102 protein-coding genes and 4 pseudogenes (2 of these 106 only partly in view) are annotated in these 110,709 nt (G+C 71.6%); 53 read left to right on the top strand and 53 right to left on the bottom strand.

The genetic code is table 11. From position 1 onward, the window contains the following. The 4 genes from LRS14_RS22535 to LRS14_RS22520 all read left to right on the top strand — a co-directional run. Positions 1-164 carry the 3' portion of an Rrf2 family transcriptional regulator gene (locus tag LRS14_RS22535; protein ID WP_257801196.1) on the top strand. 271 nt of this gene lie to the left of the window's left edge, so the window shows 164 of its 435 coding nt (coding positions 272-435); the start codon falls outside the window, past its left edge; it ends in the stop codon at positions 162-164. A 116-nt stretch (positions 165-280) separates the two neighbouring features. After that, positions 281-1,510, top strand: a complete 1,230-nt coding sequence (locus tag LRS14_RS22530) for a CaiB/BaiF CoA-transferase family protein (protein WP_046112569.1) — start codon at positions 281-283, stop codon at positions 1,508-1,510. After that, positions 1,507-2,502, top strand: coding sequence for a hydroxymethylglutaryl-CoA lyase (locus tag LRS14_RS22525; RefSeq protein ID WP_257801195.1), 996 nt, complete (start codon positions 1,507-1,509; stop codon positions 2,500-2,502). Before LRS14_RS22530 ends, LRS14_RS22525 begins: the two co-directional genes overlap by 4 nt. Before the next feature lie 36 nt (positions 2,503-2,538). Next, positions 2,539-3,513: a tripartite tricarboxylate transporter substrate binding protein gene (locus LRS14_RS22520; RefSeq protein ID WP_257801194.1), complete on the top strand. Its 975-nt coding sequence runs from the start codon at positions 2,539-2,541 to the stop codon at positions 3,511-3,513. 97 nt (positions 3,514-3,610) lie between these two features. Here the strand turns inward: LRS14_RS22520 and LRS14_RS22515 are convergent, their stop codons facing one another. The 14 genes from LRS14_RS22515 to LRS14_RS22450 form a co-directional block, all read right to left on the bottom strand. Further along, entirely contained in the window at positions 3,611-4,390 is a 780-nt protein-coding gene (locus LRS14_RS22515; protein ID WP_046112566.1) for a TerC family protein, read from the bottom strand. 99 nt (positions 4,391-4,489) lie between these two features. Next, positions 4,490-4,813 carry a hypothetical protein gene (locus LRS14_RS22510; RefSeq protein WP_257801193.1) on the bottom strand — a complete coding sequence of 108 codons (324 nt, stop codon included), beginning with the start codon at positions 4,811-4,813 and terminating at the stop codon, positions 4,490-4,492. A 149-nt stretch (positions 4,814-4,962) separates the two neighbouring features. Further along, the gene (locus tag LRS14_RS22505) at positions 4,963-5,241 is read right to left on the bottom strand and encodes a hypothetical protein (protein ID WP_046112564.1); all 279 of its coding nucleotides are present in this window, start codon (positions 5,239-5,241) and stop codon (positions 4,963-4,965) included. Between the two features lie 119 nt (positions 5,242-5,360). Continuing rightward, positions 5,361-6,977, bottom strand: coding sequence for a histidine kinase famiy protein (locus tag LRS14_RS22500; protein ID WP_083440474.1), 1,617 nt, complete (start codon positions 6,975-6,977; stop codon positions 5,361-5,363). 125 nt (positions 6,978-7,102) lie between these two features. Continuing rightward, positions 7,103-8,533 (bottom strand): ELWxxDGT repeat protein, encoded by a 1,431-nt coding sequence (locus LRS14_RS22495; RefSeq protein ID WP_257801192.1) that lies wholly within the window; start codon positions 8,531-8,533, stop codon positions 7,103-7,105. Further along, entirely contained in the window at positions 8,530-9,189 is a 660-nt protein-coding gene (locus LRS14_RS22490) for a PEP-CTERM sorting domain-containing protein (protein WP_257801191.1), read from the bottom strand. Before LRS14_RS22490 ends, LRS14_RS22495 begins: the two co-directional genes overlap by 4 nt. Further along, positions 9,186-9,962: a PEP-CTERM sorting domain-containing protein gene (locus LRS14_RS22485; protein WP_257801190.1), complete on the bottom strand. Its 777-nt coding sequence runs from the start codon at positions 9,960-9,962 to the stop codon at positions 9,186-9,188. Before LRS14_RS22485 ends, LRS14_RS22490 begins: the two co-directional genes overlap by 4 nt. 15 nt (positions 9,963-9,977) lie before the next feature. Continuing rightward, the gene (locus LRS14_RS22480; protein WP_052736217.1) at positions 9,978-12,014 is read right to left on the bottom strand and encodes a PQQ-binding-like beta-propeller repeat protein; all 2,037 of its coding nucleotides are present in this window, start codon (positions 12,012-12,014) and stop codon (positions 9,978-9,980) included. Between the two features lie 132 nt (positions 12,015-12,146). Beyond that, entirely contained in the window at positions 12,147-12,719 is a 573-nt protein-coding gene (locus LRS14_RS22475) for a PEP-CTERM sorting domain-containing protein (RefSeq protein WP_257801189.1), read from the bottom strand. Between the two features lie 8 nt (positions 12,720-12,727). Beyond that, on the bottom strand, positions 12,728-13,675 hold the full coding sequence (locus LRS14_RS22470; RefSeq protein ID WP_046112561.1) for a ThuA domain-containing protein: 948 nt from the start codon (positions 13,673-13,675) through the stop codon (positions 12,728-12,730). Positions 13,676-13,706: 31 nt separating this feature from the next. Next, positions 13,707-14,984, bottom strand: a complete 1,278-nt coding sequence (locus tag LRS14_RS22465) for a TRAP transporter large permease subunit (RefSeq protein WP_046112560.1) — start codon at positions 14,982-14,984, stop codon at positions 13,707-13,709. Continuing rightward, positions 14,981-15,496 (bottom strand): TRAP transporter small permease, encoded by a 516-nt coding sequence (locus LRS14_RS22460; protein WP_232315319.1) that lies wholly within the window; start codon positions 15,494-15,496, stop codon positions 14,981-14,983. The genes LRS14_RS22465 and LRS14_RS22460 overlap by 4 nt, the downstream gene beginning before the upstream one ends. Positions 15,497-15,508: 12 nt before the next feature. Continuing rightward, positions 15,509-15,955 (bottom strand): type II 3-dehydroquinate dehydratase, encoded by a 447-nt coding sequence (locus LRS14_RS22455; protein WP_046112558.1) that lies wholly within the window; start codon positions 15,953-15,955, stop codon positions 15,509-15,511. 43 nt (positions 15,956-15,998) lie between these two features. After that, a complete protein-coding gene (locus LRS14_RS22450) occupies positions 15,999-17,015 on the bottom strand; it encodes a TRAP transporter substrate-binding protein (protein ID WP_046112557.1) in 1,017 nt (338 codons plus the stop codon). A 158-nt stretch (positions 17,016-17,173) separates the two neighbouring features. Here LRS14_RS22450 and LRS14_RS22445 point away from each other — a divergent pair, with 158 nt between their 5' ends. From LRS14_RS22445 to LRS14_RS22430, 4 genes are all read left to right on the top strand, one after another. After that, a complete protein-coding gene (locus tag LRS14_RS22445) occupies positions 17,174-17,968 on the top strand; it encodes an IclR family transcriptional regulator (RefSeq protein WP_046112556.1) in 795 nt (264 codons plus the stop codon). 149 nt (positions 17,969-18,117) lie between these two features. Then, positions 18,118-18,939, top strand: coding sequence for an alpha/beta fold hydrolase (locus LRS14_RS22440; protein WP_257801187.1), 822 nt, complete (start codon positions 18,118-18,120; stop codon positions 18,937-18,939). Continuing rightward, positions 18,936-21,041, top strand: a complete 2,106-nt coding sequence (locus LRS14_RS22435) for an EAL domain-containing protein (protein ID WP_257801186.1) — start codon at positions 18,936-18,938, stop codon at positions 21,039-21,041. The genes LRS14_RS22440 and LRS14_RS22435 overlap by 4 nt, the downstream gene beginning before the upstream one ends. Positions 21,042-21,149: 108 nt before the next feature. Next, positions 21,150-21,371: a DUF3606 domain-containing protein gene (locus LRS14_RS22430; protein WP_046112554.1), complete on the top strand. Its 222-nt coding sequence runs from the start codon at positions 21,150-21,152 to the stop codon at positions 21,369-21,371. A 167-nt stretch (positions 21,372-21,538) separates the two neighbouring features. On the opposite strand, the gene LRS14_RS22425 is transcribed toward LRS14_RS22430, so the two are convergent. Next, entirely contained in the window at positions 21,539-22,381 is an 843-nt protein-coding gene (locus LRS14_RS22425; RefSeq protein ID WP_257801185.1) for a S9 family peptidase, read from the bottom strand. Positions 22,382-22,443: 62 nt separating this feature from the next. Between LRS14_RS22425 and LRS14_RS22420 the strand changes: the two genes are divergently transcribed. Continuing rightward, complete coding sequence (locus LRS14_RS22420) at positions 22,444-23,613, top strand: DUF1615 domain-containing protein (RefSeq protein ID WP_257801184.1); 1,170 nt, start codon at positions 22,444-22,446, stop codon at positions 23,611-23,613. A 6-nt stretch (positions 23,614-23,619) separates the two neighbouring features. Then, positions 23,620-24,402 (top strand): exodeoxyribonuclease III, encoded by a 783-nt coding sequence (gene xth / locus LRS14_RS22415; RefSeq protein WP_257801183.1) that lies wholly within the window; start codon positions 23,620-23,622, stop codon positions 24,400-24,402. A gap of 27 nt (positions 24,403-24,429) precedes the next feature. Here xth and LRS14_RS22410 read toward each other — a convergent pair whose 3' ends face one another. Together LRS14_RS22410 and LRS14_RS22405 are read right to left on the bottom strand one after the other, a co-directional pair. Continuing rightward, complete coding sequence (locus tag LRS14_RS22410) at positions 24,430-24,696, bottom strand: SWIB/MDM2 domain-containing protein (RefSeq protein WP_046112550.1); 267 nt, start codon at positions 24,694-24,696, stop codon at positions 24,430-24,432. Positions 24,697-24,774: 78 nt separating this feature from the next. Beyond that, positions 24,775-25,770 (bottom strand): SUEL-type lectin domain-containing protein, encoded by a 996-nt coding sequence (locus LRS14_RS22405; RefSeq protein ID WP_257801182.1) that lies wholly within the window; start codon positions 25,768-25,770, stop codon positions 24,775-24,777. Between the two features lie 142 nt (positions 25,771-25,912). Here LRS14_RS22405 and LRS14_RS22400 point away from each other — a divergent pair, with 142 nt between their 5' ends. From LRS14_RS22400 to LRS14_RS22390, 3 genes are all read left to right on the top strand, one after another. Beyond that, positions 25,913-27,199, top strand: a complete 1,287-nt coding sequence (locus LRS14_RS22400) for a response regulator (protein WP_257801181.1) — start codon at positions 25,913-25,915, stop codon at positions 27,197-27,199. A 15-nt stretch (positions 27,200-27,214) separates the two neighbouring features. Next, complete coding sequence (locus tag LRS14_RS22395) at positions 27,215-27,748, top strand: DUF3016 domain-containing protein (protein WP_257801180.1); 534 nt, start codon at positions 27,215-27,217, stop codon at positions 27,746-27,748. A 130-nt stretch (positions 27,749-27,878) separates the two neighbouring features. Further along, complete coding sequence (locus tag LRS14_RS22390; RefSeq protein ID WP_257801179.1) at positions 27,879-28,973, top strand: diguanylate cyclase domain-containing protein; 1,095 nt, start codon at positions 27,879-27,881, stop codon at positions 28,971-28,973. Between the two features lie 19 nt (positions 28,974-28,992). Here LRS14_RS22390 and LRS14_RS22385 read toward each other — a convergent pair whose 3' ends face one another. Beyond that, positions 28,993-30,933 (bottom strand): DUF885 family protein, encoded by a 1,941-nt coding sequence (locus tag LRS14_RS22385; protein ID WP_257801178.1) that lies wholly within the window; start codon positions 30,931-30,933, stop codon positions 28,993-28,995. Positions 30,934-31,083: 150 nt separating this feature from the next. Here LRS14_RS22385 and LRS14_RS22380 point away from each other — a divergent pair, with 150 nt between their 5' ends. Then, complete coding sequence (locus LRS14_RS22380) at positions 31,084-32,082, top strand: BMP family protein (RefSeq protein ID WP_257801176.1); 999 nt, start codon at positions 31,084-31,086, stop codon at positions 32,080-32,082. A 21-nt stretch (positions 32,083-32,103) separates the two neighbouring features. On the opposite strand, the gene LRS14_RS22375 is transcribed toward LRS14_RS22380, so the two are convergent. Together LRS14_RS22375 and LRS14_RS22370 are read right to left on the bottom strand one after the other, a co-directional pair. Continuing rightward, positions 32,104-32,553, bottom strand: coding sequence for an NUDIX domain-containing protein (locus LRS14_RS22375; protein ID WP_257801175.1), 450 nt, complete (start codon positions 32,551-32,553; stop codon positions 32,104-32,106). Between the two features lie 8 nt (positions 32,554-32,561). Continuing rightward, complete coding sequence (locus tag LRS14_RS22370) at positions 32,562-32,906, bottom strand: hypothetical protein (protein WP_046112544.1); 345 nt, start codon at positions 32,904-32,906, stop codon at positions 32,562-32,564. Between the two features lie 54 nt (positions 32,907-32,960). On the opposite strand from LRS14_RS22370, the gene LRS14_RS22365 reads away from it, so the two are divergent. Then, the gene (locus tag LRS14_RS22365) at positions 32,961-36,473 is read left to right on the top strand and encodes a hypothetical protein (protein ID WP_257801173.1); all 3,513 of its coding nucleotides are present in this window, start codon (positions 32,961-32,963) and stop codon (positions 36,471-36,473) included. Then, positions 36,473-37,219 (top strand): hypothetical protein, encoded by a 747-nt coding sequence (locus LRS14_RS22360; protein ID WP_257801172.1) that lies wholly within the window; start codon positions 36,473-36,475, stop codon positions 37,217-37,219. The genes LRS14_RS22365 and LRS14_RS22360 overlap by 1 nt, the downstream gene beginning before the upstream one ends. A gap of 36 nt (positions 37,220-37,255) precedes the next feature. On the opposite strand, the gene LRS14_RS22355 is transcribed toward LRS14_RS22360, so the two are convergent. Continuing rightward, positions 37,256-37,708 (bottom strand): HU family DNA-binding protein, encoded by a 453-nt coding sequence (locus LRS14_RS22355; RefSeq protein WP_046112541.1) that lies wholly within the window; start codon positions 37,706-37,708, stop codon positions 37,256-37,258. 189 nt (positions 37,709-37,897) lie between these two features. On the opposite strand from LRS14_RS22355, the gene LRS14_RS22350 reads away from it, so the two are divergent. Beyond that, entirely contained in the window at positions 37,898-38,260 is a 363-nt protein-coding gene (locus LRS14_RS22350) for a hypothetical protein (protein ID WP_257801170.1), read from the top strand. A gap of 35 nt (positions 38,261-38,295) precedes the next feature. Here LRS14_RS22350 and LRS14_RS22345 read toward each other — a convergent pair whose 3' ends face one another. Further along, positions 38,296-39,252, bottom strand: coding sequence for a LysR family transcriptional regulator (locus tag LRS14_RS22345; RefSeq protein WP_257801169.1), 957 nt, complete (start codon positions 39,250-39,252; stop codon positions 38,296-38,298). 104 nt (positions 39,253-39,356) lie between these two features. Here LRS14_RS22345 and LRS14_RS22340 point away from each other — a divergent pair, with 104 nt between their 5' ends. From LRS14_RS22340 to LRS14_RS22330, 3 genes are all read left to right on the top strand, one after another. Continuing rightward, complete coding sequence (locus tag LRS14_RS22340; RefSeq protein WP_257801168.1) at positions 39,357-40,133, top strand: SDR family NAD(P)-dependent oxidoreductase; 777 nt, start codon at positions 39,357-39,359, stop codon at positions 40,131-40,133. A 106-nt stretch (positions 40,134-40,239) separates the two neighbouring features. Then, positions 40,240-42,936 (top strand): ATP-binding protein, encoded by a 2,697-nt coding sequence (locus LRS14_RS22335; protein WP_257801167.1) that lies wholly within the window; start codon positions 40,240-40,242, stop codon positions 42,934-42,936. Further along, positions 42,933-43,247, top strand: a complete 315-nt coding sequence (locus LRS14_RS22330) for a DUF1289 domain-containing protein (RefSeq protein ID WP_310740904.1) — start codon at positions 42,933-42,935, stop codon at positions 43,245-43,247. Before LRS14_RS22335 ends, LRS14_RS22330 begins: the two co-directional genes overlap by 4 nt. A gap of 210 nt (positions 43,248-43,457) precedes the next feature. On the opposite strand, the pseudogene LRS14_RS22325 reads toward LRS14_RS22330, so the two are convergent. After that, positions 43,458-44,342: pseudogene (locus LRS14_RS22325) on the bottom strand (LysR family transcriptional regulator); the annotation flags it as partial. 87 nt (positions 44,343-44,429) lie between these two features. On the opposite strand from LRS14_RS22325, the gene LRS14_RS22320 reads away from it, so the two are divergent. From LRS14_RS22320 to LRS14_RS22295, 6 genes are read left to right on the top strand one after another with little or no spacing between them, the layout of a single operon-like run. Further along, positions 44,430-45,287 carry an amidohydrolase gene (locus tag LRS14_RS22320; RefSeq protein ID WP_257801166.1) on the top strand — a complete coding sequence of 286 codons (858 nt, stop codon included), beginning with the start codon at positions 44,430-44,432 and terminating at the stop codon, positions 45,285-45,287. Continuing rightward, the gene (locus LRS14_RS22315) at positions 45,284-46,084 is read left to right on the top strand and encodes an SDR family NAD(P)-dependent oxidoreductase (protein WP_257801165.1); all 801 of its coding nucleotides are present in this window, start codon (positions 45,284-45,286) and stop codon (positions 46,082-46,084) included. The genes LRS14_RS22320 and LRS14_RS22315 overlap by 4 nt, the downstream gene beginning before the upstream one ends. Before the next feature lie 31 nt (positions 46,085-46,115). Continuing rightward, positions 46,116-47,090 (top strand): tripartite tricarboxylate transporter substrate binding protein, encoded by a 975-nt coding sequence (locus LRS14_RS22310; protein WP_046112535.1) that lies wholly within the window; start codon positions 46,116-46,118, stop codon positions 47,088-47,090. Beyond that, positions 47,087-47,608, top strand: a complete 522-nt coding sequence (locus LRS14_RS22305) for a carboxymuconolactone decarboxylase family protein (RefSeq protein ID WP_257801164.1) — start codon at positions 47,087-47,089, stop codon at positions 47,606-47,608. Before LRS14_RS22310 ends, LRS14_RS22305 begins: the two co-directional genes overlap by 4 nt. 44 nt (positions 47,609-47,652) lie before the next feature. Then, positions 47,653-48,240 carry a DUF4286 family protein gene (locus tag LRS14_RS22300; RefSeq protein WP_257801163.1) on the top strand — a complete coding sequence of 196 codons (588 nt, stop codon included), beginning with the start codon at positions 47,653-47,655 and terminating at the stop codon, positions 48,238-48,240. Positions 48,241-48,278: 38 nt separating this feature from the next. Next, complete coding sequence (locus LRS14_RS22295; RefSeq protein WP_257801162.1) at positions 48,279-49,340, top strand: SDR family oxidoreductase; 1,062 nt, start codon at positions 48,279-48,281, stop codon at positions 49,338-49,340. On the opposite strand, the gene LRS14_RS22290 is transcribed toward LRS14_RS22295, so the two are convergent. Continuing rightward, the gene (locus LRS14_RS22290) at positions 49,321-51,039 is read right to left on the bottom strand and encodes a response regulator (protein WP_257801161.1); all 1,719 of its coding nucleotides are present in this window, start codon (positions 51,037-51,039) and stop codon (positions 49,321-49,323) included. The genes LRS14_RS22295 and LRS14_RS22290 overlap by 20 nt on opposite strands. Before the next feature lie 250 nt (positions 51,040-51,289). Here LRS14_RS22290 and LRS14_RS30405 point away from each other — a divergent pair. Beyond that, a pseudogene (locus tag LRS14_RS30405) lies at positions 51,290-52,215 on the top strand (pyridoxal-phosphate dependent enzyme). A gap of 4 nt (positions 52,216-52,219) precedes the next feature. Here the strand turns inward: LRS14_RS30405 and LRS14_RS22275 are convergent. Genes LRS14_RS22275 through LRS14_RS22245 form a run of 7 tightly spaced genes read right to left on the bottom strand, consistent with a single transcriptional unit; the run spans position 52,220 to position 58,931 of the window. After that, complete coding sequence (locus LRS14_RS22275) at positions 52,220-53,041, bottom strand: glycosyltransferase family 2 protein (RefSeq protein WP_257801160.1); 822 nt, start codon at positions 53,039-53,041, stop codon at positions 52,220-52,222. A gap of 16 nt (positions 53,042-53,057) precedes the next feature. Then, positions 53,058-53,414, bottom strand: coding sequence for a multidrug efflux SMR transporter (locus LRS14_RS22270; protein WP_257801159.1), 357 nt, complete (start codon positions 53,412-53,414; stop codon positions 53,058-53,060). Further along, complete coding sequence (locus LRS14_RS22265) at positions 53,411-54,265, bottom strand: sugar phosphate isomerase/epimerase (protein ID WP_257801157.1); 855 nt, start codon at positions 54,263-54,265, stop codon at positions 53,411-53,413. The genes LRS14_RS22270 and LRS14_RS22265 overlap by 4 nt, the downstream gene beginning before the upstream one ends. 10 nt (positions 54,266-54,275) lie before the next feature. Beyond that, positions 54,276-55,094 carry a pyridine nucleotide transhydrogenase gene (locus LRS14_RS22260; RefSeq protein ID WP_257801156.1) on the bottom strand — a complete coding sequence of 273 codons (819 nt, stop codon included), beginning with the start codon at positions 55,092-55,094 and terminating at the stop codon, positions 54,276-54,278. Then, positions 55,095-56,780, bottom strand: a complete 1,686-nt coding sequence (locus LRS14_RS22255) for a hypothetical protein (RefSeq protein WP_257801154.1) — start codon at positions 56,778-56,780, stop codon at positions 55,095-55,097. It abuts the gene before it with no gap. Next, on the bottom strand, positions 56,761-57,903 hold the full coding sequence (locus LRS14_RS22250; RefSeq protein ID WP_257801152.1) for an FAD-dependent oxidoreductase: 1,143 nt from the start codon (positions 57,901-57,903) through the stop codon (positions 56,761-56,763). Before LRS14_RS22250 ends, LRS14_RS22255 begins: the two co-directional genes overlap by 20 nt. Next, positions 57,903-58,931: a glycosyltransferase gene (locus LRS14_RS22245; protein ID WP_257801151.1), complete on the bottom strand. Its 1,029-nt coding sequence runs from the start codon at positions 58,929-58,931 to the stop codon at positions 57,903-57,905. Before LRS14_RS22245 ends, LRS14_RS22250 begins: the two co-directional genes overlap by 1 nt. 218 nt (positions 58,932-59,149) lie before the next feature. Between LRS14_RS22245 and LRS14_RS22240 the strand changes: the two genes are divergently transcribed. Both LRS14_RS22240 and soxZ read left to right on the top strand, forming a co-directional pair. Continuing rightward, a complete protein-coding gene (locus tag LRS14_RS22240) occupies positions 59,150-59,581 on the top strand; it encodes a thiosulfate oxidation carrier protein SoxY (protein ID WP_257801150.1) in 432 nt (143 codons plus the stop codon). Continuing rightward, positions 59,578-59,898: a thiosulfate oxidation carrier complex protein SoxZ gene (gene soxZ / locus LRS14_RS22235; RefSeq protein ID WP_046112530.1), complete on the top strand. Its 321-nt coding sequence runs from the start codon at positions 59,578-59,580 to the stop codon at positions 59,896-59,898. The genes LRS14_RS22240 and soxZ overlap by 4 nt, the downstream gene beginning before the upstream one ends. A gap of 25 nt (positions 59,899-59,923) precedes the next feature. On the opposite strand, the gene LRS14_RS22230 is transcribed toward soxZ, so the two are convergent. Beyond that, complete coding sequence (locus tag LRS14_RS22230; RefSeq protein WP_257801149.1) at positions 59,924-61,147, bottom strand: MFS transporter; 1,224 nt, start codon at positions 61,145-61,147, stop codon at positions 59,924-59,926. A 99-nt stretch (positions 61,148-61,246) separates the two neighbouring features. Here LRS14_RS22230 and LRS14_RS22225 point away from each other — a divergent pair, with 99 nt between their 5' ends. Further along, positions 61,247-62,185, top strand: coding sequence for a LysR family transcriptional regulator (locus LRS14_RS22225; protein ID WP_257801148.1), 939 nt, complete (start codon positions 61,247-61,249; stop codon positions 62,183-62,185). A gap of 31 nt (positions 62,186-62,216) precedes the next feature. Here LRS14_RS22225 and LRS14_RS22220 read toward each other — a convergent pair whose 3' ends face one another. Further along, positions 62,217-63,044: a MipA/OmpV family protein gene (locus LRS14_RS22220; RefSeq protein WP_257801147.1), complete on the bottom strand. Its 828-nt coding sequence runs from the start codon at positions 63,042-63,044 to the stop codon at positions 62,217-62,219. A 143-nt stretch (positions 63,045-63,187) separates the two neighbouring features. On the opposite strand from LRS14_RS22220, the gene LRS14_RS22215 reads away from it, so the two are divergent. Both LRS14_RS22215 and LRS14_RS22210 read left to right on the top strand, forming a co-directional pair. Then, positions 63,188-63,856 (top strand): response regulator transcription factor, encoded by a 669-nt coding sequence (locus LRS14_RS22215; RefSeq protein WP_257801145.1) that lies wholly within the window; start codon positions 63,188-63,190, stop codon positions 63,854-63,856. Then, positions 63,846-65,129, top strand: a complete 1,284-nt coding sequence (locus LRS14_RS22210) for a HAMP domain-containing sensor histidine kinase (RefSeq protein ID WP_257801144.1) — start codon at positions 63,846-63,848, stop codon at positions 65,127-65,129. Before LRS14_RS22215 ends, LRS14_RS22210 begins: the two co-directional genes overlap by 11 nt. A 30-nt stretch (positions 65,130-65,159) precedes the next feature. Here the strand turns inward: LRS14_RS22210 and LRS14_RS22205 are convergent, their stop codons facing one another. Together LRS14_RS22205 and LRS14_RS22200 are read right to left on the bottom strand one after the other, a co-directional pair. After that, positions 65,160-66,071 carry a response regulator transcription factor gene (locus LRS14_RS22205; protein WP_046112524.1) on the bottom strand — a complete coding sequence of 304 codons (912 nt, stop codon included), beginning with the start codon at positions 66,069-66,071 and terminating at the stop codon, positions 65,160-65,162. Beyond that, positions 66,068-69,484, bottom strand: a complete 3,417-nt coding sequence (locus LRS14_RS22200) for an ATP-binding protein (RefSeq protein WP_257801143.1) — start codon at positions 69,482-69,484, stop codon at positions 66,068-66,070. The genes LRS14_RS22205 and LRS14_RS22200 overlap by 4 nt, the downstream gene beginning before the upstream one ends. Positions 69,485-69,669: 185 nt before the next feature. Here LRS14_RS22200 and urtA point away from each other — a divergent pair, with 185 nt between their 5' ends. The 10 genes and pseudogenes from urtA to LRS14_RS22150 all read left to right on the top strand — a co-directional run. Next, on the top strand, positions 69,670-70,938 hold the full coding sequence (gene urtA / locus LRS14_RS22195) for an urea ABC transporter substrate-binding protein (RefSeq protein WP_257801142.1): 1,269 nt from the start codon (positions 69,670-69,672) through the stop codon (positions 70,936-70,938). Positions 70,939-71,047: 109 nt separating this feature from the next. Beyond that, positions 71,048-71,962 (top strand): urea ABC transporter permease subunit UrtB, encoded by a 915-nt coding sequence (urtB, locus tag LRS14_RS22190; RefSeq protein WP_046112521.1) that lies wholly within the window; start codon positions 71,048-71,050, stop codon positions 71,960-71,962. Beyond that, entirely contained in the window at positions 71,959-73,128 is a 1,170-nt protein-coding gene (gene urtC / locus LRS14_RS22185) for an urea ABC transporter permease subunit UrtC (protein WP_257801141.1), read from the top strand. The genes urtB and urtC overlap by 4 nt, the downstream gene beginning before the upstream one ends. Before the next feature lie 61 nt (positions 73,129-73,189). Beyond that, the gene (gene urtD / locus LRS14_RS22180; RefSeq protein ID WP_257801140.1) at positions 73,190-73,933 is read left to right on the top strand and encodes an urea ABC transporter ATP-binding protein UrtD; all 744 of its coding nucleotides are present in this window, start codon (positions 73,190-73,192) and stop codon (positions 73,931-73,933) included. 27 nt (positions 73,934-73,960) lie between these two features. Beyond that, positions 73,961-74,650 (top strand): urea ABC transporter ATP-binding subunit UrtE, encoded by a 690-nt coding sequence (gene urtE / locus LRS14_RS22175; RefSeq protein ID WP_257801139.1) that lies wholly within the window; start codon positions 73,961-73,963, stop codon positions 74,648-74,650. A gap of 26 nt (positions 74,651-74,676) precedes the next feature. Then, positions 74,677-75,906, top strand: a complete 1,230-nt coding sequence (gene fmdA / locus LRS14_RS22170) for a formamidase (RefSeq protein ID WP_257801138.1) — start codon at positions 74,677-74,679, stop codon at positions 75,904-75,906. A 15-nt stretch (positions 75,907-75,921) separates the two neighbouring features. After that, on the top strand, positions 75,922-76,266 hold the full coding sequence (locus LRS14_RS22165) for a zinc ribbon domain-containing protein (RefSeq protein ID WP_257801137.1): 345 nt from the start codon (positions 75,922-75,924) through the stop codon (positions 76,264-76,266). A 91-nt stretch (positions 76,267-76,357) separates the two neighbouring features. After that, positions 76,358-77,002 carry a TetR/AcrR family transcriptional regulator gene (locus tag LRS14_RS22160; RefSeq protein ID WP_257801136.1) on the top strand — a complete coding sequence of 215 codons (645 nt, stop codon included), beginning with the start codon at positions 76,358-76,360 and terminating at the stop codon, positions 77,000-77,002. Positions 77,003-77,031: 29 nt separating this feature from the next. Then, positions 77,032-78,018 (top strand): MDR family oxidoreductase, encoded by a 987-nt coding sequence (locus LRS14_RS22155; protein ID WP_257801135.1) that lies wholly within the window; start codon positions 77,032-77,034, stop codon positions 78,016-78,018. 19 nt (positions 78,019-78,037) lie between these two features. Continuing rightward, positions 78,038-78,148, top strand: a pseudogene (locus tag LRS14_RS22150) (alkylhydroperoxidase); the annotation flags it as partial. Here LRS14_RS22150 and LRS14_RS22145 read toward each other — a convergent pair. Genes LRS14_RS22145 through LRS14_RS22135 form a run of 3 tightly spaced genes read right to left on the bottom strand, consistent with a single transcriptional unit; the run spans position 78,130 to position 80,571 of the window. Further along, on the bottom strand, positions 78,130-78,504 hold the full coding sequence (locus LRS14_RS22145; RefSeq protein ID WP_257801134.1) for a DUF3325 domain-containing protein: 375 nt from the start codon (positions 78,502-78,504) through the stop codon (positions 78,130-78,132). The pseudogene LRS14_RS22150 and the gene LRS14_RS22145 overlap by 19 nt on opposite strands. After that, positions 78,497-80,248, bottom strand: coding sequence for a PepSY domain-containing protein (locus LRS14_RS22140; protein WP_257801133.1), 1,752 nt, complete (start codon positions 80,246-80,248; stop codon positions 78,497-78,499). Before LRS14_RS22140 ends, LRS14_RS22145 begins: the two co-directional genes overlap by 8 nt. Positions 80,249-80,274: 26 nt before the next feature. Beyond that, complete coding sequence (locus LRS14_RS22135) at positions 80,275-80,571, bottom strand: hypothetical protein (RefSeq protein ID WP_046112513.1); 297 nt, start codon at positions 80,569-80,571, stop codon at positions 80,275-80,277. Positions 80,572-80,637: 66 nt separating this feature from the next. Between LRS14_RS22135 and LRS14_RS22130 the strand changes: the two genes are divergently transcribed. After that, positions 80,638-80,940 (top strand): hypothetical protein, encoded by a 303-nt coding sequence (locus LRS14_RS22130; protein ID WP_257801132.1) that lies wholly within the window; start codon positions 80,638-80,640, stop codon positions 80,938-80,940. Between the two features lie 59 nt (positions 80,941-80,999). Here the strand turns inward: LRS14_RS22130 and LRS14_RS22125 are convergent, their stop codons facing one another. The 3 genes from LRS14_RS22125 to LRS14_RS22115 form a co-directional block, all read right to left on the bottom strand. Further along, positions 81,000-81,464, bottom strand: a complete 465-nt coding sequence (locus LRS14_RS22125; RefSeq protein WP_052736209.1) for a peptidase dimerization domain-containing protein — start codon at positions 81,462-81,464, stop codon at positions 81,000-81,002. 17 nt (positions 81,465-81,481) lie between these two features. Beyond that, positions 81,482-83,224, bottom strand: a complete 1,743-nt coding sequence (locus tag LRS14_RS22120) for a peptidase M20 (RefSeq protein ID WP_257801131.1) — start codon at positions 83,222-83,224, stop codon at positions 81,482-81,484. A gap of 162 nt (positions 83,225-83,386) precedes the next feature. Then, complete coding sequence (locus tag LRS14_RS22115) at positions 83,387-84,310, bottom strand: LysR substrate-binding domain-containing protein (protein WP_257801130.1); 924 nt, start codon at positions 84,308-84,310, stop codon at positions 83,387-83,389. A gap of 103 nt (positions 84,311-84,413) precedes the next feature. Between LRS14_RS22115 and LRS14_RS22110 the strand changes: the two genes are divergently transcribed. From LRS14_RS22110 to LRS14_RS22090, 5 genes and pseudogenes are all read left to right on the top strand, one after another. After that, positions 84,414-85,118, top strand: a complete 705-nt coding sequence (locus LRS14_RS22110; RefSeq protein WP_257801129.1) for a haloacid dehalogenase type II — start codon at positions 84,414-84,416, stop codon at positions 85,116-85,118. A 33-nt stretch (positions 85,119-85,151) separates the two neighbouring features. Beyond that, positions 85,152-85,943 (top strand): aldolase, encoded by a 792-nt coding sequence (locus LRS14_RS22105; RefSeq protein ID WP_257801128.1) that lies wholly within the window; start codon positions 85,152-85,154, stop codon positions 85,941-85,943. Positions 85,944-85,978: 35 nt separating this feature from the next. Further along, positions 85,979-87,268: a lytic murein transglycosylase gene (locus LRS14_RS22100; RefSeq protein WP_257801127.1), complete on the top strand. Its 1,290-nt coding sequence runs from the start codon at positions 85,979-85,981 to the stop codon at positions 87,266-87,268. A gap of 15 nt (positions 87,269-87,283) precedes the next feature. Continuing rightward, positions 87,284-87,766, top strand: coding sequence for a hypothetical protein (locus LRS14_RS22095; RefSeq protein ID WP_257801126.1), 483 nt, complete (start codon positions 87,284-87,286; stop codon positions 87,764-87,766). A gap of 179 nt (positions 87,767-87,945) precedes the next feature. After that, positions 87,946-89,352 (top strand): annotated as a pseudogene (locus LRS14_RS22090) (hybrid sensor histidine kinase/response regulator); the annotation flags it as partial. A 19-nt stretch (positions 89,353-89,371) separates the two neighbouring features. Here the strand turns inward: LRS14_RS22090 and LRS14_RS22085 are convergent. Together LRS14_RS22085 and LRS14_RS22080 are read right to left on the bottom strand one after the other, a co-directional pair. After that, a complete protein-coding gene (locus LRS14_RS22085; protein WP_257801125.1) occupies positions 89,372-90,820 on the bottom strand; it encodes a bifunctional diguanylate cyclase/phosphodiesterase in 1,449 nt (482 codons plus the stop codon). Between the two features lie 67 nt (positions 90,821-90,887). Beyond that, positions 90,888-92,987, bottom strand: a complete 2,100-nt coding sequence (locus LRS14_RS22080) for an ATP-binding protein (RefSeq protein WP_257801124.1) — start codon at positions 92,985-92,987, stop codon at positions 90,888-90,890. Between the two features lie 173 nt (positions 92,988-93,160). On the opposite strand from LRS14_RS22080, the gene LRS14_RS22075 reads away from it, so the two are divergent. Next, positions 93,161-94,462, top strand: coding sequence for an HD-GYP domain-containing protein (locus LRS14_RS22075; RefSeq protein WP_257801123.1), 1,302 nt, complete (start codon positions 93,161-93,163; stop codon positions 94,460-94,462). 76 nt (positions 94,463-94,538) lie between these two features. After that, the gene (locus LRS14_RS22070) at positions 94,539-95,585 is read left to right on the top strand and encodes an endonuclease/exonuclease/phosphatase family protein (RefSeq protein ID WP_257801122.1); all 1,047 of its coding nucleotides are present in this window, start codon (positions 94,539-94,541) and stop codon (positions 95,583-95,585) included. A 6-nt stretch (positions 95,586-95,591) separates the two neighbouring features. On the opposite strand, the gene LRS14_RS22065 is transcribed toward LRS14_RS22070, so the two are convergent. From LRS14_RS22065 to paoA, 9 genes are all read right to left on the bottom strand, one after another. Continuing rightward, the gene (locus tag LRS14_RS22065; RefSeq protein WP_046112503.1) at positions 95,592-96,212 is read right to left on the bottom strand and encodes a DedA family protein; all 621 of its coding nucleotides are present in this window, start codon (positions 96,210-96,212) and stop codon (positions 95,592-95,594) included. A gap of 10 nt (positions 96,213-96,222) precedes the next feature. Further along, entirely contained in the window at positions 96,223-96,507 is a 285-nt protein-coding gene (locus LRS14_RS22060; RefSeq protein WP_404977622.1) for a DUF2894 domain-containing protein, read from the bottom strand. Positions 96,508-96,512: 5 nt separating this feature from the next. Continuing rightward, on the bottom strand, positions 96,513-96,941 hold the full coding sequence (locus tag LRS14_RS22055) for a DUF2894 domain-containing protein (protein ID WP_257801121.1): 429 nt from the start codon (positions 96,939-96,941) through the stop codon (positions 96,513-96,515). After that, positions 96,934-97,584, bottom strand: a complete 651-nt coding sequence (locus LRS14_RS22050) for an OmpA family protein (RefSeq protein ID WP_257801120.1) — start codon at positions 97,582-97,584, stop codon at positions 96,934-96,936. Before LRS14_RS22050 ends, LRS14_RS22055 begins: the two co-directional genes overlap by 8 nt. Then, the gene (locus tag LRS14_RS22045) at positions 97,581-99,590 is read right to left on the bottom strand and encodes a DUF802 domain-containing protein (protein WP_257801119.1); all 2,010 of its coding nucleotides are present in this window, start codon (positions 99,588-99,590) and stop codon (positions 97,581-97,583) included. The genes LRS14_RS22050 and LRS14_RS22045 overlap by 4 nt, the downstream gene beginning before the upstream one ends. A gap of 48 nt (positions 99,591-99,638) precedes the next feature. Continuing rightward, complete coding sequence (locus LRS14_RS22040) at positions 99,639-100,349, bottom strand: DUF3348 domain-containing protein (RefSeq protein WP_257801118.1); 711 nt, start codon at positions 100,347-100,349, stop codon at positions 99,639-99,641. Between the two features lie 85 nt (positions 100,350-100,434). After that, on the bottom strand, positions 100,435-102,645 hold the full coding sequence (gene paoC / locus LRS14_RS22035) for an aldehyde oxidoreductase molybdenum-binding subunit PaoC (protein WP_257801117.1): 2,211 nt from the start codon (positions 102,643-102,645) through the stop codon (positions 100,435-100,437). A 4-nt stretch (positions 102,646-102,649) separates the two neighbouring features. Then, on the bottom strand, positions 102,650-103,600 hold the full coding sequence (locus LRS14_RS22030; protein ID WP_046112498.1) for a xanthine dehydrogenase family protein subunit M: 951 nt from the start codon (positions 103,598-103,600) through the stop codon (positions 102,650-102,652). Further along, entirely contained in the window at positions 103,597-104,250 is a 654-nt protein-coding gene (paoA, locus tag LRS14_RS22025; protein WP_257801116.1) for an aldehyde dehydrogenase iron-sulfur subunit PaoA, read from the bottom strand. Before paoA ends, LRS14_RS22030 begins: the two co-directional genes overlap by 4 nt. A 122-nt stretch (positions 104,251-104,372) precedes the next feature. Here paoA and LRS14_RS22020 point away from each other — a divergent pair, with 122 nt between their 5' ends. From LRS14_RS22020 to gudD, 3 genes are all read left to right on the top strand, one after another. Next, positions 104,373-106,088: an FAD-dependent oxidoreductase gene (locus LRS14_RS22020; protein ID WP_404977604.1), complete on the top strand. Its 1,716-nt coding sequence runs from the start codon at positions 104,373-104,375 to the stop codon at positions 106,086-106,088. A 121-nt stretch (positions 106,089-106,209) separates the two neighbouring features. After that, complete coding sequence (locus LRS14_RS22015) at positions 106,210-107,190, top strand: tripartite tricarboxylate transporter substrate binding protein (protein WP_257801115.1); 981 nt, start codon at positions 106,210-106,212, stop codon at positions 107,188-107,190. Positions 107,191-107,206: 16 nt separating this feature from the next. Next, complete coding sequence (gene gudD / locus LRS14_RS22010; protein WP_046112495.1) at positions 107,207-108,541, top strand: glucarate dehydratase; 1,335 nt, start codon at positions 107,207-107,209, stop codon at positions 108,539-108,541. Positions 108,542-108,559: 18 nt separating this feature from the next. On the opposite strand, the gene LRS14_RS22005 is transcribed toward gudD, so the two are convergent. Further along, positions 108,560-110,709, bottom strand: partial view of a hypothetical protein gene (locus LRS14_RS22005; protein WP_257801114.1) — the 3' portion only. It continues 574 nt past the right edge of the window; 2,150 of the gene's 2,724 nt are visible here — the last part of the coding sequence; the start codon falls outside the window, past its right edge; its stop codon occupies positions 108,560-108,562.

Here is a 110,709-nt window from a genome sequence, read left to right as displayed (position 1 = left end):
CCACCGCCGACCATCCCGACTGCCTGGTGGAGCAGGCGGTGAATGCCTCGGTGGGCCAGGCGCTGCAGGCGGCGCAGGCCCTGTTGCTCAAGCGCTTCGGCCAGGTGACGGTGGCCGACATCGCGAGGCAGGCCACCGCCCGCCACGGCGCCGGGCGGCCCTAGGTGTTTGCGAGCAGCCGCTTTCGCCATCTGCGAAAGCTCGGCTCGTCGATGGATCATTCCGCCGCGGGCTGGGCTTTTCCACAATCGGCCCCTGACCTGCCGCTGGAGCGCCCGCCATGACCGACCGAACCGACCTCCCTCCACCGCCGGCCCTCACGCCCAGCGCGCTGCAAGGCGTGCGCGTGGTGGAGATGGGCCAGCTCATCGCCGGCCCCTTCGCCGGCAAGATCCTGGGCGAATTCGGCGCCGACGTGGTGAAGATCGAGACGCCGGGCGCAGGCGACCCGCTGCGCAACTGGCGGCTGATCAAGGAAGGCACCTCGGTGTGGTGGCAGGTGCAGTCGCGCAACAAGCGCTCCATCGCGCTGGACCTGCGTGGCGCCGAAGGCCAGGACATCGCTCGACGTCTGATCGCCGAGGCCGACGTGCTGATCGAGAACTTCCGCCCCGGCACGCTGGAGGCCTGGGGCCTGGGCTACGACGAGCTGGCGAAGATCAACCCCGGCCTGGTGATGCTGCGCATCAGCGGCTACGGCCAGACCGGCCCCTACCGCGACCTGCCGGGCTTCGGCGCCATCGGCGAGGCGATGGGCGGGCTGCGCCACCTGACCGGCGAGCCCGGCCGCGTGCCGGTGCGCTGCGGCATCTCCATCGGCGACACGCTGGCCGCGCTGCACGGCGTCATCGGCGTGATGATGGCGCTGTATCACCGCAAGGTGAACGGCGGCGCCGGCCAGGCCATCGACGTGGCGCTGCACGAGGCGGTGTTCAACGTGATGGAAAGCCTGATCCCCGAGTACAGCGCCTTCGGTGCGGTGCGCGAGGCGGCCGGCAGTGCGCTGCCCGGCATCGCGCCATCGAACGCCTACCGCTGCAACGACGGCTACGTGCTGGTCGCCGGCAACGGCGACAGCATCTTTAAGCGGCTGATGCAGGCCATCGGCCGCGACGACCTGGGCAACGCCCCCGACCTGGGCAGCAATGCCGGCCGCGTGGCCCGCGTGGCCGAGATCGACGCGGCCATCGAGGCCTGGACGCAGCAGCGCAGCGTGGCCGGCGTGCTGGAGGCGCTGGGCGCGGCGCGTGTGCCGGCGGGCAAGGTCTACACCGCCAAGGACATCGCCGAAGACCCGCATTACCGCGCCCGCGACATGATCCTGCAGCAGCGCACCCGCGACGGCTACGACGTGGCGGTGCCGGGCATCGTGCCCAAGCTGCTGGGCACGCCGGGCACGGTGCGCAGCTCGGCCCCGCACCTGGGCGACGACACCGATGCGGTGCTGCGGGAGATCGGCCTGACCGAGCAACAGATCCAGCAACTGCGTGAACGCAAGGTGGTGGCATGAGCAAGCACACGAACAACGATGCATGGGCCGGCGCCGGCCGCCGTGTCTTCATGCAGGAAGTGGGCACCCGCGACGGCCTGCAGGTGGAAGAGGCCTTCGTGCCCACCGAGGACAAGATCGCGCTGGTGAACGCCTTGTCGCACGCCGGCATGGCGAAGATCGAGGTCACCGCCTTCGTCTCGCCGCAGGCCATCCCGGCGCTGCGTGATGCCGAGGTGGTGCTGCGCGAGATCGAGCGCCGGCCCGGCGTGGTCTACACCGCGCTGGTGCCCAATGTGCGCGGCGCCGAGCGGGCGATCGACGCGCAGGCCGACGAGCTCAACCTGGTGATGTCCGCCAGCGAGACCCACAACCTGGCCAACCTGCGCATGACGCGCGAGCAGTCGTATGCCGCGCTGCAGGCCGTGAACGCGATGGCGCGGCAGGCCCAGCGGGCGGTCAACGTGTCGCTGTCGTGCAGCTTCGGTTGCCCGATGGAAGGCGACGTGCCGGAGGCCACGGTGCTGGGCTGGTGCGAGCGCTTCGTCACCGAGCTGGGCGCCCGCGGCGTCACGCTGTGCGACACCACCGGCATGGCGTATCCGGGGCAGGTGGCCGCGCTGGTGCGGGGTTTCCGCGCCCGCTGGCCGGGCACCGAGCTGACGCTGCACTTCCACAACACCCGCGGCATGGGGCTGGCCAATGTGCTGGCTTCCATCGATGCCGGGGCCGACCGCTTCGATGCGTCCCTGGGCGGCATCGGCGGCTGCCCGTATGCACCCGGCGCCACCGGCAACGTGTGCAGCGAGGAGATCGTGCATGCGCTGCAGCTGATGGGCTTCGACACCGGCGTGGACCTGCCCGCGCTGATCGACGCCGCGCGGCGGCTGCCGGCGCTGATCGGCCACGACATCCCCAGCCAGATCGTCAAGGCGGGCCGCCGGCTCGACCTGCACCGCCCGCCGGCCGACTTCGACGCCATCCGCCAGCGTGCGCTGGCGCGTGATGCCTGACACCTCTCGTTCGACAAAGCAATGGAGACAACGACGATGAACACGACACGACGCACCACCTTGGCCCTGGCCCTCGGCCTGGGCTTCAGCGGCGCCACGCTGGCGCAGGCGCCTTACCCCAGCAAGCCGGTCACGCTGATCGTGCCCACCGCGCCGGGCGGCACCACCGACCTGGCCGCGCGCATGCTGGCCGACCCGCTGGGCAAGGCGCTGGGCCAGACCATCGTGGTGGACAACCGCGGCGGCGCGAGCGGTGCCATCGCGGCGGTGGCCGTCAAGCGCGCCGAGGCCGACGGCCACACGCTGCTGATGCAGTACTCGGGCTACCACGTCATCACGCCGCACGTGAGCAAGCAGGCCGCGCAATGGGAGCAGAAGGACCTGCAGCCGGTGGCCAACGTGCTGAATGCACCGCAGGTGATCGTGGTGCGCGAGGGCCTGCCGGTGCGCACCATGGCCGAGCTGATCGCCTATGCCAAGAAGAACCCGGGCAAGCTGACCTACGCCTCGTCGGGCAACGGATCGCTGCAGCATGTGACCGGCGCGATGCTGGAACAGCAGGCCGGCATCCAGCTCACCCATGTGCCCTACAAGGGCACCGGCCCGGCGCTGCAGGACCTGCTGGGCGCCCAGGTGGACATGACCTTCGGCACGCCGCCGCCCTACATGCAGCACATCCAGTCGGGCAAGCTGGTGGCGCTGGCCGTCACCGGCAAGCAGCGCCTGGGCTCGCTGCCCAACGTGCCCACGGCGGCCGAGGCCGGCCTGCCCAAGCTGGACGCCACTTCGTGGTTCGCGGTGTTCGCGCCGGCGGCCACGCCCAAGCCGGTGGTCGACAAGCTCAGCGCCGAGATCGCCAAGCTGATGGCCACCCCGGCCTTCCAGCAGAAGGCCGCCGAGCAGGGCGCCTCGGCCGACTACCTCAACCCGCAGCAGCTGGGCGACTACGTGAAGACCGAGTACACCCGCTGGGGCGCGGTGGTGAAGACTTCGAAGATCGAGGCGGATTGACGGGGGCACTGATGCAAGAAGGCCGGCCACCTTTCGGTGCCGGCCTTCTTTCGCAGGACCTCAGGCGTCCGGACGCGGGGCCCGGCGCTATGCCTGCTTACTTCGCTGCCGCTGCCTCGCGGTCGGCCTGCGCCTTCAGCGCGCGCTTGCCGCGCGAGCGGATGTTCAGGGCTTCCACGGCCAGCGAGAAGGCCATGGCGGCATAGATGTAGCCCTTGGGCACATGCACGTCGAAGGCTTCGGCCGTCAGGGCCATGCCCACCATGACCAGGAAGGCCAGGGCCAGCACCTTGACCGACGGGTGGCTGTCGACGAAGTCGCCGATGGTCTTGGCGGCGAACAGCATCACGCCCACCGCGGCGATCACGGCGGCCACCATCACCGGCAGCTCGTCCACCATGCCCACGGCGGTGATCACCGAGTCGAGCGAGAAGACGATGTCGATGACGCCGATCTGGCCGATGGTGGCCCAGAAGGCACGGGCGCCTGCGGCCTTGGCCGCCGCCTCGCTCACCGGCTCGCCGGGCGGGCCGTCCATCTCGTGGGCTTCCACTTCCACGAAGATCTCGTGCGACGCCTTCCACAGCAGGAAGATGCCACCCAGCAGCAGCACCAGGTCACGGCCGCTGATGCCCTGGCCCAGCACGGTGAACAGGTCCTTGGTCAGGCCCATCACCCAGCTCAGCGAGAACAGCAGCGCCAGGCGCGACACCATCGCGAAGCCCAGGCCCAGGCGGCGTGCCCGGTCGCGCAGCTCGGGCGGCAGCCGGCCGACGAGGATCGAGATGAAGATGATGTTGTCCACGCCGAGAACGATCTCCAGCGCGGTAAGCATCGCGAAGGCGATCCAGACATTGGGGTCGAGAAGGATTTCCATGGTGTCAGTGGCGCGACGCTGCCGCAGGGCAGGTGCGCAGAGTGGTTGTGTGGGAAGGGGGCGGGCGTCCGCTGGGCGGCCCGTGGGAGGCGGGGCGTGTTACGCCAGGGCGTCGCGGCAGGGCGGGCGCTGCAGGCCGTCCAGGTAGGGCGGCAGCGGGATGGCGGCGGCACGGCCGCGGCACCAGGCCACGGTGGGCCGAGATGGCGGCCAGGCGGCCGGCACGCCGGGCAGCACGCCCAGCGCATCACCCAGGCCGTCGTGCGTGACATGGCTGCGGCCATCGCCGGTGTCGGCACCGGCCGCGGCATCCACCAGCGCCATGCCGCACACCAGCTCCAGCGACTCGGCGCTGCCGGCCAGCAGCAGCGGCTCGGCATGCGCGAACACGCTGGTGCACAGCAGCACCAGCGCAACGATCATGGCAAAGGGCCGCGGATGCATGGGACCGGGATTCTACGGGCCGCCTGCGAGGCGGCGTCGCGGTTCCTACGTACATGCCCTGACGCACGCACGCCGGGCTCGCGAATGGTCGCGGCCCGGCGTGCGGCGTGGGTCAGGGCGATGAGGACTTACTTCTTCTCGTCGGCCGGGGTCACTTCGACCTTGGGCACTTCGATGGTCTTCTCTTCCTTCTTGATGGTCGGGACCTCGATGGTCTTCTGCTCGGTGGTGACGTTGACGTCAGGCGTCTTCACGTCGTACTTCGGCAGCGTCACGTTGCCTTCCTTTTCCTTCTCCACGCTGTACTTCGGCAGGGAGACGTCGCCTTCCTGCGTCTTGTCCACGTCGCACCCGGCCAGGCCGAGCGAACCGATCAGGGCAGCGGAAATGATTGCAATGCGGACCATGTGGATCTCCTCGTGTGTTGATGGTTTGATTTTTGTGTACCGGCCGATGCACCGCTGTGGGACGGTTCCTGCATCGCCGGTAGGACGCGCCCGCGGGCGCGGGTCGGCTGGTCGGTGGGTCAGTCGACGCCGCTGGTGCCGTCCAGCACCTGGCGCACCTTCTTCGTCAGGTCGGCCTGCGAGTAGGGCTTGAAGACCATCTCGTAGTGGTTGCCGCCCCAGCGGTCGGGCGTCGAATCGGCGAAGCCGGTCATCAGCACCACCTTGAGGTCGGGCCGCTTGGCCTGGGCCTCGCGTGCCAGCAGCACGCCGTTCATGCCGCCGGGCATGATGAGGTCGGTGAGCAGCAGGTCGAAGGGCGTGTCGCTGTCCAGCAGGGCCAGCGCTTCCTTCGCCGAGCTGCAGTCCACCGCGGTATAGCCGGCCTCGCGCAGCATCATCGCGGCCATCTCGGCGATCTCGGCGCGGTCGTCCACCACCAGCACATGCTCGGTGCCCTGGGCCGCCCGCGAAGCCTGCGGCGAAGGCAGCTTGGAGATGAAGTCGGTGGTGGCCGGGAAGTACAGCCGTACCGTGGTGCCCGTGCCCACCTCCGAGTAGATGGTGGCCACGCCGCCGCTCTGCTTGGCGAAGCCCCACACCATCGACAGGCCCAGGCCGGTGCCCTGGCCTTCCTCCTTGGTGGTGAAGAAGGGATCCATCACCCGCGGCAGCGCCTCCGGTGCAATGCCGCTGCCGTTGTCGGTGACCGAGATGCGCACGAACGGTCCCACCGACGGCACGCCGTGCAGCCGCGCCTCGTCGGGGCCGATCTCCAGGTTCTCGGTGCGGATGGTGAGCAGGCCGCCCTCGGGCATCGCATCACGGGCATTGAGCAGCACGTTCAGCAGCGCCACCTCGGCCTGCGTGGGGTCGATGCGGCAGTTCCACAGCTGCGGCTCCAGGTCCGTGTGCAGCTCCACCGATTCGCCCAGCGTGCGCCGTGCGAGGTCGGCGGTGGCCAGCGTGAGGTCGTTGAGGTTGATGACCCGGCCGCGCAGCTGCTGCTTGCGCGCGAAGGCGAGCAGCTGCTGCGTGAGCACGGCCGACTTGCGGGTGGCCTCGCGGGCATTGTTCAGCGCCTTGTTCAGCGCGGGGTCGGCCACGTCCAGGCTGCGGAAGCGGCGGGTCATCACGTCCAGGTTGCCCAGGATGATCTGCAACAGGTTGTTGAAGTCGTGCGCGATGCCGCCGGTGAGCTGGCCCAGCGCTTCCATCTTCTGCGCCTGGCCGAGGGCCGACTCGGCGTCCTTGCGGCGGCTGACGTCCAGCTGCGACGAGAAGAAGTAGATCAGCTCGCCGGCCTGGTTGCGCAGCGGCGTGACGAACAGGGCATTCCAGAAGCTGCTGCCGTCCTTGCGGTAGTTCAGCAGCTCGGTGGCATGTTCGCGCTGGGCGGCAATGTTGCGGCGCACCTCCGCCACCGCATGCGGATCGGTGTCCGGGCCCTGCAGGAAGCGGCAGTTGCGGCCCAGGATCTCGTCCTGCGTGTAGCCGGTCATGTCCAGGAACGCGTTGTTCGCGAACACGATCGGGTTGTCCGGCAGCCGCGGGTCGGTGATCACCATCGGCATGCGCGTGGTCTCGACGGCGGCGAAGAAGATGTCCCGCCCTTGTCCTTCCGACTGGAAGTTCTCGGTGTCGAGCGTCACGGGCGCATGCTTGGGTGCAGCGCGGTTGTTCGGGGTGTTCGCCAAGCGGGCTCCTTTGCCATCGAATTTCGCAACGAAATTTATCGAGGGCGGTCGGTACGCGCTGTCGGCGCCCGCCTATAGCGGGAGTCGCAGGATGCCTTCAGTCGGCCATGGGCATCCGCCTGCCTTCAGGGGGGCGAGCCCACCGGCAGCACCGTGCCCTGGGCATCCAGGCGCCATAGCGCGGTGAGCCCGCCGGGGCCGTCGGCGACGAAGAACAGCTGGCCGCCCACCGCGACGTAGTCGTGCGGAAAGCTGCCTGCCGGCCCGGGGTTCAGGTCGGCCAGCAGCCGCGTACCCGCAGCGGTGCCGTCGCTGGCATGCAGCTCATGGCCGAGGCCCGGCGACAGGGCGGCGAACAGCAGCCGGCCCTGGTGGGCCTGCAGCCGGCTGGGCGCGGAAGGCTGCGGGCCGGGCTGCAGGTCGGCCACCAGCCGGGTGCCCTCGCGGCGGCCGTCGGTGGCCCACAGCTCCGCGCCGTGGAGGCCATCGTTGGCGCTGAAGTACAGCATGCCGCCCACCGCCGTGAGGTGGCTGGGCACCGCATGCGCCGGGCCGGGCGCGATGTCGGCCACCTGGCGCAGCCTGCGGCCGTCGGCATCCGCCGACCACAGCTCCACGCCCTGGCGGCCATCGTCGGCGGCGAAGTACAGCGCATCGCCCATCGCGGTGAGGTAGCGGGGGCCGGCGCCAGCCGGGCCGGGCCGCAGGTCGCCCACCAGCCGGGTGCCGGCCTCGGTGCCGTCGCTGGTCCACAGCTCGGGCCCGTGGCGGCCATCGTCGGCCACGAAGAAGAGCCGGCCGCCCAGGGCCACCAGCTGCTGCGGCTGCGAAGCCGCGGGCCCGGGGCGGATGTCCTTCACCCGCCGGGTGCCTGCAGCGCTGCCGTCGCTGGTCCACAGCTCGGCGCCATGGCGGCCATCGTCGGCAATGAAGAAGAGCCGTTCGCCCACCACGGTGAAACCGCGGGGCGCGGAGCCGCCGGCGCCGGGATTCAGGTCGGCGAGCAGGCGGGTGCCGGCCTCGTCGCCGGTGCTGCTCCACAGCTCGAAGCCGTGGCGGCCATCGTCCGCCGAGAAGATGAGACGGTTGCCGAAGGCCACCATCGCATTGGGCAGGCTGTCGGCGGTGCCCGCGTTCAGGTCCGCCACGCGGCGGGTGCCGGCCTCGGTGCCGTCGGTGCGCCACAGCTCCAGGCCGCTGCTGCCGTCGTTGGCGGTGAACAGCAGCGCATCGCCCAGCCGGGTGAAGCCGCTGGGGTAGCTGCCCTCGGTGCCCGGCCGGATGTCCTTCAGCCGGCGCGGGCTGCCGCCGGCCGCATCGGCGCGCCACAGCTCCAGGCCGCCAGCCGCATCGGCCATGGCGAACAACAGGGCATCGCCCAGCGCGGCCGGCGTGGCCGGTGCGGTGCGTCCCGGGGCGGCGGCGGTGGCCGGCCCGCTGGTGGCCGGTGCAGCGGCCGGCACCTGCGCACCGGCGAAGCTGCCGGGCAGCGCTGTCGCGGCGGCGGCCAGCGCCGCCACCGTGGCAGCCCGCAGCGTGGCCAGCCGCCGCTTCATGCCGCGGCCGCCCGCTGGCGCCGGCGGGCGAAGACGCCCACCACCCCCAGGCCGGCCAGCGTCATCAGCACCGTGGCCGGCTCCGGCACGGCCGCCACGGTGTTGATGCCCGCCACCAGCTGCAGCTGCGGCAGCGAGCCGCGGGTGTTGTAGTCCAGCCCGATCTGCACCTGCGACACCGTGGCGCCCTCGGCCACGCCGAAGAAGCTGAGGTCCACCGTCGTCATGTTGACGTTGTAGTCGTCGATGATGGTGGTGGTCTCGGTGGTGAAGTACAGGCGGGTGATGCCGTTGATGGTCACGTTGAAGCTGTCGAAGCCTTCCTGCGAATACTCGTAGGCCTCATGCCCGCGCTCGAACAGCGCCAGGTCGTTGCCCGCGCCGTTGACCAGCACCCGGTCGGTGAAGCCCAGCACCACCTTGGCACCTGCGGTGGTGGACATGGCCCAGGTCGACAGGCTGCCGTCCGTCAGCGCGTCGGCCAACGTGCCGCTGGAGGTGGTGAACACGCCGGTGGACGACACCAGCGTGTCGGCGAAGCCGGCTTCGTCCAGCGACAGCCCGCCGATCTCCAGCGCCGCCTGGGCCGCGGGCGCGGCCAGCAGTGCCGCACAGGCCGCGGCCACCGCGGCCGCACGATGCAGCAGGCCCCTCATGCCGCCACCTCCTGCCGCCCGGCGCGGCGCTGCTGGCGCAGCCGCCAGCCACCCAGCAGGCCCAGGCCGGCGAGCATCAGCGCCCATTCGGAGGGCTCGGGCACGGGGGCCGCCATTGCCGTGGCGTAGGCAGTGCCGGTGAAGTTGTAGTGGCCGATCTCGTCAGCACCGCCCAGGCTCACCGTGTAGGAGAAGCTGCCCGTACGTGTGCCGCTACTGCCCTGCACAGTGTGCAGCTCGTCGGAGAAGCTGTTGAAGTTGGTGTAGGTACCCGCATCGAACACCAGCTTCGATGCAGCATAGGTGGTGAGCGGGTCGCCCGCTTGCGCATTGGCCGTCAGCGTGTAGTTCACGGTGAAGGTGACGCTGCCAGCCTGTGACAACGAGAACTCGCCGTACTGCAGCGCACTGCTGATGCCCAGGTGGGGCTGGGCCGTTGCATCGACGATGAACGGCGTGGCCGAAGCCGACCCCGACAACAGGCCGGCGGCCGTGGCCGACACCTGCGCCGAGGCGTGCGCTACCTGTGTGCTGTAGCTTGCATTGGCGCGGCCGTCGATGGTCATGCCGTCGATCTGGTTGCCGCCCAGGCCGCCAGCCTCTTCCGAGTCAACGGACAGTGACTGGTAGCCGCCGGGCAGCCAGCTCAGCGTGCCGCCCGATGCCACATAGGAGAACGAGGTGATCTCGAACGAGCCCGCGGACGGCGCTGCCATCGCGCCAGCCGAGCCGAGGGTGAGCGCGCAGGCCGCGCCCAGAAGCTTGATGTTCATGGGGATCCTCCTAAATTAATAGACGACGACCTTGCCCGTGGCCCGGGGGCTGGTGCAGTCGTTGTAGAAGTACTCGCCCTTCTGGTTGAAGGTGTACGAGAACGACTGTCCCGGGGCCAGCGGGCCGGCGTTGAACAGGCCTTCGAAGAACTGCGTCGCGCAGTGGTTCTTGGCGTTGGTGGCCGGGTTGTGGAAGGTCACGGTGGTGCCCTGCGGCACGCGCAGGTGCTGCGGCGCCATCGCATTGACGGTGTCGCGTTCCTCGCTGCCCACCACGCCGTTGGTGTAGGTGCGGTTGAGCACCACGGTGTTGTTGACCACCGAGCCTTCCACCGCCGGGGCGGTGATCTGGCGGCGGGTGGACGGCGGCACCGGGGCTTCGGCCTGCGGCACCTTGCCGCCCACCTTGAAGGCCCACAGGTAGTCGCCGCGCGGCGCGTCGCTGAAAGGCAGGCCCGAGCCGCCGGCGAACACCGCCATGTACTGCTCACCGTCGATCTGGTAGGTGATGGGGCTGGCGTTGATGCTGGCGCCGGTCTGGAAGCGCCACAGCTCGCGGCCGTTCAGCGCATCCAGGCCCAGCAGGTTGCCGTCGGGCTGGCCGATGAACAGCAGGTTGCTGGCCGTCGTCAGGATGCCGTTGCCGTGCGCCACGGACCAGGGCAGGTCCTTCTTCCACACCACCTGGTTGGTGGAGGGATCGACGGCCACGATGCCACCGGACATGCCGGTGCCCAGCGGGCGCAGGCCGTTGCTGGCTTCGGTCAGCGAGTGGGCCGAGCCCACGTAGCCCACGCCGGTGTACATCCACTTGGTGGTGTGGCTGAAGGACTGGTGGTTCCAGTCGGCACCGCCGCCCTGGCCGGGGAAGGACAGGATGGGCTCGTCCCAGTGCGCTGCATAAAGGCAGCCGGTCTTGAAGTTGGGCACGGCGCGGGCCGGGCCTTCGTTGGTGGGGCAGGTGGGGATGAAGCTGCCGCCGCGCGGCCAGGGCTGCGTGGGCCAGCTCTTCTGGCGCGGGTCCACCGGCACCGGCTTCTCGTCGATGCCCAGCAGCGGCTGGCCGTTGCTGCGGTCCAGGATGTAGTACATGCCGGTCTTGCTGCCGTACACCACGGCCTTCTTCGTCTGGCCGGCCACGCGGATGTCGGCCAGCACCGGCGCCATCACGTTGTCCATGTCCCAGATGTCGTGGTGGATGGACTGGAAGTGCCACTTGTAGGTGCCGGTCTTGGCATCCATCGCCACGATGGAGTTGGCAAACAGGTTCTGGCCGCCGCGGGTGGAGCCGTTCTGCGACGAGCCCGCGCGGGCATTGCCGAAGGTCCAGTACACCGTGTTCAGCTCGGGGTCGATGGCCGGGTGGATCCATGGCGTGGCGCCGCCGGTGAGGTGGCTGTCACCCTCCCAGGTGTCGCCGCCGATCGTGCCGGGCGCGGCCGCGCCGAAGAAATGCCACACCAGGTCGCCGTTCTTGGCATTGAGGGCCAGGCCGGCGCCGCGCGGGCCGTCGTTGGTGCCCACGTAGATCATGCCGTCGTGGTACACCACGGCCACCTTGGCGATGTTGCCGTAGCCCTCGTGCTGGCGCTCCCACACCACCTGGCCGGTCTTCTGGTCCAGCGCGATGACGTAGTTGCCGGTGGTGAGCGTGTACACCTTGCCGTCGCCCACGGCCACGCCACGGCGCGTCTGGCCGCCGCGGCCGGGGTTGTAGCTCCACTTCACCGCGCCGGTCTTGCCGTCCACCGCATGCACACGGCCTTGCGCGGTCTCGATGAACAGCACGCCGTCCACCGCCACCGCGGTGCTCTGCGCATTGCCGGCCTTGGCGCCGCCTTCCAGGCTGGTCATCCACGCTGCGCCCAGCTGGCGCACGTTGCCCTTGTGGATCTTGGCCAGCGACGAGTAGTTCTGGTTGCCCAGGTTGCCGCCCACCTTCGGGAAGTCGGTGGTGGTGGGTACGCAGCAGTTGTCGGCGGCCGAAGCCAACTGGGCCGCGGCCAGCAGGCCGGCGCCCAGCAGCAGCCGCAGGGTGGAATTGAAGTTCATCGGGGTACTCCTGGAGAACAGTTCATGGGGGCGGCTCTGGCGGCCGCTGGGGCGTACGGACGTGGCGGGGCCCAGCGGCTGCGCGAGATGGGGCTCGCGCCCGCTGCCGGGCCTGGCAGGGTCAGGAAAGGGTCAGTCGGGCCGCGGGCGGCGGTCGCGGCGCTGGCGGCGCGAGGCCACCAGGCCCACCCCTCCGAGGCCGGCCACCAGGGTGGCCCAGGTGGCGGGCTCGGGCACCGGCGCGGCCACGTAGTCGAAGGTCAGGCGGCCGCTGTGCCACTTGCCGTCGGCACCGGCCAGGTCGTCGATGTCGTCGTAGAACTGCAGGCCCAGCCTGCCGTCGCTGCCCAGGCGGAAGGACAGGCCCTGGTTCAGCAGGTCGAGGCTGCCCGTCAGCATGCGGCGGCCCGACTCGGTGACGTCGGGCACCGGGATGAAGTCGAAGCCTTCACCCGACATGCCGCCCACGCGCAGCGTCAGCTCGCTGAGCCAGCTGTTCGTGAAGGCTTCCACGTCCACCTCGTAGCGCATGCCGGTGATGAACGAGTCGGCGCCCAGGTTGAAGCCCAGGGTCGTGTTGTTCTCCGAGTCCACCTCATCGACGCTGTCGATGTTGTCGAAGCTGAAGGTGAAGGAAGCGGCGCTGGCCGGCAGCGCGGCCGCCAGGCCCAGGGCGATGGCGCCCAGCGCGAGGTACTGCTTCATGGCCTGCCTCACTGCGTGCAGAAGGGCGTCAGGCCCATGGTCGACTTCACGCCCTGCACCACCATCTTCTGGAACTGCGCGGCGCCGGGGCCCGAGCCGGTGAAGGAGGTGGCGTTGTGGCCCAGCGTGGTCAGCCAGGCGCGGCCGCCGTCGTAGTACTGGCACCAGGTCACCGGATGGAAGTCGGGGTGGCCGGGGTGCGGCGCGCCGGTGGTGGGGTTGAGCGTGCTCACGTCCACCTTGGCCAGGAACTTCACGTTGGTGGGGAAGGGCGCGAGGTTGTACCACTCGTCCTGGAACTCGAAGCGTGCAGAGATGCCGGCGGTCGACGGGTCGTTGCCGATCAGCTCCACCGTGCCGGCGCGGTTGGGGCCGTGGTTGTAGAAGTTGGCATTGCCCAGCAGGCCTTCGTAGTAGGGCCAGTTGTATTCGGCACCAAAGGCGTTGTGCAGGGCCACGAAGCCGCCGCCGCGGCGCATGTAGTTGCGCAGCGAGGTGCGGGCCGCGTCGTTGCTGGTGGTGGCGGTGGCGTTCCACAGCGTGTCGCGGTTGCTGCTGGCGAAGATCACCGTCTTGTAGTTGTTGATGCGGCCGCTGAGCACGGTCACGTCCTCGGTCCAGTCGGCCTGGATGCCGGCTTCGGTCAGCATGCGCACCAGGCCCGACTGCATCACGTTGGTCTCGGCCAGCGGCGGGTTCAGGCCGGGTGCCAGCGCAGGGCCCAGGTTGGCATGGCGCGGGCCGGCGGTGCGCGAATAGATCAGCACGCGGTTGGGCGTGTTCTCGAACGCCTTCCAGTCGTTGTAGCACTCGGGGCTGGTGCCCCGGCACACGTTGTAGTACGGGTCGATGTTCTTCGAATTGACCTTCTTGGTGGCCTGGGCCTGCGCACCGAAGCAGCTCAGCACGGCGGCCGCGGCCAGGGTCAGTTGAAGGGTCTTGCCTGTCGTCTTCATCACGGGTCTCCTCTCTGGGTGGGGTCTGGAATCAATAGAACCAACGCGCGGGCACCGTCACCAGCTTGGGGAACAGCACCAGCAGCAACAGCAGCCCGAACTGGGCGATGAGGAAGGGCACCACGCCGCGGGTCACCGCGTCCATGCTCATGCGGCCGACGCCGGCCACGGTGTTGAGCACGGCGCCCACGGGCGGCGTGATGAGGCCGATGGAGTTGTTGATCATGAACAGCACGCCGAAGTACACCGGGTCGATGCCGGCGGCGGCCACCACCGGCATCAGCACCGGCGTCAGGATCAGGATGGTGGGCGTCATGTCCATGGCGGTGCCCACGAACAGCACCAGCGCCATCAGCGCCAGCATCAGCAGCGTGGGCTGGTCGATCAACGGCTCCACCAGGCTGACCACCAGCGCGGGCAGGCCCGCCACCGTCACCAGCCAGGCGCTGACCATGGCCGCAGCCACCAGGAACATCACGATGGCGCTGGTCTTGGCGGCATCAACGAACACCGCGTACAGCCGGCCCAGCGGCAGTTCGCGGTACACCAGCGTGGAGATGAGCAGCGCATACACCGCGGCCACCACGGCGGCCTCGGTGGGCGTGAACACGCCGAACTTCAGGCCCACCACCACGATCACCGGCAGCAGCAGCGCCCAGGAGGCCTCGCGCAGGCTCACCAGCACCTCGGCGCGGGTGCGCCGCGGCGGCGGGGTCAGCGCCTCGCGGCGCGCCATCCACCACCAGGTGAGCCACAGCGCGGCGCCCAGCATCAGCCCCGGCATGATGCCGGCCAGGAACAGCTTGCTGATCGACACGTTGGCCGCCACGCCGAACACCACGAAGCCGATGGACGGCGGGATCACCGGACCGATCACGCCACAGGCCGCGATGAGGCCGCCGGAGCGGGCCTTGTCGTGGCCGGCGGCCACCATCATCGGCAGCAGCAGTGCGCTCAGCGCGGCCGCGTCGGCCACCGCGGAGCCCGACAAGGCGGACATCAGGCAGGCCGCCACGATGGCCACGTAGCCCAGGCCGCCGCGCACGTGGCCCACGATGGCCAGCGCCAGGTTGACGATGCGGCGCGAGAGCCCGCCGGTGTTCATGATCTCGCCGGCCAGCATGAAGAAGGGCACGGCCAGCAGCGGGAAGCTGTCGGCGCCGCTGATCAGGTTCTGCGCCAGGATCTGCGCATCGAACAGGTCCAGGTGCCACATCAGCGCCACGCCGCACAGCAGCAGCGCGAAGGCGATGGGCACGCCCAGGGCCATGGCGCCCAGCAGCGAGCCGAGGAAGACGGTGATGGTCATGCCTGCTCCTCGGCCGTCATGCCGAAGGGCTGACCGTCCTCGGTCGCACCGGGGCGCATCAGCGCCAGCATGTCCACCACCAGCATCGGGATGGCCGATGCCGCGAACACCACCGCCGCGCCGTAGACCACGGCCATGGGCGCGCCGCTGGAAGGCGCGGACACGCTCCAGTTGATGCGCATCTGCTCCACCGAGCCTTGCAGCAGCAGGCCGCAGGCGCCCAGCATCAGCAGGTGGCCGGCGACCAGGCAGGCGCGCCGCCCGCCCGGGCCCAGCCGGGCCAGCAGCATGTCGGTGCCCAGGTGCCGGTGCTCATGCAGCGCCACCACCGCGCCCAGGAAGGTGAGCCAGATGAAGAGCCAGCGCGACAGCTCTTCCGACACCGTGATGCCGGAATTGAAGGCATAGCGCAGCACCACGTTGCCGAACACCAGCAGCACCATGGTGGCCAGCGCCAGCACCAGCAGGGCTTCCAGGGCGCGGCAGTACAGGCCGAACAGACGGTTCAACACGACCTACCGCCTTCAGGCCGACTGGCCTTCGCGCACCAGGTCCACCAGCGCCTGCAGGCCGAAGGTGTACGAGCGCCAGCCCAGGCCCTGGATGGTGGCCTTCACCGCGGGGGAGATGATGGAGTGCGCCCGCCAGGCCTCGCGCGCCGCGATGTTGGACATGTGGATCTCCAGCACCGGGAAGGGCATCGCCTTGATGGCGTCGTGCAGCGGCACGCCGTGCTGGGTGAGGCCGGCCGGGTTCACCAGCGCGCCGTGGGCGCTGTCGATGCGCTCGTGCAGCTTGTCGATCAGCGCACCCTCGTGGTTGCTCTGGAAGGTTTCCAGCGTCACGCCCAGTTCGCGGGCGATGGCCCCCAGGCGTTCGTTAATTTCCGCCAGCGTGGTGGTGCCGTAGATGTGCGGCTCGCGGCGGCCGAACAGGTTGAGGTTGGGGCCGTGAAGGACGAGGATGTTCATGGGCATGCGCAAGGAGTCGGCGTGGCTTGGGCGGGGAAGGGCATCACTTGCGGATGCGGGCCAGCTCGTCGTTGTAGAGCTTGACCGTGGCGGGGTCGTAGGAGGCGGCCAGGCGGTCGGTCACCGGCTTGGCGATGGCGCTCATCGCGTTCTGCGCGGCGGGGGTCAGCTCGTTGTATTGCATGCCCTTGGCCTGCAGCTCGGCCACGGCCTTCTGCGCGGCGGCGCGGCTGGTGGTGCGCTGGTAGCTGCGCGCCTCGTTGGCGGCGTCGTTCATCGCCTTCTTCTCGGCCGGCGACAGCTTGTCCCAGAAGCGCTTGCTGACCAGCACGATGTTGGCCGCGTACACGTGGTTGGTGGCGCTGACGTACTTCTGCACCTCGTACATCTTGTTGGACAGGATCACTGCGAAGGGGTTCTCCTGGCCGTCCACCGCCTTGGCTTCCAGCGCGCCATACAACTCGGCGAAGGGCATCGGCGTCGGGTTGGCCTTCAGCGCCTTGAAGGTCTCAAGGAACACCGGGTTGGGGATCACGCGCAGCTTCAGGCCTTCCAGGTCTTCCGGCTTGGTGATGGGCCGCTTGCTGTTGGTGACGTTGCGGAAGCCCAGGTCCCAGTAGCCCAGGGCCACCAGGCCCTTCTCGGGCAGCTTGGCCAGCAGGGCCTGGCCGAAGGGGCCGTCCAGCAGCGCGTCGGCCTGGCCGAAGTCGCTCACCGCGAACGGGAAGTCGATCAGGCCGAACTCCTTGACGATGCCTGCCAGCGAGGTGGTGGCCGGCGCGCTCATCTCCTGCACGCCGCCCTGCAGCGCGGACTGCTGCTGCATCTCGTTGCCCAGCGTGGAGGCCGGGAACTCCTGCACCTTCATCTTGCCGCCCGTCTTGGCGGCCAGCAGTTCGGCGAACTTCTTGACGCCGGCGCTCACCGGGTGGTCGGCATTGTTGAGGTGGCCGAACTTGATGGTGCGCTCCTGGAAGTCCTGCGCGGTGGCGGTCAGGGCGGGCAGGGCCAGCAAGGCCGACAGGCAGGCGAGGACGAGCGGCCGGCGGTGGAGCGTCATGGGGGTTCTCCTGTATTCAGAAAGGTGAATCTTGGCCGTCAGCATAAGAAAAACGGAAAGTGTTTCCACTAGGGAATACGCTTCCCAGCCGTTGATTCATGGGGTCGGGCGTTAGAGTGCGTGGGCAGCCCCACAAGGCCCCCGGCGGCCTGTTACAGATGAGTTCAAAACTTCAAAGAAGCTTCAACGTGCTGGAGACGCTGGCTGCGCATCCGGGAGGGTGTTCGCTGTCCTTCATCGCCACCGAGCTGGGCATACCGCTCAGCGTCACCCACCGGCTGCTGGCCGAGCTGGCCGAGTACGGTTATGTGCGCCAGGAGCGCGACCATGGCGACTACACCCTGACCGTCAAACTGGTGTCGCTGGGCCTGAGCTTCCTCAGCAATTCCGGCGTGGTGGACGTGGCCCAGCCGCTGCTGGACGGCCTGGCGCATGAGTCGGGCGAGTTGGTGCGCATGGGCGTGGTAGACGGCGAGGACCTGGTGTTCGTGGCCAAGGCGCAGGGCGCCACCCGGGGCCTGCGCTACGACCCCGACATGGGCCTGGCGGTCCAGCTGTCGTGCAGCGCGGCCGGCCATGCGCTGCTGTCCACGCTCAGCGACGAAGAGGCGCTGGAGCGCGTGGCCCGCCAGGGCTTTGGCCAGCCCGAGCAGTTCGGCCCCCGCGCACCCACCACCGTCAAGGCGCTGCTGGCCTGCCTGCGCACCGCGCGCCGGCAGGGCTACAGCACCATCGTGGAGATGTTTGCGCCCGGCATGTCGGCCATGGCCGCACCGGTGCGCGCGCCGGGCGGCCCGGCGATCGGCGTCATCACCATCGCCGGCCCGCTGGTGCGCCTGACCGAAGCCCGCATGGAGGCGCTGGCCCCGGCCCTGCTGGCCACCGCGCAGGACGTGATGGCCGCCAGCAAGGCCTCGCCGATGCTGGCGCGTGCGCAGCGCCGCAGCGCCTGAGCAAATTGCCGGTGCAGGACGTCGCTTCGGCAGTATTTGCCGGGGTGGTGTAACCGAAGCAGGGGCTGCAAGCCCCCGGCCGCGCTCGATGCCACAGGGGCTCCCCGGCACCCTCAATACGCTGCGCCGCGGGCCGATAGCAGCGGGCAATGAACGTCCTCGATCGCCACAACGTCCGCCGGCTGAATGCCGGACATCCCCGTGCCATCGTCTTTGCCCATGGCTACGGCTGCGACCAGCAGGTGTGGCGCCAGGTGGCCCCGGCCTTCGAGGCCGACCACGAGGTGCTGCTGTTCGATTACGCCGGCTCCGGCGGCGCTGATCCGGCGGCCTATGACACGCAGCGCCACGGCACGCTGCTGGGCCATGCGCAGGACCTGATCGGGGTGTGCGAAGCCGCCGGCCTGCACCGGCCGGTGCTGGTGGCACATTCGGTCAGCACCATGATCGGCGTGCTGGCGGCGCGGCTGCGGCCGGAGCTGTTCAGCGCGCTGGCGCTGGTGGCGCCCAATCCCTGCTACCTGAATCACCCGGGCTACCAGGGCGGCTTCGAGGCCGACGACATCGACGAGCTGCTGGACACGCTGGACAGCAACTACTTCTCCTGGGCCCGCATGATGGCGCCGGTGATCATGGGCAACGCGGACCGCCCCGAGCTGGGCCAGGCGCTGGCCAACAGCTTCTGCGCCGGCAATCCGGCGGTGGCGCGCCACTTCGCGCGGGTCACCTTGCTGGCCGACCACCGCGCCGACCTGGCCCATGTGCAGCCGCCCTGCCTGGTGCTGCAGTGCGCCGACGATGCGCTGGCCCCGCTGGCGGTGGGCGACTACCTGCTTGAGCAGCTGCCGCGCGGCGAGCTGCTGCGGCTGCGTGCCACCGGCCATTGCCCGCACCTGAGCGCGCCCGAGGAAACCACCGCCGCGCTGCGGGGCTTCGTCGACCGCCTGCCCGCCACCACGGCGGCGCGGTGAGCGCGCCCGCGGCCGAAGCGCTGCTGCCGCTGCTGCCCGACAGCGCGCAGTGCGGCCACCTCTACACCGCCGACAACGGCCTCATCCTGCGTGCCAATGCGCTGGTGGCGCAGTGGTGCGGCCGGCCGCTGGCCGAGATCGAGGGCCGGCTGCGGCTGCAGGACGTGCTCTCGCCGGGCAGCCGCATCTTCCACGAGACGCACTACACGCCGCTGCTGCAGCTGCAGGGCTTCGCGCATGAGATCTCGTTCGACTTCCGCGCGCCGGACGGCCGTGGCATGCCGGTGCTGGCCCATGCCCGCGTGCAGCCTGCCAAGCCCGGGCAGGAGTCCGTCACCAGCATCACGCTGTTCAGTGCCGAGGCCACGCGCCGGCACGAGCGCGCGCTGCGTGCGGCGCGCCGGCAGGCCGAGGACAGCACCGCCCAGCTGGCCCTGCGCCACGCACAGCTGCAGGCCCAGACCGAGCGGCTGCGGGTGACGCTGCAGTCGCTCAGCGACGCGGTCATCACCACCGACGCCCAGGGCCGCATCGACAGCATGAACCCGCCTGCGCATGCGCTGCTGGGCGTGGCCGCGGGCAGCCTGTGCGGCTGCCCCTTCGCCGAAGCGGTGGCGCTGCTGTCCACCGACGACCGGCTGCCGCTGCCTTCGCCGGTGCTGGCCTGCCTGCAGCAGCGCAGCACATTGGCGGCCGGCGGCTCGGTGCTGCTGCTGCGGGCCGATGGCAGCCTGCGCCGGGTGCAGCACAGTGCCTCGCCCATCCTGGATGCCGGCGGCGGGCTGCTGGGCATGGTGTGGGTGGCGCATGACGTCACCGAGCAGCACCGCCAGGCCGAGCGGGTGGAACGCGAGCTGCGGCAGGATGCGCTCACCGGCCTGATGAACCGACGCGAGTTCGAGCGACTGCTGGCCCCGGGCGGGCGGCCGCCGGCGCAGGCGCCGGGTGACCTGCTGTGCCACCTGGACCTGGACCAGTTCAAGGTGATCAACGACACCGTGGGCCATGCGGCGGGCGATGCGCTGCTGGCCGAGATCGGCCGCCTGCTGCAGGCCGGCACCCGCCACAGCGACGTGGTGGCCCGGCTGGGCGCGGACGAGTTCGGCCTCATCCTCGCCCGGTGCGGTCCGCAGGACGGCATCCAGCGCTGCGAGGCGCTGCGCGAGCGCATTGCGGCACACCGCTTCGTGTGGCTGGGGCTGGAGCACCGGCTCACCGCGAGCATCGGCATCGCGCCGCTGCTGCGCAGCGACGGCAATGCGCTGCGGGCGCTCAGCGATGCCGACGTGGCCTGCCACGCGGCCAAGGAGGCGGGCCGCAACCGCGTGCATTTCGCGGCCGAGGCCGATGCCCAGGTGGAGGGCCGCCGCGGCGAGATGCACTGGGTGGCGGTACTGCGCCGCGCACTGGCCGAGGACCGCTTCGAGCTGCATGGCCAGCCCATCGTGGGCACCGGCGCGGCGCTGCCCGGCACCTCGCATTGCGAGGTGCTGCTGCGCCTGCGCGGCGACGACGGCCGCCTCGTGCCGCCGGCGCTGTTCATCCCCGCGGCCGAGCGCTACCAGCTGATGGGCGAGCTGGACCGCTGGGTGTTTCGCCATGCGCTGGCCTGGATGCAGGCCACGCCGGCGGCGCATTGCGCAATCAACGTGTCCGGACAGTCGCTGGGCGATGCCACCTTCCTCACCGACGTGCTGGCGCTGTTCGAGGCCCATGACGTGGATCCGCGGCGCGTGTGCTTCGAGATCACCGAGACCGCGGCCATCGGCAACCTGGAGGCGGCCCACCGCTTCATCGCCGCCTGGCGCAAGCGGGGCGCGCGCTTCGCGCTGGACGACTTCGGCGTGGGGCTGTCGTCCTTCTCGTACCTGCGGCAGCTGGCGGTCGACGTGGTGAAGATCGACGGCTCCTTCGTCAAGGACATGCACACCGATGCGCAGAACCGCGCCATCGTCGAATCCATCCACCGCGTGGCGATGGTGTGCGGCCTGCAGACGGTGGCCGAATGGGTGGAGAACGCCGACATCCTCAGCGCGCTGCAGGAGATCGGCGTGCACTATGCGCAGGGCTGGCACACCGGCCGGCCGGCGCTGCTCGACTGAACAGGCCGGCGCGCGCGGGCGCATTCCTACGTGGCCTGCCGGAGCCGTCTGGCGGCCCGCGGCGGGTGTGCGGGCGACCATGCGGTTCAAGCTGAACAGGAGACCCGCATGACCAACGACAACACCAACCACGGCCAGGAACCCGCCCGCATCCGCATGGACGACGAGGCCGACGTAGCCCAGTGGGCCAAGAAGCTCGACAGCACCGAGGAACAGCTGAAGGAAGCCGTCGCCGCCGTCGGCGACAAGGCCGCCGATGTGGAGATGCACCTGAAGGGTACGCGCAGCACCACCAATGCGGAGCGGATCGAGGCGGCTGGGCAGGGCTGACTTGGTTTGCGTGTTTGCGCACGGCGCCTGCGCAAATGTCGGAGCGGTGGCGCTGCGCATGAAGGTGCCCTGGCACGGCGCCCGCCGGGCACCGCCCCCCGCGTGGCGGCCGAACAAGAACAGCATCTACGGCAGCGGCACGAACCTGTCTAGACAAGCCGATGCCATCAGCCATCCACCGACAAACACCGCTCAAAGAATCGCTGCGCCAGCGCGATGGCCGGCGTCGTGCCATGGCCGTGCGGCACGCCCGGCATCACCTCCAGCTCTGCAGTGATGCCGGCGTCGGCGTACGACTGCTGCAGCTTGCGCAACCGGTCGCCGCGGTGCGACTGCCGGCGTTCCTCTTCGCTGCGCCAGTAGCGGCTGGGCGGGGCGGGGCCGATTTCGTCGGTGCGGGTGTCTTCGCTGCCCACCACCAGCTGCACCGGTACGCGGCGCAGCGCTGCCAGGTCCAGCGGCCGTCCGAAGCGTTCGCCGATGTCGCGCACGCCGGCCCACCAGTCGGCCTGGTCGTCCAGCAGCGTCACCTGCCCCGGCGCACCGATGGCCACGGCGCGCAGCCGCTGCGGATGCAGCAGGAAGTAGCGCTGCGCAAAGTGGCCGCCGCCGGAATAGCCTTGCAGCAGGAAGCGGCTGCCGTCGCAGCCGGTGTCCGCGGCCACCGCCTGCACCATGCCGTCGAGCAGCAGGTCGTAGCGCAGCGGGCCTTCCACCAGGTACTTGTAGCCATCGGCTTCGCCGTCGCCCAGCACGTTGATCGGGAACAGCGGCGCCAGCACCACCAACCGGTGCCGCTGCGCGAAGTCGCTGAACAGGTCCCGGCATTCGATGAAGTTGCGCAGGCTGTGGTGCACCGTCACCAGCAGGCCCGGCGGCGGCTGTTGCGGGTCGGGTGGCGGCACGTACAGGCTGTAGGTGAAGCGCGGGTCGCCGGTGTACGAGAAGACGCCGGCCCGGCCTTGGAGGCACTGGCGCCAGCGCGCGGGGTCCTTGGGATGCGTGGTCATGCGCTGGGCAGGGCAATCGGCCCGCCCGCTGCCGGCGGCGGGGCTTGGCACAGAATGGTCCGATGCAGTTGACCTTGCCATGTCGTTCATCCCGTCGCCGCGGCTCGGCCCGGCTGGCGGCGCCGATGGGCGCGCTGGCTTGCCTGGCCCTGCTGGCCGGCTGCGCAACGCCGCCTGCGGAGCAGCGCGAAGCTGGCCTGCCGCCCACGCAGGCGCGGCAGCTGGTGGTGCAGCTGCTTCCGGCGCAGCTGGCCGGCGCGCAGGGCTGGGCCACCGACGTGGTGGCCGCACTGGCCGCGCTGGAGCTGCCCGCCACGCCGTCGAACCTGTGCGCGGCCCTGGCCGTGACAGAGCAGGAATCCAGCTACCGCGCCGATCCACCGGTGGCCGGCCTGTCGGGCATCGCCTGGCGGGAGATCGAGCGCCAGGCCGAGCGCGCCGGCGTGCCGATGCTGCTGGTGCGCGCCGCGCTGCAGGTGGATTCGCCCAACGGCAAGAGCTACGCCGAGCGCATCGACAACGCCCGCACCGAGCGTGAGCTGAGCGAGATCTTCGAGGACCTCATCGGCATGGTGCCGCTCGGCAGGCGCTTCCTGGCCGGGCGCAACCCGGTGCGCACCGGCGGCCCGATGCAGGTGAGCATCGCCTTTGCCGAAGCCCATGCCCAGCAGCGGACCTATCCCTATCCCATGGCCGGCAGCGTCCGGCACGAGGTGTTCAGCCGCCGCGGCGGCCTCTACTTCGGCATCGCCCATCTGCTGGACTACCCGGCCAGTTATCCGCAGCCGCTGTACCGCTTCGCGGACTTCAATGCCGGCCGCCATGCCAGCCGCAATGCCGCCTTCCAGAACGCGGTGAGCAAGGCCTCGGGCATTCCGCTGGCGCTGGATGGCGACCTGGTGCGCCATGGTGCCGATGCCGACGAGCGACCCGGCAGCACCGAGCTGGCCACGCGGGTGCTGGCCGGCCGGCTGGACATGAACCATGCCGCCATCCGCCGTGACCTGGAGCGTGGCGATGCGCCCGACTTCGAGCGCAGCCGGCTGTGGGAGCGGGTGTTCGCCCTGGCCGAGAAGCTGGAAGGCCAGCCGCTGCCGCGCGCGGTGCTGCCGCGCATCGACCTGCAGAGCCCCAAGATCACCCGCAAGCTCACCACCGAATGGTTTGCCCGCCGCGTGGATGAGCGCTACCGCCGCTGCCTGCAGCGCGCCAACGCCGCATCACCTGACTAGACAACCATGAAGATCGCCACCTACAACGTCAACGGCATCCACAGCCGGCTGCCGCGGCTGCTGGAATGGCTGGAGGAATCGAAGCCCGACGTGGCCTGCCTGCAGGAGATCAAGACCTCCGACGCCACCTTCCCCGAAGCGGCCATACGCGACGCCGGCTACGGCGTGCTGTGGCATGGGCAGAAGGGCTTCAACGGCGTGGCGCTGCTGGCGCGTGGCAGCGAGCCGGTGGAGATCCGCCGCGGCCTGCCGGGCGACGAGGCCGACACCCACAGCCGCTACCTGGAAGCGCAGGTGCAGGGCGTGGTGGTGGCTTCGCTGTACCTGCCCAACGGCAATCCGCAGCCCGGCCCCAAGTTCGACTACAAGCTGGCCTGGATGGCCCGCCTGAACGCGCATGCTGCCACGCTGCGCGACGACGGCATGCCGGTGGTGCTGGCCGGCGACTACAACGTGGTGCCTACCGATGCGGTGGCCGACATCTATTCCACGCGCTCGTGGAAGAAGGATGCGCTGCTGCAGCCCGAGAGCCGGGCCGCCTTCCAGGCGATGCAGTCGGCAGGCTGGACGGATGCGCTGAGGCACCTGCATCCGGACGCGCCGCTCTACACCTTCTGGGACTACCTGCGCCAGCGCTGGCAGCGGGATGCGGGTCTGCGCATCGACCACCTGATGCTCAATGCACCGGCCCTGGCCCGGCTGCGTGCGGCCGGCGTGGACAAGGCGGTGCGCGGCCGCGAGAAGGCCAGCGACCATGCACCGGCCTGGATCGAACTGGCGGACGGCTAGGCGACGCGCAGCGGCCGCATGGCGGCTTCAGGTGGTGCTGAGGTGCTTGCCCACCAGGCCGGTCATCTCGAACATCGTGACCTCGTCCTTGCCCATCACGGCCTTCAGCGCGCCATCGCACAGGATGTTGCGCTTGTTGGCCGGGTTCTGCAGGTTGTTGGCCTTGATGTAGTCCCACACCCGCTTGGTGACCTCGGTGCGGGCCAGCGGTTCGTCGCCGACGATCTTGGCGAGTTCGGGGCTGGGCTTCAGGGGCTTCATGAAAGCGCCAGTCTTCTTTGCGGCGGTGGCCATCGTCTCTTTCTGTGCAGTGAACGGCTGCAGAGAATACCCCGGCTCGGCAGGCGCCTGTTTTGCAAGCTGTACGCGGCTTCAGCGGATGCGCAGGATCTGCCGCTCCGAGGCCGTCACCGTGCGCACACGGCCTTCGGTGTCGCGGTAGGTCACGCGCAGCATCTTCGGCGTCTCTGGCGCGGGGTCGTAGCCGAAGACGTCGTTGCTCACCGGCAGCTCCAGGAAGCGGCCGTTGACCATGGACTGCAGCCGCTGCGTCACGTCGGCCTGGCGGCTGCCGGCGCCGTAGCTGGCGCTGAGGATCTGCAGCTCCCCGGCCTGGTGGCCGCCGCCGCTGCCGCCGCCCCAGCCACCGTTCCAGCCGCCGTTGCCCCAGCCGCCGCCGCTCCAGCCGGAGAACATCGCACCGTCCACCACGCTGCCCTCGCGGTACTCGAAGGTGCGGGTGCCGCCGCGTTCGGAGCGCGCATGGATGCGCAGCGTCTTCACCTGGCCCGGGTCGGGATCGGTGCCGAACGTCTTGTTGCCCATCTTGAAGCTGCGGTCCTGGCGTGCCAGTTCGCGCAGCCGGTCGGTCACGTCGATGTTGCGTCGCGCGGTGCCATAGCGGGCCTGCAGGATCTCGTACTCGCCTTCGGCCTGCTGGCCGCCGGAGCCGCCGCCGCTCCAGCCGCCGTTCCAGCCGCCCTGGCCCCAGCCGCCGCCCGACCAGCCGGCGAAGCGGCCGCCGTCCACCTGGCTGCCTTCGCGGTATTCGAAGGTGCGGGTGCGGCCATCGCTGCCGCGGGCGTGGATGCGCAGCGTCTTCACGCGGCCGGGGTCGGGGTCGATGCCGAAGGTCTTGTTGGTGAGCTTGAAGCCGCGGTCCTCGCGTGCCAGTTCGCGCAGGCGGTCCGTCACGTCCACATGGCGTTCGGCGGTGCCGTAGCGTGCCTGCAGGATGCGCCAGCCATCGCCTTCGTCATGGCGCTGGGCCTGCGCCGGCAGGCAGGCCAGCAGCGCCAGCAGCATGGCCAGCAGTGGCAGCGGCCACCGGGCCGCCCACTGGCCGCGGTGAAGCATGGTGGTGTGCATGTGCTCTCTCCTGCAGTGGCGGTCCGGTGCATCCTAGCGCCGCCACGGCCCCCCTGTTGACATGGCGCATGCCGCGGCGGGCAAGCGCTTTGCCGGCAGGACCGCATGGCGGCAGGTGGCGGCCGGCGGGCGGGCGGCATGCATGTGGATTGACGCGGCACAGGGCATCGACATCGACTGGGGCGAGGTCTTCACGCTGGCTGCGCGGCCGGTCGTGGCCGATTGCATCCGCCGCGGCTGGCAGGTGCATTTCGATTGCGACTGCCCGCCCACGCAGCTGCAGGTGAAGGTGCCGGTGCTGCAGGCCACCCTGTACCGCGTGATGCATGGCTTCGCACAGGCGGTGCGGCCGGGTGGCTTCATCGTGGCGGTGTCCTCGGCCGAGGCGCTGCCGCAGGACCCGGGGCTGCTGCAGCTGGACCTGCGGCTGGCCAGCTCGGATGCGCTGCCACCTCCCCAATGGCCGGCCGGCACCGCGGCGCTGGACGCCTTCGTGCACCGGCGCCAGCGGCCCTGGGGCCTGCCCGGGCTGCGCAGCGACAGCACGCGGCTGCTCAACGGCGCGGAGGGCCGGGCCCACCATGTGATGTTCCATGCGCGGCTGGTGGTGCCGGGCCGGCTGCAGCCGGCCGATGCCGATGCCCGCGGCGCCATGGCCTGGCTGGTGGCCGCGCCGCCGCATCCAGGCGCGCCGCTGGCGGCCCGGCTGCAGCGCCTGGGATGGCAGACCCGCCGCTTCGAGTCCTGCACGGCGGCCCTGCAGGCCTTGGGCGATGGCCAGCCCATGCCCGCGCGCGTGGTGGTGCTGGAGTCGCAGGCCGACACCGCCGACGAGGCGCTGCGGTTGTGGCAGGCGCTGCCCGCGGGCACCCAGCGCATGTTCGGCGTGCTGTCGGGCTCCGCCACCATCGTGCGCCAGCAGCACCGGCCCGAGCTGCACCTGCATGTGGTGCCGGTCTCGGCCAACGAGCTGCTGCTGGCCACACGGGCGTTGCATGGCGACGGTCCGCCGGGCGATCCGCCCACGCTGCTGCCGCAGCTGGCCGTGCCGCAGGTGCTGGTGGTGGACGACGACGAGACCAACCGCATCGTGGCCGGCGCGCTGCTGGCGCATGCCGGCTTCGATGCGGTGCTGGTGCCCGGCGGGCTGGAGGCCATCGCGGCCTGCGAACGCCAGCCGCCGCAGGCGGTGCTGATGGACATCGACATGCATCCGATGGACGGCTTCGAGACGACGCGGCAGCTGCAGGCGCTGCAGCGCGTGGGCCGGCTGGCGCCGTTCCCCATCCTGGCGGCCACCGCCGGCCAGTACGATGACGATCGCGTGGCCGCGGCCGGCATGGCCGGCCTGATCACCAAGCCGCTCAGCCTGCCGGTGCTGCAGCAGGAGCTGGTGCGGGTGCTCAAGGGCTCGCTGGCGCGCCGTTAGCGCAAGGAGGTTTCCATGATCCAGACCCTGCACCGCACCGTCGCCTTCGTGGCGACGGCCATCGTCCTCGCTGCCACCGGAGCTGCGCGGGCGGCGCCGCCCGAGGCACCGCAGCTGTCGCTGCGACTGGTGGCGCCCGAGCGCTTTTCCGATGCCGGCCACGGCCGCCGCCAGCCCGGCGCCGACGAGCTGGAAGCACTGCGCCAGGCGCTGGAGCAGGCGCTGCAGCCCCTGGTGCAGCGCAGCCTGCAGCCCGGCGACCAGCTGACGCTGGAACTGCTGGACGTGGACCTGGCCGGCGAGCTGCAGCCCACGCGCACCGGGCGCGAGCTGCGGGTGCTGCGCGGTGCCACCTGGCCGCGCCTGCAGCTGCGCTACAGCCTCCTGCGCGGCGGCAGCGTGCAGGCCCAGGGCGAGCAGCAGCTGTCCGACCTGGCCTACCTGGACCGCCGCCTGGCCGCCGCCGATGCCAGCCGCTATGCCTTCGAGGCGGCGCTGCTGCGCGACTGGTACCAGCGCACGCTGCAGGACGCACGCCCGCCGCTGTAACAGGCTGTGGTCCGCAGTGGCTTGTGCGCCGGCTTGCGGCCGGCCGCCCGGGTGCACTAGTCTTGCCGGCTTTGCGCACAGCCGGAGGTCTTGGCGGGTGGAAGGGGGCACGTCGTTGGAGCAGCCGCTCGTGGCATCGGTGCTGGCGTCCCTGGACCGGATCGGCGTGGCCGCCTGCCTGCGTGACGACCATGGCACGGTGATGCTGCACAACACGGCCTGGCAGCAGCGCCTGGGCCCCGCCGCCGGTGCGCTGCCGGCGCCCGACACCGAGTTGCCCTGGCCGGGCATGGGCCGGCTGCAGCTGTGGCAGCCGCCCCCGCCCGAGGCGCTGCGCGAGCAGTCCGCCCTGCTGGAAGCCGCGCTGGAGCGCATGCAGCAGGGCGTGATCATGGTCAGCGCCAAGCGCATCGTGGAGGTGTGCAACCGCCGTGCGATCGAGCTGCTGGACCTGCCGCCGGCGCTGATGGCTGCGCGGCCGCCTTTCGAGGAGGTGCTGGCCTACCAGTGGTCGGTGCAGGAGTTCTCGGCCAGCCCGCCCGAGCTGCAGGACTTCGTGCGGCAGGGCGGCATCCTGGACCAGCTGCACAGCTACGACCGGCTGCGACCCGACGGCCGCGTGATCGAGGTGCGCAGCGTGCCCATCGATGGCGGCGGCGTGCTGCGCACCTACACCGACATCACCGAGCGCAAGCGGCAGGAAGCCCTGCTGCGCCATGTGGCCAGCCACGATGCGCTGACCGCGCTGGCCAACCGCGCGGTGCTGATGGAGCGGCTGGCGCAGGCGCTGCAGGCCTGCGCCGACGGCCAGGACGGCCTGGCGGTGATGTACCTGGATCTCGATGGCTTCAAGGCCATCAACGATTCGCTGGGCCATGCGGTGGGCGACCGCATGCTGGCCGCGGTGGCGGCCCGCTTGCGCGACGCCGCCGGCGAAGCCACCCTGGTGGCCCGCATGGGCGGCGACGAGTTCGCGGTGCTGCTGCAGGGCGTGCGCGAGGCGGCCCCGGCCGTGGCCCTAGCGCAGCGGCTGGTGGCCGCGGTGAGCGAGCCGGTGGCCCTGGATGCGCATTGCCTGCAGGTGGGCGTGTCGGTGGGCATCGCCCTGCACGACGGGCAGCCCGGCACGCCGGACCAGCTGTTGCAGCGTGCCGACCGCGCGATGTACCAGGCCAAGGCGGCCGGCCGCGGCTCGGTCCGGGTGGACCTGCCGCCCGCGGTGTGAAGCGCGGCCGCCGCGGCCGTCAGCGGCCCTGCTGCGCCGCGATCCAGGCGTCGATCTTGGCCGTCAGCACCAGCATCGGCAGCGCGCCGGTGCCCAGCACCTGGCGATGGAAGGCCTTCAGGTCGAAGCGCGGTCCCAATGCCTGCTGCGCCCGCTCGCGCAGCTGCGCGATGGTGAGCGCACCCACCTTGTAGGCCAGCGCCTGGCCGGGATTGACGATGTAGCGTTCCACTTCGGCAGTGGCATCGATGCGGGACATGGCCGAGTGGGCCAGCATGTAGTCGATGGCCTGCTCGCGGCTCCAGCCGAAGGCATGCAGGCCGGTGTCCACCACCAGCCGCAGCGCGCGCAGCATCTCGGCGTCGTAGTGGCCGAAGCGCTGGTACGGATCGGTGAACAGGCCCAGCGCCGGGCCCAGGCTCTCCGCATACAGCGCCCAGCCCTCGGCATAGGCGGTGTTGCCTTCGTAGCGCAGCAGCTTGGGCAGCCGCTCGTCCTCCGCCGCCAGCGAGCCCTGGAAGTGGTGGCCGGGGTTGGCCTCGTGCAGGTACAGGGTCTCCATCTCCCAGGTGCGGCGGCTGGGCAGCTCATGGGTGTTGAAGAAGAACACGCCCGGCGTGCCGGTGCTCAGCGATCCTGGCACATAGTGCCCGCCGGCGGCGGTGGCGGCCTGCCAGTCGGGCGTGGGCCGCAGGGCCAGCGGCGTCCGCGGCATCGCATCGAAGAGCCGCGGCAGCGCCGCATCCACCCGCCGGCCGATCCCGGCATAGCCTTGCGCCAGCGCCTCGGCCGATGCCGGCGCGAAGCGGGCATCGGTGCGCAGCCACTCCAGGAACTGCGCCAGCGTGCCGCCGTAGCCCACTTCCTGCATCACCGCCTGCATGCGGCCGCGGATGCGCTCCACCTCCGACAGCCCCAGCTGGTGCACCGTGCGGGCGTCCAGGCCGGTGGTGGTGCGGGAACGGATGAGCTGCGCGTAGTAGTCGGCGCCGCCCGGCAGGGCCCACAGGCCCACGCTGTCGCGGGCGCTGGCCAGGTAGCTGCCCGCCAGGAAGGCCTGCGTGCGCTGCAGCGCGGGCCGCAGCCTGTCCTCGATGGCCTCGGTGTACTGGCGGGTCAGGCGCTCCCGGTCGGCCGCGGAGAAGGCGGCCGGCAGGCTGCGGATGGGGCCGTAGAAGGGCGAGTCGATGGCGCCCTGGCCGGCCAGCAGCTCGAACTGCGTCACCACCCGTTGCGCCACCAGGCGCGGCAGCACGATGCCGTTGCGCTGGCCTTCGCGCATGCGGTCGGCGGCCATGTCCAGCCAGGCGACGAAGCCGTCCAGCCGTGCCAGGCCGTTCTCGTAGTCTTCCACCGTGCGGTAGGGTGCCACGCCCTGGCCGGAAGACAGCTCGGCAAAGGCGAGATGCCAGCCATTGAAGTGGTCCAGCATCAGCAGTGGCCAGAAGCCCGCCGCCGGCATGGAGTGGGCGGCCAGCGCATCCTGCCGCGCCCATTCGAAGGTGTCGTGGATGGCGCGGTCGTCGGCCGTCAGCCGCTCGCGCGGCACGGTGGCCAGCAGGGCCAGGTCGGTCTGCGCGGCCTCGCGCTCGATGGCCACCTCGGTGGCCGATCCGAACAGGCCGTGCTGCGCCGCGCGTCGGGTGTCGCCGCGGTACAGCGCCAGCACCGGCGCGCGGGCCAGGGCCGCCTCGTCGCTGGCGTCCATCAGCAGCCGCAGTCGCCGCCCGGCCTCGGCCGCCTGGGCTGCCGCCTCGGCCGGCGAGGGCGGGGCGGCGGGCTGCAGGCTGGCCGCATCCACGGTGGCGGGCGGCGGGGGCGCGGTGATGTCGGCCGCGGGCCGGGGCGCGCTGGCACAGCCGGCCAGCCACAGCGCCGCGGCGCTGCACAGGCCGGCCTGCAGCCGGCGGTGGCGCGCCGGCCGGGGCGGAGGAAGGGGCAGGGGGCGGTTCGCGGTCATCGGGGCTCCTGGTGCGGCCCGCGTTATACAAGCTGCGCCCCGGCGCGGCGCCGGTGTCGCCAACAACCCGAAACAGCTGCGCCACCCTCGGCGGGCGGCATCACCGGGCCACAATGGCAGGGTCATCCCGTACTGTTCGTTGGAGTTTGCATGTCGCTATCCCGTCGCCAGGCCCTTGCCGCTGCAGCCGCCGCCGGCCTGTTCCTGGCGCTTGCCCACCGCCCGTCGGCCGCGCAGGCCAAGGTGAAGGTGGCGGCCGTGTACACCGTGCCCGTGGGCCAGCTGTGGGTGGGCCGCATCGACAAGGCCCTGAAGGCCGCCGCCGCCCGGGGCGAGATCGACTACGTGTTCAGCGAGAACGTGGCCGCGGCCGACTACGAGCGGGTGCTGTCGGGTTATGCCGAGCAGGGCCATGCGCTGATCGTGGGCGATGCCTTCGCGGTGGAGGAGCTGGCGCGCAAGGTGGCGCGCAAGCATCCCAAGACGGCTTTCCTGATGGGCAGCAGCGCACGGCCGCAGAAGCCCAACTTCGCGGTGTTCGACAACTACATCGTCGAGCCCGCCTTCCTCACCGGCATGATCGCCGCCGGCATGAGCAAGAGCGGCCGCATCGGCCTGGTGGCGGGCCATCCGATCGCCGAGGCCAACCGGCTGATGAATGCCTTCATGGCCGGGGCGCGCGACGTCGATCCGAAGGTGCGCTTCCACGTCACCTTCATCGACAGCTGGTTCGACCCGCCCAAGGCCAAGCAGGCCGCCTTCCAGATGATCGACCAGGGCGTGGACGTGCTGTATGCCGAGCGCTTCGGCGTGGCCGACGCCGCCAAGGAGCGCAAGGTGCTGGCCATCGGCAACGTGATCAACACGCAGGACAAGTACCCCGAGACGGTGGTGGCCTCCGCGCTGTGGAACATGGAGCCCGCCATCGACGCCGCGCTGGCCGCGGTGAAGGCCGGCAAGTTCAAGGCCGAGGACTACGCCCGCTATTCGATGATGAAGGTGGGTGGCGGCGAGCTGGCGCCGCTGGGCACCTTCGAGGACAAGGTGCCCGAGGCGCTGAAGGCCAAGGTGGCCGCGCGCGAGAAGGCGATGCGCGAGGGCAAGTTCAGGGTGCGCATCAACAACGCCGAGCCGCGCGGCAGCCGCTGAGCGGCGGGCCGCCTCAGGTTCTCAGGCCTGGTCGGGTGCTGGCGGGCACACGCCCAGCGCGGCGAGCAGCCGCACCATGGCCGGCGCGCACAGCACCGGCAGCTCGGTGGGCGCGGCCCAGCGCCAGGCGTCCACCTCGGGCGTCATCGCCCCGGTGCGGTGGTGCGGGAAGAAGCTGGTGCAGGCGCAGCCGGACAGGTCGCACTGGCTGGCCGGCAGCTGCATGCGGAACAGGTGCAGGCTCTTCTGCGGCCGGTAGGCCAGCAGGCCGATCTCGGTGAGCGAGGCGGGCGCCAGCACCAGGCCGGTTTCCTCCAGCACCTCGCGCACGGCGGCCTGGCGCGGTGTCTCGCCGGGTTCGGCGCCGCCCTTGGGCAGGTCCCACCAGCGGCTGCCGGTGGCATGGGCCAGCAGCACCTGGCCCTGCTCGTCGGACACGATCACGCCATAGGAAGTGGTGCGGGCCGCCATGCCGGTGCTCAGGGTTCCCACAGCCGGTAGCGGGTGGCGAAGGGATGCAGCACCTGCTCGTCCCAGGTGGTGGCCAGCAGCACGCCGGCCGCGTCGCAGGCGGTCCAGATGTTGTGGGTGAAGTAGGGATCGTCGGCCAGGTGCGGCGCGAAGGCATCGCGCAGCAGCCGGGCCAGCGGGCTGGGCGGGTCCAGCCAGTCGTCCCAGGGCTCGCCGGGGGCGTCGGTGTTGAAGTGCGCGCCATGGTGGCCCTGCATCGCCAGGTCCAGCACGTCCAGGGCCGGCACGCGCGGATGCGTGGCCCGCAGCGCGGTGGCGGTGGCGATCAGCTGGAGCACGACGGCATCGGCCATGGAGGCAGTCTAGCGTCTGCCCGGCGGCGCCCGCGCCCGCCCACAATGCGGCGCATGAAGCAAGCACCGGTTTTCTCGGCCCTGCGCCGTGCGCTGCTGTCGGCCTTTGCCGGCAGCGCGGTGGGCACACCCGCGCTGGCCGCGGCGGCACCGGCGGCCGCGGCCGTCATCCCCGTCAGCACGCTGGCGCTGCGCAGCCCGGTCGCACGGCGCGCGGCGCCGTTCATGGCGGGCTTCAGCTTCAAGCCGGGCGATCTGCCGGCTGGCGACCACATCGTGGTCGACGGTGCACGGGCCCAGGCCACGGTGAAGAACCGGCATGACGACGGCTCGGTGGACTTCGCCGTCATCGCCGGCCAGGCCGACCTGCAGGCCGGCATGCCCACGGTGCTGCGCATCGGCCGCGGCCGCGGCGCGGCGCCCGCCAGCGCAGCACCGCTGACACCGGCCGACCTGCAGCGCACCGGGCTGCAGCTGAGCATCGAGGCCGAGGGCCTCGGCACGGCGCTGTGGTCGGGCGATGCCTGGTTGCGGCCGCTGGAGACCTGGATCAGCGGGCCGCGCATGTCCTCGTGGATCTATGCCCAGCCGGCCGGCAGCGATGCCCATCTGCAGATGCGGCTGGAGGTGTGCCTGCATGCCGGCGGCGAGGTGGAGGTGTTTCCCTATGTGGAGAACGGCTGGCTGATGGTGGCCGGGCCCGCGCACAAGGCGGCGCGCTTCATCGTGAAGATGGATGGCCGCACCTGCTTCGACCGCCGCCTGGGCATCGGCCATCACACCCGCACGCCGCTGATCGACGGCAGCATGCTGGGCTACTGGAACACCGACGAACCGCGGGTGGCGCCCAAGCAGTCGCGCGCCTACCTGGTGGCCAGCGGCAAGACGGTGCGGCCCGACCCCGGCGTGGACTACCCGCGCTGGACCGGTGCGGCCAACACGGCCTTCCAGCCCTTCCAGCTGGGCCTGTTCCGCAACGGCATGTACGGCGGCGGGCATTACGACGGCATCGGCCCGCAGCCCGGCTGGGAGGTGGCCTACCTGGTGTCCGACGATCCGCTGGCCTATGAATCCATGCTGCGCCAGGCGTGGTCCTGGGGCCGCTACGCCATCCACTACCGCGACGAGAAGACCGGCCGGCCGGTGGCCTTCAGCCAGCATCCCACCACGCAGATCGCCGGGCAGGCCCAGGGCTCGCACCACATCGGCGGGTTGGACACCTTCCACACGCTGACCTACACGCCGGTGCCCAGCGGCGCGATGCCGGCCGGCGACGACTACTACGCCATCAGCCATTCGCCCGCACCGCCCTATGGCGCCTACCGCGCCAGCGGCCGCCACTACCTGATGGAGCAGTGCCAGTTCCAGGCGACGGCCAACTTCCTGTCGGTGGGCATGTCGCGCAACCGCACCGACGGCCTGTGCCTGTACAGCCACCACCAGCTGCGCGGCATCGCCTGGTACCTGCGCACGCTGTTCATGGCCGCGGTGGTGACGCCCGACGGCCATCCGCTGCAGCGCGAGTTCCGGCGCGCGGTCAAGGCCAACGTGGACTTCTACTGGCAGCGCGTGGTGGCCCAGCCCAACAACCCCTTCGGCACCATCCCGCAGTTCGGCGCGGGTGTGGCGCTGCAGACCTGGCAGCACGACTTCCTGGTGGGCGCCTGGGGCCTGGGCCTGGCCGCACGTGCAGCGGGCGATGCCGCCACCCACCAGCGCATGGCCCAGGTGTTCGCCTACCTGGCCAAGGGCACCATCGGCCGGCTGGGCGGCACCGGCCCGCAGGAGTTCCTGTACGTGCACCAGAGCGGCCAGCAGGCCGACCCCAACGGGCCGGGCGGCTCGGCGCCGGTGATGTCGCCTTCGCCGGCCGACGTGGACCCGCTGAAGGTGGACTTCGAGCGCGGAACCGGCCCCTGGTGCCGGCACTGGGGCGAGGTGTTCCGCAATGCGGTGGGCTTCGACAACCCCGGCGTGGCCGGTCCGCTGGCTTTCGGTGACTACCCCGACCCCACCGGCCTGTGGGGCCAGCTGCACATGGCGCTGGACGAATGCGACCGCCACGGCGCCGATGGCACCGCGGCCGCCCTGGGCCGCCTGCGTGCGGCATCCAACTTCGGCGAACTCGGCGCGGCCATCCGCACGCAGCGGGTGCTGGTGTGCTGCCGCAGCACCCAGGCCACCGCCACGCCGGCCCGCGCGGTGGCGGCTGCTGCCGCGGTGCCGGCCAGCACCTGGGAGCGCTTCCGCTCGCCGCCCGGAGAGGTGCACATCATCAACCTCAACGGCCTGGAGGACGTGGACCCCGAGCGCCGGCAGGCCAGCGGCCGCTGGTTCAACAGCTACTTCAACCAGAACATGATCGACAGCATGACGCAGTCGTGGAGCTTCGGCGCCGCCGCTAAGGACCACCCCGACGGCTTCGTGCAGCTGTGGCATGGCGGCGGCCATGGCGCCGCGGTGGCGGTGACCGCGCTGCAGTGGAAGGCCCGCACGCGGCGCTACGGCTTCATCGGCTGGCCGGGCAACGTGCCCGAGGACAGCGACTGGACGGGCTTTCGCACGCTGAAGGCCAATGCCGACCGAGACCACGATCCGGCGCGCGACCGCCGCGACCCGGTGTGGTTTGACTACGACCACCAGGGCTCGCGCATCTTCCTGGCCTCGCACACCTACAAGATGGTGGCCTACTGCCCACCGTCGCCCAGCGTGGGGCCTGAAGGCGCGCTGATCATCGGCGCGCTGCAATGGGGCAACGACACCAACAGCCCCACCGGCGGCAACCCGCTGCCGGTGCTGCGCCACCACATGAATTTGGCCACGGGCGTGGTGCAGCGCGGCACCCGCAGCCCGCCGGTGGCCATGGGCGCGATGGAGAACAACGCGTTCTGCCGCGACACCCGCCGCAACCGGCTGTGGCACTTCAAGCATGGCCAGCTGGAATGCTGGTACGAGGACCTGGACGAGCCGGTGCCGCGGCTGCTCAAGCCACACCGGATGCGCCGGGAGGAGGGCGCGGCCGCGCTGCCCGCGGTGCGCTACATCGGCCTGCGCTACATCGAGGCGCTGGACATCATCCTGGCGCAGGGCGGCCATGCCGATGCGGCCACGCCCATGGGCTTCTACATGCTGGACATGGCCAGCGGCTTCCCGGTGCTGATGGCGCAGGCCCCGCCGCCGCGGCGCATGCCGCATGGCGGCTACATGGCCGGCTTCGACTACGTGCCGCCGCTGAACGCGGTGTACTTCTACGAAGGCCGGCAGACGACGACGATGGAGGTGCTGCAGCTCAGCACGCGCAACGTGCGCAGCACCGGCTGGCAGTGGCGCACCGAGCGCTGGACCGGTGCCACGCCGCCCGGCCTGAAGCGCCCGCCGCGCATGGGCGATGCCGAGTTCAACGACGTGCTCTACAGCCCCGCCGAGCGCTTCAACTACGACGCCGACAGCGGCATGCTCATCTATGCGCACGGCAGCACCGGCCCGATGCGCTGCGTGGACGGCGTGATGCGACAGGGCGGCGTGGCCGGCTTCGGCCTGCCGGGCAACGTGGTGGCGCAGGCCTGATGCGCTGCCGCCTGTGCCAGCGCCCGCTGGAAGCGCCCGACCGCCTGCGCGGCCTGACCGTGTGCCGCCATGCGGCCTGCCGCGGCCGCACCGAGGCCGGCCGCATCGAGGCCCAGCGCCAGGCCTTCACCCAGGCCGCGATGGACCAGGTGCGGGCGCTGCAGCCGCCGCGCCCGGTGCGCGAGCCGGTATGGCTGCTGCCTTTCGACACCACGCTGGCCGACACGACCGAGGCGCAGCGCCAGGACTTCGCGCAGGCGCTGGCCGACATCGCCCGCCAGCCCGCGCCGCAGCCCGAGCTGCCGGCCATGGAGGCCGACGAAGCCGACGCAGGTTCCGGCCCGATCGCCGCGATGGGCGGCCAGCTGTGCGGCCATTGCGGTGGCCGCTGCTGCACCGCCGGCCGCGACGACCATGCCTTCCTGCACGAAGGTGCGTTGGCGGACTGGCTGGCCGAGCATCCCGGTGCGCGGCCCGAGGATGCCGTGGCCTTCTACGTGGCGGCGCTGCCGGCTGCGCATGTGCAGGGTTCCTGCCTGTACCACACGCAGCAGGGTTGCGCCCTGCCGCGCGAGCGGCGCTCGGACACCTGCAACCGCTTTCGTTGCAGCCCCTTCAGGACCATGGCGGAAGCGGCGCGCCAGCAGCCGCCACAAGGCGTGGCGGTGCTGCGGGCCCGGGGCGGGCAGATGGAATCGGTGGCGTTGATCACGCCGGGCCGCGGCCTGGAACGGCTGCCGCCCTGAACACAAGCGGCCCCGCATCCCGCGGGGCCGGCGGCATCAGAGTGCCGCGTCCTTCAGCTTCTTCAGCGAGCGCACCTTCAGCTTGACCGAAGCGGGCTTGGCGGCAAACACGCGTTCCTGCTTGGTGAAGGGGTCGATGCCGGTGCGCTTCTTCTTGGCCGGCACGGCCACGGCCGAGATCTTCAGCAGGCCGGGCAGCGTGAACTCGCCCACGGCCTTCTTGTTCAGCGAAGCCAGCATCGTGGCTTCCAGCGCGGCCAGCACGGCCTTCACGGCCTTGGGGTCGACCGACGAGGTCTCGGCCAGGTGGGCCAGCAGGCTGGTCTTGTTGAACGCAGCCTTGATCGGCTTCATCGCGCCGCCGGCCGGTGCGGCCTTCTTGGCGGCCGGGGCCTTCTTGGCCGCTGCAGGGGCCGCAGCCTTCTTGGCAACGGGCGCCTTCTTGGCGGGCGCGGTCTTCTGGGCCGGGATCTTCTTGGCGGTAGCCATCGTGGGGTTCTTTCGGAGTTATGGAGAAAAAAGCGCAAGTTGGCGCGGCCGCGATTCTAGGAACTGCGGGCCGCCTTCGCGCGGCCGTTGTTGCGGGCATCCGGCACGCCCGGCGCATGCGCGCAGCGGGAACGTGGCTTGCCGCATGGCCGGGCCGGCGATCGGCCGGTGCCAACGAAGGAGACAGACATGAGCCAGAACAACCAGGACGACCTCAGTCGCCAGGGCGGCCAGCAGTCCCAGTCGCAGAGCTCGGGCCAGGGCCAGCAGAGCCAGCAGAACATCGGCGGCGTGCAGCAGGCCAGCCAGTCGGGCAGCAATCCCGGGCAGCAGAGCCAGAGCGGCGGCCAGGGCGGTTCGCAGCAGGGCCAAGGCCAGGGCCAGGGCCAGCGGCCGGGGCAGCAGGACCAGGGCCAGCAGCGTGGCGGCCAGCAAGGCGGCCAGGGCAGCCAGGAAGGCCAGGACATGGGCCGCCGCATGGGCAGCGAAAGCGACCAGAGCGGCAACCGCGGCAGCCAGCAAGGCGGCAGCGGCCAGTCCGGCCAGCGCTGATTCCCGCCCGCCCGTCGGGCGGGCCAGGGGGCGCGTCAACCGGCCTTGCGGGGCCGGTGGCGCGCCTTTTTGCCGTCTGCTGGCGCCTGGCCCATCGCGGCCAGCCAGGGCGACACCAGCTGCGCCAGCCATTGCAGCACCGCCTGCACCCGCGGCGCCAGGTGCCGGCGGTGTGGATACAGCAGGCTCACCGGCATCGGCGCGGCGGTGTGCTGGGGCAGCACTTCCACCAGCCGACCGGCCTGCACCAGCGCCCGCGTGCCGTGCACCGGCGCCTGGATCAGGCCCAGGCCGGCCAGGCAGGCCGCCTGGTAGGCATCGGTGCCGTTGACCACGATGCTGCTGGCCATGGGCACCAGGCGCGCCACGCCTTGCTCGACATGCTCGAAGCCCGCACCCTGCAGGCCGAGGTTGCCCGCATAGTGCACCAGCCGGTGCTGCGCCAGGTCGGCCAGCGTGCGCGGCAGGCCATGGCGACGCAGGTAGTCGGGGCTGGCCAGGTTCCACATGGAGAGGTGGCCCAGCGGCCGCGCCACCAGCTCGGCATCGTGCAGCGGGCCCACGCGCAGCACGCAGTCGAAGCCTTCCTGCACCGGATCCACCCGGCGGTCGGTGGTGCTCAGCGCCACTTCCAGCAGCGGATGGGCGGCCAGGAATTCCGGCAGCCGGGGGATCACCAGTTCACGCGCCAGCGTGGCCGGCAGGTCGATGCGCAGCCGGCCCTGCAGGCCGCTGGCCGCGGGCTGGAACATCGCATGCAGCTGCTCGGCATCGGCCAGCAGCTCCTGGCAGCGGCCCAGGAAGGCCTCGCCATCGGTGGTGAGCTTCACCTGCCGGGTGGTGCGCTGCAGCAGCCTCGTGCCCACGCTGGCCTCCAGCTGCTGCACCGCCGCCGACACCCGGCCCTTGGCCAGACCCAGGTGCTCTGCCGCGCGGGTGAAGCTGCCCAGCACCGCCACCCGCTCGAAGATGCGCAGTTCATCGAATTGCATGCGGTGCATTGTCCGCCGTGCCAGAACAGTGTGGCCCGCAATGCCGGCTTTATTCGCAGGAGGCGGACACCTACAGTGGCTGCATCCCACGCAAGGAGCACCCCATGAACACAACCACCGACACCTCTTCCCGCATCGCCCTCATCACCGGCGGCAGCCGCGGCCTGGGACGCAGCAGCGCGCTGGCGCTGGCGGCGCAGGGCATCGACCTCATCCTCACCTACCAGCGCCAGGAGGCCGATGCTCAGGCGGTGGTGGCGCAGGCGCAGGCGCTGGGCCGCCGCGCGGTGGCCCTGCAGCTGGACGTGGGCGAGGCCAGCCGCTTCCCGGCCTTCGCCGAACAGGTGCGGCAGGCGCTGCGCGCCACCTGGCAGCGCACGCATTTCGATGCGCTGGTGAACAACGCCGGCATGGGCGTGCATGCGTCCTTCGAAGCCACCACCGAGCAGCAGTTCGACGAGCTGGCGCGGGTGCACCTCAAGGGCCCGTTTTTCCTCACCCAGGCGCTGCTGCCGCTGCTGGCCGATGGCGGCCGCATCGTCAACGTGTCCAGCGGGCTGGCGCGCTTCAGCTTCCCGGGCTATGCGGCCTATGCGGTGATGAAGGGCGGCGTGGAGGTGCTCACCCGCTACCTCGCCAGGGAGCTGGGGCCGCGCGGCATCGCGGTGAACACGCTGGCGCCGGGCGCCATCGCCACCGACTTTGGCGGCGGCGCGGTGCGCGACGATGCCGCGCTGAATGCGCAGCTCGCCGCGGCCACGGCCATGGGCCGGGTGGGCCAGCCGGACGACATCGGCGCCGCGGTGGCGGCGCTGCTGGCCGAGGGCAACCGCTGGATGACCGGCCAGCGCATCGAGGTGTCGGGTGGCATGATGCTGTGACCCGGCAGGCACGTGGCTTGCCGTGCCCTGCCTCCAGGGGACGACAAGCATGGTGGAACATCCCGCAGCATCCCGTGGGCCACGGCACCGCTACCTGCGGTCCCGGTTGTGGCTCATCGTGCTGGCGGTGGCCACGCCCTTGCTGGTGCTGCTGGCCTTGTCCATCCGCGACGAGCGCCGGCAGGCCGAGCAGCGCACCTATGCGCTGCTGAAGCAGCGGTCCGACGTGGCCGCCGCGCGGGTGCGCGATGCGCTGGAGAAGGCCGAGCACCTGCTGACCTTCATGGCCAGCCGCCAGCGCCTGCGCCTGCTGGACCCGGAAGCCTGCGAGAGCCTGATGGCCGGCGTGGCCGGCTCCAGCGCCGCCTACACCAACATCGGCCTGTTCGACGCCTCGGGCACCGCGGTCTGCACCTCGGCGGGTCACCGCGGCCGCACGCAGTTCGGCCAGCATCCGTGGTTCATCGCCGGCATGGCCGCCGACCGCGTGTGGTTGAGCGATCCGCTGCGCGGGCCGCTCAGCGGCCTGTGGGTGGTGTACATGACGCTGCCGGTGGTGGACAACGCGGGCATCAAGGTGGGCCTCCTGGCCGTCTCGCTGGACCTGCAGCCGCTGATCGAATCCCTCGCCAGCCTGGCCACGGAGCCGGGCCACTCGGTGGCCATCCGCAAGGACCGTCGGGTGTTCCTGGCCCGCCATCCGGAGCCGGCCCGCTGGGTGGGCCAGCCGGTGCCGCATACCCTGCTCACGCCCGGCGAACTGCCCTCGGCGCCGGTGCAGGTGGCCATCGGCGTGGACGGCAGCCGGCGGGCGTTCGCGCTCACCCGGCTGCCGCGCTTCGGTCTGGAGGCCGCCGCCGGCATGCCGGCCGCCCAGGTCTACCACGAGGCCAACGCCGCCGCGCTGCGTGGCCTGGGAGCGGCAGGCCTGGCCATCGGGCTGGGGCTGGGCGCCGCCTCGCTGGCCGCGCGGCGACTGACGATGGCGCTCAGCAGCGTGGCCGACACTGCACGCCGCCTGCATGCGGGTGCCACCGACGTGCGGGCCGACGTGCGGCTGCCCGGGGAGTTCGGCGAGGTGGCGCTGGAGTTCAACCGGCTGATGGACCGCAACCAGGAGCGCGCGGCGCAGCTGCTGCAATCGCAGCGGCGGGCGGTGCGGGCCCGCCGCTTCTACGAGACGCTGTCGGCCACCGGCCAGGCCATCGCACGCCAGGCGCCGGCGCAGGCGCTGTTCGACGAGGTGTGCCGCGCCTGCATGGACAGCGGCCTGGCCAGCTATGCCTGGATCACCGTGAAGGAAGGCGAGCAAGCGCGCGTGGTCACCTCGCGCCATGCGGCCAGCGTGGCCCAGGCCATCGACATCGCCAAGCGCTGGGGCGGCGGCCATGCGCAGGTCACCGAGCAGGTGCTGCGCCAGGGCCGCGTGCTGGCCGAGCGCACGCCCGGCTGGCGGCCGGTGGCCGCGGTGCCGCTGGTGGTGGGGCAGGAACAGCTGGGCGCGCTGACGCTGTTCGGGCCGGAGGAGGATGCCTACGACGACGACATGCTGGCGCTGCTGGCCGAGCTGGGCCGCGAGATCTCGCTGGGCCTGGAGCTGGACCGCCACCGCCAGTCGCGTGCGGCACTCGCCTCGGCGGAGGCGGCCAGCCGGGCCAAGACCACCTTCCTGTCCCACGTGAGCCATGAGCTGCGCACGCCGCTGAATGCGGTGCTGGGTTTCGCCCAGCTGTGCCGCAGCGCGCTGGACGAAGGGCGGCCGGAGCGGCTGCCCGACTACCTGGGCCATGTGCTGTCGGCCGGCCACCAGCTGCGCCGGCTGATCGATGACCTGATGGATGTCTCGCGCATCGAATCCGGCGAGATGACGGTGGAGATGGCCGACGTGGACGTGATGGCCAAGATGGCCAACGTGGCGCAGCTCAGCGAGCCGGCCGCGGCCGAGCGGCACATCGGCTTCCACCTCGACTTCTCGACCGACGAGCGGCTGCTGGTGCGGACCGACCCGGTGCGGCTGCGCCAGGTGCTGCTGAACCTGGTGTCCAACGCCATCAAGTACAACCGGCCGGGCGGGCATGTGGCGCTGTCGGTGCGGCGCGAGGCCGACACCGTGCGGCTGCAGGTCAGCGACAACGGCCAGGGCATGTCGGCCGCGCAGCTGGACAAGCTGTTCCAGGCCTTCAACCGCATGGGCCGCGAGAAGACCTCCATCGAAGGCACCGGCATCGGCCTGTTCATCAGCAAGCGGCTGGTGGAGGCCCTGGGCGGCGAGCTCACGGTGCACAGCCGCGAGGGCGTGGGCACCACCGCGATGGTGCTGCTGCCCTATGTGCCGCCGCTGCAGGCGGAAGCGCCCGCCGCCGGTGCCGCATCGACCGGCCCCGCCCGCGACGGCACCCGCCCGCTGGCCGGCAGCGTGCTGTACGTGGAGGACAACCCGGTCAACGCGATGCTGGTGGAACACTGGTTCGCCCGCCATCCGCAGGTGCAGTTGCGCGTGGCCGAGACCGGCGCGCAGGGCCTGTGCCTGGCCGCGGAGCTGCAGCCCGACGTGGTGCTGCTGGACATGCAGCTGCCCGACCTGACCGGGCTGGAGGTGATCGAACGGCTGCGCGGCGATGCCCGCACCGCGCGGTTGCGGGTCATTGCGCTGTCGGCCAATGCGATGCCCGACGACGTGGATGCCGCGCTGCGGGCCGGCGTGGAGGCCTACTGGCCCAAGCCGATCGACTTCCAGCAGCTGGACGCCGGCGTGGCACGGGTGCTGGACGAGCAGCGCCGCCGGGCCGCGCCGGCGGTGTGAGGCGCAGCAAGCGTCAAGTGCGCAGGCACGCAGCCTGCCGACAACGGCCTGCCCATGAAAGGAAGCCCGTGCCGCTGCTGCTCACCGCCAATCCCTGCGTCTCCCTGTGCAAGCTCGACGACGACGGCCAGTGCCGGGGCTGCGGCCGCAGCCGTGCCGAGATCAAGGGTTGGAAGCGGCTGCATGACGAGCAGCGGCACGACATCAACATGCGGCTGCTGGCCAACCAGCGCAAGCCGGTGCGCAAGCGGCTGCTGAAGGCGCTGCGCAAGACGGTGGCCGAGCGGCCGCCGACGGCCGCCGGCGCCTAGGCGTCTGCGCGGCAGAAGCCGCACGGCCTCCTGCGGCGGCCTGGATAGCCGTTTCGGCGGCATCGCCGCGCCGCCGGCAGCAGCATCACCGGGTCGGGTTCTTAGGGTCGATGGCTTCCAGCCATGCCACAGCAACGCATGCCTCGTGACATGCGGCACTGGGAACGACCCGGTTCTGCCGCGCAGGGTCCTAGCCGCCTCCCCCAGCGAGCGGAAGTCCAGCGTCTTCAGCAGCGCCGCCGTCTCGCGCACCAGCCGGGTGGCCGGGCGCGCCTTGGGCAGCGCCAGCACCAGGTTGTTGCGGATGGCCGGCGCCACGATGGCCGCGCGCTGCAGCGCGGGAGCGCCACTGCCCGGCGGCGGCAGCGCGCTCTCGGGCAGCACCGTGCAGCCCACGCCCTGCTGCACCAGGCGCACCACCGTCTGCACCGAGCCCACCTCGGCCACCACCTGCAGCGCGATGCGCCGCGGCCGCGCCACCGCGTCCACCAGGCTGCGGATGGCATTCGGCGCGCTGGGCAGCACCAGCGGATGGCCGGCCAGCGCCGCGAAGCGCAGCTGGGGCGGCAGGCGCGGTCCGCCGGCCGGCGCCACCAGCAGCAGCGGTTCGCGCAGCAACGGCTCGCAGGCCAGCAGCGGCGAGGGCGGCGGATCGAACAGCAGCGCCAGGTCCAGCCGGCCGGCGATCAGCCACTCGCGCAGGTGCAGGCTCAGGCCTTCGGACACCGTGATCACCGCGCGCGGAAAGCGCTGGCGGAACTGCGTGACCAGCGCCGCGCTCAGGCCCACCGCCACCCGCGGCGGCAGGCCCACCGTGACGCGTCCGCCAGGGCTGCTGGCCAGCTCGCGCATCGCCTCGCGGGCGCGCTCGGCGGTATCGAGCATCAGCCGTGCATGCACCAGCAGGGCTTCGCCGGCCTCGGTGGGCGTGGCGCCGCGGCCGGTGCGCTCCAGCAGGCGCTGGCCCAGGTCGGCTTCCAGCAGGCCGATCTGCCGGCTCAGCGTGGGTTGGGCCAGGTTCAGCGCCACCGCGGCGCGGCTGAAGCTGCCGGCGTCCGCCACCGCCACGAAGTAGCCCAGCTGCCTGAGGTCCATCGCCTGCTTCCTCCATAGCGGATCAGCATAACTGGTATAGGCGGCATGCCGTTACGCTCTGGCGGGGCACTGCGCAGAATCGGCAGCATGAGCCCCACCCCCGCCCTGCCTGCCGGTGCCTGCAATGCGCACTGCCATGTGTTCGGCCCGCCCGAGCGCTTTCCCTATGCCGAAGGCGCCTTCGTGCCCGCGGCGCAGGCGCCGAAGGAGGCGCTGCTGGCGCTGAACGACCGCCTGGGCCTGCAGCGCTGCGTGGTGGTGCAGAGCGCCTGCCACGGCTTCGACAACCGCGCCACGGCCGATGCGGTGGCGGCCCGGCCGCGCGACTACCGCGGCATCGCGCTGCTGCCGCCGGACGTGGCCGATGCCGAGCTGCAGCGGCTGGACGCGGTCGGCTTCCGAGGCGTGCGCTTCAACTACATGGCCCACCTGGGCGGCGGCACGCCCATCGAGCAGGTGCTGGCGCTGGCCGCCCGGCTGGCGCCGCTGGGCTGGCACCTGCAGATCCATGGCGATCCGGCGCTGCTGACCGACCTGGGCCCGGCGCTGCGCCGCAGCCCGGTGCCGGTGGTCATCGACCACATCGGCCGCATCGACGCCGGCGCCGGGCTGCACCAGCCGGCCTTCCGCGCGCTGCAGTCGCTGCTGGACGACGAACGCTTCTGGGTGAAGGTCAGCGGTTGCGACCGCATCACCCGCACCGGGCCGCCCTATGCCGATGCGCTGCCCTATGCCCGGGCGCTGGTGGCCGCGCATGGCGACCGCGTGCTGTGGGGCAACGACTGGCCCCATCCCAACCATGCCGGCCCGCTGCCGGTGGAGGAAGAACTCGTGTCCCTGATCGAGCAGATGGCGCCGAGCGCGGCGCAGCGACAGGCCTTGCTGGTGGACAACCCGCAGCGGCTGTACCGCTTCGGCGATGCCGACGTGGCGGTGTCGGCATGAACCGCCGCTTCGAAGGCAAGGTGGCCATCGTCACCGGGGCGGGCTGCGTGGGCCCAGGCTGGGGCAATGGCCGCGCGGTGGCGGTGCAGCTGGCCGAGCAGGGCGCGCAGGTGCTGGCGGTGGACCGCGACGCGGCCCGGCTGGACGAGACGCTGCAGCGCGCCGGCGAGCTGGGCGGCCGCATCCGGCCCTGGACCGGCGACGTGACCGATGCCGCCGGCGTGGCCGCGATGGCCGCCGAATGCCTGCGTGCCTTCGGCCGCATCGACGTGCTGGTGAACAACGTGGGCGGCTCCGCCAAGGGGGGCCCGGTGGAGATGGACGAGGAGGTCTGGGATTCGCAGATCGACCTCAACCTGAAGAGCGTCTTCCTGGCCTGCAAGCAGGTGCTGCCCACGATGGTGGCGCAGCGCAGCGGCGCCATCGTCAACGTCTCGTCCACCTCCGGCCTGCGCTGGACGGGTGCGGCCCAGGTGGCCTATGCGGCCAGCAAGGCCGGCGTCATACAGCTCAGCCGCGTGGTGGCCGTGCAGCATGCGGCCGATGGCGTGCGGGTGAACTGCGTGGTGCCCGGCCAGCTGCACACGCCGATGGTGGAAGCCCGCCTGGCCGGCCAGCGCGCCGGCGGCGACGTGCAGGCGCTGCTGGCGCAGCGGCAGCAGCGCATCCCCCTGGGCTTCATGGGCGATGGCCGCGACACCGCCGCGGCGGTGCTGTTCCTGGCCAGCGACGAGGCCCGCTTCATCACCGGCACCGAGATCGTGGTGGACGGCGGCATGACCGCGCGCTGCGACTGAGCACCCGTACCGACAACGACAAGGAGACGCCATGACGCTTCACCGACGCGCGGCCAACGCCGCCATCCTCCTCGCGCTGGCCCTGGCCGGCACCGCTCCCGTGCTGGCCCAGCCGGGCAAGACCACCCGCATCGTCGTCTCCTTCCCGCCTGGCGGGCCGGTGGACTTCGTGGCCCGCGCGCTGGGCGAGCAGCTGGGCAAGGAGCTGCAGCAGACCGTCATCATCGACAACAAGGGCGGCGCCAACGGCGCCATCGGCGCCAGCGAGGTGATGCGCGCGCCGGCCGACGGCAGCACGCTGTGGATCACCAGCGTGGGCGCGGCGGCGGTCAATCCCTCGCTGTACGAGAAGCTGCCCTACGACATGCAGCGCGACTTCGCGCCCGTCTCGCTGGTGGTCAACAACGTGGAGCTGCTGGTGGTCAACCCGGCCGACCCGGCGAAGACTGCCGCCGAATTCGTGGCCAATGCAAAGAAGGCCAAACCGCCCGTGGCCATGGGCAGCTCGGGCATCGGCAGCATCCCGCACCTGGCCATCGAGCAGCTGATCGACGCCAGCGGCGCGCCCATCACCCACATTCCCTACCGCGGCGCGGCTCCAGCCATCACCGACGTGATGGGCGGCCAGGTGGGCGGCTTCTTCGGCGACATTCCCGGCCTGATCGGCCATGTGAAGGGCGGCAAGCTGAAGCCGCTGGGCATTGCCGCCACCCGGCGCCATCCTGCGCTGCCGGACGTGCCCACGCTGGCCGAGCAGGGCCTGCCGGGGGTGGACACCAACAACTGGTATGCGCTGTTCGTGCCCGCCAGGACGCCGCCCGCCACCGTGGAGGCGCTGAACAAGGCGGTGCGCCGCGCGCTGGCCGACCCGGGCCTGCAGGAGCGGCTGCTGAGCACCGGCGCCGAACCGGCGCCCTCCACGCCGCAGGAGCTGGCCACGCTGCTGAAGGCCGACACCGCCAAGTGGGCCAGGCTGATCCGCGACAAGAAGATCAAGGTGGAATGACGATGCCGCGCATCCCGCTCGTCGAACCCGGCACCCGCCCCGAGCTGGCCGAGACCGAGGCCCGCATCCTGGCCGAACGCGGCCGCATCTCGCTGCTGTACCAGGCGCTGCTGAACAGCCCGCCGATCGCCGCCGGCTGGGAGCGCATGCTCACCGCGGTGCGCAACCAGACCGGCCTGCCGGCCGACCTGCGCGAGCTCATCATCCTGCGGGTGGCAGTGCTCAACCGCGCCAGCTTCGAGTTCCATGCCCATGTGCCGCATGCCCGGCAGGCCGGCGTGCCGGAGGCCACCATCGAGGCCGTGCGGCAGCAGCCGCTGGCCGAGCTGTTCGGCCCGCGCGAGCGCCTGGTGCTGGAGCTCACCGACGCCATGACCCGCGACATCGAGGTGCCCGCGGCGCTGATGGCACGGCTGCAGGCCGAGTGGGATGCCCAGGGCGTGCTGGAGTTGGTGGCCACCGTGGCCGCCTACAACATGGTCTCGCGGCTGCTGGTGGCGCTGGACATCACGCACTGAGGCTCGACCGCCGAGCCCTGCAACCCGACCGCAAGGAAAGCCCGATGCTCGATCCCCACGCTCCCGTGCTGCTGGCCTGGCTGCAGGCGCTGCCCGCCGATGCGCCGTCGCTGGCGCCGGCCACGCTGCAGGCCCTGCACGCGGCCGGCGCCCGCGCGCTGTACCAGGCGGTGCAGGGCGGCGAGGCCCGCCTGTACGCCCCCGCCGATGCCGACATGGCCGCCTTGCGCCGGCTGCTGCCGCAGGCGCGCTGGCTGAGGCTGCAGCCGCTGTGGCACCGTGCCGGCCAGGCCGCCGGGCGGCCTGCGCCCTGGCACTACGTGGTGGCGACCGACGTGCTGCCCGAACACGAGGCCGACTTCAATGCCTGGTATGAGACCGAGCATGCCCCCGGCCTGGCCGCGGTGCCCGGCACCGTGCAGGCCAGCCGCTGGCTGTGCGAGGAGGCCGGGCCCGGGTCGCCGCGCTATCACGCCTGCTACGAGCTGGCCGAGGAGCAGGCCTTCGGCAGCCCGGCCTGGCTTGCGGTGCGTGCCACCGACTGGAGCAGCCGGGTGCGGCCGCACTTCCGCAACACCCGCCGCACGATGTTCCGGCGCGTGGACCTGGTGCCGCTGGCCCCGCCCGCTTGAGCCGCCCCACCGGGCATGCAGCTTGCCCGGCGCGCTGCATGCTCAATCCTGCCTATACGACTTCCTCTTCGCGCGCGGGCTCCCGCGCGCTCGGCTCGCGGGTGGTGGTGCTCACCGGCGCGTCCAGCGGCATCGGCCGCGCCACCGCGCTGGCGCTGGCCGAGCAAGGTGCCACCGTGGTGCTGGCCGCGCGTGACCGCGCCGCGCTGGAAGCGGTGGCCGCCGAATGCGAGCGCCGCGGCGGCGAGGCGCTGGCCGTGCCCACCGACGTGGTGGACGCGGCCGCGGTGCGCGCCCTGGCCGATGCCGCCATCAGCCGCTTCGGCAGCATCGACGTGTGGATCAACAACGCCGGCGTGGGCGTGGTGGGCCGCTTCGACGAGATTCCCATCGCGGTGCACCGGCGCGTGGTGGAGACCAACCTGCTGGGCGAGATGAACGGCGCCCATGCCGCCGTCCAGCACTTCCGGCAGCAGCAGCGCGGCACGCTGATCAACATGGTGTCCATCGGCGCCTGGGCGCCCACGCCCTATGCGGTGGCCTACACCGCCAGCAAGTTCGGCCTGCGCGGCTTTTCCGAGGCCCTGCGGGCCGAGCTGCGCGACCTGCCCGACGTGCACGTGTGCGAGGTCTATCCCACCTTCGTGGACACGCCGGGCTTCCAGAACGGCGGCAACTACACCGGCCGCCGCCTCAAGACCGCCGCCGCCGCTGCTCGATCCGCAGCAGGTGGCGCGGGCGGTGGTGGGGCTGGTCAAGCGACCGCGCGATGCGCTGTCCATCGGCAGCGTGGCCTGGCCTTCCCGGCTGGCGCATGCCCTCGCGCCGGGCCTGCTGGGCCGTGCCACCAAGCGGCTGTTCGACACCGCCTTGCAGCGGGCCGACGCGGCCCCCAGCACCTCGGGCAACCTGTTCGATCCCTCGCGCCGCCATGCGGTGGACGGCGGCTACCGGGCCGCCTCGCCGCTGCCCGCGGCCACCGCGCCGGTGGCCGGCGGCGCCGTGGCACTGGCGCTGGCGGCGCTGGCCTATGCGCTGTGGCGCGGCCGCAGCCGGTAAGGCGCCAGGGCGCGCCGCGTCCTAGACCCGCGCCGCGCTGAAGCGGCGCAGCTGGCTGCGCAGCTCGGCGATGTCCAGCGGCTTGCTCATGAAGCCGTCCATGCCCGAGCGGGCGCAGGCCTCGCGGGCCTCCACCGTGGCATCGGCGGTGGCCGCGATGATCGAGAACGGCGGCATCTCGCCGGTGCGCTGCAGCTCGCGCAGCCGCACCGTGGCCTCCACGCCCTTGAGCACCGGCATGTCCAGGTCCATCAGCACCACCTGCGGGCGGTTGATGCGGCACTGGTCGATGGCGTCCAGGCCGTCGTTGGCGGTCAGCACCTCGTAGCCCAGCGCCTCCACCAGCGCGCGGCCCACCAGGCGGTTGATCTCGTTGTCGTCCACCAGCAGCACCAGCGGCCGGTCGGCCAGGCCCAGCGCGCCGGTGAGGGTGGCGCCCGACACCGAGCTGCCGGAGCGCGTGGGCTGGTCCGGTCGGGCGATGCTGGCGAACTCGGCCAGCTCGAGCGGGCTGAAGGGATACACCCGGATGTCGAAGCCCGGCAGCGTCTCCGGCGAGCCCAGCCAGGGCGAGCCGGCCATCACCGCCAGCACAGCCTGCGTGCTGTGCGGCAGCGCCTGCTGCAGCGCCAGCGGCGCGGTCGGGCGCATCAGCGGCGACTCCACCACCACCAGCAGCGACGGCGCCCGCATGCCGGGCTCGGTGGCCTGGCGCACCGCGTCCTCGCAGCGGGCGAAGCGGGTGACCCGCCAGCCCAGGCGCTGCAGCCGGCGGTGCAGCCAGGCGGCGGGCACCTCGTCGCTGTCCACCAGCCAGGCGCGGGCGCCGGTGGCATCGGCGCCGTGGGCCGATTCGTCCGGCTCCGCGCGTGGGAAGCGCAGCTCGGCCCGCAGCAGGATGCCCTCGTGCGGATCGAGGGTGAAGCGCACCGTGGCGCCGGTGTTGGGGCAGCGGCCCACCGCGCTATGCGGCGGCCCGGCCGCGTCGGCGCCGGCGGCGTCGGGCGTCTCGGGCGCCAGCAGGTGCATGCGGGCCAGCACGTCGGCCAGCCGGGCGGGGCCGTGCAGGGTGCCGGTGCCGGCGGCCTGCACCAGGGTGCTGCAGCCGCCGCCGGGCAGCAGCGTGGTCTCGGCGGTGAAGAGCACGAAGCCGTCGGCCAGCATGTCCACCGCGCCCAGCAGCATGCGGTGCAAGCCGCAGTGCACGTCGATGGCTTCGCCCTCCACCACCACGCCGGGGCCGCGGTAGTCGAAGCTGAAGGACAGGTGCCGCGCCACCGGCATCACCTGGCGCGCGGCGCGGGTGAACAGCTCGCCCAGGTTGAAGGGGTGCGGCTGCGGCCGCGCCTCCGGCGGCTGCGGTCGGGCCAGCCGGGCCAGCGCGGCGATCAGCAGGTCGACGTCCAGCGGCTTGGCGAACACCCGGTCGAACTGGCTGTCGATGGCGTCCAGCCGGCCAGCGGCATCAGGCCGGCCGGTGACGGCAATGCAGAACGGCCGGCGCGGCAGCGCCGCCTGGCGCAGCCGGCGCGCCACCTCGATGCCGTCCAGCCCCGGCATGTACAGGTCCAGCAGCACCACGTCGGGCTGCCAGGCCAGCGCACGCTCCAGCGCGGCCACGCCGTCGTACACCGTCTCCACGTCGGCAGGCAGGGCCAGGCGGATCAGCTCCGCCGTGACGTGCGCGAGGTCCTCGCTGTCGTCGGCGATCAGCACCCGCAAGCGGCGCTCACTGTCCATTCCGGTCCTCGCCCATCCGACGTTTGCTCCATGCGGCGGCGCCGCAGCCAGGCTGCTGGGAGGGCAAGGGGCGCGCCTGCGGGGACATCGGGTACTCCGAGAATTGGGCATTGACATTTTCGGCGGCAAAGCGGCCGGCTTCAGGGCTGGGCCGGCCGTCCGGCGCACGCAGCTGTAACAAGCGGTGGCGGCGGCGCGGCCGCGGGCCTCGGTTAGGCTGGTGGTCCTGCAGTACACCCTCCTGGCGCCCATGCCCTTGCATCTCACCACGCCGCTGATCGAATCCGACGCCTACGGCCGCCCGGGCCAGGCCACCTGGCTGAAGATGGAGGCGCTGCAGCCCTGCGGTTCCTTCAAGCTGCGCGGCGTGGGCCATGCGTGCGAGGTGCTGGCCGGCCGCGGTGCCCGTCGGCTGCTGTCGTCCTCCGGCGGCAATGCCGGCCTGGCGGTGGCCTGGGCCGGCCGCCGGCTGGGCCTGCCGGTGACGGTGGTGGTGCCCGAGACCACGCTGGCGCATCCCAAGGCGCTGATCGCGCAGCAGGGCGCCGAGGTCATCGTGCACGGCAGCAGCTGGCAAGAGGCCAACGATCACCTGCAGCAGCTGCGTGGGCCGGACGACGCCTTTGTGCATCCGTTCGACGATCCGCTGCTGTGGCAGGGCCACGCCACGATGATCGACGAGGTGGCCGCGCAGGGCCTGCGGCCCGATGCAGTGGTGCTGTCGGTGGGCGGCGGCGGCCTGCTCAGCGGCGTGGTGCAGGGCCTGCAGGCCCAGGGCTGGCACGACGTGCCGGTGGTGGCGGTGGAGACCACCGGCGCCGCCTCCTGGCCGCGGCGCTGCAGGCCGGCGAGCTGGTGACGCTGCCGGCGATCACCAGCGTGGCCACCTCGCTGGGCGCGCGCCGGGTGGCGGAGCAGGCGCTGGCCTGCGCCCGCGCCCATCCGGTGCAGGCGGTGCAGGTGAGCGATGCGCAGGCGGTGCAGGCCTGCCTGCGCTTTGCCGACGACCACCGGGTGGTGGTGGAGCCGGCCTGCGGCGCCGCGCTGGCGGTGGCCATGGAGCGGCCGCTGCCCGTGCTGCAGCAGGCGCGGCGGCTGCTGGTGATCGTGTGCGGCGGCGTCTGCACCCCGCATGCCGACCTGCGGCGCCTGGCGGCGGCGCTGGCCGGCGGCTGAGCCTTCAGGCCGCCGCGCCGGCGGGGTCGTAGCGCCCGCGGCAGGCATTCACCAGCACGCACAGCACCCGCCAGTTGCCCCGCAGGCCGTTGATCTTGGTGGGCACCTCGCCGGGCGGATAGCGCCGGCTGGTGGGCAGCTCGATGCAGCGGTAGCCCAGCCGCGGCACGCGGTGCGACAGGTAGGCCAGCAGCTCATAACCGGTGAACACGTCGCGGAAGGGCGCCACCCGCGGGTCCAGCAGCATGCGGCGGCTGTAGCCGCGGAAGCCCTGCGTGGTGTCGGTCCAGCGGAAGCCGGAGGACAGGCTGAGCAGCGGCGCATGCACCAGCCGGATGGCCAGGTCGCGCGACAGCGGCGTGTTCTCGGCCAGCCCGCCGGGCGCGAAGCGCGAGGCCTGCACGAAGTCCACGCCGTCGGCCAGGCACTGCACGAAGGCGGCGATGGGCGCGGGGTCGTCCTTGTCGTTGCCGTCGATGGTGACGATGCCTTCGTAGCCCTGGTCCAGCGCAAAGGCATAGGCACAGCGCAGCTGCGCGCTCAGCCGGCCGGGGCCGATCTTCAGCAGCAGGCCGGCCACGCCCAGCGAGCGCAGCCGGCCGATCTCCAGCGAGGCGTCGGTGCTGCCGCCGTCCACGATGAGGATGTCGGCCTGCTGCGCCACGCCGCAGGCGGCCATGCGCTGCAGCAGTCGGCCGATGCGCGCGCCCTCGTTGATCACCGGGATGACCACGCACCAGCGCCGCTGGCGGCCGCCGTAGTAGACCGTCTCGAAGGCCGGCACGCGCCAGCCCTGCCGCACGGAAGGATCGATGTCTTGGTTCATCCACTCCACCTCAGGATCAGCCCGCGCGCGCGGTGAGCAGGCCCACGCCGGCCACCACCAGCGCCAGCCCCAGCAGCGTCGTCCAGTACACCGGCTCGCGGAAGATCACCACGGACAGCACCGCCACCGCGGCGATGGCGCCGGAGGTGAGCACCGGATGCGCCACGTTCAGCGGCAGCCGCGCCAGCGAGGCCGCATACAGCAGGAAGGCCGCGCCATACAGCGCCAGGCCCAGCCAGAACGGCCAGTTGCCCAGTGCCGCGCGCGGATCGGCCAGCGACGGAAAGCGCCGCGGCGGCTGCATGGCCAGCTTGACCAGCACGCTGGCCGAGGCATTGGCCGCCACGCCGGCCAGCAGCAGCAGCCACTTCATGCCGGCGCTCCGGTCCACGCAGCCGGCTGCGGCCGGTAAAGGCGGATGGCGGCCTGCACGGCCCGCTCGATGGACTGCAGGTGCGGCTCGTCCCGCGTGGCCAGCATCTCGATGCTGGCCACCGCGCCGGGCAGGTGCTGCTGCAGCGCCTGGTGGGCTGCGCCATGCAGCGCGGTGGTGGCAGGCACGTCGCCCAGCGGGCGCAGCTCGGGCTCGCTCAGGTGCACATGGCCGACCCGCCCCGCATGGCGGGCCAGCACCTGCTGCGGATCCTCCTGCTGCAGCGCCATGGCGCCGGTGTCGCACTGCATGCGCACCGCCGGATGGTCCACCGCGGCCACCACCTGGGCGGTCTCGTCGCTGGTGGTCATGTAGTTGGCGCCGTAGCACGGCGGGTTGGGCTCCAGGCAGATGAGCACGCCCTCGGCCGCGGCCACGTCGCCCAGGCGGCGGAAGAACTGCGTGCCGGCCTGCAGCACCTGGGCGTCGTCCAGGCCCGCGCGGTCGCGGTTGCGCGGCGATCCGAACACCAGCCGCCGCGCGCCCCACAGCCCGCCGATGCGGCAGATGTGGCGCAGGTGGTCCAGCGTGGCCTGCTGCACCGCCGGCGGCCCGAACAGGTTGAGCCCCTGCGTGCCGAACAGCAGCGACTGCATGCCGGTGATCTCGAAGCCGTGGGCCTCCCACCAGCGGCGTACCGCCAGGATGTCGGCGGTGCTGGCGGCCGCGGCATCCGCGAAGTACTTGGGCGCGGCCAGGTCCACGGCGTCCACGCCGTGCCGGCGCAGCAGCGCGGCCACGGCCTCGTCCTCGGCCGCGTCCCAGGCGATGTTGGAGATGGCGAGCCTCATGGACGGCGGCTCATGCGGCGGGTGAGGCCGGCGTGGCCACCGGCTCGGACTGCGCATAGGCGCGCACCGCCTGCAGCGATTCACGCGCGCTGTAGGTGTAGTGGCCATGCCCGCCCAGCACCGCGGCATGGCGGGTGCGCATGTCGTAGCGGGCGGGCGGGGCTTCCAGCGTGTGCTCGAACAGCTGGTTGAAGCCCTGGCGCGCCACCTCGGCCACGCTCACCGGCTCGGCCGTCAGGTGCACCAGCCGCAGGCCGCCCGCCAGCGCGGCCTGGATGTCGGCCCACAGGTTGACCATCGGATAGAACTGGAACACGCCGCGGCTGTCGATGGCATGCAGGTTGTTGTGGTGGTGCAGGTCGTAGATGGCGTTCTTGCGCAGGCCGGGGCCCACCAGGCCGGGCAGGCGCACGATCAGGTGCTGCCCGAAGCGCCGCGCGACGAAGGTCTCCAGCATGCGGCGGTGCAGGCCATAGGCATGCAGGCCCTCCTCCTCCACCGGCGACGCCTCGTCCACGCCCAGCGGCTGGCGGAACACGTCCACGGTGCTGATGAGCACGAATTGCCGGCACTGCAGGCTGTCCAGCACGCCGATCAGCGCGGCGATGTTGCGGCGGTCGGCCTCCGGCTCCCGGTTGGCGATCCACTTCTGTGCCGGCGCGGCCGCGCACACCACGGTGTCGAAGCGGCGGTCGCGCGCCTCGTCGATGTTGCGCGAGTTGAAGCCTGCAGCGAAGCTGGCCTGCTTGCGCAGCAGGCTGCCGACGAAGCCGGTGTGGCCGATGAGGGCGGTGCCGCCGTCGGGCGGGGCGAAGGAGGGGTCGGTCATTCAGGGTCCCGGTGGGCTGGGCGGCCGGGCGGGCGCTGCACCGGGCGCCAGCAGGCGCACGCAGTAGCCGTCGCGGCAGCGTTCGGTGGGGTAGAGGTCGAGCAGCACGTCATCCAGCGCCGGAAAGCGCGCGCGCATGGTGCGGCCGTCGATGGCGTAGTGCCAGGCATCGGTGGCGTACACGATGGCGGCGGGCCGGCGGCTGCGCACCGCTTCGATCAGTTCGGCTTCGTGCGCGGCCGAGGCATACACCGGATAGGTGAAGCGGGAGCAGCCGGGCAGGCCGGTCAGGCCGTTGATGACGCCGCTGTTAGACAGGTCGAACACGCAGCCGGCGCCGGCCAGTTCGTCGGCGGCCCAGCGCACGCCCGGACCCACGCTGGCGCGGTTGTCCGGCAGGTGCTGCGCGGGCGCCAGCCAGGCATAGCCGCCTTCACGCCAGGCCTGCAGGCCCGACTTGGCGGTGGACGCCACCAGGCCGGCCGCGAACAGCGCCAGCAGCGCGGCGGCCGCATGCCGGGGCCAGGTGGCGCGGCCGGCCGGCAGACCCGAGGCCAGCAGCAGCGCCGCGGCCACCAGCAGCATGCCGTAGCTGTGCCAGCGCAGCGCCAGGCCCAGCGCGCCGGCCAGCAGCAGCAGCGCGCCCGCGGCCAGCAGCCGCGCCAGCCGGCCGCCCACCGGCGGCTGCAGCGCGGCGGCCAGCAGCGGCACCCACAGGCTCATGTAGATGTGGCCGATGTCGGCGCGGTTGATGCCGATCTTGGTCATGAAGGCGGCCAGCAGGCCGGCCGCCAGCCAGGCCGGCGCCCGCTCGGCGGCGCGGCCCTGCTGCACCGCGCTGCCCACCAGCAGCAGCCCGGCCAGCAGGTTGGCGCCCAGCGCGAAGGCGGTCAGGCCCAGGCGGTCGGCGTCCAGGCGGTAGGTCCATTGCGCGGCGGTCTCGGCCAGCAGCAAGATGTTGGCCACATGGTGCTGCAGCGAGAACACCTCGGTGGTGACCGACAGCAGCCCGACGCACAGCCCGAAGGTGGCCAGTGACAACCAGCGCACCGGGTCGCGCAGCGCCAGCAGCAGCGTGCCCGCGCCCAGCGACACCGCCCCCGCGATGCCGCGGTCGAACGACCAGTACAAGCCGGCGGCCACCACCATGCCCAGCAGCACCTGCAGCGGCCAGCGCGCGCGGCCGGCGGGCCGCCAGCCGGCCCAGCATTGCAGCCGCAGCGCCAGCAGCAGCATCACGTCCTTGGCATCCACCGTCAGCGGGGCCAGCGCGGCCGCGCCCAGCAGCCAGGCCAGCCGGTGCGGCTTGCCGCGGCGCAGGTCGGCCACCATCCACACCAGCAGCCCGGCCGCGGCCAGGCGCAGCAGCTTGTAGACCACCAGGGTGGGCGCGAACCAGGCATCCGCCGGCGACAGCGCACGCGCCAGCATCGCGGGCAGGAAGTCGAAGGCGCCGTGGATCGTCAGCGGCAGCACGGCGGCCGCATCGCCTGCCCCGAGCGCCCGTTGCGCCAGGCCCACCGTGGCCGCGAAGTACTCGCCGTGGTGGAAGGGATCGTCCACCAGCGGCATGCCGGCCAGGGTGGGCACCAGCAGCAGCGCCGCCACGGCCAGCCAGGCCAGCCGCTGCAGCGCGGGCCACGGCGGCGCGCCGGCCCGGGAAGGTTCAGGCCAGCGGCTCGGCATCCAGCTTCTCCAGCACGTCGTAGATGTTGTCGATCTTGCCGCCCAGGATCGAATAGAGGCCGGGCAGGCCGGCGGACCGCTCGAACAGGATGGGGCGGCCGTCGTCGCCCTCGTTCTTGCACAGGATGGTCTTCACCTCGAACAGCGACTGGCGGTACTGTGCGCCGGCCAGCGCCGGCAGGTAGCGGCTGCTGTCGCGCAGCATGCGGTCGAAGCGGCTGTCGCGCTCGTAGCCGGCCAGCCGCCGGTAGGGGTTGACCGCGGGCGTGTCGTTCCAGTGGGCATGCGGCGTATAGCGCACGTGCGACAAGGTGTGCAGCCGTTGCGAGGGAAACGGCATGCACGAGAAGAAGGGCCCGTCCATCACCGTCACGCCCACCTGGCGCAGCGCCGGCGGCACCTCCACCAACGCCATCTCGGTGAGCTCGTGCTTGAGCTGCGTGAGCGCGCCGGGATGGTCGCCGCCGATGTGGTTGAGCCCGCTGTAGGTGCAGTTGAACACCCGGCGGGCGGCCACCGCCTGCACATCCTGCGGCTGCGGGCCCTGCACCTGCAGCGCCAGGCCGTCGGCGCTGCGGTGCAGGGCGGTCACCGTGTGGCCCAGCCGCATCTGCACGCCGGCGGCCTGCAGGTCGGCCAGGGCCAGCGCGGCCAGGCGCGAGGAATCGAAGGCGTACTCCTGAACCACGAACACGTCCTCGATGTAACGGCTGTCGAACAGCTGTCGCATCGCGGTATCGGCCGGCTGCAGCACCGCGCCGATCTCCTTGCAGAAGCGCTGGAACTGCCGCGCCGTCACCTTGGAATTGCGCCGCGCGATCGCATAGAGCTTGATGAAGTCCGCATGCACCGCGGACGGCCAGTCGCGCACGAAGTTCGGCAGGTTCACGCGGCTGCGCTGCGCGGTGGTGAAGCTGCGCGGATAGTGGTAGCCGTTGTGCACCCGCGCCTGGTTGTTGTAGGAGGCGCGCTGCATCAGCGCCATGTCCTGCTCCAGCAGCAGCACCGACGCCAGGCCGCGTCGGCGGGCGAGGTAGGTGGCCACGGCACAACCGTAGAAGCCGCCGCCGATCACCACCGCGTCCCACCGCGGCGCGGGGGCGGCGTGCTGCGCGGCCGGCATCAGCGGGTAATTTCAGCCTGCGCCGCGGCCAGCGTGGGCAGCGGCATGGAGGCGGCTTCCTCGATGTTCAGCCGCTCGCGGCGCGTCATGCGGCTGCTGGTGAACTCCTGCGCCACGTGGTACAGCGGGCCTTCGTTGCTGAGGCCGGCCATGTTGAGGATGTACTCGCCCAGCACCAGCAGCACCAGCGAGATGAGGAAGAACATGCCCGACTGCTGCAGCGACAGGCTCACCCAGCCCGGCGCCACGTCGGTCTTGAACAGGCCGATGGCCACCACGTAGAGCGAATACAGCACGTTGACCACCGCGCCGAACAGCGACAGCGTCGTCACCAGCCGCATCGGCGCCCGGGTGGTGGACACCAGCAGCCGCATGCCGAAGTCGATGCCGTCGGCCAGGCGCTTGGGCGTGCTCAGCCGCGGGCGCGCGCTGTAGCTCAGCGTGGCCTTGGCAAAGCCGCCCGAGGCCGGCAGGTGGCGGTAGGTGATGGAGGGCCGCGGATGCTGCAGGATGAAGTTGATGACGCGCTTGCTCAGCACCCGGTAGTGCGGCGCCTCCCGCGAGAGGTGGATGCCGCTGAACTGCCGGTACAGCCGGTTGAACAGGTCGAAGGCCGCCCGGTACACCAGGCCCTGCTCCGACTTGTAGGTGTTGCGCGCGAAGACCACGTCGACGCCCGAGGCGGCGCGGTCCAGCATCTCGGGCAGCATGCGAATGTCGTCTGCCAGCGGGTCGATCACCACCACATAGTCGCCCAACGCGTTCTCCAGGCCCACCCAGGAGGCGGTGTCGGTGTCCACCTCCTTGGTCAGCGCATAGACCTGCAGATTGGGAAAGCCGGCTTCGCTGGTGAGGGCGCGGTAGGTGGCCAGGCTGTCGTCGGTGGAGGCGTTGTCCACGACCACGATCTCGTAGTCGGTTACCAGTGGTGCCACGGCGGTGGCCAGCTCGGTGATGACCTGCCGTTGGACGGCGGACAGATTGCGCGCCACGTACACAACGGAGAGGAAGACGGGACAAACGACCACAGCGCACCGCCGGTAAGGTTTACGTGATGAAACATGAGTTTACTTGCACTTCTTCACAATTTGCCCACGGTCCAGGGGAACTATTGACTTGGGGGATACGCCAGTCGGCACGCCTTACCGACTCCAAACCGGTCATGCCTTGCCAGGACTAGCATCGGCCCATGAAGCGCCCGTCCACCCTTCCATCGCCCCGGCGGCGCGCAGCCTTGCAGCAAGGCATGGAGATGGCCTGGCGTGTCGCCAACCTGCTGGCCGGCCTCGGGCTGCTGCCGGCCACGGCTCAAGCCGCGGCGCGGCCGGCCTTCGAGGCGCGCAGCCTGCCGGCGCTGATGCAGGTGCTGGGTGCGGACACACCGGTGGAAAGCGCCGAGGTGCTGCTGGAAGTGCCGGACGTGGCGGAAAACGGCGCGGTGGTGCCGGTGCGCCTGGCCGCGCTGGTGCCGGGCGTGCGGCAGCTGCTCTTGCTGGTGGAGAACAATCCCACGCTGCTGTGCGCGCAGTTCCAGCCGACGGCGGCGGTGGAGCCCGACTTCTCGCTGCGGGTGAAGATGGCCGAATCCACCGGCGTGCTGGCGGTGGCCCTGATGGACGACGGCCGCGTGCTCTACGCACGCCGGCAGGTCACCGTGGTGCTGGGCGGCTGCGCATGAGCGGGACCGCTCCCAGCCTCATCCGGGCTCGCCTGCTGGCCGATGGCCGGGTGGAAGTGCGGGTGCTGATGGCGCACGACATGGAAACCGGCCTGCGCCAGGATGCCGATGGCCGCCTGGTGCCGGCCTGGCACATCGAGCAGGTGGAGGTGGCTTTGAACGGCCAGCCGGTGCTGCAGGCTCATTGGGGCACGGCGGTGTCGCGCAACCCCTACCTGCAGCTGATGCTGCGCGGGGCCCGCGCGGGCGACCGCATCGGTGTGCGCTGGCAGGACAACCGCGGCGGCCAGCGCAGCGACGAGGCGCTGGTGGGTTGACCGCCCGCCATCCGGCGCCGCCCGTTCACTCTTGCCGCGTACGCAGGCGCACCGCCAGCGCGGCCAGTGCCGCCGCCGTGGCCAGCGCGGTCACGCCCGGCCAGCCCCAGCTGGACAGCGCCACGCTGCCCAGCGCGGCGCCCAGGGCCATGCCCACGAACACGCCGACGAACAGCACCGCATTCAGCCGGCTGCGGGCGCCGGGCTCGATGCCGTAGACGATGGACTGGTGCGCGATCAGCGTGGCCTGGATGCCCAGGTCGAAGCCCACCGCCGCCAGGCCCAGCAGCCACAGGCCCGCGCCGGGCGGCAGCAGCGGCAGCGCCGCCATGCCGGCGAAGGACAGGGTCACCAGGCCCGCGCCCCAGCGGGTCACCCGGCCCGGGCCGCCCCGGTCGGCCATGCGGCCGGCCAGCGGCGCGGCCAGCGCGCCGGCGGCACCGGCCAGGCCGAAGGCACCGGCGGCCGCGCTGCCCAGGTGGAAGGGCGCGGCATGCAGCATCACCGCCAGCGTGGACCAGAAGGCGCTGAAGCCCACCGACAGCAGGCCCTGCGCCAGCGTGGCCCGGCGCAGCGCCGCATGGCGCCGCCACAGCTGCGCGAGGGAACCCAGCAGCGCGCCGTAGGCCAGCCGGGTGGTCGGCTGGAAGCGCGGCAGCCCGCGCCAGGCCGCCGCGCCCACCGCCACGATGCTCAGCGCCGCGGCGATGAACACCGCGCGCCAGCCGAAGTGCTCGGCCACGAAGCCGCTGACCACCCGCGACAGCAGGATGCCGCCCAGCAGCCCGGTCATCACGGTGCCCACCACCTTGCCGCGGTGCGCCTCCGGGGCCAGTGTGGCGGCGGCGGGCACCACGTCCTGCGCCAGCGTGGCGGCCAGGCCGATCACCAGGCTGGCCGCCAGCAGCCAGGCCACGCCCGGCGCAGCGCCGGCCACCAGCAGCGCCAGCGCCAGCACCGCCGCCTTGATGACGATGATGCGGCGGCGGTCGTAGCGGTCGCCCAGCGGTGCCAGCAGGCCGATGCCCAGCGCATAGCCCAGCTGCGTCAGCGTGGGCACCAGGCCCACGGTGCGTTCGCTGGCGCCGATGTCCGGGCCCAGCACGCCCAGCATCGGCTGGCTGTAGTACAGCGAGGCCACCGACAGCCCGGCCGCACCGGCCAGCAGCGCCACCAGGGAACGGGGCAGGGCGGCTGGAGCCGGGGTGGCAGGAGGGACCTGCGTATGCGGAGCGGGAATGGAAGCCATGGGGAACAACCTGGGATGGAACGACAGTGCCGCCAGTGTGACGAGCACAACGGGCGGCTGGTAGTGGCGGCGGCTGCACAGTGCTCATACGATGGGCGCATGAAGGACGCCGAACTCACTGCCCCGCTGTCGCTGGACCGCATCGCCCTGATGCAGACCTTCGTGCGCATCGTGGAGGCCGGCAGCCTCTCGGCCGCGGCGGTGCAGCTGGGCACCACCCAGCCCACCGTCAGCCGCCGGCTGCAGGCGCTGGAGCGGGCGCTGGGCCTGCCGCTGCTGATGCGGTCCACCCACACGATGAAGCTCACCGAGGACGGCGAGCGCTGCTACCTGCGCGCGCGCGAACTGCTGGACGGCTGGCAGGCGCTGGAGGCCGACCTGCGCGGTGCGGTGGACGAGCCCGAAGGCACGCTGCGCGTGGTGGTGCCGCATGCCTTTGGCCAGCAGCGGCTGGTGGCGCCGCTGGCGGCCTATCTTCGGCGCTGGCCGCGGGTGAACGTGGAATGGCTGCTGCACGACGGCACGCCCAACTTCGTGGCCGACGGCATCGACTGCGCCATCCATGTGGGCGCCGTCACCGATCCGTCGGTGGTGGCCATCCGCCTGTCACAGGTGCCGCGCATCGTGGTGGCCGCCCCCGGGGTGCTGGGCACGGGCCCGCGGCCCACCCATGCGGCCGAACTGGCCGGGCTGCCCTGGCTGGCGCTGCGCACCTACTACCGCGACGAGATCACCCTGGTGCACGACACCACCGGCGAGCAGGCGGTGCTGCCCCTGCGCCCGCGCATGGCCACCGACAGCCTGTACGCGCTTCGCAGCGCCGCGATGCTGGGCCTGGGCGTGGCCGTGGGTTCGGCCTGGGTGATGGCCGACGCGCTGGCCGAAGGCAGCCTGGTGCAGCTCACGCCCCGCTGGTGCGCCGAGCCGCTGCCGGTGTGGCTGGTCTATCCCCAGGCCCGCTATCACCCGGCGCGCCTGCGGCGCTTCGTGGAGGTGATGCGGGGCGCGATGGAGCGGGTGGTGAATCCGGCTGGATGAGAAGGAGCGGGCTTCAGCGGACCGGGCCCTTCTAGAAGCGATAGACAACCCCGACGCCCACCTCGGCCTCATACCTGCTGCGGGCAATCGGGCTGTCCTTGATGTCGCTGCCGAAGCGCTCGTAAAGCGCCTCGCCGAACACCTGCCAATGGTTGTTGATGTTGTGGCGGAAGACGTAGTTGAGCCCCAGCGAGCGGAATCCGCCGCCCAACCGGGTCTGGCTCAAGCCGGAGGCAGCCGACTGCCGTGCGGTGATGCCGAAGTCCTTGTTGGCCCGCTTGCTGTCGTGAAACACCGCGACGACGTTGATCTCGGACCCCGTCCCGTCGAGCCTGTCGCCAAAGCGCCGGCCCACGCCCAGCAGGCCCAGGTTGCCATGGCGTCCGGTCACCACCCGACCGATGGCCCAGTACCGCCAATTGGCATCGAGCGCACGACGCGCCTGCAGCACCAGCTCCACGTTGTCGTCCGTGTCGCCGAGTCCCCGCAAACGACGGTCATCGGAATCGCTTTCCTTGCGGCCCTCGTCGAAGCCCACGGCGGCCTCCAGCAGCCAGGTGTTGGCGCGCAGTCCACGCCAGCCCAGTGCCTGGCCGGCCCAATAGAAGACATCGTCCCCTCGGCGCCATTGCACGGCACCCGCCGGCTCGACCCCGAAGCCGAACTCGTCCGAGCCTTCGTAGGCGGATTCATATTCAAGGCTCAATCCCAGTGCAAAGGCCCATCCATCCTTGCCGCGAGTGAAGTCGTCGACGGAAGGCAAGGGGACCAACGCCGTCCTGCCGTCTTGCGCCGAGGCGGTGTGCAAGCAGCAGGCTTGCATGACCAAGACCAACAGCCAGCCCGTGAGCTTCTTCATCTGACAGCCTTCCTGCAGGAGTTCCCACATGACGCGTGCAGTGCGCCGGAACTGCCGGATACTGACTTTGCACGCCTCGGCCATCTTAGGAAGCCCTCCGTGAACCAAACGTCACACGCCCTCGTCGTCGTGGCCGCATCGCCATGCGGGTACTGATCCTCGAAGACAGTCTGGCGCTGGCCGGTGCCTTGTCGGACTACCTGGAGCTGCGGGGCTGCGCGGTCGACCTGGCCTTCCATGGGCAGGCGTTCCTCGATCTGGCGAAGGGTGCGCGATTCGATGTCTACGTGCTCGACGTGGCCGTTCCGGGGATCGACGGGCTGGAGGTGTGCGAGCGACTGCGCAGCGAGATGCGCGACGAGACGCCCGTGATCTTCCTGACCGCACGCGACACGCTGCAGGACAAGAAGGTGGGCTTCGCACGCGGCGCGGACGACTACCTGGTGAAGCCGTTCGAGATGGAGGAGCTCCTTCTTCGCCTGCAGGCGCTCACGGCCCGAGGGCGACGTCCCGAGGTCTCCACGCAGGTGCTGGGCGAAGTGATGCTCGACCACGGTGCAGGCCTCGTGGTGCGCAACGGCCGGCGCATCCGGCTTCACGAGCTGCAATGGCGGGTGCTGAAGATTCTCGCTGCGCGCTCACCGCTGACCGTGGAGCGCGCCGTGCTCGAGCGGGAACTGTGGGGCGACGATGTGCCAGACAGCGATGCGCTGCGCACCCACATCTACCGGCTGCGCAATGCGCTGACCATCACCGGGGAACGCGAATTGATCGAGACGGTCCATGGCAAGGGGTGGCGCCTTGTCCGGTGAGGGCAGCTTCCAGCGGCGCCTGCGCCGGGCGTTCATGCGCTTCGCCGCGGCCACCGCGCTGCTCTATGGCTTGCTGATCTACCTTGTCTCGCTCGGGACCGAAGAGTATCTGCTGCGCCGCTACCTTGGCGCCGTGGTGGAGCACGCGATCGCGCAGATCGAGCGCCCGGGCGGGGACGCCGCCACGCAGGGCATGGTGGAGCGGGTTCGGGCGCTGGCGCCGCCTGCGCATCCCGGCGCGCTTCTCGCGCCGGGCCTGGAGGTGGTGCGCTTCTACGTGCGCGCCTCGCCGGACCTGCCGGCCTGGGCGGCCTCGTACGGGCCGGGTACGCACCGCCGGCGCGACGACGGCACCATGCTGCGTGTCGTCTCGATCAAGGGCGGCAGCGATGCGCTCTATGCCGTCATCGATGGCGACGGGATTCTCGACATCGACGACCTGGAGCCCTATGCGCTGCTCACGCTGCTGCTGGTCGGCGCGGCGGTGACGGCCCTGAGCGGCGCCATCGGCGGCATGCTGGCGCGCCAGCTCGCGATGCCGCTGGTCGCCTTGACGCGGGAGGTGAACGGCCATCGCGAAGGACCGGTGGCGTTTTCGGGCGCCCAACGCGGCGACGAGGTGGGCGCGCTCAGCCGCGGCTTCGCGGCGCTCGTGGCCCGGCTCAGCGACTTCCTTCAACGTGAGCGGGAATTCACGCGCTTCGCAAGCCATGAGCTGCGCACGCCGGTGGCGGTCTTCAAGAGCAGTCTTGCCGTGCTGCGTGCAACCGACGAGGCGCCCGTGCGTGAACGGGCGCTGCTGCGCATGGAACAAAGCGCCAACGACATGGCGGATCTCGTCGCCGCGCTGCTGGCGCTGGGCCGCCGCCCGGAAGAGCAGGGCGACCGTGACCTGCAGGAGCTTGACCTCGCGTCGATCATCCAGGACCTGCTCGATCGGCTTGCCCCATTGGCCATGCAGAAGGGGCTGCGGATCGAGCGGCAGCTGGATGTGCATGTGCGCGTGCAGGCGGCCCCGGGCCTGGGTCCGGTGCTGATCGACAACCTTCTGCGCAACGCCGTGGCCTACGCCCACAGCTGGATCGTGGTGCGGGTGGACGCCAAAGGGATCGCGATCGAGAACGACGTGCAGGGGCAGCCGCGCAGTGCGGCCTCGACCGGCTATGGGCTTCAGATCGTCTCGCGCATCTGCGAGCGGGAGGGCTGGGTGTTGACGCATGGGCGCCACGGCGGCCGCTTTGCCGTGCATGTGGCGTTTGCAGCAAGCAGCTGAATGGCAGCCCGCCGGGTCGGCCATCGGGCCTCACCCGCCGCCCGCCACCCCGCCCCGGCTCGCCAATGCCGCCGCTGCCGCCCGCGTCTCCACGCCCAGCTTCTCGAACACATGCTCCAGGTGCTTGTTGACCGTGCGCGGGCTCATGCCCAGGATCTCGGCGACGTCGCGGTTGGTCTTGCCCTTGGCCACCCAGCTCAGCACCTCGGCCTCGCGCGGGGTGAGGGCGGCCAGGCTCAGCCGGGTGGGTGGCGCGGCGCTGGCCGCGCGCAGCTGCAGCAGCAGCATCTGCTCGCCCAGGCCGGCCGGGCCCAGCGGCTGCACCGTGAGCACGCGGCCATCGGGCGCGGTGCATTCGCGGGCCGCGGTGCCCGGGGCCGCCAGCGCGTGCAGCAGCTCGGCCAGGCGGGCCGCGCCGTCATCGGGGAACAGGGCGGCCAGCCAGCTTGCGGCTTGCGGTGATCGCCAGGCCACGCGGCCGTGGCTGTCCAGCACCAGCACGCCGAAGCCGGCCACGTCCACCGCCTCGCGGGCCAGCCGCACGCTGCGCGCATTGCGCACGTGGGTGGCCAGTCGCGCCAGCACCTCCTGCGCCTGCAGCGGCTTGACGACGTAGTCCACGCCGCCGCACTCGAAGCCTTCGACGATGTGCGGCGTCTCGCTCAGCCCGGTCATGAAGATCACCGGGATGTGCGAGAGCGCCGGGTCGGCCTTGACCAGCCGGCAGGTGTCGAAGCCGGACAGCCCCGGCATCACCGCGTCCAGCAGGATGGCGTCGGGCACCACCAGGGCCAGCCGCTCCAGCGCGGAGGTGCCGTCGCGGGCCACCAGCACGGTGTAGCCGTCGTCCTCCAGGGCGGCCACCAGCGGGCCGAGGGACTGCGGCGCGTCGTCCACCACCAGCACGATGCGCGTCAGGTTCATGGCTTCTCGGGCACTCATGTGGATTCCTCTTCCTTCATCTCGTCATCGGCCTGGTCGCGCAGCAGGCCGGCCAGTTCGTCGGCCAGGGCGTCCAGTTCGTAGCGGTCGACCGCCTGGCGCAGGCGGGCGATCTCGGCGGCGCAGTCGGGATGGCTGCGCATGGCGTTGTCCAGCGTGCGCTGCAGGCCGTGCACATGGCCCAGCCGCGCATCGCGCAGCAGCTCGCCCACCAGTCCCCGGGGCAGCACCGCTGCGCCCGGCGTGACCGGCGCGGCCATGCCGCCGGCCGCCCAGTGCGGCAGCGCCAGCTCGGCCAGCCATTCGATCTGCAGGTGCTTCTGCAGCTGCGCCAGCAGCTCCGACTCCATCACCGGCTTGTCGACGAAGCCCTGGCACTGCGCGGCGGCCAGGCGGTCGGCCTGGTTCTCGAAGGCATTGGCCGAGACGATGATGATGGGCAGCGTGGCGAAGCCCGCGGCCCGCAGCGCCAGCGCGGTCTGCCAGCCATCCATGCCGTCCATCGTCAGGTCCAGCAGCACCGCGTCGGGCAGGTGCTCCTGCACGCTCTCGATGCACTCGCGGCCGCTGGCCGCCTCGCGGATGCGAAAGCCCAGCGGCATCAGCATGCCGGCCAGCATCTGCCGGTGGGTGGGCTGGTCGTCCACCACCAGCAGCGTGCGCCGCGCGCCGAAATAGCCGCTGACCGGCCGGTGTGTGGGCCGGGCCACCGCCGGCTCGCCGATCTCGCGCAGGTACAGCCGCACGGTGAAGGTGCTGCCCTGGCCGGGCGTGCTGCGCAGGGTGAGTTCACCGCCCATCAGCTGGGTGAGCAGGTGGGTGATGGTCAGGCCCAGGCCGGTGCCGGGCTCGCCGGTGCGGCGGCCGGCGCTGCCGCGCTCGAAGGGCATGAAGATGCGTTCCTGGTCTTCGGCGGCGATGCCGATGCCGGTGTCGATCACCTCGAAGCGCACCACCTCGCGCCGGTAGTCCAGCCGCAGCGTGATGCCGCCCTGGTCGGTGAAGCGCACCGCATTGCCCAGCAGGTTGATGAGGATCTGCCGCAGCCGCTTGGCGTCGGCCTTCACGTAGGCCGGCACGCGGCCGCTGGTCTGCACCGCGAAGGCCAGGCCCTTGGCCTCGGCCTGCGGCTGCACCATGCGCACCAGGTCGTCGAGAAATTCGTGCATGGCCATCGGCGCGGGGTCGAGCCGCAGGCGGCCGGCCTCGATGCGGGCCAGGTCCAGCAGGCCTTCGATCAGGCCGCGCAGGTGCTCGCCGCTGCGGTGGATGGTGTCGACCGACGCGCGGTGCGCGCCCTGGATGCGCTCGTCCTTCAGCATGATCTGCGCATAGCCCAGGATGCTGTTGAGCGGCGTGCGCAGCTCATGGGTGATGCCGGCCACGTAGCGGGTCTTGGCCTGGTTGGCGGCCTCGGCCAGGTCCTTGGCGGCCTGCAGCGCGGCATCGGTGCGCTTGTGGGCCTCGATCTCGCGGGTGAGCAGCTGGTTCTGGCGGTTGGATTCGTCCTGCGCCATGCGCCGGCTTTCGCTGGCCAGCACGATCCACCAGGCGGCCACCGCGATCACCAGCGACAGCAGCGCGAACACCTTCAGGAAGGGCGCGCTCAGCAGCTGGGGATCCGCCGCGCCCACCACCGTCTCCTGGTCGTACACCACGCCCAGGATGGTGGCCAGCAGCGCCACCAGCGACAGTGCCACGCCCAGGTACTGCGCCACCCGGCGGTGGCTGTGCACCGCCATCGAGGGCGGCAGCAGCGCCGACAGCGCGCGGCCCACCTGCTCGGACGCACGCGCGCCGGTCTTGCAGCGGTCGTGGCAGCGCGATTCCAGCGTGCAGCACAGGCTGCAGATGGGCGCCTCGTAGGCCGGGCACTGGGCCATGTCCTCGGACTCGAAGGTGTTCTCGCACACCGAGCAGGTGACGATCTGCCCCGGCGCCCACGGCTGCGCGTTGCGCCGGGCCACGTACCAGCGCCCGCGTGTCCACCAGGCCAGCGCGGGCGACACCGCCAGCGCCGTGGCCAGCGCGATGAAAGGGGAGAAGGCAGCAGCCAACGGCCCGAACAGCCCGGCATGCGCGGCCACCGCCAGCAGCGCCGCCACCAGCATCGCGCCCAGGCCCACGGGGTTGATGTCGTAGAGGTAGGCGCGGCGGAACTCGATGCCGCGCGGGCTCCAGCCCATCGGCTTGTTGATCACCAGGTCGGCCACCAGCGCGCCCACCCAGGCGATGGCCACGTTGCCGTACAGGCCCAGCACCCGCTCCAGCGCCTCGAACACGCCCAGCGTCATCAGCAGCACCGCGATGAGCACGTTGAACACCAGCCACACCACGCGGCCGGGGTGGCTGTGCGTCAGCCGCGCGAAGAAGTTGCTCCAGGCCAATGAGCCGGCATAGGCATTGGTGAGGTTGATCTTCACCTGCGCCACCACCACGAAGACGATGGTGGCCAGCAGCACCCACTGCGGGTTGTCGAACACGTAGCCGAAGCCGGCGATGTACATCTGCGTCGGGTCGCCCGCCTTGTCGGTGGCCACCTGGTGCTGCAGCGCCACGAAGGCCAGGAAGGCACCGCCCAGCATCTTCAGCATGCCGGGCACGATCCAGCCCGGGCCGGCCACCAGCACCGCGGCCCACCAGCGGCGCCGGCTGGCCGGCGTGCGCTTGGGCAGGAAACGCAGGTAGTCCACCTGCTCGCCGATCTGCACCACTAGGCTGAAGGCCACGGTGGTGGCGGCGCCGAACATCACCGGGTCGAAGCCCGCGCTGCCCGACACCCGCCCGGCCAGGCCGCCGAACTGCGCGAAGAGCTGCGGCTCCTTGACCACGATGGCGATGAAGGGCAGCAGGAACAGCACGATCCACACCGGCTGCGTCCACCACTGCAGCCGTGAGATGAGCGTGATGCCGTGCATCACCAGCGGCACGATGAGCAGCGACGACAGCAGGTAGCACAGCAGCAGCGGCCAGCCGAAGTACATCTCCAGCGCATGGGCCAGGATGGCCGCTTCCAGCGCGAAGAAGATGAAGGTGAAGGTGGCGTAGATCAGCGAGGTGATGGTGCTGCCCAGGTAGCCGAAGCCGGCGCCGCGGGTGAGCAGGTCCATGTCCACGCCATAGCGGGCCGCGTAGTAGCTGATGGGCAGGCCGGTGAGGAAGGTGATGAGCCCCACCACCAGGATGGCCCACAGCGCATTCTCGAAGCCGTAGCTCAGCGCGATGGCCGCGCCGATGGCCTCCAGCGCCAGGAACGAGGTGGCGCCGAAGGCCGTGTTGGCCACGCGGAACTCGCTCCACTTGCGGAAGGTGCTGGGCGTGTAGCGCAGCGCGTAGTCCTCCAGCGTCTCGTCGGCCACCCAGCTGTTGTAGTCGCGGCGGATGCGGAAGATCTTCTGCGTGGGCTGCGCCAACTTGGGACTCCTGGCTCGAAGGCGCGGGTGCGTTGCAAGAAGCGAACCCAAGGCCGCGGCAGGCCGCTGCACCGGCGCGGGGCGGCTACGTTGAATGACGTATTCGTGCGCAGGGCGGGTGCCCACAACATGCAGCCCAACGGATCTTCCACGCCACCCGACCCCCCCGCCTGCCAGGAGCGACCATGTCTTCCAACGACCGCGACACCCTTGCCGACCAAGCCGACTTCCAGCGCCGCCGCCGGCTGCTGCAGGGCGCCGCCGCCCTGCCGCTGACCGGCCTGGCCGGCATGGCCTGGGGCCAGCAGTTCCCCACTGCCAAGGTCAACACCACCAAGCTGGCCGTCACCGACACCGAGGTGACGGTGGGCCAGCTGCACTCGGCCACCGGCACGATGGCGATCAGCGAGACCGGCTCCATCCAGGCCGAGCAGCTGGCCATCGACCAGATCAACGCCATGGGCGGCGTGCTGGGCCGCAAGATCAAGGTCATCAAGGAGGACGGCGCCAGCGACTGGCCCACCTTTGCCGAGAAGAGCAAGAAGCTGCTGGTCAACGACCGCGTGGCCGCGGTGTTCGGCTGCTGGACCTCGGCCTCCCGCAAGGCCGTGCTGCCGATCTTCGAGAAGGAGAACGGCATGCTCTATTACCCGACGTTCTACGAAGGCCTGGAGCAGAGCAAGAACGTGATCTACACCGGCCAGGAGGCCACGCAGCAGATCCTGTGGGGCCTGGACTGGGCGCAGAAGACCAAGGGCGCCAAGACCTACTTCCTGGTCGGCTCCGACTACATCTGGCCGCGCACCTCGATGAAGATCGGCCGCAAGCACATCGAGAACGTGCTGAAGACCAAGGTGGTGGGCGAGGAGTACTACCCGCTGGGCCACACCAACTTCAACTCGTTGATCAACAAGATCAAGGTGGCCAAGCCCGACGTGATCTTCGCGGCGGTGGTGGGCGGCTCCAACGTGGCCTTCTACAAGCAGCTGAAGGCCGCGGGCGTCACCGCCGACAAGCAGTTCCTGCTGACCATCTCGGTGACCGAGGACGAGGTGCTGGGCATCGGCGGCGAGAACATGGCCGGCTTCTACTCGTCGATGAAGTACTTCCAGAGCCTGGACAACGAGAACAACAAGAAGTTCGTCGCGGCCTTCAAGGCCAAGTACGGCAAGGACGCGGTGATCGGCGACGTGACGCAGGCCGGCTACCTCGGCCCCTGGCTGTGGAAGGCCACGGTGGAAAAGGCCGGCAGCTTTGACGTGGACAAGGTAGCCGCGGCCTCCGCCGACATCGAGCTGAAGACCGCGCCCGAGGGCTACGTGAAGCTGCATCCCAACCACCACCTGTGGAGCAAGACCCGCATCGGCCAGGCCCAGCTCGACGGCCAGTTCAAGGTGGTGGCCGAATCGCCCGCGCTGATCGAGCCGAATCCGTTCCCCGAGGGCTACAAGTGATGCAGCCACGGTGCTGGCAGGCGGGGCGGGCCGAGCGCCGGGCCGCCGCAAGCCCGCCCGCCGTCCCCTCGGGGGACCGGGCGGCGTACCTGACGCACGAGGGGCCGACATGACTCTCAACGACATGTGGAACATCGGGCTGATGCAGGGCTTCGCCGGCCTCAGCCTGTTCTCGGTGCTGCTGCTGATGGGCCTGGGCCTGGCCATCATCTTCGGGCAGATGGGCGTGATCAACATGGCGCATGGCGAGTTCATGACCATCGGCGCCTACACCATCTACCTGTTCTCGCACCTGGCCGAATCGCATGCGCCCGGGCTGGTGCAGGCCTACTTCCCGGTGGCCATCGCGGTGGCCTTCGGGCTGGCCTTCGCGGTGGGCTGGGGGGTGGAGTGGGCGGTGATACGCCACCTCTACCGCCGCCCCCTCGACACCTTGCTGGCCACCTGGGGCCTGTCGCTGGCGATGCAGCAGATCTTCCGCTCCACCTTCGGCGCCAAGGAGGTGAGCCCCACGCTGCCCGACTGGCTGATGGGCAGCTGGGCACCGTCCGAAGGACTGGACATCCCGATCAACGGCCTGTTCGTGATGGCGCTGACGCTGGCCGTGACCTGCGGCGTGCTGCTGGCGCTGTACAAGTCGCGCTGGGGGTTGCGGGTGCGGGCCACGGTGGCCAACCGGCCGATGGCCAATGCCACCGGCATCAACACCCGGCGCACCGACCGGCTGACCTTCGCCATCGGCTGCGGCATCGCCGGCGTGGCCGGTGCAGCCTTCACCACCATCGGCTCCACCGGGCCCACCTCGGGCTCGCTCTACATCGTCGATGCCTTCCTGGTGGTGACCTTCGGCGGCGCGGCCAGCCTGCTGGGCACGGTGGTGTCGGCCTTCGGCATCGCGCAGACGCAGTCGATCAGCGAGTTCTTTATGACGGGTTCGATGGCCAAGGTGCTCACGCTGTCGGCCATCGTCGTCATCCTGATGTTCAGGCCGCAGGGCCTGTTTGCAGCGAAGGTGCGCAAATGAACGGCGCAAGGGTATGGATGGCACGCAGCGGCATGGCCAGCGTGCTGGTGCTGGCGGTGGTGCTGCTGGTGGTGTTTCCGCTGACGCTGGACCTGTTCCGCCTGAACCTGGTGGGCAAGTACCTCAGCTATGCCTTCGTGGCGCTGGGCCTGGTGATGCTGTGGGGCTGGGGCGGTGTGCTCAGCCTGGGGCAGGGCGTGTTCTTCGGCCTGGGCGGCTACGGCATGGCGATGTTCCTGAAGCTGGAGGCCAGCGACCCCGTCACCACCAAGATCCAGAGCACGCCCGGCATCCCCGACTTCATGGACTGGAACCAGGTGACGGAGCTGCCGGTGTGGTGGCTGCCCTTCCACAGCTTTCCGCTCACGCTCTTGTTGCTGCTGGGGGTGCCCACGCTGCTGGCCTGGATCATCGGCTTCGCGATGTTCAAGCGGCGTGTGGGCGGGGTGTACTTCGCCATCATCACGCAGGCGGTGGCGCTGATCCTCACGGTGCTGATCATCGGCCAGCAGGGCTATACCGGCGGCGTCAACGGCATGACCGACCTGAAGACGCTGATGGGCTGGGACACCCGCACCGACAGTGCCAAGCTCATCCTGTACTTCACCTGCGTGGCGCTGCTGCTGGCTTCCATCGTGCTGTGCACCTGGGTGCAGAAGAGCAAGCTGGGCACGCTGCTGCTGGCGATGCGCGACAAGGAGGACCGGGTGCGCTTCTCCGGCTACGACGTGGCCAACTTCCGCGTCTTCGTGTTCTGCCTGTCGGCGCTGCTGTCGGCGGTGGGCGGCGCGATGTTCACGCTGCAGGTGGGCTTCATGTCGCCCTCGCTGGTGGGCATCGTGCCGTCGATCGAGATGGTGATCTTCGCGGCGGTGGGCGGGCGCATGTCGCTGGTGGGCGCGGTGTACGGCGCGCTGCTCGTCAACTACGGCAAGACGTACTTCTCGGAGAGCTTCCCGGACCTGTGGCTCTTCATGATGGCCGCGCTGTTCCTGGGCGTGGTGCTGGCCTTCCCTGACGGCCTGGCCGGTGTGTGGAACGACAGGATCGCGCCGCGGTTGAAGCGGCTGGGGCAGGGCAGGGCGAAGCCCGTGGCGCCGCCGCCGGTGGTGGCCGAGCCCAAGCCGCCGCGTGAGCGTGGTGCCGCCGAAGGAGCTGCCGCATGAGCGCCGCACGGCCGCCCGAAGGCGCTCGCACCGCAGGCCGCCAGGCCGGAGGTAATTCGCTATGAGCAATACCGACTTCGCGCTGGCAGTCGAAGACCTCACAGTGTCCTTCGACGGCTTCAAGGCCATCAACGACCTGACGCTGTACGTCGACCGCAACGAGCTGCGCGTGATCATCGGCCCCAACGGCGCGGGCAAGACCACGCTGCTGGACCTGATCTGCGGCAAGACCCGCGCCAGCCACGGCAGCATCAAGTTCAAGAACCAGGAGATGACGCGCATGTCGGAGCACCGCATCGTGCGGGCCGGCATCGGGCGCAAGTTCCAGACGCCCTCCATCTACGAGAACCTCTCGGTCTTCAAGAACCTGGAGGTGAGCTTTCCGCGCGGGCGCAGCGTGTTCGGCGCACTGGCCTTCCGCTGCGACGCCGAGGTGCGCGACCGGGTGCAGGCCGTGGCCGACGAGATCGGCCTCGGCACGGTGCTGCAGACCGAGGCCGGGCTGCTGTCGCACGGCCAGAAGCAGTGGCTGGAGATCGGCATGCTGCTGATGCAGGAGCCCGAGCTGCTGATGCTGGACGAGCCCATCGCCGGCATGAGCGTGCGTGAACGCGAGCTCACCGGCGAGCTGCTGCAACGCATCTGCAAGGGCCGCTCGGTCATCGTCATCGAGCACGACATGGACTTCGTCAAGCGCATCGCCCACAAGGTGACGGTGATGCACCAGGGAAAGATCCTGGCCGAAGGCTCGATGGACCAGGTGCAGAACGATCCGAAGGTGATCGACGTGTACCTCGGCCATTGAACGCAGCCACCCACAGGAGCAGCACGCATGCTGAACGTGAAAGACCTGCACGTGGCCTATGGCCAGAGCGAAGCGCTGCACGGCATCGACTTCTCGGCCAAGCGCAACGAGACGGTGGCCATCATGGGCCGCAACGGCATGGGCAAGACCACGCTGTTCAAGAGCCTGATCGGCATCCTGCCGGTGCGCAGCGGCGCCATCGAGGTGGACGGCCAGGACGTGACCAAGCTGGAGAGCTTCCAGCGTGTGGCCAAGGGCATCGCCTATGTGCCGCAGGGCCGCATGATCTTCCCGACGCTCACCGTCACCGAGAACATCCAGACGGGGCTGGAGAACGCCAGGAGCCAGCGCATCCCCGACGAGATCTATGCGCTGTTCCCGGTGCTGTTCGAGATGCGCCACCGCAAGGGCGGCAACCTGTCGGGCGGGCAGCAGCAGCAGCTGGCCATCGCCCGCGCGCTGGTCACCAACCCCAAGGTGCTGCTGCTGGACGAGCCCACCGAAGGCATCCAGCCGTCCATCATCAAGGACATCGCCCGTGCGCTGAACGAGATCCGCAAGCTGCGCGAGATCACCATCGTGGTGAGCGAGCAGGTGCTGAGCTTTGCGCTGGAGGTGGCCGACCGCCTCTTCGTGATCGAAGGTGGGCGGCTGGTGCACGAGAGCCCGCGCGCCGGCATCGACGCCGAGCGCATCAAGCAGTTTTTGTCGGTTTGAACCACCACACAAGCAGGAGAGCGACGATGCCCGAGACCCTGATCAAGGTAGACCTGAACCAGCCCGCACCCAGCAACGAGATGGTGCACAACCGCTGGCACCCCGACATCCCGATGGCCTGCTGGGTGAACCCCGGCGACGACTTCGTGCTGGAGACCTACGACTGGACCGGCGGCTACATCAAGAACAACGACAGCGCCGACGACGTGCGCGACATCGACCTGACCACGGTGCACTACCTGTCGGGCCCGGTGGGCGTGAAGGGCGCCGAGCCCGGCGACCTGCTGGTGGTGGACCTGCTGGACATCGGCGCCAAGCCCGACAGCCTCTGGGGCTTCAACGGCTTCTTCAGCAAGAACAACGGCGGCGGCTTCCTCACCGAGCACTTTCCGCAGGCGCAGAAGTCGATCTGGGACTTCCACGGCATGTTCACCAGCTCGCGCCACGTGCCGGGCGTCAACTTCGCGGGGCTGATCCACCCGGGGCTGATCGGCTGCCTGCCCGACAAGCCGATGCTGGACCTGTGGAACGAACGCGAGACCGGCCTGATCGCCACCGACCCGAACCGCGTGCCCGGCCTGGCCAACCCGCCCTTCGCCGGCACCGCGCACCTGGGCAAGCTCACCGGTGATGCAGCGGCCAAGGTGGCGGCCGAAGGCGCGCGCACCGTGCCGCCGCGCGAGCATGGCGGCAACTGCGACATCAAGGACCTGTCGCGCGGCAGCAAGGTGTTCTTCCCGGTGTATGTGGAAGGCGCGGGCCTGTCGGTGGGCGACCTGCACTTCAGCCAGGGCGACGGCGAGATCACCTTCTGCGGCGCCATCGAGATGGCGGGCTGGGTACACATGCGCGTCACGCTGATCAAGGGCGGCATGGCCAAGTACGGCATCAAGAACCCGATCTTCAAGCCCAGCCCGATCACGCCCAGCTACAACGACTACCTGATCTTCGAAGGCATCTCGGTTGACGAGCAGGGCAAGCAGTACTACCTGGACGTGGCGGTGGCCTACCGCCAGGCCTGCCTGAATGCCATCGAGTACCTGAAGAAGTTCGGCTACTCGGGCGCGCAGGCCTACAGCATCCTGGGCACGGCGCCGGTGCAGGGCCACATCAGCGGCGTGGTGGACGTGCCCAATGCCTGCGCCACGCTGTGGCTGCCCACGCAGATCTTCGACTTCGACATCAACCCGAGCGCCGCCGGGCCGGTGAAGCACATCGACGGCAGCATCGACATGCCGCTGTCGCCCGACCGCTGAAAGCCGACGCAGAGCATGCCCACCTACGACTATCGCTGCGAGGCCTGCGGCCCCTTCGAGGCGCTGCGCCGCATTGCCGACCGCGAGCAGCCGCAGCCCTGCCCGGGCTGCGGCATGGCCGCGCCACGCACCTGGCTGGCCGCGGCCCGCATCGCCGACATGGACCCCGGGCTGCGCACGGCACTGGCGACCAACGAGCGGGCGCGGCATGAGCCGAAGCGCTCGGGCGACTATGCGCGGCTGAAGCATCCGTCGGGCTGCGGCTGCTGCTCGGTCAGCAGCCGCCGCACGGCCACGGTGACGGCCGCCAACGGCAACAAGGCCTTCCCCAGCAAGCGGCCCTGGATGATCAGCCACTGAAGGCGCACGGCGGCCATCGGCCGCCATTGTCTAGACGACCGGTCTAAATTCAACCTAGAATTAGACCGGCCCGTCTAATTGCGCCTCGTCGATGACCACCGCCCCCGTGCTGCCCCGCCGCCGCGGCCGACCGCCGCGGCTCGGCGCATCGCCTCGACCGGACACCCGCGAGCACCTGCTGCGCACGGGTGTGGCCGTGCTGACCGAGAAGGGTTACTCGGCCGTCGGCATCGACGAGATCCTGCGGCTGGCGCAGGTGCCCAAGGGCTCGTTCTATCACTACTTCGGCAGCAAGGAAGCCTTCGGCCAGGCCTTGATCGCGGCCTACGCCGCCTACTTCGCCAACAAGCTGGACCGCTGTTTTGCGGATGCTTCGGTGCCGCCGTTGCAGCGCCTGCGCCACTTCATCGCGGACGCCCGGGCGGGCATGGCGCGGCATGGCTTCAAGCGCGGTTGCCTGGTCGGCAACCTGGGGCAGGAAATGGGCACGCTGCCCGAATCGTTCCGGGCCCAGCTGCAGGAGGTGTTCATGGACTGGCAGGCGCGCACCGCCGCCTGCCTGGCCGAGGCACAACAGGCCGGCGAGATAGCGCCGCAACTGGACTGCAGGAACCTGGCCCAGTTTTTCTGGATCGGCTGGGAAGGTGCCGTGCTGCGCGCCAAGCTGGAACGCTCACCCCAGGCGCTGGAGGTGTATGCGCAGGGCTTTTTCCAACTCATGCGCGCCCAACCCTGACCGCGCAAACCTACCAGGAGGCACCCACCATGTTCCGCGGATTGCTGATCGACAAGACGGACGGACGACAGGCGACTGCCGTGCAGCAGTTGAACGAAGCCGACCTGCCTGCGGGCGACGTCACCGTGCGCGTGGCCTGGTCCACCTTGAACTACAAGGACGCGCTGGCCATCACCGGCCGCTCGCCCGTGGTGCGCCGGTTTCCGATGGTGCCGGGCATCGACTTCGCCGGCACGGTGGAAGCCTCGGCCGACCCGGCCTTTGCCGTCGGCGACGCGGTGGTGCTCAATGGCTGGGGCGTGGGCGAAGTGCATTGGGGCGGCCTGGCGGAGCGGGCACGTGTACCCGGCCAATGGCTGGTGCCGCTGCAGGCACCGTTCACGCTGCGGCAGGCCATGGGCATCGGCACGGCCGGCTACACCGCGGCCTTGTGCGTGCTGGCGCTGGAACGCCACGGCGTGAGGCCCGACCAGGGCCCGGTGGTGGTGACCGGCGCTGCCGGTGGTGTAGGCAGCGTGGCGGTGGCCATGCTCGCCAAACTGGGCTACGAGGTGGCCGCCGTCACCGGCCGGCCGCAGGAGGCCGACTTCCTCAGCGCGCTGGGCGCGCGCCAGGTCATCGACCGTGCCGAGCTTGCCAAGCCCGGCAAGCCGCTGGACAAGGAGCGCTGGGCCGGTGCCGTCGATGTGGCAGGAGGCCAGTTGCTGGCCAATGTCTGCGCGGCCATGCGCTACCGCGGCGTGGTCACGGCCTGTGGCCTGGCCGCCGGCATGTCGTGGCCGGCCAGCGTGGCACCGTTCATCCTGCGGGGCGTCACCCTGGCCGGCATCGACAGCGTCATGGCCCCGGTCGCCGAGCGCCTGCAGGCCTGGCGTCGCCTGGCACAAGACCTCGACGTGGCGCTGCTGGAAAGCCTGATCCGCGACATCGAGCTGGACGAGGCCATCGGCGTTGCCGCCGAGCTGCTGGAAGGCCGCGTTCGCGGCCGCGTTGTTGTGCGTGTCGGCGCCGCGTAGGCCGCTGCCGGAGCCACTGGACGACGTCCGGGACATCGCCGGCATTGCAGCGTTCTTCGGCCTCTGCAACCGCATGGCCAACGTGACCAGCATGCGGCCGAACGACGACTTCTACACGCTCGGGCGTTGAGCGGAACCCGCGCTGGCGGCGCTGTGCCTGCCGCGCCTTCCGGCCAGGCACCCGACCCAGCGCGGTCGCCACGCCAGCAGCAACGCCACGCCGATGGCGGCCACGGCCAGGGCCATGAACCACACCAGCACGGCCATGGTCGGGTGATCAGCGGCCAGGCACAGCAGCAGCGATGCGGCCAGCGCCGTGGCGCCCAGCGCGCGCAGCAGCCGCACCGTGCCACGCGGCGGTGCCGCCGTGTTGCGGGCCTGCTGCCAGTGCGGCTCCATCGCCAGCGCCAGCCAGGCCAGGCCGACGAAGGCGCACAGCAGCGCGCCGGCCAGCAACACGGGCGCAGGCAGGAAGGCTTCAGGCATGCCCGGCCTCCGGCATCTGCGGCGCCCGACCCGGTTGCGCCGGGGCGCTTGCGGCGGCGTGGCTGCTGGCAAACCTGCCCGTGTCCCTGCCGGCAGGCGTGCCCGTGCCGTCGACCACGTTGCCCCGCGCCCGCTGGCGCACACGCCGTGCTGCCACCAGCGCCAGCGCCGCGGCGCCCAGCAGCACCAGGTCCACGCCGGCCACCGGCCAGTAGCCATCGGCCAGGGTCTTCAGCAGATGGTCGCCGGTGGTCAGCGCATTGAGCAGCACCGCAGCCACCGCCAACACGGCCACGGCCCAGCATTGCTCGGCCCAGGCCGGCGCGACGCGCGCCTGCAGCTCCGGCGCCGTGCGCCACCAGGCATGGCCGAAGGCCAGCAGCCAGGCGGCCCAGAAGATGCGCTCCTCCCACACGCCGCGCATCGGCAGCGCCTCGGGCAGCAGGCGGTTGGCCACCAGCATCGTGGCGGTGGCGATCAGCATGCCGGTGACGGTGGTCACGGCCAGCGCATCCACCACGCGGCTGCCGGCCTGGCCCTTGGCCGCATGCTGCTTCTTGCGCTTTTCCACGAAGAAGATGAAGCCGGTGGCGATGCAGGCGCAACCCGCCAGTCCGCCTGCGAAGTACAGCACCCGCAGCAGCCAGTGGCGGAAGTGCTGCAGGTGCAGGCCGGTGATGAAGTTGTTGATGCCGTCCACCATGTTCACCGGCTCGTCCTCGCGGATCACCTCGCCGGTGGGGCCCTTGAAGTGGATGCCTTCGCCGGTGAGCGTCACGCGGTCGGTGCCGGCGCGGAACACGCTGACGGTGGCGTTGGCATCGCCCACGTGGTGCACCGTCAGCATGCCCACGTCGCCCGCCATGCCGCGCGCGGCCCAGCGGCGCTGGGCCTCGGCCACCATCGCATCGACCGACGCCAGGCCGGCGGGCACGCCCGCGGCCTCGTGCGGCAGGCCGGTGCGCAGCGATTCCGCATGCTCGTGGGCCTTGGCCAGCGGGGGCAGCATCGTCTCGCCCACCGGGAAGTACATGGCCGCGAAGATCACCAGCCCCGACAGCGCGAACATGAAGTGGAAGGGCAGGGCCACCACGCCGGTGAGGTTGTGCAGGTCGAGCGCGCTGCGCTGGGTGTGCTTGCGCGGCCGGAAGGTGAACAGCTCGCGGAAGATCTTGCGGTGCATCACCACGCCGCTGACCAGCGCGGCCAGCATCACCAGCGCGGCCAGGCCGACGATCCAGGTGCCCAGCTCCTTCCAGTGCAGGTGCAGGCTGTAGTGCATCGGATAGAAGAACTGGCTGCCCAGCTTCAGCCGGTCGTCGGGCAGGGCCTGGCCGGTGCGCGGGTCCAGCGTGGCGATGCCGTACACATGGTCGTTGTCGGGGTCCTTGGGGTCGGGGAGCTCGAAGCCCGACCACACCGTCAGCACCGGGTCGCGGTGGGTGGTGTAGGCGCCCCATTCATGCAGCGGCATCACCGCCGGCAGCGGGCTGTTGCTGCGGCCCCGGGCCTCGTCCAGCGCCGCCTGGTTGGGCACGATGCGGCGGAAGGCCGGCTCCAGCAGCTTGTCGAACGACGGCATCGGCTGCGGCTCGAAGCGCGTGGAGGGAATGGCCCAGCGGTCGATCTCGCGGTCGTACACCGAGAGCGATCCAAAGAAGAACACGGCCATCAGCACGAAGCCCAGCACCAGGCCGAACCAGGTGTGCAGCCAGGCCATCGACAGGCGGAAGGAAGCGAACATGCGCAAGGTCTCCGGAAGGATGGGCGTCAGGCCAGCGTGCGGGCCAGCAGCCAGGCTGCACCGGTCATGGCGGCCCCGCCGCCGCACAGCACCGCCCACACCCGCAGCAGCCCGGCTGCGGCGAAGGCCCAGCAGAACATGCCGAGGAACACCAGGAATGCCAGCAGGTAGACCAGCGTGCGCGCATCGCCAAAGGGCATGCCGGCCTGCATCAGCAGCACGATGCCCAGCGACACGAAGCCCCAGGTGAAGACATAACCACCGCCCAGGCTGGCGGCGATGCGGGAGGCCACGTGGAGCGGGGAGGGGGAGGTACTGGCCATGCTTCAACTGCGAATGATTCGCAATCATAGAGGCATAGCGGCGCCCGCGGCTACCATGCCCCCGCCATGCACTACCTCCGCTTCGACACCAGCGACAGCACCGACGGCATCCACACGCTGGAAGCGCTGGCCTCCACCCGCGCCGACCGGCACGCGGCGGTGATGGCCGAGGTGCGGCAGGTGCTGGATTGGGCCCGTCAGCACCATCTCGACGGTCCCGGCCCGCTGGACGAAGGTCATGGCTGGGACCACGACCTGGCCGTGTCGCACGAGGACGGCGGCTGGGTGGCGGTGTCGCTCACGCTCACCGGCAGCGAGGCCTTCGCGCAGTCGCTGCTGGCGACCTTCGGCGCCGACGACGACGAATGAAAAAGGGCAGGCCCGCGGGCCTGCCCAGTCCCTGTGCAGCGCGTGGCTGCCAGCCTTCTTCAGCGTGGTGTGATGGTGTAACGGATGGTGGCCGGGGCACCGCCGGTGAGGTCGCCTTCCTTCACGTTGCGGAAGGTGTTCTCGGCCTCCACGCCGGCCTTCACCGCCGCATCCACCTGCGCCGTCATCGCCTGCAGCGCGGCCGCATCGGCTGCGGTGAGCGTCACGGTGTAGCGCGCATCGCTGGCGATGCTGTTGACCGAGTTGCCGCCATTGAGGCCGCTGACGCGGTAGGCCCCCGCCGGCAGGCCCGCGGCCTTCAGCTTGAGCAGGCTGCGGCCGGCCGCATGCACGGCACTCGTGCGGCCGTAGGCGCCGTTGCTGTGGCCGCCCGGTCCCTGGAACTCGACCAGCAGGCTGCCGGTCTGCTGGGCGGCCGCCGGCAGCGCCGCCAGGCCGCAGGCCGCGCTGCACAGCAGGGCCGCGATGGCCCGGGTCATCTTGGTGTTCATCGACTTCGCCATGGCGTGTGTTCCTCGTTTCACTTGACTTCGGCGGTGCGCGCACCGATGGCCGGTGCGGCCGGCGGCACCACCGTGCCATCGGCGGCGTGGTAGCCCGAGGCGATCAGCGCGGCCATCAGCACCCGCTGCATGCGCTGCACTTCCTTGGCGGATTCACCGGGGATGCCCCATTCCCAGAACGCATGGCCGCCGCCGCCGCTGGCGTTGGTCGCGATGTTCAGGTTGATGGTGGGCACGCCAATGGCGGCGGGCACGTTGTCGTTCAGGCTGCTGGCGGCGGTGGAGATCTCGTCGCGCTTGTCGATGCCGACGATCTCGGCCGACTGCCAGGCCGCCTGGATGGACACGTCGCTGAGGTTGGTGCGCTCATGCGGCGGGCGGTCGCCGAACCAGGTGAGCTCCATCTTCACCGCCTGCGCGGTGTTGTCGGGCACGCCATAGCGGCTGTTCTCTTCCGTCACACCGGCCTGGAACAGCGGCTCGATGCGGCTGCGGATCTGGTTCAGCGGTTCCAGCCGCGGCGAGCGCATGTCCACCTGGATGGTGCAGCTGGGCACCACGTCGCTGCCGGCGGCGGGGTCCTCGCAGCTCACCACGCCCACGGTGTAGGTGGTCTTCAGGGCTTTGTTGTCCTCGTCCCAGGGCGTCTTGATGTCGGCGATGCGCGCGATGGAGGCTGCGGCCGCTTCCAGCGCGGTGGGCTGGTTGGGGCCCGGCGCGGTGGGCGCGGTGTACTTCATCTCGAAGCGGTAGCTGCCGATGAAGTTGATGGTGCCGCCGCCGCCGTCGATGCCGAAGTTGGTGACGAAGTTCAGCGGGTTGGTGCCGGTGCCCAGGTTCTGGTCGTAGCCATACAGCTGCTTCATGCCGGCCAGGTTGCCCTTGCCTTCCTCGCCCGCGGTGCCGCAGAACCACATGTCGTACACCGGGCGCACGTTGTACTTCTTCATGGCCTTGGCCAGGTTCAGCACGCCCGAGACATTGCCCATCGCGTCGCCGTAGCCCGGCACGTACAGGCGCACCGCGCCGGCGGCCTTGGCGGCGTCCTCGCTGGCGTAGTACTGGCGGGCCTTGATGTAGTTGGCGTCCTGCACGATGCGGCCATTGGCATCGAAGGCCAGCTCGTTGGGAATGGCGGCCAGCTGCGCCGGCGTCGTCACGATGGCGTCGGCGATGGGCTGAAGCTTGATGGGCTCGTACGGGTTGCTGGCCGGCGGCAGCACCTCGGGGTTCACCGTGTCGATATGGCCTTCCACCAGCACCTTGGGGAACTGGCCGCGGTAGGCCTGCGCGCCGGCGCTGCTGGAGTAGCTGCCCTTGATCTCGACGCACACGTTGTGCACCGGCAGGCCGTCCACCAGCTGCACGTCCGAGCCCGGCAGCTGGCCGTCGGCGCGGGTCTTGATCTCGCTGGGCGCGAAGCCCCATTCCTGCAGCATGCGGCGCTCGATCTCGGCGGCGCGGCGCATCTCGGCGCGCGAGGGCGAGGCGATGCGCACCAGCTCCATGTGCTGGTCGAAGCGGGCCTGGGCATTGGCGGGTGTCAGCCACTCCTGCACCATGGCCTGCAGCGTGGCGTCGCTGTTCATCTTCTGCGAGGCGGCCAGCACCTGCGGGGAGATGGTGGGCACGTTGGCGCCGGTGGCCGGCGGCGGTGCCGGCGGGGTCACCGGCGTGTCGTCATCGTCGTCGCCACCGCAGGCGGCCAGGGCCAGCGCCACGGAGCAGGTCAGCAATCTCAGGTTCAAGTCTTTTGCCATCAGGCCTCCTGTTGAAGGCCAGGCTTTCCGCAACTCATGTGCCATTCGGGCCCCAGGCCGGCCACCAAGTTGTGACCGAATGAAGGCACCTTGCGAATCAATGCTTTACGCAAGCTTCATGCACTGCCATCGGGGGCCGGCGCTGCAACGTTTGGATGCGCTTCACACGGAATGCCGACGTGCGGCCCAGCGGCCCGCACGGGATTCCGACGCCTGGCCCGCTTGCGCGCCGAGCTGCGCCACCAGGTGGTCGGCCAGCGACTGCAGGTGTCGCTCCATGCTGCCGCCGCGCGCGACGGCACTGCCGCGCACCAGGGCCAGTTCGGTGCCCGGCGGGCGCTCGAAGCCCGGGGCCGGCGGCAGCACCCGGTGGCTGGGCAGCACCGCGGTGGTGGGCAGCAGGCTCACGCCCAGGCCGGCGGCCACCGCGGCCTGGATGCCGGTCAGGCTGTGGCTGCCGAAAGCCTGCCGCCAAGGCCGGCCGGCCCGGTCCATCGCCCGCAGCACCCGCAGCCGGTAGAGGCAGCCCGGGGGAAACAGCACCAGCGGCAGCGGCCCTTCGGCTGGCACGAAGCCGGGCGCGGCCACCCACACCAGCTGCTCGGGCCAGCGGGCCAGGGCCTCGCCGCTGCCGGGCTCGCGCTTGAGCAGGGCCATGTCCAGCTCGCCGGCCGCCAGGCGGCGCTGCAGCTCGCTGCTCATGCCGCTGACCGTATCCAGCCGCAGGCCGGGCTGCGCCTGGGCGAAGCCGGCCAGCATGGCCGACATGCGCTGCGCATCGAAGTCCTCCGGCACGCCCAGGCGCAGCACCGCCTGGGCGCCGGGCAGGGCCAGGGCCTCCTGTGCTTCCTGGGCGATGGCCAGCAGCCGGCGCGCGTAATGCGTGAGCAGCTCCCCATGCGGCGTGGGCAGCGCCTGCTTGCCGCTGCGGTCGCGCTGCAGCAGCGGCCGGCCCACACGCTCCTCCAGCCTGAGGATCTGCTGGCTCACGGTGGACTGGGTGCGGTGCACACGCTCCGCGCCGCGGGTGAAGCTGCCTTCCTCCACCACGCACACCAGGGTCTTGAGCAGGTCGAGATCGAGCATGCGCTTATTGTGAATGCCACTGAGGCTTGCGCAAAGATTCGATTTCACAATGAGGCCGGAACTGCGCATGCTGTCGGCCTGTTCAACGCAAGGAGAGGCGGTCATGCCCTTGGATTCCACGCCCCGGCCCACGTGGCTCACCTTCGACTGCTACGGCACGCTCATCCAGTGGGACGAAGGCCTGCAGGCCGCGGTGCAGGAACTGCTGTCGCGCAAGGGCGCGGCGGAGCTGCCGCCGGCGCGCCTGATCCAGGTGTACGACCGCCACGAGCATGCGCTGGAGCAGCAGCCGCCGCACCGCAGCTTCCGCGAGGTGGCCGGCGAAGGCCTGCGCCGCGCGCTGCAGGAGCTGGACCTGCCGGCCGAGCCGGACGATGCGGCGCTGCTCACCGGCCGCATCGGCGCCATGCCGCCGTTCGCCGACGTGCTGCCCGCGCTGCGCTGGCTGAAGGCGCGCGGCCACCGCATCGCCATCGTCAGCAACACCGACGACGACATCATCGCGGGCAACGTGGCCCAGCTCGGTGGCCTGGTGGACCGCGTGATCACCGCCCAGCAGGCCGGTGCCTACAAGCCCGACCGCCGGCTGTTCGACCATGCGCATGCCCAGCTGGGCGTCACGCCGGCGCAGGTGGTCCACATCTGCGCCAGCCCGCACCTGGACCATGCCGCGGCCCGCGACATCGGCTTCCGCTGCATCTGGGTGGACCGGGGCAGCGGCCGCCGGCTGCTGCCCGACTACCAGCCCGACGCGATCGTGGCCGACCTGTCGCAGCTGCCGCCGCTGTTCAGCGCGCTGGGCTGGTAGAACAGCCTCCTGCGCCGCACTGGAGTACCCCCGATGGCCCACACGCTGGAATCCACCGCCCCCGCCCCGACCCGCACCCGCGCGCCGCTGCTGGACAGCGACGCCGTGCAGCAGGCCCGCGTCGAGCTGGCCGCCTGCTTCCAGGCGGCCGCCCGCCACGGCCTGGAAGAGGGCATCTGCAACCACTTCTCGGCACTGCTGCCGGGGCATGACGACCTGTTCCTGGTCAATCCGTATGGCCTGGCCTTCCGCGAGGTCACGGCCTCCACGCTGCTGGTGTGCGACCTGGATGGCCACGTGCTGGCCGGCGAGGGCCGGCCCGAGGCCACCGCCTTCTACATCCACGCCCGGCTGCACCGTGCGCGGCCCACGCTGCGCGCGGCCTTCCACACCCACATGCCGAATGCCACCGCCCTGAGCATGCTGGCCGGCCCGCCGCTGCTCTATGCGGGGCAGACGGCGCTGAAGTTCCTTGGCCGCGTGGCCGTGGACGAGCACTACAACGGCCTGGCGCTGGACGTCGCCGAGGGCGACCGCATCGCCGCCGCGCTGGGCACGGCCGACGTGCTGTTCCTGAAGAACCATGGCGTGATGGTCACCGGCCCCACCATCGCCGAAGCCTGGGACGACCTGTACTACCTGGAGCGCGCGGCCGAGGTGCAGCTCAAGGCCATGGGCACCGGCCGGCCGCTGCAGCCGGTCGACGCCGAGGTGGCTCGCCGCACCGCCGCCCAGATGCGCGCCGGCGACCCCGAGAGCGCGCGTGCCCACCTGGCCAGCGTGATGCGGGTGCTGCGGGCCGAGGGCCATGCGTTCGACCGGTAACGGCCGTGCCGCCCAGGGCGGCGAGAATGCAGGCGATGCATCCGTACCTGTTGTCCACCGCCTGGCGGGCGGCCCTGGTGGGCGCGGCGCTGGCGGGTTGTGCCACCGCGCCCGGCCCCGCCCCTTCGGCGCCGCCGGCCGCCTCCCCGCCGCCCGCGGCTGAAGCCGCCACCGAGCCCGCCGCCGCCGCGGCCGCCGCGCACCAGGCCGCCTTTGCGCGCTGGGTGGCCGGCTTCCGCGCCAGCGCCGCCACCGCCGGCATCGGCGAAGCCACCCTCGCCGCCGCGCTGGACCCGGTGCAGTACCTGCCGCAGGTGGTGCAGCTGGACCGCGCGCAGCCCGAGTTCAGCCGCCCGGTGTGGACCTACCTGGACAACACCGTCACCCCGCAGCGCATCGCGCAGGGGCGGGAGAAGCTGGCCGCGCTGCAGGCCGAGCTGCAGGCGGCCGAGCAGCGCCATGGCGTGCCGCCATCGGTGGTGGTGGCCATCTGGGGCATGGAGAGCAACTACGGCGGCAACTACGGCAGCACGCCCACGCTGGACGCGCTGGCCACGCTGGGCTTCGAGGGCCGGCGCCAGGCCTGGGCGCGCGAGCAGCTGCTGGCCGCGCTGCGCATCGTGCAGAACGGCGACATCGACCGCGAGCACATGGTCGGCTCCTGGGCCGGCGCCATGGGCCAGACGCAGTTCCTGCCCACCAGCTTCCTGACCCATGCGGTGGACGCGGACGGCGACGGCCGGCGCGACATCTGGGGCAGCATGGCCGACGTGGTGGCCTCCACCGCGCAGTACCTGGCCCGCTCCGGCTGGCAGGCCGGCCAGCCCTCGGCCGTGGAGGTGCAGCTGCCGCCGGGATTCGACCTGGCGCGGGCCGATGGCCTGCTGCGCCAGCCTGCCAGCGCCTGGGCGGCCGAAGGCGTGCAGGGCCTGCAGGGGGCGCCGCTGCCCGCGCTGGACGATGCCGCGCTGCTGCTGCCCGCCGGCGCCCGCGGCCCGGCGCTGCTGGTGGGGCCCAACTTCCGCGCCATCCTCCGCTACAACAATGCCACCAGCTATGCGCTGGCCGTGGGCCTGCTGGCCCGGCAGATCGACGGCGGCCCGCCGCTGCAGGCGGCCTGGCCGCGCGAGCTGCAGCCGCTGTCGCGCACCGAGCTGCGCCAGCTGCAGGCGGCGCTGGCCGAACGTGGCTTCGATGCCGGCACGCCGGACGGCGTGCTGGGCCCGGCCACCCGCGAGGCCCTGCGCCGCTGGCAGCGCAGCGTGGGCCTGCCGGCCGACGGCTACCCGGACGCCGGGCTGCTGCAGCGGCTGCTGCAGCGCTGAGGCACCGGCCGCCGCATGCCCAACACCCGCATCCTCGGTTTCCGCGGCCCGGCGGCGGCCAGCCGGGCGTTGGGCGCGGTGGCGGCGGCGATCGTCGCCAGCGTGCTGGCGGTGGCCGGCGGCTCCATCTGGCAGCTGCGCCAGCAAGCCGAGCAGGCCGCGCGGCTGAATGCCGACAGCGCGACCGTGGCCGTGGCCGCCCATGCACACCAGGTGTTCTCCTCCGCGCGCCATGTGCTGGAGGGCCTGGCCGCCCGGCTGGAGGCGGCCGACGTGCAGGACGTGCAGGCCTTCAAGCAGCGCTTCGCCGATGGCGCCACCCATGCGCTGCTGCGGGCGCAGGCGGACAACTTCCAGGCGCTGGACGTGCTCTCGGTGGTGGCAGCCGACGGCGACCTGGTGAACTTCTCGCGCGGCTTTCCGGCGCCGGTGATGAACATCCTCGGCCGCGAAGGCGTGGCCGAGAGCCCCCCGGCGCCGATCCGCAGGCCCTGCTGATCACCGCGCCGCGGGTGGCCATCGTCAACGGCCGCTGGACCTTCTACGTGGTGCGCCAGCTGCACACCGCCGACGGCCGGCTGCTGGGCATCGTGCAGGCCGGCATCCGCACCGACTACTTCGCCGACTTCTACCAGCGGCTGCAGGTGCGCCCCCAGGGCCCGGGCGGCTATCCCACCATGCTCAGCCTGCTGCGCGCCGACGGCGTGGTGCTGGCCACCGCGCCCCATGACGACCAGCGCCTGGCCCGCCCGCTGCAGTTGCAGCCGGGCGCTGCCGATCCGCTGACCGCGGTGCGCGCGGTGGAGGGCTTTCCGGCCCAGGTGGCCGCCACGGTGCATGCCAGGGACTACCTGGCCGCCTGGCTCACCCAGGCGGGCCTGGTGGCCGGCCTGGCGCTGCTGAGCGCGGGGCTGCTCAGCATCACCTTCGCGCTGCTGGTGCGGGTGCTGCGCCGGCGCGAGCATGAGCTGGCCGCCGACCGCCGGCTGCGCATCCAGGCCGAGCAGGCCGACCGCGCCAAGACCGAGTTCCTGTCCACCATCACCCATGAGCTGCGCACGCCGATGAACGGCGTGCTGGGCACCGCCGAGCTGCTGCTGCAGCCGCAGCCGCCGGAGCGCCAGCGCGCGCTGGTGGAAACGCTGCTGGGCTCGGGCCGCCGGCTGCTGGCCATCATCAACGACATCCTCGACCTGACGCAGATCGAGGCCGGCACGGTGCTGGTGCAGGCGGTGGCCTTCGACCCGGCGGCGGTGGCCGAGGAAGTGCGGCGGCTGCTGGCCGCCAGTGCCGAGGCCAAGGGCCTGCGGCTGCTCAGCCACACCGAAGGCCCGCTGCCGCCAGCGGTGCTGGGCGACGCCGGCCATGTGCGCGAGGTGCTGATCCGCCTGGTGGGCAATGCCATCAAGTTCACCGACCAGGGCCAGGTGCTGCTGGTGGTGCAGGCGCGGCCGCCCGCGCCGGGCGCACCCGCCGTGCCCGTGCTGCGCTACCGGGTGGAGGACACCGGCATCGGCATCGCGCCGCAGGCGCGCGAGCGGCTGTTCAAGCCCTTTGCGCAGGGCGATGCCTCGGCCCAGCGCCGCCACGAGGGCGCGGGCCTCGGCCTGGCGCTGGCGCAGCGGCTGGCCTGGCTGCTGGGCAGCCGCATCGACTACGAGGCCCTGCCCGGCGGTGGCACCCGTTTCTGGTTCGACCTGGCGCTGCCGGCCGCCGCCGCGCCCGCGTCGGCGCCCGCACCGGCGGCTGGCAGCCTGCCCGCCGCGCCCGGCCCGCAGGCTGCCGCCGGCGCGCCGCATGTGCTGGTGGTGGAGGACAACCTGGTCAACGCGATGATCGTGCAGGCGCAGCTGGCCAGCCTGCAGTGCACCAGCACGCTGGCCGAGGACGGCGAGGCCGCCCTGCGCTGCCTGCGCGAAGGCGGCTACGACCTGGTGCTGATGGACTGCATGCTGCCGGCGATGTCGGGCTACGACGCCACCACCCTGTGGCGGGCCATCGAGCACACCGAAGGCCTGCCGCACCTGCCCATCGTGGCTCTGACGGCCAACACGCTGGCCAGCAACGTGGCGCTGTGCGCCCAGGCCGGCATGGACGACTTCCTCACCAAGCCGGTGGCGCTGGAGCGGCTTCGCGCCGTGCTGCACGAGCGGCTGGGGCCGCAGCGCTTTGCGCCGCCGGCGCAGTCCGCGGTGGAGGAGGCCGGTGCAGCAGCTGCTCGAACGCCGCCACCGGCAGCGGCCGGCTGAACAGGAAGCCCTGGAACTTCTCGCAGCCCAGGGCCGCCAGGAAGGCGCGCTGGGCCTCGGTCTCCACGCCTTCGGCGATCACGTCCAGGCCCAGGCTGGTGCCCAGGCCCACCACCGCCTTGACGATGGCCGCGTCGCGCTCGGCGGCCAGCATGCCGGCCACGAAGCTCTGGTCGATCTTCAGCTGGTGCAGCGGCAGCCGGCGCAGGTAGCTCAGCGACGAGAAGCCGGTGCCGAAGTCATCCAGCGACAGCAGCACGCCCTGGCGGCTGAGGAACTGCATCTTGGCCACCACCTCCTCCAGGTTGTGGGCCAGCGTGCTTTCGGTCAGCTCCAGCTTGAGCTGCCGCGGCTCGGCGCCGCTGCGCCGCAGGATGTCCAGCACCCGCTGCTCGAAGCCCGGCTGCGCGAACTGCGAGGCACTGACGTTGACCGCCACGCACAGCGCGGCCGAGGCGGGGTCCTGGCGCCAGGCGGCCAGCTGGCGGCAGGCGGCATCCAGCACCCAGTCGCCCAGCGCCGGCATCAGGCCGCTGCGCTCGGCCAGCGGGATGAACTCGCCCGGCGACACCAGCCCGCGCGCCGGATGCAGCCAGCGCACCAGCGCCTCGGCGCCGATGATGCGGCCGTCACAGGCCACCTGCGGCTGGTAGTGCAGCAGCAGCTCGCCGCGCAGCAGCGCGTCGCGCAGCTCGGTCTCCAGGCCGTCGCGCTCGGCCACGTCGGTCTGCATCACATGCACCGTCAGGTACAGCATCAGCAGCGCGGCGGCCTGGTCCCACCACAGGGCGGCGGCGCGCACGGGATCGGGAATGGCCAGCACCGTGTGCCAGCGCGGATCGACGCAGGCGAAGAAGGCATAGGTGAACAGGCACAGCAGCGGCGCGCCGTGGCGCAGCCAGGGCGCTTCCTCGCGCATCAGCAGGCTGCACACCACGCCCAGCGCCAGCAGGAACAGGTGCATGGTGCGCGGCAGCTCGGGCGAGGGCACGTCCAGCCAGCCCGCGCTCACCGTCACCACCAGGTACACGGTGGCGGTGGCCAGCAGGCTGGCCGCGCGCAGGCGGTCGCGCTGCACCAGCCATACGGCGGTGGCGGTGGCGGCCACTGCCAGCAGGTCCAGCGCCACGTTCCACCACGCGCCGCTGAAGGCGAAGAACATCGCCCAGCACAGCGCCACGCCGCCCGACACGCCGCTGCCGGCCAGCACGATGAGCCGCACGCGCCGCTGGTGCAGGCTGGTGGCGCGCGGCGCATGCGCCCGGCGCCCGGCGGGTGCGGAAAGGAATCGGGAATGCGGCATGGGGGAAACGGACGTCCCCTGCGTTATCGGCCGCCCGCGGCGCGGGCGTAGGGCGGCCGGCACCGGCTCAGCGCGACTGCACCGCGTCCAGCGCCGCGAACAGCTCCTCCAGCCCGGCCACCACCTCCTTGATGGCGATGGGCTTGCTCCAGTAGCGGAAGAAGCCCAGGTCCAGCGTGGCCTTGACCTGCGGCGGCATCGCGTCGGCACTGACGGCGATGCAGGGGATGTGCCGCGTGCCGGGCTGGGAGCGCAGCTGCTTGAGCACCTCGTAGCCCGACATGTCGGGCAGGTGCAGGTCCAGCAGTATCACGTCGGGATGCTCGCTGGCGGCCAGCGCCAGGCCGGCCTGGCCATTGGGCGCGGTCACCAGCCGCCAGGTGGGCAGGCTCTCGAACACATGCTGCATCAGCAGCGTGTTGACCTCGTCGTCCTCGATGTAGAGCACCACGCGGTGGCGCCGGGCCGGCGTGGCGGGCGGCACCGGCGCGGGGGAGGGCGCGGGCACCGGCGCGGCCGGCAGGGCCGAAGCCGCGGCGACGGACGGCGGCGGGGCCGGGAAGGCCGCGCCGGGCGGCGGCGGCATGTCGCGGGCGGTGGCCGCCAGCCGCGCCGCCGGCGCCGTGCCCGCGGGCAGCCCGTCGGCCAGCGGCAGCAGCACCTCCACCCGGGTGCCGGTGCCCGGCTTGCTGTGCACCCGCAGGTCGCCCTGCATCGCCTGCACCAGCTTGCGGGTGATCACCAGACCCAGGCCGGTGCCACGCACCTCGGTGCGCTCGGCGCCCAGGCGGTTGAAGGGCTCGAACAGCCGCGCCAGCTGCGCCGGCGTCATGCCGCTGCCGGTGTCCTCCACGGCCAGCACGCCGTGCTCGCCGCCGGCGGCGGTCTCGAACAGCACCTGCACCGTGCCGTGCGGCCGGTTGTACTTGATGGCGTTGGACAGCAGGTTGTCCAGCACCTGGGCCAGCGCGTCGCGGTCGGCCAGCACCGGCGGCGCCTCGGCGGCGATGGCGGTGGTGAGCACGATGCCCTGCGCCCGCGCCTGCGGCAGCAGCGCCACCGCGCAGCGGTCCACCGCGTCGCCCAGGTCGATGGGCTCGGGCTTCATCACCGCACGGCCTTCCTCCACGCGGGAGATGTCCAGCAGCTGGTCGATCAGCGACATCAGCCGCGTGCCGGACTGCTGGATCACCTCCAGCCGGCGCCGCTGCTGCGGCGACAGCGGCGCGCTCTGGTCGGTGGCCATCAGCTCCACGAAGCCCAGCACGCCGTTCAGCGGCGTGCGCAGCTCATGGCTGATGCGCGACATGAATTCGCTCTTGCTCTGGTTGGCCTTCTCGGCGGCCAGCTTGTCGCGGCGCAGCGCCTCCAGGTTCTCCGCCTCGGTGATGTCGCGGCAGGTGCCGATCAGCCGCTGCTCCTCCTCCACGAACTGGAACAGCATCTGCAGCGTGCGCGGGCCGCCGCCGGCCACCGGCAGCCGCACCACCAACTCCTCGGTGAAGCCCTCCAGCGGCAGCGAGGTCAGGCTCTGGTGCGCCACCAGCCGGTCTTCCGGCGCCAGGCGCTGCAGCCAGGCCTGCAGCGGCAGCCAGGTCTGCTGCTCGCGGATGTCGTGGTGGCCGCAGGCGATGGCGTCCAGGCCCAGCTGCATCGAGGCGGGGTCGAACTCGATGATGCCGATGCCGGCCGCGCGGGCGGCCAGCGTCCAGCGGCGGTGCAGCGTGCGCAGCTCGCGGTTGACGCGCTGCTCCTGCGTCACGTCGATCAGGAAGCCGTGCCATACGGTGCCACCGTTGAACGAGGTCTCGGGCGCGGCCGTCACCTCGTACCAGGCGTCCTCCACCCCCGGCGGGCGGATGCGGATGCGGGTGCGGCAGGTGTGGCCGAATTCGCGCGACTGCACCAGCTGGTGTTTCAGCCGGCCCAGGTCGTCGGGCGGGATGTGGCGGCGCGCCACGGCGGCATCGCGCGCCAGCTGCTCGGCCGGCGTCATCAGGATGCGCTGCAATTCCTCGCTGGCGAAGGGGAAGGCCCATTCGCCATCGGGCGAACGCTGCAGCTGGAAGGCAGCGCCGGGCAGCTTGTGCAGCGCCGCCACCGCCGATGGCGGCATGGCCGGCGGGCTGTGCTCCGCCGGCGGATGGCTCCCCGCGCTAGCCGGCATGGTGGCGACCGCAGGACGAAACGGAGGCCTGGCGTGGACGAGGTAGCATGTACTGCAAATTGTGAATGCGACTCGTAACTATTTTCTAGGGGCTTGACGCGGCGCACAACGCCTGCTTGCGGGGAGTGGCGCCAACGCCTCAGCTTTGCACCGGCGCCGCCGAAAAACCTGTCATGTTGTGGTTTGCCGCCCCGCCGGTTGCACCGGGCTCGACCGAGGGCACGTTCGAGACGATCGACGTGGCGCGGCTGCGCGTGGGCATGTTCGTCCGGCTTGACGTCGGATGGATGAATCATCCCTTCCCGGTGTCGCAGTTCCGGCTGTCCAGCCCGGCGCAGATCGACGTGCTGCGCTCCACCGGCGTGCACCAGGTGCGCTGGTCGCCGGCGCTCAGCCATCTGGCGGCCGAAGCCGCGCCGGAGGCACCCGCTGCGCCCACCGCGCCCGAGCCGCCGAAGGCCGACCCGGCGGCCGATGAGCTGTGCCGCCAGCGCGACGCCCTGGCGCGCTGCGAGCAGCAGTTCGCCGAGGTGGCCGATGCGCTGCGCGACATCACCCGGGCGGTGCCCGCCAGCCCGCTGCTGGCCGGCCGCCAGGCCGATGCGCTCGCCCGTGCGCTGGTGCGCAAGCTGGGCGATGCCGGTGACACCTGCGTGCAGCTGCTGGCCGACGCCGCCGCCGACGACGGCACCGGCCATGCGGTCAATGTGAGCGTGATGTCGTTGCTGCTGGGCCGGGCGCTGGGCTGCAGCCCGGCCGAGCTGGCCGAGCTGGCGCTGGGCGCGCTGCTGCACGACGTCGGCAAGCTGGAGCTGCCGCCCGAGCGCTGGCATGCGCAACCCGCCAGCGGCGCGCTGCACCAGTCCGCCTACCGCAGCCATGTGGCGCTGGGCGTGGCCCAGGCGCGGCGCATGGCGCTGCCGCGGCGGGCCAAGCTGGTGATCGCGCAGCACCACGAGCGCGACGACGGCCAGGGCTTTCCGATGCGCACCGCCGGCGGCCGCATCGATCCGCTGGCGCGCGTGGTGGCCATCGCCAACCGCTACGACAACCTGTGCAATGGCCCCTGGCCCGGCCAGGCGCTGACGCCGCACGAGGCGCTGGCCCGCCTGTTCGGCGAGGAGGCGGCCGCCTTCGAGCGCAGCCTGCTGGAGCATTTCGTGCGCGTGGTGGGCGTGTACCCGCCCGGCACGGCGGTGCAGCTGAGCGACGACCGCTATGCGCTGGTGGTGGCGGTGGACCCGGCGCGCCCGCTGCGCCCGCGCCTGTTGCTGCACGAGCCGGGCCGCCCGGCCACCGAGGCCGCTTTCACCGAGCTGGCGACGCAGCCGCGGCTGTCCATCCGCCGCAGCCTGCGGCCCGAGGCGCTGCCGCCCGAGGTGCGGCGCCAGCTGGCCCCGCGCAGCCGCCTGCGCTACTTCTGGGAGTGCGTGCCCGCACCGGCCGACACCACCCCACCTGCGGGCGCCATGTAACTACCCGCAGCCTGTCACCGGGACGGCTGCGCGCAGCACGTATGCTCGCCCCCGTTTGAAGCAGGGGCAGTACAAGGTGGAGACAGGTCTTTTGATCGTGGGCGGGGTGCTGGCCTTGGCCACCGCGCTGGCGTTGTGGCGTCGGCAGAGCTGGTGGGTGCGCATCTTCGATTTCCCCCGGCTGCAGATCGCCGGCGGGCTGCTGCTGGTGCTGCTGGGTCACCTGGCGGTGGCGGGCATGTCGGGGTGGGACATGGCCTTCCGCGCGCTGCTGCTGGGCTGCCTGGCGCTGCAGGTGTGGCGCATCCTGCCCTACACCCGGCTGGCACGGGTGGAGGTGCTGCAGAGCGAGCAGCGGCAACCCCGGGAGCCGTTGCGGCTGATGTTCGCCAACGTGCTGCAGCCGCAGCACCGCAGCGAGAAGCTGCTGGAGCTGATCCGCGAGGCCGACCCCGACGTGGTGCTGGCGCTGGAGACCGACGACTGGTGGGCCCAGCAGCTGGCGCCGCTGGCCGAGCGCTACCCGCATGACGTGCTGCTGCCCCAGGACAACACCTACGGCATGCTGCTGTATTCACGGCTGCCGCTGCATGACGTGGAGGTGTCGTACCTGATCGAGCCCGACATCCCCTCCATCCACTGCACGCTGGAGCTGCCCACCGGCCTCAGGGTGCGGCTGCACTGCCTGCATCCGCGGCCGCCGGCGCCGGCCGAGCATCCGGACTCGGTGCCGCGCGACGCGGAGCTGCTGGTGGTGGGCAAGGCCATCAAGGGCGACCCGATGCCCACGGTGGTGATGGGCGACCTGAACGACGTGGCCTGGTCGCACACCAGCAGCCTGTTCCGGCGCATCAGCGGCCTGCTGGACCCGCGGCGCGGCCGCGGCTTCTACAACACCTTCCATGCGGCGCACTGGCTGGTGCGTTATCCGCTGGACCACTTCTTCCACTCCAACGACTTCAAGCTGGTGGAGTTCAGGCGGCTGCCGGCCTTCGGCTCCGACCACTTCCCGGTGTACATCCACCTGAGCCACGAGCCGCAGGCGCAGGCCGAGCAGCCCGAGGCCCATGCCGATGGCAAGGACCAGCAGGAAGCGCGGGAGAAGATCGACGAGGCGGTGTAGGCGGCCTCAGGCCTTGCCGCTGCCGCCGGCCGGCTGCGGCTTGAAGCGCACCACGCGCCACACGTAGGCCGCCAGCGCGAAGCCCAGCACCGCCTTGGCCACCGGGTCCATCCAGCGGGACACCTCCTCGTAGCGGCTTTCCAGCAGCAGGCCCACCGCGGCCAGCGCGCCGGTCCACAGCAGCGTGCCGGCGGCCGACCACAGGAGGAAGCGCCCGAACGGCATGCCGGTGACGCCGGCCGGGGCCGAGATCACGCTGCGCAGCCCCGGCACCAGCCGGCCGAAGAACACCGCCACATGGCCGCGCTGGTCGAACCAGCGGTCGGCGCGCTCCACGTCGTCGGGCGACAGCGTGAGCCAGCGGCCATGGCGGCCGGCCCATTGCTTCAGGCGCCGGTCGCCCACCCAGCGGCCGGCGAAGTACCAGGGCAGGGTGCCGGCCAGCGAGCCCAGCGTGCCCGCCAGCACCACGCCCACGGTGCTCAGCTCCCCCTTGGCGGAGGCATAGCCGGCGAACGGCATGATGAGTTCCGAGGGAATCGGCGGAAACACGTTTTCCAGCAGCATCAGGGCGGCGACCGCCCAGTAGCCGTGCTGTTCGATGAGTTGGATGATCCATTGCGCCATGGCGCGGACCTCAGCCAACGCCGTGCCTGCGGCCGCGGCCTGGCCTGCGCGGCGGGCTTTCCTGCCGGCCGGTGGGGATCTCGCCGCCGTTGACCTGGTCCAGCCACATCAGCGCATCCACCTGCGCGACGAAATGCTGCAGGTAGTCGGGCGACAGCGCCCGCATCAATGCCAGCGAGCGGTGCACCAGCTGCTGCGAATTCAAGGGCCCGGCGTTGTCCGGCACCTGGGCCAGCGACTGGTTCAGCCGCTGGTCGGCGCTCAGCCGCGACCAGGTGCCGCGGAACCAGCGCAGCGCCTTCAGCTCGGGCGAGGCCTCGGCCTCGGCCCCGGGCAGCGGGCCGGCCGCGGCAGGGGTGGCCCGGGGGATACATCCGCCGGGTCGGCCGGGGCCGCGCCGGCGGACTGGCGGGCGGCATGCGCCAGCAGCCCGGCCAGCGGGCCGGGGCCGAGCCGGGCGCCTGGCAGGGCGCCGGTGGCCGCATCAGCGGCCGGCGCGGCGCCGGCCCTGGTGGCGGCCCACCAATAGGCGGCCATGGCCTGGCGCAGCCGTGCCTGCAGCAAGGTGCGCGCGGTGGGCGGTCGCGTCTGCAGCCGCTCGCACATCGCCTCCAGCAGCCGGAAGCGCACCGGATGGGCGGCCGCCAGGCCGGCGGCGCGCCAGTGGGCCAGCACCGCGGCGGCGTCGAAGCCGGCGTCCGCTGCCGGGCTGGCCGGGGCCTCACTCACGGGTCGGGGCCGTGGTGCGCGGGCGCGGCGTGGGCGTCATCTCCACCCGGCGGTTGCGTGCCCGGCCCTGGGCATCGGCATTCGAGGCCACGGCCTGCTGCGAGCCGAAGGCTGCCGCGAACACCGACGACGTCGGCAGGCCTTCCTCGATCAGCGCCCGGGTGACGGTGAGCGCGCGCTGGGCCGACAGCTCCCAGTTGTCCGCGAAATGGCGGCTGCGCTCGCGCACCAGGCGGTCGTCGGTGAAGCCGCTGACCATCAGCACCTCGTCGCGCTGCTTCAGGTAGGCGGCCAGCGGGCCGGCCAGGCTGCGCAGCAGCTGGCGGCCCTCGGGCTGCAGTTCGGCCGAGTTGAATTCGAACAGCAGGCTGCCGCTGATGCCGATGCGCCCGTCCACCAGCCACACGCGGCCGGCCGCCAGCGGGCCGGCCAGCGCGGCCTCCAGCGTCTGCAGCCGCTGCACCTGGGCCTGTCGGCGGTCCAGCTCGGCCTGCAGCCGGCTGGACATCTCCAGCTGCAGCCCCAGCGCGCACACCAGGATCAGCACGAAGGCGCCCAGCAGGCCGGCCATCAGGTCGCCGAACACCGCCCACACCGGCACCTGGGTGTCCAGGCCGGCGTCCAGTTCGTCGCGCGCGGTCATGCGGCGCTACCGGCCGGGGCGCGGCGCTCGGCCATCTGCTGCAGGTCTTCCACGATCTGCTTCTGCGACATGATGCTGAGGTCGATCACCTCCCGCGCCTGGGCCACGTAATAGGCCAGCTGTTCGTCGCTGCGGGCGGTGGCGCGGCCCAGCGCGGCCTCGATGCGCGAGAGCTGCTCCACCAGCTGGTCGCTGCTGCGGCTGAACAGCTCCACGCCGAAGCCGAAGGCCTCGCCCAGCCCGGCCACCTCGGCCGCGCCGGCGCCCAGCTGGCCGGCCGCATCGGCCAGCGCGCCGGCCTGGGCCTGGGCGTTGTGCTCCAACCGGTGGGCGGCACCTTCCAGCAGACCGGAGGCATCGGCCACCAGGCGGTCGATGGCGGCGCGCTGCTCGCCGGCGGCATGGTTGACCGCCTCCAGCAGCGTGCCCAGCGTCTGCAGCATGCGGTTGCGCTCGTCCAGCAACGCGTTGTCCTGCACCAGGCTGTCGGACAGCTTCTGGCGCAGCTCGGCGATCACCTCGGCGGCCGCGCGCGGCGCTTCCGCCGCGGCCTGCAGCAGGCGCTCGATCTCGGCGATGGTGCGGCGGCTGTGGGCCTCGGCCTCGACGGTGATGCGGCCGGCGGCCTCGGCCAGGCGGTCGCACAGCTGCTGCTGGCGCTCCGCCGCGGCCTGGCTGCTGCTGCGCAATTCGTCCTGCAGCGCCTGGCCGTCGGCCTGCAGGCGGTGGATCAGCGCGCTGGCGGCGGCCTGCGATTCGGCCTGCAGCAAGGCGGCCTGGGCAGCCAGCGCCTGCTGCCAGGCGGCCAGCCGTTCGGCGTCGGCAGCGGACTGCGCAGCCAGGCGCCGGCCCTGCGCCTCGTCCACCGACTGCAGCAGCGTGGTGGCCTGGCGGCCCAGGCCGTCGGCGGCGACCGCCAGGGCCGCGCGGGTCTCGTCCAGCAGCTGGCGGCTGCCGTGCTGCTGCTGCGCCAGCGCGCCGCGCCAGTCGGCGGCCACCTGCTGCACCGCGTCTTCCAGCCGGCCGGACACCTCGTCCACCAGCGCGGCCGATCGGCCGTCGAAGCTGCGGCCCACCTCGGCCAGCGTGGCCTGCCAGGTGGCGGCCAGGCCGTCCATCTGCTGCTGCACCGCCTGCTGCAGCGTGTGCTGCAGCAGGCGCGTCTCGGCGGCGATGCCGGCCATGGTGGCCTGCACAACCGGCTGCAGCGTGGCGCCGGCCTGGCGCGCGCTGGCGGCCAGGCTGTCGTTCAGCGCCCGGCCCACCGAGCTGGCCAGGCCGGTGTAGGCAGCCTCGGCCTGGTGGTGGAAGCGCTCCTGGCTGCCCGCCAGGCGCTCATGCAGCGCCTGCTGCTGCTGCGCCATCGCGGCCACCATCTGCTGCAGCTGGTCCACCAGCGCGGGCATGGCCTGGGCCTGCTGCTGCAGCAGGCGGAAGGATTCGTCGCGGCGCCAGGCCTGCGAGAAGCCGTGCAGGCTGGTGGCGATGCGCAGGTCCAGCCGCTGCACGGCCAGCAGGCGGTCGCGCCGGCACAGCGCGGCCATCAGGCCCAGCATGGCCGAGGCGGCCACGCCGGCCACCGAGGTGCCGAACGCCAGCCCCAGGCCCTTGACCGGCGCCGACAGCGAGGCGCGGATGCTGGCCAGATCGGTGGCGCCCTGCAGCGCCTGGCCGGTGCCGTCCAGCGTGACCACCATGCCCAGGAAGGTGCCGAGCATGCCCAGCAGCACCAGCAGCCCGGCCAGGAAGGGCGTGAGCGCCGGGCCGGGCAGGCCCACGCGCTCGCCTTCGATGCGCAGCCGCACCGGCTGGCGCAGCGCCGGATGCAGCCGGGCCAGCCAGTCGTCCAGCCGCGCCGGAGGCTGCTCGTCGGCCACGGCCGCGGCCAGGGTGGCGGTGGCCTGGCGGAAGCGGTGCAGCTCCAGCGCGCCGGCACCGAAGAAGGCGGCGATCAGCAGCGTGATGGCCAGCGTCAGCGGCTGGCCGGCGACGCTGCCCGCGGCCACCCAGCCGACGGCGGCCAGGCCCGCAACCAGGGCCGCATGGAAAGATGTCTAGTCATGTTCGAAGGCCTGCTTCACGCCCAGGGCTGCCAGCAGGCCGAGGACGGGTTGGAATCGAATGTCCAGCTCGGCGCGCAGCACCGCCTGCAGCTCCTGCCGGAACAGCGGCCGCCAGGCGGCGGGGCCGGCGTCGGCCTGGCTGGCGGCCAGCCGGCGCAGGCGCGGCTCCAGCAGGCCGGGCACGGTGGCCAGCAGCCGCCGCTCCTGCGGCGCCAGCACCTGCGTCATCACCGCATCGACCTCGGCCAGCCGGGCGCCGGCGGCCGACTGCGCGGCCAGCGCCTGGCGCAGCCGCGCGCGCAGCGGGCCGATGGCCGCCTCCATCGCCTGCTGGCGGCTGCGGTAGAGCCGGCGCAGCGGCGCGAAGTCGGGTACCGCAGCCGGCTCGCCGGCGTCGTCGGCCGCGTCGCCCGCGGGCGGCGTGTCGATGGCCTGCCGCAGGCTGGCATGCAGCCGGCGGCTTTCGTCGGCCAGCGCGCGGACGACGGGGGAGGGCGCGGCGGGGCCAGGCGTGGCCGCCGCCGGCACCCCGGCACCGCCGAGGGCCGCATGCAGCGAAATGGCATCCGCCCAGCCGAGCCACTGGCTCAGCCGTTCGGGAAACACCTGGTTGGAAGCGGGCGCCCCGGCCTCGGCCAGGCGGCCGAGCAGGCGCACGAGCGCCGAGCCGGTGACATCCATGCGCCTCGGGGCATGCGCCATGACGCCAGCAGACATTCGGGAAGAAAAACCCGGCAGTCTACCCGGCCGACCCTGGCCGGCCGGGTGGGCGGCGCCCGCCGCCGGATCAGGCCACGGCGGGCAGCTTGTCCAACAGCTTCTCCAGGGTCACCGGATAGTCGCGCACCCGCACGCCCGTGGCATGGTGAACCGCATTGGCGATGGCGGCACCCACGCCGCACAGGCCCAGCTCGCCCACGCCCTTGGCCTTCATCGGTGAGGACGTCGGATCCGCCTCGTCCAGGAAGATCACGTCCTGGTGCGGGATGTCGGCATGCACCGGCACTTCGTAGCCCGCCAGGTCGTGGTTGACGAAGAAGCCGTGGCGGTGGTCCACCGCCAGTTCCTCCATCAGCGCCGCGCCCACGCCCATGGTCATCGCGCCGATCACCTGGCTGCGCGCCGTCTTCGGGTTGAGGATGCGGCCGGCCGCGCACACCGCCAGCATGCGCCGCACGCGGATCTCGCCGGTGGCGGCATCCACCGCCACCTCCACGAAGTGCGCGCCGAAGGTGCTCTGCTGGAAGCGCTTGTCCAGGTCGCCGTACTCGATGCGGTCCTCCGCCACCAGTCCCTGGGCGCCGGCCGCCTCGGCCAGCGTCATGCTGCGGCCGCCGCCGCGCACCTGCCCGCCGCTGAACTCCGCGTCGCCCGCCGGCACGCCCAGGCGCGCAGCCACCGCCTCGCGCAGCTTCATGCAGGCCGCGTACACGCCCGCGGTGGCATTGTTGGCGCCCCACTGGCCGCCCGATCCGGCCGAGGCCGGGTAGCTGGAATCGCCCAGCCGCACCGCCACCTTGTCGATGGGCAGGCCCATGGTCTCCGCAGCGGTCTGGGCCACGATGGTGTAGGTGCCGGTGCCGATGTCGGTCATGTCGGTCTCCACCGTCACCATGCCGCGGTCGTCCAGCCGCACCCGCGCGCCGGAGGCCTGCTGCATGTTGTTGCGGAAGGCCGCGGCCATGCCGGTGCCCACCAGCCAGCGGCCCTCGCGCCGGCTGGCGGGCTTGGGGTTGCGCTGGTTCCAGCCGAAGCGCTCGGCGCCGATGCGCAGGCAGTCCGCCAGCCGGCGCTGCGAGAAGCGGCGCTCGGGCTTCTCGGGGTCCACCATCGTGTCGTTGAGGATGCGGAACTGCACCGGGTCCATGCCCAGGCGCTCGGCCATCTCGTCGATGGCGATCTCCAGCGCCATCATGCCCGGCGCCTCGCCAGGGGCGCGCATCGCATTGCCCTCGGGCAGGTCCAGCACCGCCAGGCGCATGGCGGTCATGCGGTTGGCGCCCGCATACAGCAGCCGGGTCTGGTTCACCGCCGTCTCGGGCGAGCCTTCGGGCAGGTCGCCCGACCAGCTCTCATGGCCGATGGCGGTGATGCGCCCGTCGCGCCCCGCGCCGATGCGGATGCGCTGCAGCGTGGCCGGCCGGTGCGTGGTGTTGTTGATGATCAGCGGCCGCTGCAGCGCCACCTTCACCGGCCGGCCCACGGCCTTGGCGCCCAGCGCGGCCAGCAATGCATCGGCGCGCAGGAACAGCTTGCCGCCGAAGCCGCCGCCGATGAAGGGCGACACCAGCCGCACCTTCTCCTTCGGGATGCCCAGCGTCTTGGCCAGGTCGCCGGTGGTCCAGTCGATCATCTGGTTGGACGTCCACACGGTCAGCTGGTCGCCCTCCCACGAGGCCATGGAGGCATGCGGCTCCATCATCGCGTGCGACTGGTCGGGCGTGGTGTAGCGCGCGTCCAGCTTCACCGGCGCGGCGGCGAAGGCCGACTCGAAGTTGCCGACCGCCGTCTGCGTGGGGCCGCTGTTCTCGTTGGGCTTGGCCAGGGGCGCGCCGTCCTTCACTGCCTCCAGGTCGAAGGCGCCGGGCTGCTTTGCATAACGCACCTTCACCAAGGCGGCCGCGGCGCGGGCCTGCTCGAAGCTGCCGGCCACCACCAGGGCCACGGCCTGGTGGTAGTGCTGCACCTCGGGCCCGGCCAGCAGCCGCGCGGTGTTGAGCTTGCCCTTGTCGAGCTTGCCGGCGTTGTCGGCGGTGATGATGGCCAGCACGCCGGGCGCGGCGCGGGCCGCGCTGGTGTCGATGGACTCGATGCGGCCCTTGGCGATGCCGGCGCCGATCACATGGCCGTAGGCCGGCTGGCGTGCCACGTCGTGCCGCTCGTAGGCATACAGCGCGGTGCCGCTGGTCTTCATCGGCCCGTCGATGCGGGACAGGGGCTGGCCGACGACCTTCATCTGGTCGATCGGATTGGTGGTGGCGGGTGTGTCGAACTTCATGGCGTCAGGCCCTCGTGTCGGCCAGCACGGCGGCGAGCGTGCGCTCCACCAGCGGCAGCTTGAATGCGTTGTGCTCGGTGGTGCGCGCGCCGGCCAGCAGCTGCGCGGTGAAGGCCTTGGCCCCCTGCGGCAGCAGCGGCTCGGCCGCCTCCAGGCGCCAGGGCTTGTGCGCCACGCCGCCCACGGCCACGCGGCCGCTGCCGTCGGGCTGGATCACCGCGGCCACCGACACCAGTGCGAAGGCATAGGAGGCGCGGTCGCGCACCTTGCGGTAGACATGCCGCCCGCCCACCGGTGGCGGCAGGCTCACGGCGGTGATCAGCTCGCCGGCTTCCAGCACCGTGTCCACCTGCGGCGTGTCGCCGGGCAGCCGGTGAAAGTCGGCGATGGGGATGGTGCGGGCGCTGCCGTCGGGCCGCACCGTCTCCACCGTGGCGTCCAGCACCCGCATGGCCACCGCCATGTCGCTGGGATGGGTGGCGATGCAGGCGTTGCTGGTGCCCACCACCGCCAGCTGGCGCGAATAACCGCCCTGCGCGGCGCAGCCGCTGCCGGGCTGGCGCTTGTTGCAGGGCTGGTCGGTGTCGTAGAAATAGGGGCAGCGGGTGCGCTGCAGCAGGTTGCCGGCCGTGGTGGCCTTGTTGCGCAGCTGGCCCGAGGCACCCGACAGCAGCGCGCGCGACAGCACCGCATAGTCGCGCCGCACGCGGCTGTCGGCGGCCAGGTCGGTGTTGCGCACCAGCGCGCCCACGCGCAGGCCGCCGCCCGGCTGCGGCTCGATGGCATCCAGGCCGATGCCGTTGACGTCCACCAGGTGGGTGGGCGTCTCGATCTGCAGCTTCATCAGGTCCAGCAGGTTGGTGCCGCCGGCGATGAAGCGGGCGCCCGGCGTGCGGCGCGCCGCAGCGGCCGCCTCGGCCGGCGTGCGCGCGCGTTCGTAGGTGAAGGCCTTCATGCGCGCACCCCCGCCACTTCGTTGATCGCATCAACGATGTTGGAGTAGGCGCCGCAGCGGCAGATGTTGCCGCTCATGCGCTCGCGCAGTTCTTCCGCGCTGAGCAGCGGCTGCGCCTGCAGGTCGGCCGTGACGTGGCTGGGGATGTTGGCCCGCACCTCGTCCAGCACCGCCACCGCCGAGCAGATCTGCCCCGGCGTGCAGTAGCCGCACTGGTAGCCGTCGTGCCGCACGAAGGCGGCCTGCATCGGATGCAGCTGCGTGAACGTGCCCAGGCCTTCGATGGTGGTGATGCGCGAGCCCTCGTGCATGACCGCCAGCGACAGGCAGGCATTGATGCGCCGGCCGTCGGCGATCACGGTGCAGGCACCGCACTGGCCGTGGTCGCAGCCCTTCTTGCTGCCGGTGAGCTGCAGGTGTTCGCGCAGCGCATCCAGCAGCGTGGTGCGGTTGTCCAGCGCCAGCGTCTGGGCCTGGCCGTTGACCTCGAAATTGACGCGGGTGGTGGGCGGCAGCGGCTGGCTGCCGGCCGGCTGGGCCGCGGCCTCGCCGGCCATGCCGCCGGCGGCCACCGACGCGGCGCCGGCCAGCAGCACCTCGCGGCGGTTGAAGGCCGCGCCGGCCGGGTTGCTCGATCGATCAGTGTCCATGGGTGTTGCTCCTGGCCGCCATCGGCCGTTGGGCGCGGGTCGGCAAACACCGAGCCTGCGGACGCGCCGCCGCGCATTGGTAAGCTGGTCGCATCCCATCCCAGCCGTACCGGGAGCCCCCCATGGCCGACCGCCCGCCCGCCGAGCCCGCCGCCGACCCCGTCGCCGATGCACCGTTCACGCCCTACAGCGCGCTGCACGGCCGCCAGGCCCAGATGTTTCCAACGCTTACCGACGAGGAGCTGGAGCGCATCGCCCGCTTCGGCCGGCTGCAGCGGCATGCCGCCGGCAGCCGTCTGTTTGCCGCGGGCGAGCCCGGGCCGGGCATGTTCGTGCTGCTGTCGGGCGAGGTGGCCATCACCCAGCGCGACGGCCTCGGCCGGGTGACGCCGGTGGCCACCCAGGGCCGCGGCCAGTTCCTGGCCGAGGTGGGCCAGCTCTCGGGCCGGCCGGCGCTGGTGGACGGCCACGCGCTGAGCGAGGTGGAGGCGCTGCTGATTCCGCCGGAGCAGCTGCGCGCCCTGATCATCGCGGAGGCCGACCTGGGCGAGCGCCTGGTGCGCGCCCTGATCCTGCGCCGGGTGGCGCTGATCGAGTCGGGTGGCAGCGGCCCGGTGCTCATCGGCTCGCCCGGCGGCCACCTGCTGCTGCAGCTGCAGGGCTTCCTGGCGCGCAACGGCCAGCCCCACCATGCGGTGGACCCGGCGGACGATGCGGTGGCGGCCGCCCTGGTGCGCCAGTACGACGCCGGCCCGGGCGACGTGGTGGTGGTGTGCCCCAACGGCGCGGTGCTGGTGAACCCCGGCGAGGCCGGGCTGGCGCGCTGCCTGGGCATGGTGGGCACGGCCGAGTTCGACGACGACTACGACGTGGCCATCGTCGGCGCCGGCCCGGCCGGCCTGGCCACTGCGGTGTATGCCGCCTCCGAAGGCCTGCGGGTGGCGGTGCTGGACTGCCGCGCCCACGGCGGCCAGGCCGGTGCCAGCGCCCGCATCGAGAACTACCTGGGCTTTCCCACCGGCATCTCCGGCCAGGCACTGGCGGGCCGGGCCTTCGTGCAGGCGCAGAAATTCGGCGCCGAGATGCTGATTCCGGCCGAGGCCGCCGCGCTGGACTGTGCCGGCCCCGGCCACCCCGGCGCACCGCTGGCCATCCGCCTGACCGACGGCCGGCTGCTGCGCAGCCGCACGGTGGTGATCGCCAGCGGCGCGCGCTACCGCCGGCCGGAGGTGCAGGGCCTGGCGCAGTTCGAAGGCCGCGGCGTGTCGTACTGGGCCTCCGCGCTGGAAGCGCGCGGTTGCGCACAGGCCGAGGTGGCACTGGTGGGCGGCGGCAACTCGGCCGGGCAGGCGGCGGTGTTCCTGTCGCAGCATGCCTCCCGGGTGTTCATGCTGGTGCGCGGGCCGGGCCTGGCGGCGACGATGTCGCGCTACCTGATCGACCGCATCGCGGCGTCGCCACGCATCGAGCTGCTGACGCGCACCGAGCTCACCGGCCTGCACGGCGACGAGTCACAGGGCCTGAAGGCCGCCAGCTGGCGCCACCGCGACAGCGGCGAAGCCACCACCCGCGAGGTGCGTGGCGTGTTCCTGTTCGTGGGCGCCGAGCCGGAAACCCGCTGGCTGGCCGGCTGCGGCGTGGCGCTGGATGCGCATGGCTTCGTGCTCACCGGCCAGGGCGGCGCGCCTTCGCCGCTGGCGGCCAGCGTGCCGGGCGTGTTCGCAGTGGGCGACGTGCGGTCCGGCTCGGTCAAGCGGGTGGGCGGCGCCATCGGCGAGGGCGCGGCGGTGGTGGCGGCCATCCACCAGCACCTGGCCGCGACCGCGGCGGCGGCTTGAGGGCACATGCCCGGTCGCCCGGCGTGCCGGGTTACCGTTAACTGTCTTCTAGGTAGTCGCCACAACTTTGCAGCGTGTGATAACGATAACATCGCGCCATCGCAGACCAAGGAGACGATTCATGAAGCGACTGCTGACCTCGATGGCGCTGGGTACCGCCCTCGCGCTGGCTTCCGCTGCGGGCGCCCTGGCACAGCCGGCGACCTGGCCTTCCAAGCCGGTGACGCTGCTGGTGCCGTTCCCGCCCGGCGGTTCCACCGACACCATCGCCCGCGCGCTGGGCGCCTCGCTCGGCAAGAGCCTGAACCAGACCTTCGTGGTGGACAACAAGGCGGGCGCCACCGGCACCATCGGCGCGGGTGGCGTCAAGCGTGCGGCACCGGACGGCAGCACATTCCTCGTCACCTCGCTGGGGCCGCTGGTGATCGCGCCGCACCTCATCAAGAGCATGCCGTACGACGCGCTGAAGGACTTCGATCCCATCACCGTGGCGGTGCAGGCGCCCAACGTGCTGGTGGTGCCGGTGGCTTCGCCGCACAAGACGCTGGCCGACGTGGTGGCGCAGCAGAAGGCGCAGCCTGACAAGATGACCTTCGCCTCCTCGGGCAACGGCTCCAGCGACCACCTGACCGCCGAGCTGTTCTGGCAGGAGACCGGCACCCGCGGCCTGCACATCCCGTACAAGGGCGGCGGCCCGGCCATCTCGGACCTGCTGGGCGGCCAGGTGGATGCCTCGTTCCAGAACGTCAATGCGGTGCTGCAGCACATCCGCGCCGGCAAGCTGCGCGCGCTGGCTGTCACCGGCACCCAGCGCGCCGCGGTGCTGCCCGACGTGCCCACGATGGCCGAGGCCGGCGTGAAGAACGTGGACGTGTATTCCTGGCAGGCGGTGCTGGGCCCCAAGGGCCTGCCGCCCGAGGTGCGCAACCGCATGCACGAGGCGGTGGTGGCCGCGCTGAACGAGCCGCAGACCCGCCAGCAGTTCACCGCGGTGGGCCTGGAGATCGTGGCCAACACGCCGGCGCAGTTCGCCGAGTTCCAGCAGCGTGAGTACGCACGCTGGAAGAAGGTGATCGAGACCGGCAAGATCACCGCGGATTGAGCCGAAGGCAAACACGATGACGCTCTCTTCCACCCCCACCATCACCGCCCTGCGCGTGATCCCCGTCGCAGGCCGCGACAGCATGCTGCTGAACCTGAGCGGCGCGCACGGCCCGTTCTTCACCCGCAACCTGCTGATCCTCACCGACAGCGCCGGGCGCACCGGCGTGGGCGAGGTGCCCGGCGGCGAGAAGATCCGCCAGACGCTCGAAGACGCCCGCCCGCTGGTGGTGGGCCAGCCGGTGGGCAGCCATGCCGGGCTGCTGCGCACGCTGCAGCAGGCCTTCGCCGACCGCGATGCCGGCGGCCGCGGGCTGCAGACCTTCGACCTGCGCACCACCATCCATGCCGTCACGGCGGTGGAATCGGCCATGCTCGACCTGCTGGGCCAGCACCTGGGCCTGCCGGTGGCGGCCCTGCTCGGCGAAGGCCAGCAGCGCGATGCGGTGGAGATGCTGGGCTACCTCTTCTTCATCGGCGACAAGTCCAGGACCGACCTGCCGTACGACAGCCAGCCCGACGCCGACGACGACTGGCAGCGCCTGCGCCATGAGCCGGCGATGACGCCCGAGGCGGTGGTGAAGCTGGCCGAAGCCGCCTACCAGCGCTACGGCTTCAACGACTTCAAGTTGAAGGGCGGCGCGCTGCGGGCGGAAGAAGAGATCGAGGCCATTCGCGCGCTGCACGAGCGCTTTCCGAACGCCCGCGTGACGCTGGACCCGAACGGCGGCTGGCTGCTGAAGGACGCCATCCGCCTGATGCGCGACATGCGCGGCGTGGTGGCCTATGCCGAGGACCCCTGCGGCGCGGAAGAAGGCTTCTCCGGCCGCGAGGTGATGGCCGAGTTCCGCCGCGCCACCGGCCTGCCCACCGCCACCAACATGATCGCCACCGACTGGCGGCAGCTCAGCCATGCGCTGGCGCTGCAGTCGGTGGACATCCCGCTGGCCGACCCGCACTTCTGGACGATGGCCGGCAGCGTGCGCGTGGCCCAGACCTGCCGCGACTGGGGCCTGACCTGGGGCTCGCATTCCAACAACCACTTCGACGTGTCGCTGGCGATGTTCACCCACGTGGCCGCGGCGGCGCCGGGCAACGTGACGGCCATCGACACCCACTGGATCTGGCAGGACGGCCAGCGCCTGACCACCGACCCGCTCCAGATCCGCGGCGGCCTGGTGCAGGTACCGAAGCAGCCCGGCCTGGGCGTGACGCTGGACATGGTGGAGGTGGAGAAGGCCCACCAGTTGTACCTGCAGCACGGGCTGGGCGCGCGCGACGACGCAGTGGCGATGCAGTACCTGATCCCCGGCTGGACCTTCAATCCGAAGCGGCCGGCGCTGGACCGCTGAAGGCCGGCGCCCGCCTGGCTACTGCACCCGCACCGTCAGGCGCACGCTGCCCTGCGCGGCAGGTGCCAGCGGGCTGTCCAGCCGCCATTCCACCGCGCCTTCGCCGCCCACCGGCGGCATGGCCACCACGCTGCAGGCCGCCACCGGCTGCGGCCCGCAGTCGGCGCTGACGAAGCGTGTCCAGGCCGGGGTGCGGTCATGCAGCCGCACGGCCTGCAGCGCGGCGCTGCCCTGGTTCACATAGGCGATGCTGTAGGTCAGGGTGTCGCCGCTGGCGGCCAGCGCCTTGTCCACCTGCTTGCTCAGCCGCAGTGCGGCATCGCTGCCGTCGGTCACCAGCGCCAGGTCGGCGCGCAGGTGCTCACCCACCAGGCTGTGCTGCGCATACGCCAGCCGCGCGGTCACGGTGAGCGCATAGCGGCTGCCGGGCACCGCCTGCGCCGGCACCGACAGCCGCGCCACCAGGCACACCGGCTGGCCGGCCACCACCGTCAGCGGCGCGGCCAGCACGGGTTCATCGGCTTCGATGCGCTGGTTGCAGTCCGCATCGGCATGCAGCACCACGCTCGGGCCGGAACCGTCCGCCGGGCCCAGCTGGGTGCTGAAGCTCAGCAGCCCGGCCGTGCCCGCCACGAAGCGGTGCCCGAAGAACATCACCGTGCCGGGCGGCCCGGCCTGCTGGCCTTCGGTGTCGAAGCGGCTGGCCGGCACCATCGCGAAGTCGACGCCGGCATAACGCTGACCGCTGGCGGCCACAAAGGCGGTGGCATCGGCCGGCAGGGCATAGGCGCCGCCGGTGTTGCCGGCCGATCCGCCCACCAGCACCCAGGCCGCACTGCCCACCGAGGCCACCTGCACCGCGCCGGCCGCGGCGGCAGGCAGCCACATCAGGTAGCTGCCATCGGAGGCGCTGGTGGCGCGGGCGATCTCCGCCGGGCTGCCCGTGTTCAGCAATCGAAGGGTGCGGCCGGGCAGGGCGGTCTCGGTGCCGTCGCGCAGCCCGTTGTGCGGCGTGCCGCCGCCGTCGCCGGTGTCCTGGTGCACCCGGCCTGCCACGGTGCTGCCGTGGAAGGCACCGAAGTGCTGGTCGGCCAGGTCCGTGGCCAGGGTGAGCGAGCGCACGAACCCGGGCGCCTCGGTGCCCAGCCAGCCCGCCGGCACCGCCGGCGCCACGCTGGCCGCGGCGCTGCTGCCGTTGATCACCACCTGGTAGCTGCCCACGCCGACCGGGCCGAAGCTGTAGCGGCCGGTGGCGGCGTCCACCACCGCGACCGCCTGTGCCGGTCCGGCGGGCCGGGTGGCCGGCACCAGCTTGGCGTACAGCGCCAGCCCGGTGCCGGCCTCTGCCGGGCCGCGACGGGCGTCGTGGTCGGCATCGGCATACACGCTGCCGGCCAGGCTGCATACCCGGAAGGCACCGCCGGCGGTCACGTCCACCTCGCCCAGCCGCAGGCCCAGCAGTTCCAGCAGCGGGTCCACCAGGCCGCCCAGCAGCTGGCCCAGCAGCGGCGACACCGCGCCCTGCACCAGGGTGCGCAACACCGGCAGCACCACCGCGTCCAGCAGGCCCAGGCCGGGGCTCACGCCCACGCTGAGCGAGCCCACCAGCGAGCCCACCAGCGCATGGGCGAAGCCGGCGCCGGTGGAGGCGGTGCGGGTCTGCGGATATGGGCCGCTGAAGGCCAGCGGCGTGGCCGAAGGCGCCTGACCGCGGGCGCTGCCCTTGGCCGTCACCGCCACGTTCAGCGCATTGATCTTCAGCGCCCCCACCACGCCCGGCTGCAGGTCGGTGGCCGGGTTGACGGCACGGCTGCGGTTGAAGAAGAGCGCATCCGGGATCACGCCGAGGTACAGGTCGGCGACGCCGGGCGTGGCCTGCACCGTGAGCGCGCCAGCCACTGCGTCCACCGCGGTCAGCAGGCCGTCGGCACGGGCCACTTCCACATACAGGTCGAGGTGGCTCAGCTGCAGGCTGGCCGACGAGACGCCGACCAACGCGGTGAGCATGCCGGTGTGGATGTTGAGTGCCAGCAGGTCGATGCCCAGTTTCACCCGCATGGCCGCGCTGTGGAAGCCGGTGCCGGCCGGCCCGCACACGTAGGTGGGCGGCTCCAGCACCTGGGCCTGCAGCTGCACGCCCTGCACCAGCCCGCCCAGCCCCAGCGCGC

Source organism: Aquincola sp. J276, from assembly GCF_024700035.1.
Taxonomy (GTDB): Bacteria; Pseudomonadota; Gammaproteobacteria; order Burkholderiales; family Burkholderiaceae_C; genus Aquincola; species Aquincola tertiaricarbonis.
This window is presented reverse-complemented; position numbering and strand designations above follow the sequence as displayed.

Bases quoted from the DNA above. Each gene is read 5' to 3' on its own strand.
- LRS14_RS22295 (WP_257801162.1), top strand. From the start codon at position 48,279: ATGCTCAATCCTGCCTATACGACTTCCTCTTCGCGCGCGGGCTCCCGC.
- LRS14_RS22480 (WP_052736217.1), bottom strand. From the start codon at position 12,014: ATGAACTTCAATTCCACCCTGCGGCTGCTGCTGGGCGCCGGCCTGCTG.
- LRS14_RS22495 (WP_257801192.1), bottom strand. From the start codon at position 8,533: ATGAAGCGGCGGCTGGCCACGCTGCGGGCTGCCACGGTGGCGGCGCTG.
- LRS14_RS22065 (WP_046112503.1), bottom strand. From the start codon at position 96,212: ATGGCGCAATGGATCATCCAACTCATCGAACAGCACGGCTACTGGGCG.
- LRS14_RS22115 (WP_257801130.1), bottom strand. From the start codon at position 84,310: ATGCTCGATCTCGACCTGCTCAAGACCCTGGTGTGCGTGGTGGAGGAA.
- LRS14_RS22320 (WP_257801166.1), top strand. From the start codon at position 44,430: ATGAGCCCCACCCCCGCCCTGCCTGCCGGTGCCTGCAATGCGCACTGC.
- LRS14_RS22205 (WP_046112524.1), bottom strand. From the start codon at position 66,071: ATGAGTGCCCGAGAAGCCATGAACCTGACGCGCATCGTGCTGGTGGTG.
- LRS14_RS22405 (WP_257801182.1), bottom strand. From the start codon at position 25,770: ATGCACACCACCATGCTTCACCGCGGCCAGTGGGCGGCCCGGTGGCCG.
- gudD (WP_046112495.1), top strand. From the start codon at position 107,207: ATGACGCTCTCTTCCACCCCCACCATCACCGCCCTGCGCGTGATCCCC.
- LRS14_RS22385 (WP_257801178.1), bottom strand. From the start codon at position 30,933: ATGACCGCGAACCGCCCCCTGCCCCTTCCTCCGCCCCGGCCGGCGCGC.
- LRS14_RS22305 (WP_257801164.1), top strand. From the start codon at position 47,087: ATGACGATGCCGCGCATCCCGCTCGTCGAACCCGGCACCCGCCCCGAG.
- LRS14_RS22375 (WP_257801175.1), bottom strand. From the start codon at position 32,553: ATGGCGGCCCGCACCACTTCCTATGGCGTGATCGTGTCCGACGAGCAG.
- urtA (WP_257801142.1), top strand. From the start codon at position 69,670: ATGTCTTCCAACGACCGCGACACCCTTGCCGACCAAGCCGACTTCCAG.
- LRS14_RS22370 (WP_046112544.1), bottom strand. From the start codon at position 32,906: ATGGCCGATGCCGTCGTGCTCCAGCTGATCGCCACCGCCACCGCGCTG.
- LRS14_RS22100 (WP_257801127.1), top strand. From the start codon at position 85,979: ATGCATCCGTACCTGTTGTCCACCGCCTGGCGGGCGGCCCTGGTGGGC.
- LRS14_RS22410 (WP_046112550.1), bottom strand. From the start codon at position 24,696: ATGGCCACCGCCGCAAAGAAGACTGGCGCTTTCATGAAGCCCCTGAAG.
- LRS14_RS22425 (WP_257801185.1), bottom strand. From the start codon at position 22,381: ATGACCACGCATCCCAAGGACCCCGCGCGCTGGCGCCAGTGCCTCCAA.
- LRS14_RS22050 (WP_257801120.1), bottom strand. From the start codon at position 97,584: ATGACCGCGCGCGACGAACTGGACGCCGGCCTGGACACCCAGGTGCCG.
- urtD (WP_257801140.1), top strand. From the start codon at position 73,190: ATGAGCAATACCGACTTCGCGCTGGCAGTCGAAGACCTCACAGTGTCC.
- LRS14_RS22465 (WP_046112560.1), bottom strand. From the start codon at position 14,984: ATGACCATCACCGTCTTCCTCGGCTCGCTGCTGGGCGCCATGGCCCTG.
- LRS14_RS22145 (WP_257801134.1), bottom strand. From the start codon at position 78,504: ATGCCTGAAGCCTTCCTGCCTGCGCCCGTGTTGCTGGCCGGCGCGCTG.
- LRS14_RS22515 (WP_046112566.1), bottom strand. From the start codon at position 4,390: ATGGAAATCCTTCTCGACCCCAATGTCTGGATCGCCTTCGCGATGCTT.
- LRS14_RS22020 (WP_404977604.1), top strand. From the start codon at position 104,373: ATGGCCGACCGCCCGCCCGCCGAGCCCGCCGCCGACCCCGTCGCCGAT.
- LRS14_RS22265 (WP_257801157.1), bottom strand. From the start codon at position 54,265: ATGAGGCTCGCCATCTCCAACATCGCCTGGGACGCGGCCGAGGACGAG.
- LRS14_RS22135 (WP_046112513.1), bottom strand. From the start codon at position 80,571: ATGGCCAGTACCTCCCCCTCCCCGCTCCACGTGGCCTCCCGCATCGCC.
- LRS14_RS22470 (WP_046112561.1), bottom strand. From the start codon at position 13,675: ATGAAGACGACAGGCAAGACCCTTCAACTGACCCTGGCCGCGGCCGCC.
- LRS14_RS22030 (WP_046112498.1), bottom strand. From the start codon at position 103,600: ATGAAGGCCTTCACCTACGAACGCGCGCGCACGCCGGCCGAGGCGGCC.
- LRS14_RS22015 (WP_257801115.1), top strand. From the start codon at position 106,210: ATGAAGCGACTGCTGACCTCGATGGCGCTGGGTACCGCCCTCGCGCTG.
- LRS14_RS22510 (WP_257801193.1), bottom strand. From the start codon at position 4,813: ATGATCGTTGCGCTGGTGCTGCTGTGCACCAGCGTGTTCGCGCATGCC.
- LRS14_RS22075 (WP_257801123.1), top strand. From the start codon at position 93,161: ATGTTGTGGTTTGCCGCCCCGCCGGTTGCACCGGGCTCGACCGAGGGC.
- LRS14_RS22490 (WP_257801191.1), bottom strand. From the start codon at position 9,189: ATGAGGGGCCTGCTGCATCGTGCGGCCGCGGTGGCCGCGGCCTGTGCG.
- LRS14_RS22290 (WP_257801161.1), bottom strand. From the start codon at position 51,039: ATGGACAGTGAGCGCCGCTTGCGGGTGCTGATCGCCGACGACAGCGAG.
- LRS14_RS22215 (WP_257801145.1), top strand. From the start codon at position 63,188: ATGCGGGTACTGATCCTCGAAGACAGTCTGGCGCTGGCCGGTGCCTTG.
- LRS14_RS22240 (WP_257801150.1), top strand. From the start codon at position 59,150: ATGGAGATGGCCTGGCGTGTCGCCAACCTGCTGGCCGGCCTCGGGCTG.
- LRS14_RS22400 (WP_257801181.1), top strand. From the start codon at position 25,913: ATGTGGATTGACGCGGCACAGGGCATCGACATCGACTGGGGCGAGGTC.
- LRS14_RS22080 (WP_257801124.1), bottom strand. From the start codon at position 92,987: ATGCCGGCTAGCGCGGGGAGCCATCCGCCGGCGGAGCACAGCCCGCCG.
- LRS14_RS22250 (WP_257801152.1), bottom strand. From the start codon at position 57,903: ATGCCGGCCGCGCAGCACGCCGCCCCCGCGCCGCGGTGGGACGCGGTG.
- LRS14_RS22520 (WP_257801194.1), top strand. From the start codon at position 2,539: ATGAACACGACACGACGCACCACCTTGGCCCTGGCCCTCGGCCTGGGC.
- LRS14_RS22430 (WP_046112554.1), top strand. From the start codon at position 21,150: ATGACCAACGACAACACCAACCACGGCCAGGAACCCGCCCGCATCCGC.
- urtC (WP_257801141.1), top strand. From the start codon at position 71,959: ATGAACGGCGCAAGGGTATGGATGGCACGCAGCGGCATGGCCAGCGTG.
- fmdA (WP_257801138.1), top strand. From the start codon at position 74,677: ATGCCCGAGACCCTGATCAAGGTAGACCTGAACCAGCCCGCACCCAGC.
- LRS14_RS22095 (WP_257801126.1), top strand. From the start codon at position 87,284: ATGCCCAACACCCGCATCCTCGGTTTCCGCGGCCCGGCGGCGGCCAGC.
- soxZ (WP_046112530.1), top strand. From the start codon at position 59,578: ATGAGCGGGACCGCTCCCAGCCTCATCCGGGCTCGCCTGCTGGCCGAT.
- LRS14_RS22120 (WP_257801131.1), bottom strand. From the start codon at position 83,224: ATGGCAAAAGACTTGAACCTGAGATTGCTGACCTGCTCCGTGGCGCTG.
- LRS14_RS22525 (WP_257801195.1), top strand. From the start codon at position 1,507: ATGAGCAAGCACACGAACAACGATGCATGGGCCGGCGCCGGCCGCCGT.
- LRS14_RS22485 (WP_257801190.1), bottom strand. From the start codon at position 9,962: ATGAACATCAAGCTTCTGGGCGCGGCCTGCGCGCTCACCCTCGGCTCG.
- LRS14_RS22260 (WP_257801156.1), bottom strand. From the start codon at position 55,094: ATGACCGACCCCTCCTTCGCCCCGCCCGACGGCGGCACCGCCCTCATC.
- LRS14_RS22340 (WP_257801168.1), top strand. From the start codon at position 39,357: ATGAACACAACCACCGACACCTCTTCCCGCATCGCCCTCATCACCGGC.
- urtB (WP_046112521.1), top strand. From the start codon at position 71,048: ATGACTCTCAACGACATGTGGAACATCGGGCTGATGCAGGGCTTCGCC.
- LRS14_RS22420 (WP_257801184.1), top strand. From the start codon at position 22,444: ATGCAGTTGACCTTGCCATGTCGTTCATCCCGTCGCCGCGGCTCGGCC.
- LRS14_RS22440 (WP_257801187.1), top strand. From the start codon at position 18,118: ATGAACGTCCTCGATCGCCACAACGTCCGCCGGCTGAATGCCGGACAT.
- LRS14_RS22300 (WP_257801163.1), top strand. From the start codon at position 47,653: ATGCTCGATCCCCACGCTCCCGTGCTGCTGGCCTGGCTGCAGGCGCTG.
- LRS14_RS22360 (WP_257801172.1), top strand. From the start codon at position 36,473: ATGCGCTGCCGCCTGTGCCAGCGCCCGCTGGAAGCGCCCGACCGCCTG.
- LRS14_RS22130 (WP_257801132.1), top strand. From the start codon at position 80,638: ATGCACTACCTCCGCTTCGACACCAGCGACAGCACCGACGGCATCCAC.
- LRS14_RS22350 (WP_257801170.1), top strand. From the start codon at position 37,898: ATGAGCCAGAACAACCAGGACGACCTCAGTCGCCAGGGCGGCCAGCAG.
- LRS14_RS22355 (WP_046112541.1), bottom strand. From the start codon at position 37,708: ATGGCTACCGCCAAGAAGATCCCGGCCCAGAAGACCGCGCCCGCCAAG.
- LRS14_RS22270 (WP_257801159.1), bottom strand. From the start codon at position 53,414: ATGAAGTGGCTGCTGCTGCTGGCCGGCGTGGCGGCCAATGCCTCGGCC.
- paoC (WP_257801117.1), bottom strand. From the start codon at position 102,645: ATGAAGTTCGACACACCCGCCACCACCAATCCGATCGACCAGATGAAG.
- LRS14_RS22450 (WP_046112557.1), bottom strand. From the start codon at position 17,015: ATGACGCTCCACCGCCGGCCGCTCGTCCTCGCCTGCCTGTCGGCCTTG.
- LRS14_RS22110 (WP_257801129.1), top strand. From the start codon at position 84,414: ATGCCCTTGGATTCCACGCCCCGGCCCACGTGGCTCACCTTCGACTGC.
- LRS14_RS22455 (WP_046112558.1), bottom strand. From the start codon at position 15,955: ATGAACATCCTCGTCCTTCACGGCCCCAACCTCAACCTGTTCGGCCGC.
- paoA (WP_257801116.1), bottom strand. From the start codon at position 104,250: ATGGACACTGATCGATCGAGCAACCCGGCCGGCGCGGCCTTCAACCGC.
- LRS14_RS22365 (WP_257801173.1), top strand. From the start codon at position 32,961: ATGAAGCAAGCACCGGTTTTCTCGGCCCTGCGCCGTGCGCTGCTGTCG.
- LRS14_RS22155 (WP_257801135.1), top strand. From the start codon at position 77,032: ATGTTCCGCGGATTGCTGATCGACAAGACGGACGGACGACAGGCGACT.
- LRS14_RS22255 (WP_257801154.1), bottom strand. From the start codon at position 56,780: ATGCCGAGCCGCTGGCCTGAACCTTCCCGGGCCGGCGCGCCGCCGTGG.
- LRS14_RS22140 (WP_257801133.1), bottom strand. From the start codon at position 80,248: ATGTTCGCTTCCTTCCGCCTGTCGATGGCCTGGCTGCACACCTGGTTC.
- LRS14_RS22380 (WP_257801176.1), top strand. From the start codon at position 31,084: ATGTCGCTATCCCGTCGCCAGGCCCTTGCCGCTGCAGCCGCCGCCGGC.
- LRS14_RS22395 (WP_257801180.1), top strand. From the start codon at position 27,215: ATGATCCAGACCCTGCACCGCACCGTCGCCTTCGTGGCGACGGCCATC.
- LRS14_RS22220 (WP_257801147.1), bottom strand. From the start codon at position 63,044: ATGAAGAAGCTCACGGGCTGGCTGTTGGTCTTGGTCATGCAAGCCTGC.
- LRS14_RS22275 (WP_257801160.1), bottom strand. From the start codon at position 53,041: ATGAACCAAGACATCGATCCTTCCGTGCGGCAGGGCTGGCGCGTGCCG.
- LRS14_RS22345 (WP_257801169.1), bottom strand. From the start codon at position 39,252: ATGCAATTCGATGAACTGCGCATCTTCGAGCGGGTGGCGGTGCTGGGC.
- LRS14_RS22085 (WP_257801125.1), bottom strand. From the start codon at position 90,820: ATGCCGCATTCCCGATTCCTTTCCGCACCCGCCGGGCGCCGGGCGCAT.
- LRS14_RS22105 (WP_257801128.1), top strand. From the start codon at position 85,152: ATGGCCCACACGCTGGAATCCACCGCCCCCGCCCCGACCCGCACCCGC.
- LRS14_RS22165 (WP_257801137.1), top strand. From the start codon at position 75,922: ATGCCCACCTACGACTATCGCTGCGAGGCCTGCGGCCCCTTCGAGGCG.
- LRS14_RS22040 (WP_257801118.1), bottom strand. From the start codon at position 100,349: ATGGCGCATGCCCCGAGGCGCATGGATGTCACCGGCTCGGCGCTCGTG.
- LRS14_RS22125 (WP_052736209.1), bottom strand. From the start codon at position 81,464: ATGGCGAAGTCGATGAACACCAAGATGACCCGGGCCATCGCGGCCCTG.
- LRS14_RS22310 (WP_046112535.1), top strand. From the start codon at position 46,116: ATGACGCTTCACCGACGCGCGGCCAACGCCGCCATCCTCCTCGCGCTG.
- LRS14_RS22505 (WP_046112564.1), bottom strand. From the start codon at position 5,241: ATGGTCCGCATTGCAATCATTTCCGCTGCCCTGATCGGTTCGCTCGGC.
- LRS14_RS22445 (WP_046112556.1), top strand. From the start codon at position 17,174: ATGAGTTCAAAACTTCAAAGAAGCTTCAACGTGCTGGAGACGCTGGCT.
- LRS14_RS22475 (WP_257801189.1), bottom strand. From the start codon at position 12,719: ATGAAGCAGTACCTCGCGCTGGGCGCCATCGCCCTGGGCCTGGCGGCC.
- urtE (WP_257801139.1), top strand. From the start codon at position 73,961: ATGCTGAACGTGAAAGACCTGCACGTGGCCTATGGCCAGAGCGAAGCG.
- LRS14_RS22160 (WP_257801136.1), top strand. From the start codon at position 76,358: ATGACCACCGCCCCCGTGCTGCCCCGCCGCCGCGGCCGACCGCCGCGG.
- LRS14_RS22530 (WP_046112569.1), top strand. From the start codon at position 281: ATGACCGACCGAACCGACCTCCCTCCACCGCCGGCCCTCACGCCCAGC.
- LRS14_RS22225 (WP_257801148.1), top strand. From the start codon at position 61,247: ATGAAGGACGCCGAACTCACTGCCCCGCTGTCGCTGGACCGCATCGCC.
- LRS14_RS22315 (WP_257801165.1), top strand. From the start codon at position 45,284: ATGAACCGCCGCTTCGAAGGCAAGGTGGCCATCGTCACCGGGGCGGGC.
- xth (WP_257801183.1), top strand. From the start codon at position 23,620: ATGAAGATCGCCACCTACAACGTCAACGGCATCCACAGCCGGCTGCCG.
- LRS14_RS22230 (WP_257801149.1), bottom strand. From the start codon at position 61,147: ATGGCTTCCATTCCCGCTCCGCATACGCAGGTCCCTCCTGCCACCCCG.